Below are 115,343 nucleotides of genomic sequence, written 5' to 3' on the forward strand. Positions count from 1 at the left end.
CAGGCCAGCTCCCCGCAGTACGACGATCCCAGCCTGGCCCCTCCCGGCTACCACATCTACCGCCCGTCCTCAGCGGTCGGCGGCCCGGGCGGCGGGGCGGACGACGAGACCCGCCGGGAGTCCCCCGGCTCAGTCTCGTGAGCGGTCTGCTGGTGGTGACCGCGGTACCAGCCGAGGCGGAAGCCGTCCGCGCCGGTCTGACCGATCCCACCGTGACCGTCACCCCGGTTGGCGTGGGCCCGGCCGTCGCCGGCGCCGCCACCGCCCGGCTGCTGGCGCTGGCCGAGGCCGCCGGCCGCCCGTACCGTGCCGTGGTCAGCGCCGGCGTGGCCGGCGGCTTCATCGGGCGGGTCGAGGTCGGCGACACCGTGCTCGGCACCGCCAGCATCGCCGCCGACCTGGGTGCCGAATCACCGGACGGTTTCATCCCCGTCGACGAGTTGGGCATGCCGCCCGCGATGCTGGGTGTCGGCGGCGTGGTGCCGACCGACCCGGGTCTGCTGGCGGCACTGCGGGCCGTCCTCCCAGCGGCCACGACCGGGCCGGTGCTCACCGTCAGCACGGTCACCGGCACCACCGCCAGCACCGAGGAGCTGCGCCGGAGGCATCCGGAGGCGGTCGCCGAGGCCATGGAGGGGTACGGGGTGGCGGTCGCCGCCGCCCAGGCCGGGGTGCCCTTCGCCGAGCTGCGCACCATCTCGAACCCGATCGGCCCCCGCGACCGGGACGCCTGGCGGCTGCGCGAGGCCCTCACCGCCCTGACCGCTGCGGCCCCAGCGCTGCGCTGAACTACGGTCGCGTAGGACGGACTTCGAGGGTGAGCGCCGACGGCCGGCCTGGCTGCAGCTCGAACCCGCAGGCGAGCAGAAACACGACGTTGCCACCGTCGGCTATCGCGTGGACGGTCCGGATGTCAGCGACTGCCATCTCGCTGGCCAGCAGCTCGATCAGCTGACGCGCGATGCCCAGGGTCCGGAGGCCGGGCGCAACGACGACGCCCTCCAGCACCAGCTCACGTCGGTCGCCCCAATCCTCGCCGCGGAGGAGGTCCAGGCTTCGCTCATGGGCCCTCAACTCACCGACCGGCCCGGCCCCTGGCAACTCGGCGAGAAAGCGCCACGACGTGGCTGGCAGCCCTTCGAACGCGCGCCGAAAGCGAACCCGGGCCCGCGCCTGGTCCCGCAACCGCCGCTTGTCACGTCGCGCTCGATCGAGGTCGTAGGTCAGCTCCGGGACGCGTACCGGCCACAACCGCTGCGGAAGTGTGTAGGAATGCACCCACCAGGCGCCGGGCCAGTCCTTCAGGGTCAGGACTCGACGGACGTCGAGATGCGCTGGGTAGCGGCGACCGGCCTCGTCCCGCAACTCGTCCCACAGCTCGTGGTCGGGCGCCTGCGGTGACTCGTCAACCGCCGCGGAGGAGGGGGCGTCGGGGAGTTTGAGCACGAGCTCACCGCCGGCCGCGCGGACCAGCCGCTCCACCGTGCGGAACGCCGGCCCGGCACCCTGCCCCGCCTCGATGCGAGCCAACGTGCTCTTCGGGATCCCCGACTGCTCGGCCAGCTCGCGCTGGCTCAAGTCGGCACGTCGACGAAGATCCCGCAGGGTCGCCCCCACGTCGATCGCACCCTTGTCGGCAGTCACCCGTCCATGGTTTTCCGCTCAGATCGTGCCGTCAACAGCATCCGCCCACCTGTGGATAACCCTGTGGACAGCGCCTCTGCCGCTGTGCACATCCCTTCGTCAGCGCCTGTAGAGCTGCCCCGTGAGTGGGGCAAGAGGGTGCACCTCGCTGGGACGGCCCAGCCCGGCCCGGCCCGGCCACAGCGCCTTCCGGACGCCGACGCGCCCCACAGACGGGGCAGCTCTACAGGGAGCAGAGGTGACCACCGAGCCCCGACGACGGCGCGCGACAATCGGTCGCCGGGGACAGACGGCGGGCCGGGGACAGACGGCGGCCGGGGACCAGGCGGCAGCCGGGGACCAGGCGGCGAGTGCCCGGCAGATCACAGACGCCGGACCGCGGCAACCGAGTGGCGAGGGGCGGGGCTAACGTGAAGGGCGTGGCGCTCTCTCTGGCGATCTCGCCCTGCCCCAACGACACGTTCGTCTTCCACGCGCTCGTGCACGGGCGGGTGCCCGGCGCGCCGCCGGTCGAGGTGACGTACGCCGACGTGGACGTCACCAACACGGCGGCCGAGCAGGGCGCCTTCGACCTGGTGAAGGTGAGCTTCGCGGCGCTGCCCTGGCTGCTCGACGACTACCACCTGCTGCCCTGCGGTGGCGCGCTCGGTCGTGGCTGCGGCCCGCTGGTGCTCACACGGGGCGACCGCGACGGCGGGCCGGACCGCACCGACCTGACCGGCGCCACGGTGGCGGTGCCGGGTGACCGGACCACCGCGTACCTGCTGTTCCGGCTCTGGTCGGCCGGACGACCGCCGGCCCGGATCGAGGTGGTTCCGTTCCACGAGATCATGCCGGGCGTCGCGGCCGGCCGCTACGACGCTGGGCTGGTCATCCACGAGGCCCGGTTCACCTACCACCGGCACGGCCTCAGCGCGCTGGTCGACCTCGGTGAGTGGTGGGAGGCCGACACCGGCCTGCCCATTCCGCTCGGCGCGATTCTGGCCCGCCGCGGCGCGGTGGACCCGGAGGCCGCGGCCGGCTGGGTCCGCGAGTCCGTCCGGCAGGCCTGGGCGGACCCGGCTGCCAGCCGGGAGTACGTGCTGGCGCACGCCCAGGAGATGGAACTCGACGTGGTGGACCGGCACATCGGCCTCTACGTCAACGAGTTCACCGCGGACCTGGGCGAGGCCGGTTTCGCCGCGGTGGCGGCACTGCTCGACCGGGCCGCCACCGCCGGGCTGGTGCCTCAGACCTCCAGCTCGTTCGCCACCGCGTGGACCAGCTGAGCGATCTTCTGCGCGGTCTTCTTGTCCGGGTACCGGCCCCGACGCAGGTCCGGCTGGACCTTCGCCTCCAGCAGCTTGATCATGTCCTCGACGAGACCGTGCAGTTCCTCGGCCGGTCGACGGCGCAACTCGGCCATCGACGGCGGCGCGTCCAGCAGTTTGACGCCCATGGCCTGCGCGCCCCGGCGGCTGTCCACCACGCTGAAGTCGACCCGCTGGCCACCCTTGAGGTCGGTGACACCCGCCGGCAGCGCCGCCTTGGACAGGAACACGTCGCCGCCCTCGTCACTCGTGACGAAGCCGTATCCCTTGGCCGTGTCGTACCACTTCACTCGACCCGTAGGCACCTGAAAACCCCTGCTTCACTTGAGCCGCTACTGCTCCAAGGCTAGCTGGATCATGTCGTCGAGCGCCGCCGGGAATTGGGTGAGGTCGTTCAACACGACTTCCGCGCCTGCCGCCCGCAGCTCGTCCGGAGAGCACGGGCCGGTCGCCACGGCGATCCCCGGCACCCCGGCCGCCCCCGCCGCCACCATGTCCGCCACATGGTCGCCGACGTAGTGGGTCGCGTCGTGCTCCCGCAGGGCGGTCGCCTTCTGCTCGGCGAACAGGTCACCGGCCAACTCGTCGACGGTGAGACCGAGGTGGTCCAGGTGCAGCCGGGCCAGCCGGCCCATCTTCGCTGTGACGACCAGCACACGGCCGCCCCGGGCCCGGATGGCGTCGATGGCCTCCCGCGCGCCCGGCAGCGGGACCGTCGGGGTGATCGCATACGCCGGGTACAGCTCGCGGTACGCGCGAACGGCCGACTCGACCTCTCCCGGCGGGAACCAGTACGCCAGCTCGGTGCGCAGCGGCGGCCCGAGCCGGGACACCGCCAGGTCGGCATCCACCGGCACGCCCGTCCGCGCGGTCAGCGCCTCGAAGGTCGCGGCGATGCCGGGGCGGGAGTCGACCAGGGTCATGTCGAGATCGAAACCGACGGTCAGTGCGGGCATGCCGAGAAACGTACCCGTCGACACCTGCCCAGCCGAACGTCCGAGGGGCGCGGAAGCCCGGTGCCGGGCTAGCGTGGAAAGACGATGACCACCTCACTCGCCGACCACCTGCGGTCGCTGCCCGACGAGTCACTGGCCGCGCTCCTCCAGCTGCGGCCGGACCTCGTCGTACCCGTGCCGGCCGACGTCTCCGCCCTGGCCATCCGGGCCCAGTCCCGGGTCTCGGTGGCTCGTGCGCTGGACGGGCTGGACCAGTTCACCCTCCAGATCCTCGACGCCGCCCGCCTCACCCGGAACCCGGACGACGGCACCACCACCACCGACACCGTGCTCGCCATGGCGACCGCAGGGCCGCAACCGCCGGCCCCGACCGCTGTCCGGGCCGCCGTGGGCCGGCTACGCGCGCTCTTCCTGCTGTACGGCCCGGAGCACGCACTGCAGGTGCTGCCAGCCGTCGACGAAGTCGCCCCGTACCCCGCCGGGCTCGGTCGACCGGCCGCGGAGCTGGACCCGCGCACGGCCGAGCTCTGTGCGGACCCGGCGAAGCTGCGGCGGACGCTGCTCGCCGCCCCGCCCTCGGCCCGGGCGATCCTGGACCGGTTGGCGGCCGGCCCGCCGGTGGGCAGCGTGCCCCCGGGCGCGTTGCAGGCACCGCCGCTGGGCGCGGAGGACCCGGTGCTCTCCGACCCGACCAACGGTGGCGCTCCGGCCGGCTCCCCGGTGCGGTGGCTCGTCGACAACCGGCTGCTGGTCCCCGTGACGACCGGGTCGTCGACGACCGCCGGCACTGTGGAGCTGCCCCGCGAGGTCGGTCTGCTGCTGCGCCGGGACAGCGGCCCCCTCGGGCCGCTGCGCACCAGCCCACCGCCGGTGGCCGCCGCCCCCCGCGAGCCGAAGGCGGTGGACTCGGCCGGCGCCGGGCAGACGATGGAGGTGGTCCGGCACACCGAAGGGCTGCTGGAGCAACTCGCCGACGAGCCCGCGCCGGTGCTGCGCTCCGGTGGCATCGGCGTACGGGACCTGCGGCGGCTGGCGCGTACCGCCGGGCTGGACGAGCCGACGACCGCGCTGCTGCTGGAGGTGGCGTACGCGGCGGGGCTCGCCGGCGAGCTGGAGATGCCGGGTGCGACCACCAGCCGGTACGGGGCGGATCAGCAGGTGCTGCCGACCGGCGGGTACGAGGTGTGGCGGGCCGCCTCGCTGGCCCAACGGTGGGAGCAGTTGGCCCGAGCCTGGCTGACCATGACCCGGCAGGTGGGGTTGGTCGGCCGCCGGGACGACCGGGACCGCCCGATCACCGCCCTCTCCGCGGAGGCCGAACGGGCGGGTGTGCCGGCCACCCGGCGGGCGGTGCTCGGCGTGCTCGCCGATCTGGAACCGGCGACCGCGCCCACGCCCGAGGAGGTGCAGGACCTGCTGGACTGGCGGGCGCCGCGCCGCAGCCGAGGCCGGGACGCCGCCCACCGGGAGGTGCTGGCCGAGGCCGCGCAGTTGGGCGTCACCGGGCTGGGGGCGCTCACCTCGTACGGTCGGCTGCTGCTGGGTGACCTGACGTCGACCGACGAGCGGGGAGGCGACCCGCTGGGCGTGCACGCGGACGTCGAGAGCGGTGACCCGTCCGCTGCCGCCCGGGCGTTGGACGCACTGCTGCCCGCCCCGGTCGACCACTTCCTGGTGCAGGCCGACCTGACCGTGGTGGTGCCCGGCCCGCCCGAGCCGGCGCTCGGAGTCGAGTTGGAGGCGATGACCGAGCTTGAGTCGGCCGGTGGGGCCAGCGTCCACCGGGTCACCACGGCCAGCGTCCGGCGAGCGCTCGACTCCGGCTACACGGCCGACGACCTGCACGACGTGTTCCGGCGACGATCGCGTACTCCGATTCCGCAGGGCCTCACCTACCTGGTGGACGACGTGGCCCGTAAGCACGGTGGGCTGCGGGTGGGCCTGGCCGGGGCGTACCTGCGCAGCGACGACGAGACGCTGATCAGCGAGGTGCTGGCGGACCGGCGGCTGGAGTCGCTGGCGCTGCGCCGGCTCGCGCCGACGGTGCTGTGCACGCAGTACCAGGTCGGTCGCCTGCTGGGTGCGCTGCGCGACGCCGGGTACGCCCCGGTGCAGGAGGACGGCACGGGCAGCACCGTGCTGACCCGGCCACGAATCCGACGGGCCCCGCCTCGGGTTTCGGTGACCACCCGGACACTCGACCCGTTGGCCGCCCCGAAGCTGCCCATGCCCCGGCTGCTCGGGGTGGTGGAGCACATCCGGCGCGGTGACGCGGCGGCGCGGGCGGCCCGACGGGCACCGGCGGTGGTGCGTGGCGGTGCGGCAGGGCTGGGCGGCGGCCCGGTGCCGGCGCACACGCACAGCGAAGCCCTGGCGGTGCTCCAGCAGGCGGTACGGGACAAGGCGCTGGTCTGGGTCGGTTACGTCGACGCGCACGGGGCGACCGCGTCCCGCCTGGTCAAACCGGTCTCGATCGGTGCTGGCTATCTGCGCGCCGAGGACGAACGGACCGAGATGCTGCACACGTTCGCGCTGCACCGGGTCACCGCGGCGGTGCTGGCGGACTGACCGGGTGGGGCCGGGTCGGCCGACGGCGCCTACGCGGGCGCTGTCGGTCAGCGACGGCTGCGGCGAACCGTGCCGATCACCGAGATGATCAGGAGCAGCGCGAAACCGGCGCCAGCGGACTCCCCGACCGAGTCGACGAAGCCCTGCCGCAGCACCAGCCAGCCGAAGAGGAACCACCCGACGAGGAGCGTCGCCGCGACGGCGTACGCGATCACGGTCGCGCGCGACACCTCGTCGGGCGGTGCCGCCTGCTCATGCTCCACGATCACGTCACGGTCGACCGTCATGCCAAGCCTCCCCGCCCGGTCCGGCCCTGGACTCCCAGCGTGACACTCGTTGGACCGGTCGGACAGGGGGTTATCCCCCGCGTTTCGCCGCGTGTCGCTCAGGTGCCGGGGCGGCGGCCGATCAGCACCACCCGGGTGCCGACCTTGCCCAGCTCCCACATCCGGACCGCGTCGGCGTGCAGGAGGTTGACGCAGCCGTGCGAGCCGATCGGCTTGTCGTGCAGGTAGGTGGTGGTCTCGTGGAAGCCCATGCCCTGGGTGAAGTGTTGCCAGTAGGGCAGCCACACCTCGTACGGGTCGGACCACTCCCTGGGGTTGCGGTAGTTGACGGTGAACGTGCCGGCCGGGGTGCGGTAGCCGGACATACCGGTGCGGGTCACCGTCGGCCCCATGATCACCTTGCCGCCGCGCATCGCCCAGACGGTCTGCCGGGTCAGGTCCACGCAGAACGTGGTGCCCGTACCGGCCTTGCAAGCGGCCGGGTCGGTGGTGGCGAGGCGTTGGGCCACGTCGTACGTGGTCGGTCCGGCGCGACCCTCGACGGGGCGAATGCCGTACCTTTTCTGGAACTTCTTGATCGCCGCGCAGTCGGCGGCGGACTGCCGACCGTCCACGGTCACCGCCCCGAACCCGCCCAACCGGGCCAGGTAGGTCTCCACCTCGCGCTGGTGCTGGCCCTGCGGGCAGCCGGCGACGGTCGGCGTGCCGGTGCTGGGTTTCGGCTTCGGTGTTGCGCTGCGTGTGGGTTTCGGCGTCGAGGACCGGGTTGCCTTCGGCGTGGGGCTGGGCGCGGCCGGCGTGGGCCGGCCGCGCTGGTCCGGGCCGGGCGTGTCGCTCGCCCCCGTTGCCTGGTCCGCCGCCCCGACTGGGGCGGCTCCCCCGCCACCACTCCCACCGGACTGCGGATCGAACGTGCACGCACCAGCACCGACCAGCACGACCATCAGCAGGGCGACCAGCCGGGAGGTGCTCCGAACATGCTTCATGGCAGCTCCCCCTGACAGTCGTCCCTTTGCTAGACGTTCGTCAGTGCCATCCTGGTTGCACCTGGTGAGCATCTTTCTTCCGACAGCCCGCACCGTGCAACACTGGATGGTCGGCCAGCAGCGGGTATGCGACCCGCCCGGGCCGGACGGCCAACCGAGGAGAGGACGCTCGCGTGAGCGGTGGACCACTGATCGTGCAGTCGGACAAGACCCTGCTGCTGGAGATCGACCACCCCGACGCGCAGGCGTGCCGGATGGCGATCGCACCGTTCGCCGAGTTGGAGCGCTCGCCGGAGCACGTGCACACCTACCGGCTGACCCCGCTGGGCCTGTGGAACGCCCGGGCCGCTGGGCACGACGCGGAGGGTGTGGTCGACTCGCTGCTCAAGTACTCCCGCTACCCGGTGCCGCATGCGCTGCTGGTCGACGTGGCCGACACGATGGACCGCTACGGCCGGCTCCAGCTCGCCAACGACCCGGCGTACGGGCTGGTGCTGCGCGCGCTGGACCGCCTGGTGCTGATCGAGGTGGCCAAGAGCAAGAAGCTCGCCGGGATGCTCGGCGACAAGATCGACGACGACACCATCCGGGTGCACCCGTCCGAGCGTGGCCGGCTCAAGCAGGCGCTGCTCAAGCTGGGCTGGCCCGCGGAGGACCTGGCCGGTTACGTCGACGGTGAGGCGCACCCCATCGAGCTGGCCGAGGCCGGCAAGGACGGGCGCAAGCCGTGGACGCTGCGGTCGTACCAGCGGGAGGCCGTCGAGGCGTTCTGGGCCGGCGGGTCGGGTGTGGTGGTGCTGCCCTGCGGCGCCGGCAAGACCCTGGTCGGCGCGGCGGCGATGGCCGAGGCGAAGGCCACCACTCTGATCCTGGTCACCAACACGGTCGCCGGCCGGCAGTGGAAGCGGGAGCTGATCGCCCGCACGTCGCTGACCGAGGAGGAGATCGGCGAATACTCGGGCGAGCGCAAGGAGATCCGTCCGGTCACCATCGCCACGTACCAGGTGCTCACCTCGCGGCGCGGCGGCGCGTTCACCCACCTGGACCTGTTCGGGGCCCGCGACTGGGGCCTGGTCGTCTACGACGAGGTGCACCTGCTGCCCGCGCCGATCTTCCGGTTCACCGCGGACCTCCAGGCCCGCCGTCGGCTGGGCCTCACCGCGACTCTGGTACGCGAGGACGGCCGCGAGGGTGACGTGTTCAGCCTGATCGGCCCGAAGCGGTACGACGCGCCCTGGAAGGACATCGAGTCGCAGGGCTGGATCGCCCCGGCCGAGTGCACCGAGGTCCGGGTGACGCTGACCGACGCGGAGCGCATGTCGTACGCGACGGCGGAGGCCGAGGAGCGCTACCGGATGGCGGCAACCGCCCGCACGAAGCTGCCCGTGGTCAAGGCACTGGTGGACCGACACCCGGACGACCAGGTGCTGGTGATCGGCGCGTACATCGACCAACTGCACCAGCTCGGCGAATATCTCGACGCCCCGATCATCCAGGGTTCGACCACGAACAAGGAGCGGGAGCGACTGTTCGACGCGTTCCGCACCGGTGAGATCCGCACGCTGGTGATCTCCAAGGTCGGCAACTTCTCGATCGACCTGCCCGAGGCGGCGGTGGCGATCCAGGTGTCGGGCACGTTCGGATCGCGCCAGGAGGAAGCACAGCGGCTGGGTCGGGTGCTCCGGCCGAAGGCCGACGGCCGGCAGGCCCACTTCTACACGGTCGTGTCCCGGGACACGATCGACACGGAGTACGCGGCACACCGGCAGCGCTTCCTCGCCGAGCAGGGGTACGCGTACACGATCGTCGACGCCGACGACGTCCTCGGCCCGAAGCTCCCAACCGTCGACTGACCCGCGCGGCCTTGATCGACTCGGTTTACTGAAAGTCGCGGTGTCCTAGGCACGCCGACACCCCGTCTTTCGGGAAGCCGAGTTGATCGACGGCAGGACGAGGGGCCGGCGAGTCGCAGTCAGCGACCCGCCGGCCCCGACGGCCAACCAGAGGGGTTATCCGGCGCGGAACGCCACCCAGGCGTCGCTCATCCGGTCGGCCTGACCCGGCGTGAACATGTTCATGCAGGAGTCCTGCGTGTAGTCCATGAAGTTGTGGATCGGGTCCAACCCGGGCGCGGTGCAGGTGTCCGCGCCCACCGGGCAGTCGAACTGCGGGGCCGCCTCGCGCGGGGTGTCCGCGACGAAGTCGCCGGCCGCGGAGCAGCCGTGCGCGAAGGTGTGCTCCAGCATCAGCCAGTGCCCGACCTCGTGCGTCAGCGTGTCACCCAGGGCGTACTTGCCGGCCGTGCCGCCCGGCATCGACTCGTCGAGCATCACCACGCCGTCGATGTAGTCACGCCCGTTGTTGTAGCCCTTCGGGAAGTACGCCCAGCCGAGGAGCCCACCGCCGATGTTGGCCGCGTACACGTTCAGGGTCTCCGAGTCGCCGGTGTACAGGGCCCTCTTCATGTCCCGCTCGTTCTTGCCGGGCACGACCGTGTACCAGGCGCTGTTCACCGTCCACGTCGTGTCGACGAGCGAGAACCGGAACGGGGTGTTGGAGGCGTCTCCCGCCGTACGGCCCGCGAACGAGTCGTTGAGCACCGTCATCTGCGCGGCGATCAGGGTGTTCCACCTGGTCGTCTCGGCGGCGGTGAGCGGACGGTCGGAGATCATGTGGAAAACCGTCGGCACGGTGACGCTGCCGTTCGGCAGGCGCGGCGCGTCCTTGATCACGCCGTAGGCGTTCGCCTCGTTCTTGGAATGCAGCTCCGGCTCCTGGGCGGTGGCGCCCTGGGCGACCCGGGCTGCGCTGTGCGCCTCGGTGCCCGGGTCGCAAGCCACGACACCTGGGGAGGCGGTCGCGGGGCCGGCCGTGGCCAGCGCCCCGGAGGCGCCGCCGGAGGCAAGGAACGTGGCGGCGGTCGCGGTGAGGACCGCCAGTCGGAAGGTCGATCTCCTGTGCATCGGTGCACCTTTCAGTGAGGGAGCGGTGCGTGGTCGATGACGTCGTTGTTCCGGTATGAGAACATGCCGACGGCATCGACAAAAGACCCTCTGAACAGGGCAGATGCCGATGTAACGGAACAGGACCGGCCGGCGCTGTTTGAGCCGGTCCGGCCCGATCAGAGGAGCCGGGTCACCCGCTCGGCGGCGACGATCGCGTCCCGCCGCGCCGGGTCGAGGTTGGCGCTGATCACCACTGACGCGCCGGCCGAGAGCGGCGCGAGCAACCACTTCAGCGGCTGCTCGGTCTCGGCGGCGTCGACCAGCAGTCGGTCGCCGGCGCGCAGGTCCAGCATCGTGGCGAACTCCTGGGCGAGCGCACCCCACTGGCCGTAGGTGGTGCCGTCCGCTGTGGCCGGATCCGACGGGTGGATGGCGGTGTGGTCGGGCGCGCCGTCGCCGTGCCGAAGCACCTCTGCGGACCAGTCCAACCAGCCCAACGGCACGTCGTCCAGCCGCCCCGGCCCGGTGCCGACGAGATAGCGGTGCGGCGCGTCCGGCACCTCCTCCAGCCAGTCGTCCTGCCGCTCCGGCGTCACGAAGACCGCGTCGAACGGCCGGTCACCGCCGGGCTCAAGGACCGGCAGGCCCGCCGTGGCGCGCGGTCGGAACGACACCGCGAGGCCGGAGGCCCAGGCGCCCAGCAACACCGCGGCGGTACGCCAGTGCGGCGGCAGCAGGACCGCTACGCGGCTGCCGGGGCCGAGCCCGCAGCCGTCGCGCAGGAGGCTCGCGCTGCGCGCCGCCCAGGCACCGACCTGCTGTGCGGTCAGGTCGACGCGCTCGCCGGTCGCCTCGTCGCGGTAGCTGAGCAGCGGGTGTTCGGCGTCGGCGGGTCGGGCCGTCAGGTCGGCCGTGACGGTTGGCTGCATCTCCACGCTCCCCGGATCGACGTCGGCACCACCCTACTCAACGACTTTGGTCGCACCGATCGTCGGCCGATGGCCGTAGCGGCTGGTCGGGTGGCCCGAGCACGGTACGGGTTGACACGCCCAGCGCCGCCGAGGAGCGCCCATGACGGCCGAGCCCCGCCCCACCGACCGCCCCGCCACTGCCCGGCTTCCGCTGCGCCGGCGGCTCCTGCCGGTGCTCGCGTTGCTGCTGCTCGCGCCCTGGGCGGCCGAGTGCTCGTGGGGTGGCTTCGCCATCGACGACTTCCTTCCGGTGCTGATCTTCCTGGGCCCGATGTATGGCGGGGCGGCGATCCTGGTCCGGGAGACCGCTCGGCATCTCGGCGCGGGTTGGCCGACGATCGTGCTGCTCGCCGCCGCGTTCGGCGTACTCCAGGCGGGCCTGGTCGACCAGTCGCTGTTCAACCCCGACTTCCTCGACGACACCCAGTACGCCGACACCCGTGCCGCCGCGGAGGCGACGCTGGTGCCCGGGCTGGAGTTCAGCCCCCGGCAGGCCTTCGACTACGTGGGCAACCACATCGCGCTGACCATCTGCGCCCCGATCGTGCTCGTCGAGTCGTTCCTCGGGGCGGATCGCCGGCTGCGGCCGTGGCTGGGCCGTCCCGGGCTCGTCGTGATCGGCGTGATCTACCTGCTCGGCAGTCTGCTGATCTTCTCGGACAGCAGCGGCCGGAAGGACTTCCTGGCCAGTCCGCTCCAGCTGACCTTCGCCACGGTGCTGGTCCTCGCCCTCGTCGCGACGGCGCTGCTGCCGCGCTGGCGCCGCCCGCGTCCGCGTCGGGTCCGTCGGGTGCCGCACCCACTCTGGGTGGGCCTGCTGGTCGTCCTGGTCCGCTTCGGCACCGACCTGACGCCCGGCTGGGCGGGGGTGGCCATCGCGCTGGCGCTCGCCGCCGCCGTCGGAGCGCTGATCGTGTACTGGTCGTCGCGCAACGGTTGGAGGCAGCGGCACGTGCTCGCCGCCGGCTCGGCGAGCCTGCTCACCGCCGCCGCGTTCGCGTACCTGGTGCCGCCGTACTCTCCGACCTCCCCGGCGGCGGCCCTGGCCGGCGACGTCGCGGTCACCGTCGTCACGCTCGCCCTGATCGGTGGCGCCTGGTGGCGGCTGCGTGCTTCGCCGGCTGTTCGCGTCGCCGCAACCTGATGCGGGACCAGCTCTACGGCGTCACCAAAGCCGCATACCTCCCGGCCCGGCGGCCACCGCACATGGGCGCAGGGCCGGTGACACAAGGTGATGCCAGGCGCAGCCACCATCCCCACCCCAGGCCCTTTGCTCTGCATACCTATACGCAACGCTAACGCTCTGCGAGCACAGGTTCGGCCGCACCATCGGAGACCAGAAAGGAATCCGCAGCTCATCGTGGTGTTGCGTATAGGTAGGCAAAGCAAAGGGAGTTGAGGGGGCTGGGTGAGGCACTGGCGCTTGTCGCGCTCAGTCACGGGCAGCCCGCCGCGCCATCAGCTCAGAGAGGCAGTTCCGGGCCGCCGTCGAGCAGGGGGGCGAGCAGGTCGTCGTACTCCTCGACCCGGGCCAGGACCTCGGCGGCGGTGAACTGGCGAACGGCCGGCTTGCGGCCGCGTGCGCCGGCCTCGACCTCGTCCCAGGTCAGCGGCGTCGACACCGACGGCACCGACTGGGCCCGCAGCGAGTACGGCGCGACGGTCGTCTTCGCCGCGTTGTTCTGACTCCAGTCGATGAAGACCTTGCCCGGGCGGAGGTTCTTCGCCATCTTCGACACGATCAGCTTCGGGTGGGCCTTCTCCAACTCCTGGGCGATCCGTCGGGCGTAGTCGGAGACGAGATCCGACGACTGGGTGCCCGCGATCGGGCAGCAGAGCTGCATGCCCTTCTTGCCGGAGGTCTTCGGGTACGACTCGATCCCGTCCTCGGCGAGCCGGTCGCGCATCAGCACCGCCACCGGACAACACTCGGCGAGCCCGGCCGGCGGCCCAGGGTCCAGATCGACGACCATCATGTCCGGGTGCTCGCCGACCTTCCACTGCGGCGTGTGCAGCTCCAGCGCGGCGAGGTTGGCCAGCCACACCAGGGTGGGCAGGTCGTCGGCGACCACGTAGTCGATGGTCTCCCGGCCCTTCGTCGAGCCGGGCGCCGGGAGGTTCTCCACCCGCACCCAGTCCGGGGTCGCGGCCGGCATGTTCTTCTCGAAGAACGACTTGTCGTCCACGCCGTTCGGAAAGCGGATCCGGGTGACCGGTCGGTCCCGCAGGTGCGGCAGCAGCACCGGTGAGATCCGGGTGTAGTAGTCGATCACCTCGCCCTTGGTGAAGCCGGCCGCCGGGTAGAGCACCTTGTCCAGGTTGGACAACTCCAGCGGGCGGCCCTCGACGTCCACCCGTAGCCGATCAGCCGGCATCGTCGACCTCCTCCGCGGGTTTGTCCGGGCGCAACCGCAGCACCCGGGGGAAGCGCAGTCGACCGTCCGGAGTGCGCTGGCCGTACTTCACCTCCACCACCACCCGGGGTTCTACCCAGATGGCCCCTCGGGCATCCTCGCGCGGCACACCCGGCGCGAACGGTGACGCGCCGGACCGCAGCGGCTCCAACTCGGCGAGGAGCTGCCGTTCGATGGCGGCGCCGATCCCACCGCCGACCCGACCCCGGTAGATCAGCCGACCGTCCGGGCCGGGCACCCCGACCAGCAGTCCGCCGATCCGGCGCGCGCCCGGCCGCCAGCCACCGATGACGAAGTCGCCGGTCACCTCAAGCTTGACCTTCACCCAGTCCGGTGAGCGCACCCCCGGGCGGTAGACGGCACCGATCCGCTTGGCCATCACCCCCTCCAGACCGTGCTCACCGGCCGCCTCGTAGGTGGCCGGCCCGTCGGCGAACGTCGGGGGCACCGCCCACCGGGCGCCTCCGAGCGCGAGGGCCTCCAGGGCCTCCCGGCGGCGCTCGTACGGCCAGCCGGTCAGGTCGTCGCCGTTCCACCGGAGCAGGTCGAAGATCATGTAGGTCACCGGCATGACCGCCGCCAACCGGGCCGCCTTGTTCCGGTCCCGCACGTGCATCCGCTCGGCCAGCGCGGTGAACGACGGTTGCCCGCTCTCGCCGAGCAGCACCACCTCGCCGTCGAGCAGCGCGTCGTCGACCTGCTCGGGCAGGGTGGCCAATTCCGGGTACGCGGCGGTGATCTCCACGCCGGAGCGGGCATACAGGTGCTGACCACCACCGGAGATGTCGGCGAGCGCGCGGACCCCGTCCCACTTGAACTCGTACGCCCAGCCGTCACCGGCCGGGAGCGGCCCGGTCATCGCGAGCATCGGCTTGAGCGGCGCGCCAGGCACGACCCGACTGTAGTAGCAGGCCGAACAGCTCGCGTCCGGTTCTTTCGGATGCGAGCATGGTCGATACCGGGGAAGGGAGCGCAGGATGCGTGCCATCTGGAAGGGAGCCGTGTCGTTCGGGCTCGTCTCGATCGGGGTGAGGCTCTACTCCGCGACCGAGGAGAAGGACATTCGGTTCCACCAGGTGCACCGCGAGGATGGCGGTCGGATCCGCTACAAGCGCACCTGCTCGGTCTGCGGCGAGGAAGTCACCTACGACGACATCGCCAAGGGCTATGACATCGGCGGTGGCGAGATGGTGATCCTCACCGACGAGGACTTCGCCGACCTGCCGCTGACCAGCTCACGGGCCATCGACGTGTTGGAGTTCGTGCCGGCGGAGCAGGTCGACCCGATCCTCTACAACAAGGCGTACTTTCTGGAGCCGGAAGGCGCGGCGACCAAGCCGTACGTGCTGCTGCGCGACGCGCTGATCGACTCGGAACGGGTGGCCATCGTCAAGGTGGCGCTGCGTCAGCGGGAGCAGCTCGCCACGCTGCGGGTCCGTGAGGGTGTGCTGCTGCTCAACACCATGCTCTGGCCGGACGAGATCCGTACCCCCGATTTCGGTTTCCTCGACGAGGACCTCAAGGTGCGCCCGCCGGAGCTGGCGATGGCCAGTTCCCTGATCGACTCGATGACCGGTGAGTTCGAGCCGGACGTCTTCACCGACGACTACCGGGCGGCGTTGCAGGAGGTCATCGACGCCAAGGTGGAGGGTCGGGAGGTCGTGCAGCCGGAGGAGGTCGAGGAGGCGCCGGCCGCCGCTGTGGACCTGATGGCCGCACTGAAGGCGTCCGTGGAACGGGCCAAGGCCGCTCGCGGCGAGCAACCCGCGCGTGGCGGTGGCGGCGGCGGCGAGCCGACGCCCATCTCGTCGGCCCGGTCGGCGCAGAAGGCGGCCGAGAAGAAGGCGGCCAAGGCACCGGCGAAGAAGACCACCGCGAAGAAGACCGGCGAGAAGAAGGCGGCCGAGCCGGCGAAGAAGACCGCCGCCAAGAAGACCGCCGCGAAGAAGGCGGAGCCGGCGAAGAAGACCGCCGCGAAGAAGGCCGCACCCCGCAAGAGCGCCTGACCGTACGGCAGCGACGGCGGTGTCCGCCGGGCCGGGTACGCTCCGCCGGCCGCTGGCCACCGGAGGAGCCCCCATGCCGTACACCCCTGATCTGGACCGGTTGCTGACGCCCGGTGCCCGCTTCACCGACCAGCACGGCGGATACCTGATCGAGGTCCACCCGGTGGGCGACGTCGTGTTGCCGACGGGTCAGGTGGTCGGGTGTGACCCGCTGGTCTGCCCGGAGGCCGAGCCGTTCACGGTGACCGTGCCGCCCGGTCGGCATCCCGCCCGCGCCTGGGTGGCGGTGGTGCTGCGGGAGGACGCCGAGGTGGACCGGCGGGTGGCCGCCCTGGAGCTGGTCGTCTCGGACGAGCCGACCACCCGTTGGGAACTGGCCGTCGCGGGCGACCAGGACGTCGCGACGCTCGGCGCGGACGACTACTTCGGGTACGGGGTCGACGCCGGCGCGGGCACCCTCGCCGACCCGACGGCGCTGGCCGTTCTGGAGGAGTGGGACGAGGACCGGGTCGAGGAGGTCTTCATCCCGACCGAGCTGCCCGCGTCGCCGGTCCCGGGGCTGATCACCGCCGTTCTGGACGAGGCCACCGGCGCCAACGTCGTCACCGTGGCCACCGGTTGGGGAGACGGTTGCTACGGCACCTGGATCGGTCGCGCCGCCGATGGTCGCGTGACATCGTTCGTGACCGACTTCATGGTCGTCCCGGAATAACCGCCCGCGAAGGCCCCGCAACTGCCTCGCTGGGCGATCCGAGGCGTTCGCGGCGGGCACGGTGGGCCGCGATGCGGGTACCGTGTGCGTCGGCTTTCCCCCCGGCACTGGGTGCCGGCCACACCTTCGCAGCAGGGAGTCGACGACGTGAGCGAGCGGACGCAGCAGAACCGGTCGGCGGGCGACCAGAGCCCGGCGACCAAGTCGGGCCGCCGGCTGGCGGCCCAGCTGGCGGCGAAGAAGGCTGCCGACGCGAAGCGCCGCCGCCAGGCGTGGGCGGGCGGGCTCGCCGGCGTCGCGGTGATGGCGCTGCTGATCGGCGGTTTCGTGTGGATCGACCGGAACCGGAGCGACGACAAGCCCGCCAACCAGGCCGGCGCGACCCCGTCCGCCTCGGCCCCGGCCCCCGATGCCGCCGCACCTCCCGCGCCGCAGTTGCCCGAGGGCTCCGACCCGGCGCTGGGCAGCAAGCCGACGGTGGCAAAGGGCACTGGCGACCTCAAGAAGCTCGCCGTCACCCCGCTGATCAAGGGCAAGGGCGCTGCCGTGCAGAAGGGTCAGACGATCACCACCAACTACGTGGGGGTGTTCTTCAAGGACGGCAAGGAGTTCGACTCCTCCTGGAAGGCCGGGCAGCCGGCCACCTTCCCGATCGGTGTCGGCCAGGTCATCCCCGGCTGGGACCAGGGCCTGGTCGGCGTGACCGTGGGCAGCCGGGTGCAGCTCGACATTCCGGGCGAGCTGGCGTACGGCAACGACGAGGCTGCCGCAGGTGGACGCCCGACCGGCCCGCTGCGCTTCGTGGTGGACGTGCTCGCCGCCCAGTGACCTGCCTGAATCGCCCCGGTTGTCCCCCGGTCGCGATGCAGTTGTTCACATGGGGCTTCCGACCCGTTACCCAACGGCAGTAGGTTCGGCGTCACCCCGGGCGGTCCGCCGCCCGGGGTGAGCATCGGGGACCGGGACGCGGAGGTGCACGTGACAGCGCTGGACGATCCTGGACGGACCGCTCGGTTGATGTGGACGCACTTCGAGCCGGTGCACGCGGTCACCTACTTCCACCCTCGGGCTCGTGCCGCGTACGAGGCGGTCGGGCTACGCGGCTACTGGCGGGGTTACTTCGCCGGCCGGGCCGCGCCGCTGGGCGCCACCGAGGCGGCCCCGGTGATCGCCGCGTTCTTCAGCTTCGCACCACCGATGGTTGCTCGGGCGCTGCCGGCGGTGTGGCGGTTGGCCACCCCGCAGGAGGCGCTGCGTGCCCGCCTGACCGGTGCGGTGCAGGCCCTCGCCGAGCTGACGTACGAGCTGCCGGAGACACACCTGGCGGAGGCCGCCGACCTGCTGGAGCGGGCCGCCTCGGCGACGCAGACCGCCGGCCGGGTGCTCGGCGCGGTCAACGCCGCGCTGCCGGTCGGGGAGTACCCGCTGGCCCGGCTCTGGCAGGCCGCCACCACTCTGCGGGAGCACCGCGGCGACGGGCACGTGGCGGCGCTGGTGGCCGCCGGGCTGGACCCGGTGGAGACGCTGGCGTGGCGGATCGCGATGGACGGCTCGTCGCCACTGAATCTCCTGGGCCGGGGCTGGTCCGAGGAGCAGTGGCACGCCGCCCGCGAGCGGTTGGCGCAGCGGGGCTGGCTGACCGGGGACGGAACGGCCACCGACCACGGCCGGGCCGAGTTCCAGGCGGTCGAGGACGCCACCGACCGGGCCGCCGCGCACCCGTGGCAGGCACTGGGCCGAGACGACACGGATCGGCTCCGGGAGCTGCTGGAGCCGACGGCACGGTCCTGCCATGCGTTGATCCCGGCCGGCAGCCCGATCGGCCTGCCCGCACTGCCCGGCTGACCGGGCGCCCGCCCGTCGGGCAGGATGGGGCCGTGGCTGATGCGGTGGTCTTCGACCTGGACGGCGTGATCGTGGATTCCGAGCCGGTGTGGGAGGAGGTCCGCCGCGCGTACGTGGCGGCGCACGGCGGGACGTGGCAACCGGACACGCAACGTCGCCTGATGGGCATGAGCACCGGCGAGTGGGCCCAATACCTCAGCGGCGAGTTGGGCGTCGACCGCACGGCCGAGCAGGTCGCCAGCGAGGTCGTCGAGGAGATGACCCGGCGCTACCGGGACCACGTACCCCTCATCGCCGGCGCCGATCAGGTCGTGCGTCGGCTCGCCGCGCGCTGGCCGCTGGGGCTGGCCAGCTCGTCGCCGACCCGGCTGATCGAGGCGGCGCTGGCCGCCACCGGTCTGACCGACGCGTTCGGCGCGACCCTCTCCACCGAGCAGACCGAGCGGGGCAAGCCCGCACCGGACGTGTATCTGAGCGTCGCGCAGCGCCTCGGCGTCGACCCGGCCCGCTGCGTCGCGGTGGAGGACTCGTCCAACGGGGTGCGCTCAGCGGCCGCGGCGGGTATGCGGGTGGTGGCGGTGCCGCACGGTTCGTACCCGCTGGACCCGGACGCCGCCCGGCTGGCCGTGGTGACACTGGGAGCGATCGGTGAGCTGACCCCGGAGCTGGTGGACGACCTGGGTTGATCGAGGCTGAGCGGGGTACCGCAGCCGGCGGTGCTCGGCGCGGATGCCGCGCATGGTGAGGAGATCACGGATGAAAGCCATCGTGTACGAGCGCACCGGCGACCCTTCGGTGCTGGAGCTGGTCGACCGGCCGGTGCCCGAGCCGACTGCGGGCGAGGTTCTGGTGCGGATGGCGGTCGCGGGGGTGAACCCGACGGACTGGAAGTCCCGCCGCAGCTCCCCGCCGAACGGGTGGCAGATTCCCGGGCAGGACGGCGCGGGAGTGGTGGAGGCGGTCGGCGAGGGGGTCGACCCGGACCTGATCGGTGAGCGCGTCTGGATCTGGGAGGCCGCCTGGCAGCGGCCGTGGGGCACGTCGGCGGAGTACACGCTGGTGCCGGTCCGGCAGGCGGTACGCCTCGGTGACGCCCCGTTCGAGCTGGGAGCTGCCCTGGGCATTCCGTTCCTCACCGCGCACCGCTGTCTGACCGCTGGCGAGTTCATGCCGGACACGCTGCGCGCCGGTGCGCTGGCAGACCACACGGTGCTGGTGCAGGGCGGGGCCGGCGCGGTGGGCAACGCCGCGATCCAGCTTGCCCGTTGGGCCGACGCCACGGTGATCGCCACGGTGAGCAGTGCGGAGAAGGCGCAGCTCGCGGCGGCGGCCGGTGCCTCCTACGTCATCAACTACCGGGAACAGGACGTGGTCGAGGAGGTCCACAAGATCGCCCCCGACGGGGTCCACACGATCGTGGAGGTTTCCCCCGCCCGCAACGCCTCGGTCGACGTGCAGGTGCTGCGGCACGGCGGCGCGGTCTGCATGTACGCCGACAACGGCGGCGACGAGGTGAGCATCCCGATCCGGGCGATGATGGTGCCGAACGCCCGGTGGCAGTTCGTGCTGGTCTACACGGAGCCGAAGGCGGCCAAGGCGCAGGGCGTGAAGGACGTGGCGGCGGCGGCCAGCCAGGGTGGAATCCGGGTCGGTGCGGACGCCGGTCTGCCTCTGCACTCCTACGCCCTGGCCGAGACGGCTGCGGCGCACCAGGCGGTGGAGGACTCGGCGGTGGGCAAGGTGCTCATCACCACCAGCGACGCCTGATCGGGTCGCTGACCACCCGATTTCCCCGTCATCAGGACAGAGGCGAACAAGTTTCGCAACAATGACGGTGCGGGGGTAACCCCGCGTGGAACGGGCGGCCCCGGCGCGGTGCGAACGCCGGGGCCGCCCCCTGGGGAGGGATCTTCCAGGAGTTACCCCTGCCCCAACAGGCGACAGTGCCTGGGAAAACGTTACGGGGCTGTCAGCTCCCGGACAGTCAGCTCACCCTCGGCGTACTGCGAACGGACGACCTTCTTGTCGAACTTGCCCACGCTGGTCTTCGGCACTGCGTCGATGAACGCCCAGCGCTCGGGCAGTTGCCAGCGCGCCACCGAGCCGGCCAGGAAGTCCCGCAGTTCCTCGGCGGTCACCGAGGCGCCCTCCCGGACCACCACGGTGGCCAGCGGTCGTTCGTCCCACCGCTCGTCCGGCACACCCACCACGCATGCCTCCAGCACCGCCGGGTGGCCCATCAGCGCGTTTTCCAGCTCGACCGAGGAAATCCACTCACCGCCGGACTTGATCACATCCTTGGCGCGGTCGGTCAGCGTGATGTAGCCGTCCGGCGAGAGGGTGCCCACGTCGCCGGTGCGTAGCCAGCCGTCGCGGAACTTCTCCTCGTCCGGGGCGTCGTCACCGACGTACCGAGCGGTCACCCACGGCCCACGGACCTCCAGCTCGCCCACGGCCCTGCCGTCGGCGGGCAACGGCTCGGCCGACGGGCCGACGATCCGCGCCTGCACACCCGCCGGCACCCGCCCCTGGGTGTAGCGGTAACGCCACGCCTGCTCCCCGGTCGCACCGGCGGGCGGGCGTGAGACCGACCCCAGCGGGGACATCTCGGTCATCCCCCAGGCGTGGATCACGTCGATTCCGAAGCGCTCGTCGAACGCGTGCATCAGCGCCGGCGGGCAGGCCGATCCACCGACGATCACCTCGGTGAGCGAGGACGTGTCGACGTCGTGGCTGTCCAGGTAGGCGAGCAGATCGGTCCAGATGGTCGGCACCGCCCCGGCCAGGGTGGGCCGCTCGGCCGCGATCATCTCGGCGATCGGCGCGGCCTGGAGGAACCGGTCCGGCATGATCAGCGACGCGCCGGAGAGGAAGGCCGCGTACGGCAGACCCCAGGACATCGCGTGGAACATCGGCACGATGGCCAGCTCCCGGTCGGTCGGCGCGAGACCGAAGCCCTCCGGCATGCAGACCTGCAACGAGTGCAGGTAGATGGACCGGTGCGAGTAGGCCACGCCCTTCGGGTTGCCGGTGGTGCCCGAGGTGTAGCAGAGGGCCGCGGCGTCACGCTCGTCCACCTCGGGCCAGTCGTACGTCTCGGGCCGGTCGGCGAGCAGCGCGTCCCAGTGGTGCACGGTGATCCGGTCGCCGGCCACCGCCACCAGGGGCGCCGGGTCGCCACCGCCGACCACCACCACGTGCCGCACGGTGCTCAGCTCGCCGATCACCCGGGCCAGCAGCGGGATGAGCGTGCTGTCCACCAGCACCACCCGGTCCTCGGCGTGGTTGGCGATGTAGACGACCTGGTCGGGAAAGAGCCGGATGTTGAGCGTGTGCAGCACCGCACCCATGCTCGGCACCGCGAAGTACGCGACCAGATGCTCGTTGTTGTTCCACATGAAGGTGGCGACCCGCTCGTCGCCGGTCACCCCGCACTCGTCGCGCAGCGCGTGTGCCAGCCGGGCGGCGGTGCGACCCACCTCGGCGTACGTCATTCGGCGGGGCTCGGCGCCGGTCCAGGTCACCACCTCGGCCGTGCCGTGTACGCCTGCGCCGTGGTCGAGGATCCGGGAGACCTGAAGGGGGGCGTCCATCATCGTGCTACGCATGGGTAACAAGCTAGTGTCGGCGGTCACACGTTGGGAACCCCCGTATGTTGTCGCAGGTGAGCATCTCCTGGGCCGACTCATACGTAGGGCAGTTACGCGCGATCGCCGGAGACCGGACGCTGATGTTCGTCGGCGCCCGTGCCGTGGTCAGCGACAACGCCGGGCGGATCCTGCTGATCCAGCGCTCGGACAACGGGCAGTGGGCCATGCCGGCCGGTGCGATGGAACTGGGCGAGTCGATCGCCGACTGCGCGGTCCGCGAGGTCCGCGAGGAGACCGGGTTGCGCGCGCTGCGGGTCTGCGCGTTCGCCCTCTACACCGGCCCGGACCGGACGAGCACCAACATGTACGGGCACACGTACCAGGTCTTCACGACGGCGTTCAAGGTGGAGGAGTGGGACGGGCAGCTCGCCCGGGTCACCGACGAGACCACCGACGCCGGCTTCTTCCCCCGGGACCGGTTCCCCGCCCCGCTCTCCGCCTCGGTCACCGAGACGCTGGCAGATCTGGACGTCTTCGAGCAGACCAACCGGCTCATCCTGAAGTAGGGCGGCCCCGGAGCCACCGACTCCGGGGCCGTGGCCTCACTGCGGGTGGCGGAGCCCCGCGAAGAACCCCTCCTGGATCCAGTTCGGGTACGCGATCGGCAGCTTGGTGGCCTCGTCCAGCTCGGTGAGGTCCTGCTCGGTCAGGGTGAGATCCGAGGCGGCGATGTTGTCCACCAACTGCTCCTGCTTACGCGCACCGACGATCACGCTGGTCACGGCCGGTCGGGACAACAGCCAGGCGACCGCCACCCGGGCCGGGCTCACCTCGTGCCGCTCGGCGACACCCTTGAGCACGTCGACCACGGCGAAGGCGTGCTCGGGGTCGAACGGGGTGAAGCTGGCGTAACCGGGCTGGGCGCTGCGCGCGCCGCTGTCGGCGACGGCGCCGTCCCGGCTGATCTTGCCGGAGAGGAAACCACCGGCGAGCGGGCTCCACACTGTCAGCCCGACGCCCGCGTCGAGCGCCATCGGCACCACGTCGCGCTCCACGTCGCGGCCCAGCAGGGAGTAGTACTCCTGCACCGAGACGAACCCGGCCAGCTTCTCGCGGGCGGAGATGCCCAGCGCCTTGGACATCTGCCAGGCGGCGAAGTTGGCGGCGCCGATGTAGCGGACCTTGCCCTGCCGGACCGCGTCGTCCAGCGCCCGCAGCATCTCCTCCATCGGGGTGACCTGGTCGAAGTTGTGGATCTGGTACAGGTCGATGTGATCGGTGCCCAGCCGGCGCAGGCTGTCCTCCAGGTTCTGCATGATGTGCAGCCGGGAGGTGCCGACGTCGTTCGGGCCGGGGCCGGTCCGGGAGTGCACCTTGGTGGCCAGCACCACGTCGCGGCGCCGCTTGCCGAGCGCCTGGCCGAGCAGCTCCTCGCTCTCGCCGTCGCTGTAGCCGTCTGCGGTGTCGATGAAGTTGACCCCGGCGTCCAGCGCGGTGTCCACCATCCGCTGGACGTCGGGCAGCGCCAGCCCGCCGAGGGTGCCCCAGAGGGGGTGTCCGCTGCCACCGAAGGTCATCGCGCCGAGCGAGATCTCCGAGACGTACACCCCGGTGGTGCCCAACAGTCGGTACTTCACGTGTCGCTCCTCGCGGTGCGGGGGTCGGAGGCCACGGTCGGGCGCTCCTTGGTCAGAGTGTCGGACAGTGTGTCCGGCAACGAGCGTACGTCGCCCACCCCGCACCCGCCCACCTAGGATTCCGGCTATGCCTTCGATCACCCGCCGTCGCCCACGCAACCCCGATGGGCGGGCCGCCGTCGAAGCGCGGGTGCTGGCGGCCACCGAGCGACTCCTCCAGGAGGGGATCCGCTTCACCGACCTCGGCGTGCAGCGCATCGCCGCCGAGGCCGGGGTGGCGCGGTCGACCTTCTACACCCACTTCCGAGACAAGAGCGAACTGCTCATGCGTCTCGCCGGCACCATGCGGGAGAGCTCCTTCGGCCGCACCGGCGAGTGGAACCCCGCCGAGCCGGGCGATCCGCTCGCGTCGCTGACCGAGATCTTCGCCGACGTGATCCGGATATACCGGACGTACGCCCCGGTGCTGGCGGCGGTCAGCGAGGTCGCCGCGTACGACGAGGTGGTCCGGGAGTACTGGGCCGCAGGCCTGGAACAGTTCGTGGCGCGCACCGTGCAGGTGCTCCGCGCCGAACAGGAGGCCGGGCGCACCCCCGCGGGCATCGACCCGGTGACCGCGGGCCGGCTGATCGTGATTGGCGGCGACCGCTTCCTCGCCGATCACGTCAGCGCCACCTCGGCCGACCCCGACACCGACGCGTCGGCTGCGAGAGAGTTGGCCGCGACCTGGTGGTACGGCGTCTACCGCCGCCCCGCCTGACCGACCCGGACCGACATGACCTCGCTCAGATCATCGTCTGGGACTTGGCCTCCATGTCGGCGGCGGCCTCTTCCTTGGACTCGCGGGTCAGCGGCTTGCCGCCCGGTGCCGGGGCCTCACCGCCGAGCGGGTCCGCGCCGCCGGTCGCGCCCTGCGGGCCGGCGCCCCGCAGTTGCGTGTTGGGCAGCGTCAGGGTGACCACCACCGCCACGATGGCGATCAGACCGGCGGTCAGGAAGACCATGTCCAGCGCGTCGACGAAGGCGCCCTGGATGGCCGCGCGGACCGGCCCCGGCAGGGCCAGGATGGTCGCCGGGTCGTTGATCGAGATGTTGGTGCCACCACTCGCCGCCACTGCGGCCTGCTCCTGCGGCGGGAGCTGCGCGATGGCACCGGGCAGCCGGTCGGAGAGCCCGCTGGCCAGCCGGGACGACAGCACCGTGCCGAGGATCGCCACCCCGAACGAACCGCCCAGAGACCGGAAGAAGGTCGCCGAGGAGGTGCCGGCCCCCAGGTCGCGTACGGAGACCGCGTTCTGCACCGCCAGGATCAGCGACTGCATACACAGACCCAGCCCGACGCCGATCACCACCATGAACCCAAAGGCCACCCAGAGGGAGGTGGCCACCTCCAGCTGGGTGAACAGGAACATGCCGACCAGCAGGGTCACCGAGCCGGCCACCGGGAACCACTTGTACCGGCCGATCCGGGTCATCGCCCGGCCGGTCAGGATCGAGGTGATGATGATGCCGGCCATCATCGGCAGCATCAGCAGACCGCTGCGGGTCGGCGAGGCGCCCTTGACGATCTGCAGGTACAGCGGGATGAAGATGATCGAACCGAACATCACCAGACCGATGATGAGCAGTGCCGAGTTGGCCAGCGCGAAGGTGGCGCTCCGGAACAGCCGCAGCGGCAGGATCGGCTCGGCGACCCGGGCCTCCTGGAGGACGAAGAGCACCCCCAGCACCGCACCGACGACGAAGAGCCCGATGATCACGCCGGAGCCCCAGGCGTACTCGTTGCCGCCCCAACTCAGCGCGAGCAACAGCGAACTCACCCCGGCGACCAGCAGACCGGCGCCGAGCCAGTCGATCGAGTGGTCCCGGCGTTCGAAGGGGATCAACCGCATCACGTGGTAACAGACCACGATGGCCAGGATCGCCAGCGGCACGTTGATGTAGAAGATCCACCGCCAGTCGGTCTCCGCGAAGTAACCACCGACCAGCGGCCCCGCCACCGACGAGATCCCGAAGACGGCGCCGAACAGACCCTGGTAGCGACCACGCTCCCGGGGTGACACCACGTCCGAGATGATGGTGAACGCGAGGGTCAGCAGACCACCGGCTCCGAGGCCCTGGATGCCCCGCGTGACGATCAGCTGGGTCATGTTCTGGGACAGCCCGGCCAGCAGCGACCCGACCAGGAACGTGCCGATCGAGAAGAGGAAGACCGGTCTGCGCCCGTACAGGTCGGCCATCTTGCCGTACAGCGGTGTGGACGCGGTCGAGGCGAGCAGGTACGCGGTGACCACCCACGAGTAGTGGTTGATCCCGCCCAGCTCGCCGACGATGGTCGGCAGGGCCGTACCCACGATGGTCTGGTCGAGCGCGGCCAACAGCATGCCGGTCATCAGACCGAACATGAGCAGCCGAATCTGCTGACGATTCAGCACCGGCGCGCCGGAGGCTTCGGTGGTCATGTGGCCTTCTATCCCGGACAGCGCGGAACATGCGCCCAACCACAAAAAACCCACCCGACCCGGACCCGATCCGGAGCGTTGATCATGAAGTTAGCGCCACGACACGCCGAGTCGGAGGACGCTAACTTCATGATCAACGGGGACGGGACGGGGTTGGGGGGTGGGGTGGGTGGGGTGGGTTCGTTAGGCGGCGAAGACTTCGGTGATTTTTTGGCAGAAGGCTGGGAGGTCGTCGGGCTTTCGGCTGCTGGTCAGGTTGCCGTCGGTTACGCACTCCTCGTCGACCCAGGTCGCGCCGGCGTTGGTCAGGTCGGTACGCAGGGTGGGCCAGGAGGTGATCCGTCGGCCCCGCACCACGTCCGCCTCGATCAGCGTCCACGGGCCGTGGCAGATCACCCCGACGGGCTTGCCCGCGTCGAAGAACGCCTTCACGAACCGCACCGCGTCCGGGTCGCCACGCAGGAAGTCCGGGTTCGCCACCCCACCGGGCAGCACCAGAGCGTCGTAGCCGGCGGCGTCCGCCTTGTCCGCGGTCACGTCCACGTCGTACGTCTTCGACTGGTCCAGATGGTTGAAGGACTGGATGGAGCCGGGCTTGAGCGAGACCAGCTCGACCGTCGCGCCGGCGTTCTCGACCGCCTCGCGCGGCTGGACGTACTCGACCTCCTCGACGCCGTCGGCGGCCAGGAAGGCGATCCGCTTGCCCTGCAGTTGCGCTGCCATCTCGGTACATCTCCTTTCCGGGGTTACCTCAATTCCCTTCCCGCCTCCGGACGTCCGAAACGGCCCAGCCGGGCGGTAAGGGCACGGTGGTGACATGACCGCAGGTCAGGCGCGGGTCAGGTTTGGCCCGGAGGGCGGTGGGGACCCGGGGAGGCATGGCAGGAGCAGCAGCGGAACAGCGCCGGCTCGCCACCGTCGTGGAGAGCTGGCTCGGGCGCCCAGTCCTGATCGTCGGTGACGCCATGTTGGACGAGTGGCGCTTCGCCGACTCCGACCGGCTCTGCCGAGAGGCACCAGCTCCGGTCCTCACCCTGCGCAGGCGGATCTCCGCCGCAGGTGGCGCCGCGAACACCGCGGTCAACGTCGCCGCCCTGGGTGGCCGGGCGGTGCTGGTGGCACCGGTCGGCGCCGACGTGGCCGGCGACGAACTGCACGACTGCCTGGACCGCGCGGGCGTCTGGGACCGGACGGTCAACCAGCCGGGACGGCCCACCCCAGTGAAGCGGCGGATGCTCGCCGGCAACCAGATCCTGCTGCGCGAGGACTCCGGCGACCCGGACGACGCACTCGACCCGGAGGGCGTGACCCGGCTGCTCACCGCCCTGAGCTGCGCCACCGAGGAGTTGCGCGCCGCCGCCGGTGGGGAGGCGCCGACCCTGGTGGTCTGCGACTACGGCCTGGGTGCGCTGCCCGCGCAGGTCCGCGCGTGGCTGGTCGAGCAACGCGAGCGGTACGCCACTGTCGCGCTGGACGCCCACGACCTCGCCGACTGGCGGGGGCTCGCGCCGACCGTCGTCACCCCCAGCTTCGCCGAGGCGACCCGCCTGCTGGCCCGGGCCGGCGGCACCAGCCGGACGACCACGGGGACCGAACTGCACCTGGAACACCCCGACGGCGACCCGGCCGACGGGCCGTCCGAACTGACCGTCGGTGCCGCACCCGGTGGGGTACGCGCCGACGACAGCACCGCCGACCCGACCCCGGAGCCGTCGCCGTCCGATCGCCCCGGGCCGGTAGGTGAACCCGTCCGGGGTGAGGGTCGGGTGGCCCTCACCGGCGACGGGCTCAGCGTCACCGGCACCGGCGTCACCGTGAACACCCAGGCCGGGGAGGGCGTCGACCGGGCCGTCCTGGCCGAGTCGCGGCTGGCCGAGTTGCGCGCGCACACCGGTGCCGACGTGGTCGCGGTGACCCTGGACACCGAGGGCGCGGTGGTCGGTGGCGCCGACGGGGCGCCGCGACGCAGCCACAGCACGCCGGTCCCGGCGAGCCACGCCGTGGGCGCCGGCGACGCGTACCTGGCGGCGATGACGTTGGCGCTGGCCGCCGACGCGCCGCTGCCCACCGCCGCCCAGCTCGCCCAGTTGGCGGCCACCATCACCGTCTCCGACACCGGCACCTGCGTGTGCCGGCGGGAGGACCTGCTCACCGCGCTCGACCAGCCGACCGAGACCACGGGCCATGCCGCGCTCGTCGACACCGACGAGTTGGACGCGATCGTCGCCGAGTACCGCGAGGCGGGACGGTCGGTGGTGTTCACCAACGGCTGCTTCGACGTGCTGCACCGAGGGCACGTGCGCTACCTGGAGCAGGCACGTGCGCTGGGCGACCTGCTCATCGTGGCGGTCAACTCGGACGGCAGCGTACGCCGGCTGAAGGGCGCCGACCGTCCGGTCAACCCGGTCGAGGACCGGGCTGCCCTGCTCGCCGCGCTCGCCTGCGTGGACCACGTCGTGGTCTTCGAGGAGGACTCGCCCGCCACGCTGATCGAGGCGGTCCGGCCGGACGTGTACGTCAAGGGCGGGGACTACCCACCGGAGCTGGTCCCGGAGGCACCGCTGGTGCGCCGGCTGGGCGGCCAGGTGCGCACCCTGGGGTACGTGCCGGACCGGTCCACCTCCGCAATCATCGAGCGGATCCGGTCACACAGCCAGGACCCGTCGGCGCACCCCGTCGACCGGGAACCCGACCCGTCGCTGAGCACCCGCACCCAGGCGTCGTGAACCGCCCCCTCGTCCTCGGCACGCCGGAGGAGTTCCGCGCCGACCGGCTGCTCGACGTGCTGATTCCGACCCGGAACCGGCCCGCCGAGCTGGCGGTCACCCTGGGCGGGCTCGCCGCCCAGGACGGCGTACCCGGTTTCGGGGTGGTGGTCAGCGACCAGTCCGACGGAGATCCGGCGTACGCGCATCCCGCTGCCGCCACCATGGTCCGGGCGCTGCGTCACCGGGGTCACCCGGTGCTGCTGACCCGTCGGCTGCCCCGACGGGGGTTGGCCGAACACCGGGCGTACCTGCTCGCCGCCTCGGCCGCCCGTTACGTCCTCAGCCTCGACGACGACATCTGGTTGGAACCGGGGGCGGTGCACCGGCTGGTGACGGCGATCGGCGAGCTGGGCTGCGGGTTCGTGGGCAACGGCGTGCACGGGCTCTCGTACACCGACGACGTGCGGCCGGAGTCGCACGGGCACTACGAGGAGTGGATCGGCCCCCCGACGCCGGAGCGGATCCGCCCGGACACCCCGGAGTGGAACCGGGCCCGGATCCACTCGGCAGCCAACCTGCTGCACATCACCCAGCACCTGGCGCTGCCGCCGGGGGCGTGGCGGGCGTACAAGGTCTCCTGGATCGGCGGGTGCGTGCTCTACGACCGGGCCAAGCTCGTCGACGCCGGTGGCTTCGACTTCTGGCGTCGGGTGCAGGAGAAGCACCAGGGTGAGGACGTGGCCGCGCAGCTCTCGGTGCTGGCCCGGTACGGCGGGGCGGGCATCCTGCCCAGCGGCGCGTACCACCTGGAGTCCCCCACCACTGTCACCGACCGGGACGTGGAGGCGTGGGAGGTCGTCCTGGCCGACGAGGACAGCCCGCAGCCGGCCTGAACTACGGGTTGAGCAGCTCCCGGGCGGCTTCCAGCACCTCGATCACCGGGACGTCCGCCACGAAGGAATCCTGGTGCGGGCACTCGCCGTCGCCGGGCCGGTGCGGGTAGATGCCCGGCGTGCAGTCCACGCCGCAGACCGGGCAGTGCACCATCCAGGAGCAGATCGGGCGGTGCCGGCCGCGCAACGGATTCGCCGTGTTGATCAGGTTGCCGACCCAGAAGATGCCCACCGTGGGCGCGCCCACCGCGGCGGCCACGTGCAGCGGGCCGGTGTCGTTGGAGACGACCAACGCGCAGTCGGCGTAGCAACCCAGCAGCCCGCCGAGGCTGAGCGTGCCCACCTGCGGCCGCACCGGCACACCGGCCGCGGCGACGACGCGGTCCACCACCTCCTGCTCGGAGGGTGTGCCGGTGACCAGCACCTCGTACCCGTCGCCGTGCAGCTCACGGGCCACCTCGGCGAAGCGTTCGGCGGGCCAGCGACGGCGGGTGTCGCTGGCCCCCGGGTGCAGCGCCACCCGGGGTCGGCTAACCGGGCCGAGCACCTGGGCCGCCTCGGCCCGGTCGGCGTCGGTCACCGCCAACGTCGGCACGATGGTGGTCGCCGGTGCTCCCACCAGCGCCACCACCTCCAGGTAGCGGATCACCTCGTGCTGGTAGTAGACGTAACGCAGCCACCGGTCCAGCGGCGGCGCGTCGTCGGCGCGCAGGCCGACCGTCACCCGGGCGCCGAGGCGACCAATGATCGGGTTGGAGTTCGCGCCGCCACCGTGGATCTGCACCGCCAGGTCGAAACCCTCACCCGTCGCAGCAGCCAGGAAGTCGTCCATCGACGACTCCGCCTCGCCCGGGTCGGGCGCACGAATGCCGGGTGCCGGCGGCACGACCAGCACGCGGTCCACCGGGCCGGGCCGGTCGCGCCAGAGCTTCGCGTGCCACGGCGCGCCGAGCAGCACGATCTCCGCCGACGGGTACGCGGCACGCAACGCCTCCAGCGCCGGCAACGCGAACACGAAGTCGCCAAGTGCGTTGGCGCGCAGCACGGCGATCCGCCGCACGTCGGGAAGGCGCTCGGCGGTCGGGCCGAGCAGAGCCGGGGTGACCACGCAGGCCGCTACGGCCGGTCGATCTCGGTGTCCGGACGGTGCAACTCCCGGTCCGCCGCGGGATCGGCTGGCATCGGCGTACCAGTGGAAAAGTCGCCGGAGCGCGGCCCGGTGCGACCGACGGTGATGGTGCGCGGCGCGGGCCGGGTCGCCCGGGGCAGGCGGACCCGGAGCAGGCCATGGTCCATGACCGCGTCGATGGCGTCCGGGTCGACCCGCGACGGCAGGTTGATGCGGTATTCGAAGCCCCGGGTCTCGAAACCGCCGGGGATGCCCTGGTCGGCGTTGACCTCCGCCTCGGAGCGGGCGCGCACGCACAATTCGAGGTCGTCCAACTCGACCGCCACCTCCTCCGGTGCCACACCGGGCAGCCGGACGACGACCTCCCAGCCGTCGGCGGTCTCGGCCAACTCGACGTCGGACGCGCCGGCCCGGCCGCCGACCAGGCGACTCAGCTCGGCGCGCAGCGACTGAAGCTCACCCATCGGGTCCCAGCCCTGCTGCCGGCCACCCCGCCAACCCCGGCCGAAGCCCCCGGACTGCTGCTCGCTCATCACACATCTCCGATCCGCTGAGCGGCCGCGGGCGGCCGTAGGGAGCTGGGCGCGTCCAGGCCGGCATCGCGGTCGACGCCCACACCGAGCCGGTCGACCAACTCACCGCCGAGCCAGGCACTGATGCCGAGGATCGCCAACGCGACAATCTCGACGACGAGCAACGCGCCGCCAGCGGCGCGGGAGTCGGCGTTGAGCCGGACCACCCAGATCGCGGCGAAGAGCAGGATCACCGCGAGGTTGGCCCCGGCGTGCAGCAGGCCCACCCGCTTGGCGCGGGTGCCCGTCGGGATGGCCAGCAGGTCGAACGAGCCCGCCACCGCGGCCAGCAGGCCGCCGATCAGGCCGACAGTGATGTTCCAGTACGCGACCTCGCCGAGCAGGTCCGGCCCGCCGACGGTGTCCACCACGTCGAACAGCACCGCCGTGGCCAGCAGTGCCACCGGGAACATGACCAGCATCGGGTGGACTGGGTGACCCAGCACCTTGAGTCGGCTCTCCATCTCCCGGCCTCCACTGGTCGGCGTCCTGCGAACGGTCTCGTTGCGGCGGGCGCGTCGGATGAGGCCCTACCCCCGGCAACCGGGCACAAACCTCGCGCTGGTCACGGCGGCCTAGGCTGACAATGGTGGTGCCCGCCAACGGGTCAACGCCTGAGGGAGGATCAACGTGACGGTGGAGATCACTTCACACCAGGAGTTACGCGAGCTGCTCGGTGTGCCGACCGCGCGGGCCGCCAACAAGGAACGCAACCGCCTGCACGAGCGGGACCGCGAATGGCTCGCCGCCTCGCCGTTCTGCCTGGTGGCCACGGCCGGCGCGGACGGCAGTTGCGACGTCTCCCCCAAGGGCGACCCGGCCGGATTCGCCCTGGTGCTGGACGACACGACAGTCGCATTGCCCGAGCGGCCGGGCAACAAGCGGGCCGACGGCTACCGCAACATCCTCGACAACCCGCACGTCGGGTTGCTCTTCCTCATCCCGGGGCGGACCGACACCCTGCGGATCAACGGGCGCGCACGCCTGGTGAGCGACGCGCCCTGGTTCGACGACATGGTGGTCAAGGGGCACCGGCCGGTGCTCGCCGTGGTGGTGGAGATCGAGCAGATCTTCTACCACTGCGCGAAGGCGTTCCTGCGGTCCGCGCTGTGGAAGCCGGAGACCTGGCAGCCCGACGCGCTGCCGTCCCGAGCACGCCTGATCAAGGAGGTCGAGGCGCCGGTGGAGAGCCTCGAAGACCTGGAACGGCACTACGGCCCGGAGTACGCCACCAAGATCTACGTCTGATCGCTGAGCAGATCAGGCCGACCAACCGGCGGGGTTGCCGAACGACTCCCTGGAGATGCCAGAGCCGGTCTCCGGCCATGAACCGAACCGGTCGTTGTGCAGATGGGCGAAGAAGTAACACAAGCTCTCGCACTCGGCGTCCGGCAGGGCCATGGCGGGATCGGCGCGAACCGCCTCGTAGAACCCCCGGCCGAGCGCGACGATGAAGCCCCGGCAGTAGAGGAAGCCATCGTCTGACCCGTCGGTCACCTCGTGGACGTCCTCCCGATCGATGTCGTGCAGCTTGCGCTCCACCACCCGGTCGAGGTCCGTCAACTCCGGCCCGGTCAGCTCGGCACTCAGGTGACCGAGCCGGTCCAGGAAACGGTCCAGCCAGTCGCCGATCGCGTAGGACGGGCCGTCGTCGCCGTCATCGTCGGCGGGGTCGCGCTCGACGAGGGCCCGCCGCAGCGCCAGGGGCTCGGGGCCCAGCTCGGCCCACGCCGACTCGATGAGGGCCCACAGTCGGGCCTCGTCGGCGGAGGTGGGCATGGTCGGCGGGGCATCGGTGGTCACGGTCACCGCCGGACCGTATCGACCACCACCGACACTTCCGGTCGCCTGGCGACAGGCTCACTCCGGGGCGGTCGACACCATCCACAGGTGACCGTCGGGATCGGCGAACACAGCCGCGTACCCCCAGGGTTGGGCTTGCGGCTCGGTGACCACCTCGCCGCCGGCGGCGCGCGCCCGCTCGACGATCGCGTCCGCGTCGGCGGGCGAGGCGACGCCGAGGCTGAGCACGCACTCGCTCTGCCCCCGCGCGGCGACCTCGTGCCGGCCGATCACCCATCCGAAGCCCCCGGTCGGGACCAGCATCAGCCGCAGACCGTCGTTGACCACGAACTGCAACGGCTCCGGGAGGCCGTCGTCTGCCAGCTCGCCGACGGGGTCGAGGCCGAGACCGTCGCGATAGAAGTGGTACGAGGTGGCGCGATCGGCGATGGGCAGGCTGACGGTCATCGGTACGAAGGTCATGGGCGGACGCCTCCAGATCGTCGGACGGGCACCGTCGCAGCATGACCGCTCCGGACCCGGTTCGCGAAGCCACGATAAGACGTGGCGGCCGATATCGCCGCTCCTTCATGCTGTGCGGAGCCGGCGACCAACGACTGCCGGACAGGAGAGGACGCCGAGCGTGCGCAAGATCCCGACCCTGTTCCTCCGCGACCCGGACGACATGCGCCGGGTGACGTCGGATGTCCACCCGGACTGCCAGTGGGTGCTCGACGGCGAGGGGACCGCCACCCGGAAGTACGACGGCACCTGCGTGATGTACGACGGCGAGCGCTGGTGGGCCCGGCGCGAGGTGAAGCCGGGCAGGGCCACACCAGCGGGGTACCAGCCGGTCATGACCGATGAGGTGACCGGCAAGACCGTCGGCTGGGAGCCGGTCGAGCAGTCGTCCTTCGCCACGTTCCACGCCGAGGCTCTGGACGCGATCGTCGACGCGGATCAGTTCGCCGGCCCACAGCTCGGCGCGACCTACGAGCTGGTCGGGCCAAAGGTGAACGGCAATCCGGAGCAGGTCGCGGGCCACCAGCTCATCCGCCACGGCTTCTGCACGTCTGGCGACGACGACGAGTTGGAGAAGGCACCGCTGGACCACGACGGGCTGCGCGCATGGCTCCTGGCTCACCCGGACTGGGAGGGTGTCGTCTGGCATCACCCGGACGGCCGGATGGCGAAGCTCAAGCGTCGCGACTTTCCCCTCTGATCTAGCGTCTCCGAGGTGGACGTTGACGGTTGGTTGGCAGACACCCGCACCTCCTACGACACCGTCGCGGTCAGCTACGCACACCTGGTGAGCGGCCTGCTGTCGGAGGCACCGCACGAACGGGCGGCGCTGAGGCTGTTCGCCGAGCTCGTGGATGGCGTCGGTGGCGGGCCGGTCGCGGATGTGGGCTGCGGGACGGGACGCATCACCGCCCATCTGCGCACGCTCGGCGTCGACGCCTTCGGGATCGACCTCTCACCCGGGATGATCGCCGTGGCCCGCCGCGATCATCCCGGCCTGAGGTTCGAGGTGGGCTCGATGACGGATCTCGACCTGGCCGACGGGTCGGTCGCCGGCCTGATCGCCTGGTACTCGCTCATCCACATCCCCGACGACCAGCTCGGCGCGGTGTTCGCGCACTTCCGTCGGGTGGTGCGTCCCGGTGGTCCGCTGCTGCTCGGCTTTCACGTGGGCGACGAGACGACCCTCAAGACGGAGGGGTACGGCGGCCACCCGATGAAGGTGCACGTCCATCGTCGCCAGCCGGCCCAGGTGGCGGCCTGGCTGCACGACAGCGGATTCCGGGTCGAGTCGCAGACGACTCTCACCTCGCCGGAGAGCAGGCTCGGCGGCATCATCTTCGGACGACGGGAGCCCTGATCATCGTTGCCAGCCCTCCGGAACCCCTGTTAGCCTGAAACTGCGAACGCTGTTAGCGGTTTGACCTACCTGAATGAGGAACTGATGACGGACGACACGCGGCCCGTCTGGGTGCTCGGCGGCGGCGGAGTGACCGGCATCGCCTGGGAGGTGGGCGTCCTCGCTGGACTCGCGGACGAGGGGGTGACCGTCACCCCGGAGGCAGTGCTCATCGGCACGAGTTCCGGCGCCGTCGTGGGAGCACAGATCGCCAGCGGAACGCCGCTCGGCGAGCTCTACGAACGTCAACGCCAAGGCGTGGCCCACGAGACCTCTCCCGCACTGGGCCTCCTCGACCTCCTGCGCCTCGCCCGAGCGCAACTGTTCGCCCGGACCCCCGAGCAGGCCGCTCGCCGCCTCGGTCGCCTCGCCCTCGCCACGCCCACCCCCGACCCGTCACGACAACGCCGGACAGCCGAAGTCCGCCTGCCGGATCACACCTGGAAGGACGCGGACCTGCGCATCGTCGTCGTCGACGCGGAGTCGGGCAGCAGCCGCACCATCACCCGGCACGACGGTGTCTCCCTCGTGGACGCCGTCGCCGCGAGCTGCGCCATGCCGCTCTCCAGCGCGCCGGTGACGATCGACGGCCACCGGTACATGGACGGGGGCATGCGGTCGACTCTCAACCTCGACCTCGCTCCCGGGGTCGGCCCGGTGGTCGCCCTCGCGCCCAGCACCGCCGCCATCGGCCCGTGGGCGCGCATCGCCAAGCAGCGGGCCGCCCTGGACGAAACCCGCCGGGTGGAACTGCTCCTGCGGGATCCAGCGTCCAGACGAGCGCAGGGAACGAACGTGATGGACAGGTCCGTCGTACCCGCGCTTGTCGCCGCCGCCCGCGAGCAGGGTCGGCGTGAGGCGTCACGTGTGGCTGCCGCACTTGCCACCACCAGCCACTCGTAGGCCGGCCCAGGGTCAAGTGCCGATGCTAGGGCTACGCACTTCCGACTCACGTGTCACGATCTCCGCCATGCGTCTTCCGATCGGCCTCCTCGTCGCGTCCGTCGCGGGCGGTCTGCTCTCGGCTGCGGCGGCGGTGCTCGCCATGCCAGGCGCGTCGATGCAGTTCGGCCTGGTCATGCTGCTCGCACTGCTCGCCTACGTCCTGCTGGATCGCAGTGCGCGCCGCGTACGGTGGGCCGTCGCCGGCGGTATCGGGCTCCTCGCCGTGGTGGAGGTAATGAGACTGCTCTGGTATCAGGAGCAGGTCCTCGAAGTGGGCTGGGTGTCATACGGACCAGCAGCGGAGGCGTCCATATTGGGGCCATGGAGGGACTCGATCGACCGGCAACGGCTCGCCGCGCTGGGTCTGGCGCTCGGCGTTGCCTGTCTCGTGGCGGGCGTGTTGTCACTACCGTCCCGCGGCAGGCGGCGGGGTGCGGCGACGACAGCCCTCGCGCTGCTGCTGCTCGCCTGGTTCGGGCTGGACTCCACCCGGGAATTCGTCCGCTATCCGCTGTCGGACCTGCTCGGGACGGTGTGGCCAACGCTGCTCGCTGCCCTGGTGGCCATGGGGGCACTCGCGCTCTCCGGGTGGCGGGCCGACGGGCGTTGGCTGCTGCCGGTGGGGCTGTTCCTACTGTCACTCGGAGCAGCCAACGCGTACTCGGATCTCGCCGCGATGTGGTCGGGCTGGTGGGAGATGGCCAATCCTGACCAGGACGCCTTCCTGGAATTGGGAATGGCGGTGAGCACGGCGACGGAAGACTCCCTTCAGGTGTCGTCGGCCGTGGAGACGATGATCCCGCTCGCCGGGACGGGGCTGACGGCCGTCGGCGCACTGCACAGCTCTCGCGAGGCCACGGACCGGATGGGCCTGCTGCTGATGGGCGACGAAGGCCGCGATGCCGCTGAGGATGACGGCCCTTCGGCTTAATACACCCAGATCAACACCGTTGATCGCAAAGGCATGGGCGCCCCGGGCGGCGAGAACGGTGAGGGCGGTGGGCTGCCCGTGACCGGTGCCAACACCGCGACCGTGGCCGGCATTGGCGGCGCGCTTCTGCTCCTCGGCGGCGCGGGCTACCTGATCGGACGCCGTCGCCGTTCCAGCTTCGTGGCATAACCACCCGATCGCGCCCGGCTCGATGCTTCATCGGGCCGGGCGCCATCGGCGCTGTTCCGGCGAGGTTCGTCCGACCCGAAGGCGTAGGAGGATCGCGCATCCGCCGACACCCGGCTGGCCTCCCTGCCAGCTCGTGGTGGGCGCTTGTCTGATGGCGGCTTGTTGGCGGCGCGCTGGGGTCTGAGATCTCTGCCAGAATCGGCCGATGCCCAAGATCCCAGGCTATGAAGACGACCCCTTGGTCAATGGGGCGTACCTGGTAGACGAGCCACTGTTCTGGGCGAGCCACCTGTTGCAATGCACCAACGGCGTCGAAGAGCCGTTGTGTGCGGGATTCGGAGTCAGCGAGGCCGACCTGTTGCAGCTTTTTGAACGGGTCAGCGATGAGCGCCAGTGGCCAGTGCTGTCAGTCCCACTCTCGGCAGGGCACCTGCTCCATGTCGTCTACCGCAACCTTCCCGGAGAACACGGGTTCGACTACCTGCTGCACCATCCTGCATGGAAGGCGACGGTGCCCTTGGCAACTGTCGAAGGTTGCTTCAGGGGACCTGGGCTGTGCTGGCCGGAGTTGCTCGCTGTCGCGCATTCGGCGGCCGAAGCCGGATCGGCTCCGCGCCTTGACCCCCACACCTTCCTCCTGTTGCTGCCGATCATGAGCGACGCGGAACTCCCCTCAGACGCGGACGACGTCCTCGCTGCGATGTTGACCGCCTGCGGCGCCACTGGAGAGACCGGGGCGCTGGCCCGCATACTCCTTGATGAGCAGGGCTGCTGGGGTCCGCAGCACTGGACTCTGACCCCGGACGGGCGGATCAGCGAGACCAGGCACGCGTTCCGGCGCCCTGGGGTTATGTCGCCAGGCACGTTGGCTCAGGTCAGCTTGCTACTCGGGTCTGGTGGCAACGCTTGACAACCGCGCTGCCGCAGTTCCTCCGCGATCGTCCGCTCATGCTCGCCGGTTTGGCTGCTCGGCAGGGCCCTGACGCCTCGCTTACAAGTCCTGTACAGGTCGTCCGGTTGCCCACGCGCGTTAATGTGTCCCGTGATCGTATGGCTCAACGGCACCCACGGCGCGGGCAAGACGACGACCAGCGCGCTCGTGCAGCAACTGATTCCCGATTCACGGGTATTCGACGCCGAGAAGGTCGGCGAGACGCTCATGGACATCACGCCGGGGCTGCCCAAGACTGACAACTTCCAGCACTGGCCGCCGTGGCGGCAGCTCGTCGTCGAGACCGCCCGCCACGTGCTCGACTACACCGGCGGCACTCTGGTGATGCCCATGACTGTCCTGGTCGAGCAGTACTGGCGCGAAATCAGTACGGGTCTCGGCGAACATGCGATCCCAATAAGGCACTTCGTCCTCCACGCTGACGAAGACACCCTCCGCAGGCGTATCGAGGGGGAACACACCGTCCCGTCGCCGTTCCGTCTCAAGTACCTCGAGCCCTACGCCGAGGCGGCCCGCACGTGGCTGCATGCCGAGGCCGAGGTCGTCGACACCACGCACCTGACTCCCGCGCAAGCCGCCGTGCAGATCGTCCTCCGAGCTACCGCAGGAAGCTCAGGTGCTTAACCTCAACGTGGAAACTAGGTTGATCTCCACGGACAGCGACCGACATCAACGGGGGACAGCGCAGAGCGTTGATACCGCGTGCAGCGCGGCTACTGCTGATACCTGGTGTTGACCGTTGCGCCGGGCAGAGGAACGGGCACGAAGAACGTTGGGAGGGAACATGGAAATCACTTCTGGCGGCATCCCCGGGCCGCGTCTTGCCGACCGTCTAGCCGTTCGCGGCAACAACGTCTATGGCCGTCTCCCCCATGCCCCGAGGGTGAAAGTCTTGGCCGAGATGTTCGTGCGTGCAGGCTGGCGTGCCCGTGCAAGCTCGTGGACCGAGTATGAGGTCGAGCACGAGTGGGTGTGCATCGAACTGGTCGAGCCGTCACCTGATGAACGCCTTTTCAGCGGCGTCGTTGATCCGTCCCGCGTCGACGAACTCAGTGCCGTCCTCGCGGGTTTGGGCCTGCGCTATTCGATCGAACTGTGGAGCGACGACGGAACAAGCCTCCTGCGAGAACTCGCCGGATGACTCGTTCGGTGTGAACGAATGACCGGCGGGCGGTGAGCTGCCTCTGCCCCCTGCTGACCTGCTGACCTGCTGCGCCAACCCGCCCTCGTCCGAGTCCGTCCGTCGGCGCGCGTACCGATCGTCACTCAGTTAGTGCCGGCCTACGGCAGGTTCGTCTTCACGACCTGCGGCACACGGCGGCCAGCGTCCTTCTCGCCCAGGGCGTACCCGACCGTGTGGTGATGGAGATCCTCGGTCACTCACAGATCAGCGTCACTCTCAACATCTACGCACACGTGGCCCCTGAGGCCACGCGGGAAGCTGCGGGCACGGCTGGAATGGGCGCTGTGGTCCGGTGAGTAGGGTGCTGCTCGCTTGGCTGCTCGGCCCAACGAAGGCAAGCGAAAGGCCCAGATCATGTTCGGCGATCAAGCCGGCGACGTGGGCACATGGGGTGTCCAGCAGCGGAAGTACCTCTCGACATCTCGCACCACTCTCCCGCCGTCCGTCGACCTCTTGCGGCCTGGATGCGGACCGTTTACCTCGGGCTCGTGGCGTGTGTGCGGGGGGCGGGTTGCGGTGTCCAATATTCAGTCCCGGGATCACTCCGGGGACCTACCAGTGCCCGCCCCCGTAGCCGCGCTGTCCCACGTGGGGTTGCTCTGACCGGCCAACTGCGGCGCACCGTAGCAGGCGGTTACGACATGGAAGGTCCTAAGCCGGGGATTAGAAGAAGATCGCGGCCGCCTGATGGAAGGCCATTACCCCTGTTCAGATGGCCTGCCGCCGTCTGGGGATGCCGGACCGGATCGGGTGGCTTGGCTGCACCGCTGGCTATACAGCCATTGGCGTCCGCATCGTGCGCTTCGGCGCTGGTCGCAGCACCTCAGCGATACAGCTTGCCGGGGCATGAGTCCAGCTGTCCGCTGACCCTCGACGCCCGCCCGCCCGCCCGACCAGGGCAGGGCGAGCCGCGCGGCGCCTCGAGCCATCCAAGTCCGCCCAGCTCGCTGAGAGCTTCTTAGCAGAATGATCTCAGTGGCGGGTCTTTCATCCCTTGTGGAGGGGTTCGGGCGGCGATTTTACGCAGTGGGTTGCTCGTTGCGCGGTTCAGGCCGCCGATCTCTTCTTGCCTATCCATCCAGTGACGGTAATATCCCCGTGTTTTGACGTGTAACGGGGAGGAAGACCACATGCGATGGAAGACCCCGGCTGGCGCCCTCATAGCGCTGGCCTTTCTGATTCCGGCCGCGCCGGCGATGGCTCAGACCCCATCGACCGGGCTGAACGCAGCCTGCCAAACGGTCAAGCGCGACGTGTACCAGGACATCCGCAAGCTTACCTCCGACCTGGACACCGCCGATGATGCGCAGTTGCGGCTGGTGGCCTACCGGATCCTCGACGAGGCGCAAGCCAACAAGTTTCCCGTCCTGCCTGGTGCCCTGGAGAAGCCGCTGGCGGGCACCCCGGACGATCTCCGCGCCTACCTCAAGGCGGACGTGCAGAAGGCCTGGTTGACGGATCTGCGGGTCTCGGTGGGCCGAACGATGGTCGACGCTGGTGACAACGTGGACGCTGCCGCGCAGAAGGTGCTCGACGAGGCGGCCGTCGACGCCTACCTGGCTTACCTGAACGACGGCGTGTACGTCGCACGTGCGCTTGACTGCGCGCCTAAGCCCACACCGACGCCGAGCGCCAGTGCCACGCCGAGCGCCTCCCCCAGCGCCACGACGACCGTTGTACCGACCCCCACTTCCTCCGCCAGCCTGGGCGCTCCCGGCGGCGAGAACGGTGAGGGCGGTGGGCTGCCCGTGACCGGTGCCAACACCGCGACCGTGGCCGGCATTGGCGGCGCGCTTCTGCTCCTCGGCGGCGCGGGCTACCTGATCGGACGCCGTCGCCGTTCCAGCTTCGTGGCATAACCACCCGATCGCGCCCGGCTCGATGCTTCATCGGGCCGGGCGCCAACGGCGCTGTTCTGAAGAGGTTTGTCCGGCCCGAAGGCGTGTGCCAGCTTCGGGAGCAAGCCGCAATGCATGTCCGACGAGCCGGCGGCAATCCGTGCCGTTGAAGGCATCCTGACCTGCATTGCGGAAGATCTTCTCGGCTGACCCTGGCTTGCCAGCCGCGTTGGAAAGATGGACATGATCGACACTGCTGACATGAATGCCGGCGAGGTCCAGACGGTTCTGGACACTCTCGCTGCCGCCGGCTGCAACGCATGGATCAGCGGCGGGTGGGGTGTGGACGCGTTGTTCGGAAAGCAGACTCGTCCGCACCGCGACTTGGACCTGGCAATCGCCGCAGAGCACGAAGCAGCGGCCCTGCTGGCTCTCGGCCGGCTGGGCTATGTCATCGAGACTGACTGGCGCCCGGTACGCGTTGAGGTCGTGGCCGAAGGACGAGGCCGAGTAGACCTTCACCCGCTCAAGTTCGACGAGGCCGGCCACGGCCACCAGGCCAGCCTCGATGGCGGCAACTTCCGCTGGCCGAAGGAGTGCTTCACCACCGGAACCATCGCCGGCCGCCCGGTCAACTGCATCTCGGTGGAGCAGCAACTGCTGTTCCACAGCGGGTACGAGCCGCGCGACATCGACCGCGCCGACCTGACCCTTCTGCAGACACTCGCAACGGAGACCCGGCGAGCAGACGAAATCGTCTGATAATGCCCGCCACTCTCACACGACATGGACGCCGTCGCCAACCGCCTGGGCGAGGCGGTCACTGCGGACAAGGACCACCTGCGGACCGGCACCACAGACGGCGGCGTGACAGACCTCGGAAAACGGCGAAGCCCGGCTGCGCGCCCGACCACCCGATCCGTAGCCTCGGCGAGTCTGTCCGGGGCGATGTGCCGGTGTTGGCAGCGCCTGGTGCGCTGTAGCGTGCGCGTCATGACGTTGACGCTCCGGCCCGCCGTGCCGGCCGTCGCCGATCCTCCAGCCGCCAGTGCGGGCACTACCAGAAGGGAGCGCAGACGCCGACCTGCCGTGCCCGATGCTCGTCCCTCGCGGACGCCCCCTGTGAGGCGCCGTTGGCGGCTACTGGTCGCCGCGATGCTGGCTGTCCCACTGTGCGCAGGCTATCTGTCCGCCACCATCGGCCATCGCCTCGATCACGGCAGCTCGTGGTGGCACGGGGCTGACGCCGAGTCCCGCACGGACGGGCCGAGGACGGAGGTGCGATTCGCCTTCAATCCGGGAAGACAGGTCACGTTCGGCGCGACCATCCGCAATCCCGGTCCGTGGCCGGTGACGATCACCAGCATCAATGACGATGCTGCCGATCAGCAGGCTTTCAAGATCGCCCGCTTGGCGGTGAACCACGCCGACGAGGGCACTGCCGTCGTGTTCGACCCGGCTGCGGCGGCACCGTTTCGCTCGACCACGGTAGCCGCGGGCATGGAGCTGCCGGTCTTCGTCACGATCACGATGCCGGACGTGGAGATGGCTTCCGGAGGAGGAATCTTCTTCGATGACCTCGCGGTCGACTACAGGGTGCTCGGCCTGCCTCGTCACCAGCGGGTGCCAATGGGCTTCCGCTTGTTCGTGCACTCTGCGAACGGCTACATCCCAGGCTGACCGTCGAGGGTCGGGAGCGGCCTTGGGATTAGAAGAAGATCGCGGATGACTGGTCAGGCCATCGCGCCCCCGCTCAGCCTGTCCTTGGGTGTCGGGTGTCGTCGTCGGCCACTGCCGCTCTCCTTGGCTGTATGGATGGCTGTACGACCGGCCGGCGCTCACCGTCTGATCCGTAGATTCCCAAGACCATTTCCAGGCCGTCCGGGTCAGTCCGCCTAGTCCTGGTCCTCGGGCGCTCGGCAACTCGATCCGTCCGGTCCCGTCCGGTCCCGTCCGCCCCGGTGGCTCCCATGGGTGGCTCCCAGACTGTCAGCTTGGGAATCGCTCAAGATCGGTTTAGGGCACGGCATTTCCCCTTGCCGACCTGGCCGGCTGTGGGGCCTCGTTTGGCCTCCCGCGACACCACCATGTGGCCCGTGCCCGTCGCCGGGTCGCCTCCGTCGTGGAATTCCCCGTAGTCATGAGAACGGATGCTATTGCACAGGCCCGTCGATTCGGTGAAAGCGGATCTCCTCGTCGGGCAGTCGTAGGACCGTCCAGCCTCCCCGGACGGGGACAAGGTGGAGCGCCTCACTAGCCGAACGACCTTGGCCCCGTCCGGGGAGGCTGGTAGCCCTTGCGGTGCCCGGCGAGGTGATCCGCGGCGGCATCTCTGAGGAGGGCCGGGGTTCGGGGCGGAGCCACGAGATCTTCAAAGTCCTGCGTCCGTCAGCGTGGCCGGCCGGTCCGGCCGATGCCGGCCGGAGGTCGCCAGCAGGCCGGGGCCGGGCCGGCGCGGCCCGCTTGCGGGCCGCCTTGATTCTTAAGAGGTCAATTCGGCAGTGGACTCGGCTCTCCAAGTGTCGTGTCCCGGCTGATGCTTTACATCGGCGTCCCACCTGATGCTTGACAGTGGCCACGTTCGGCTTCTTGATCGCGTGATGTCTGCGGGCATCACGAGATCAGGGGGCCGAGATTGGCGCTGGTGCACATGTCGGTGGTGGAACAGCGGTATCGCGCGGTTCTCGCGGTGAAGGCCGGGGACCGCATGGGCGAGGTCGCCGCACAGCTGGGGGTGACGCGGCAGAGCGTTCACGCGTGGCTGCGTCGGTATGAGGAGGCTGGTCTGGCCGGGTTGCAGGACCGGTCGCATCGGCCGGACTCGTGTCCGCATCAGGCGTCGCCGGAGGTGGAGGCAGCGGTGTGTGAGCTGCGGCGGGAACACCCGCGGTGGGGTGCCCGGCGGATCGCGTTCGAGCTGGGTCGCAACGGCTGCCCGGGTCCGGTGCCGTCGCGGATGACGGTCTATCGGATCCTGGCCCGGCACGGGCTGCACGTGGCGGTCAAACGCCGCCGTGGCCGGGGCGACTATGTGCGGTGGGAACGGGCCCGGCCGATGGAGTTGTGGCAGATGGACATCGTCGGCGGGATCCTGCTCGCTGACGGCACCGAGGCCAAGGTGGTCACCGGGGTGGACGACCATTCCCGGTTCGCGGTGATCGCGAAGGTGGTCCGCCGGGCGACCGGCCATGCGGTGTGTCTTGCCCTGGCCGAGGGGCTGGCCCGGTTCGGGGTGCCCGAGGAGCTGTTGACGGACAACGGCAAGTAGTTCACCGACCGGTTCGGCAAGGGCGGGGAGGTGCTGTTCGACCGGATCTGCCGGGAGAACGGGATCGTGCACCGGCTCACCCAGCCCGCCTCCCCGACCACCACGGGGAAGGTGGAACGCTTCCACCAGACCCTGCGGCGGGAGCTGCTGGACGACGCCGGGGTGTTCGCCGACCTGGCGGCGGCGCAGGCGGCGGTGGATGCGTTCCGGCACGAATACAACACCGGCCGGCCGCACCAGTCCCTGGACATGGCGTTCCCGGCCGACCGGTTCCGGCCGGCGACCGGCCCGGATCAGCGGCTGATGCCGGTGAAGCTGCCCGGCTTCCTCACCGACGCCGTCGGCGATCCCGCCCCGATCGCCTCGCCCGTCGACCTGGGTGCGATGGCGGCTGTCGACGATGCCGAACCGCCGCAGCCAGTTGGCGACTACTGCGGTGGGCCGGTGGAGTTCGACCGGGTCGTGCCGCCCTCGGGCAACCTGCAAGTCGCCGGCAAACAGTTCTGGCTCGGCCCAGCCCGCTCCGGCGTGACCGTGACGTTCTGGGCCGACACCGACGTCATCCACCTGCTCATCGCCGGCGCCCGGATCAAATCCGTGCGCTCACACCTGTCGGTGACCGACCTGGCCATGTTGGCCCGCACCGGTGGCCGTCCGGCCGGGCCGTCGCCGCTGCCCATCGACACGGCGGGCCGTCCGGGCGTGGTGGAGGTCGAACGGACCGTCAGCCGCAGCGTCTCTCTTGGCCAGCACATCATCCTCGCTGCCGAGATCCTCGGCGGCCGTCGCGTCGGCATCCGCGTCGACGCCACCACCCTGACGTTTTTCCATTTGGAAAGTCGCGAACTCCTGCGCACCCGCCCCAACCCGCTCACCCCCGACGAAGTGATCCGGCTGCGCGGTGCCCGCCCGGCAGGTCCCCCGCCCCAACCCGCCACCGGACCCACCCGGGTGCAGCGGCGGGCCTCCAACAGCGGAGTCGTCATGGTCGTCGGCCAGAAGGTCGCCCTCGGCCGGGTCCACGCTGGCAAGACGGTCACCATCGACGTCACGGACACCACCCTCACCGTCGAATGCGACGATGGCCCCCGCACATTCCGGCGGACCAACGACCAGCCGGTCCGCAGCATCAAAGCCCACCGACCACGCAAGACCGACCATCTTCCGGCCCGGGTTTGATCTTTAAAGAGGTGACGGCATGGACCGCTTCGAGGGCCGCTGCTGGCTGGACTGGTGGGCCAACACCTCGACCCTTCTCGGCAGTGTCGAAGTGGCCGTCGTGATCACCGCCAGCGACGCCGGCTGGGACGCCCACGGCCGCCTAGTCAGCGACACCGACGAGGACCGCGACGGCTTCGCGTTCCTCTGCGACCAAGACCCCGTCTTCACGCTGCGCTTCGAAGACGGAAGCACCGTCGCCGTCACCGTCCACCCCACCGACGACCACCGCCGGTTCACCCTCACCGAATACACCGGGCCGACACATCGCCAAGTCGAGCATCACATCGATCTAACCCAACCCCAAACCCGTCTACGATGAGCCCACCGAATCTTCCCTAGGCCACTCCGTCAACCATCAGCTGGGACGGAAACGTCAAGCCTCAGGTGGGACTCGACAAACCGGCTCGCCAAGTTGAGTGCAGTAGGCCAGGGTGGCGTCGTCGTGGGTCTTGCCACGCGGCCACTTCCTACCCTGCAGATCGCTGCCTTCCGTTGCTCGGACTTGCCTGATGACTTCGGCTGGTCCCGACTTAGTGATGAGGGCGAGAACTTCCGGCCAGTCCGCGAGTGCGAAGCGATCCGCGATGCGGCTTGCCCCATCACTGAGCAGGACGGCGCTGGTGAGGCCCTGGATTGGTCGGCTTCCGATGAGGGCTTCGGATGCTGCCTGAGCGTCGCCCGCGGCTACCCAGAAACCGCCGGGCTGGTTGCGGTGGGCGCGCAGAGCTTCGATGTACTCGCGTCGGGCTTGATCGTGCTCCGGGGTTCCGTTAACGGCGGCGTCCATGGCGGCGCGGTAGTGGCTGCCGACGATTGCCTCTCGGTCGTCGGTGATGACCACGGGGGCGTCTCCGGCTTGGTCGAGTACGAGCACGGAGTCAGCAAGGACGAGGTAGTCCGCGCGGTCGTTGTTGACGCGGAAGATGATGACGGTTGCGGAGGGACTGCTCGGGTCGCTGATGTCGCAGGTGCCTCGGTGCGCGTTGGCCACTTGGCCGATGGCCTGGCCGAGAACGGTGGTGAGGTCCTGGCCGTCGTCGGCCGCCAGTTGGGCGAGCAGCGCCGCGCCGAGCCTGCGGGTGTACCAAGCGACACCATGAGTACACGTCGACTTTGCGCCGGACAGGCCAGCGCCGTCGAGCAGAACAACGGCGTTCGGGATGGCGCCGGTGAAGTCCTCGTTGGGCTGGTCGAGTTTCGCAGGGCTGGTTGCCATGGCGACCTGCATCAGGCTTCCTCCAACTGGTAGAGCGGGGTTAGTAGCTCGACCTGGCGCGGCTCATTGGTACCCGGCTCGTACTGCGGGTGGGCCGACACCTGCGCTACGACCCGGCCGACGTGCGGGCGTGGCTCGCCAAGCAGGCGGCGTAGTCGTGAGCATTGAGAAGCGGCCGAATCGGAAGTGGCGGGCACGGGTCCGGGATGCCTCCGGTAAGGAGATCGCTCGGCACTTCGATCGGAAGTCGGATGCGGAGCGGTGGGAGGCGTCGGCCAAGGCTTCCATCACCCGGGGCGACTGGATCGACCCCGCTCGGGCGAGGGTGACCGTGGGCGCCTGGGCAGCGCAGTGGATGGCGGCTCAGGTGCAGCTCAAGCCGACGACGCGTGCCAGGTACGAGGTAGCGCTACGGCGGCAGGTGTTCCCGACGTGGGAGGACTTGCCGCTGTCGGCAGTCTCGTACGCAGAGGTAGCGGCATGGGTGCAGCGGCTCACCGCGTCCGGCCTCGCTCCGGCAACGGTCCGGTACGCGCACCGGGTGCTGTCGCTGGTCCTGGCTCACGCTGTCCGGGACGGCCGCATGACTCGGAATCCGGCAGAAGGCGTGCGGCTGCCTCGGGTGGTGAAGGAGGAACCGGTGTTCCTCGACCACGACCAGGTGGCGATGCTCGGGGACGCGTCCGGGCGGTACGGCCTGCTGGTGCGATTCCTGGCCTAGACCGGCCTGCGCTGGGGTGAGGCGTCGGCGCTGCGGGCGTCGCGGCTGGATCTACTGCGGCGTCGGGTAACTCTGGCGCTGGCGTTCGCGGAGGTCGGCGGCGAGCTGGTGGAAGGCACGCCGAAGAACCATCAGCGGCGGTCGGTGCCGATTCCGCGGTTCCTCGTTGACGAGCTGGCCGGGCACGTCGCGGGGAGGCGGCGCGAGGATCTGGTGTTCACCGCCCCGAACGGTGGGCCGCTGCGTAACACCAACTTCCGGCCTCGGATCTTCGCCGCGGCTGCGGCGTCGGTCGGGTTGGCGGGGCTGACTCCGCACGACCTGCGGCACGCGGCACGCGGCACGCGGCGGCGAGTCTGGCTGTGGCGGCGGGCGCCAACGTCAAGGCGGTGCAGCGGATGCTCGGGCACGCCTCGGCGTCGATGACCCTGGACGTGTACGCGGGCCTGTTCGGTGACGACCTGGACGCGGTCGCCAACCGGCTGGACGAGGCGGTCGCGGCGCGGGATGCGGACTATTTGCGGACTGGCACGGCCGGTGGCGGTGTCGTCGACCTCGGGAAACGGCGAAGCCCAGGCCGATGACCTGGGCTTCTGTACCGAGCCGCCTGACGGAATCGAACCGTCGACCTACGCATTACGAGTGCGTCGCTCTAGCCGACTGAGCTAAGGCGGCAACGATCAGCAAGTGTACGGCACCACCCGCCCTCCGCTCGAACGGGATACCCCTGGCAGTCCCGCCGTCGCCAACCGGACATCGGCCGTCATCTAGCCGTTTACCAGACAGCGGGTGATCGAATGCGGGACTACGCTGCGGCGGGTGAGCGACGAACGCGACGATTCCCCCCACCAGGAGCGTCCTGCCCGCCCCCCGGGTGGCGAACGTGCCGCCCACCGTCCGCGTAGCACCGACCCGCTGGAGCTGGGCTTCACACCGCGCAAACCGGTGCCGTGGCTGGCGCCGTTCCTGCTGATCAGCACCGGCATCCGTACGCTGCTGGCCGTGCTCTTCGGGGCGTACCTGGACAAACGCGAGTTGCAGAACGCGTTCGGCGACGACGTCTTTCGCCAGGTCGGGCCGGACGGTGGGCTGTGGCTGGACTATGTGGCCGACCTGGGCGACGGCTTCAACGCCACGTACTCGGTGGCGTACCTGCTGGCGCAGCCGGAGCTGACGGTGGACGGGCACCGGCTGGCCCGGGCGCAGACCCTGGTGATGGGTGGCGACCAGGTGTACCCGTCGGCGGCCTACGCCTCGTACGAGGACCGGTGCAAGGGCCCGTACCAGGCCGCGCTTCCGGTGGCACCGCCCGAGAAGCCCACGCTCTTCGCGGTGCCGGGCAACCACGACTGGTACGACGGCCTCACCGCTTTCCTGCGCCTGTTCGTCCGCTCCCGGGACCGGAACTTCGCCGGGTGGCGCACCGGGCAGTCACGGTCGTACTTCGCGGTGGAGTTGCCCGCCGGCTGGTGGCTTCTCGGCGTGGACGACCAGTCCGGCTCGTACCTCGACGACCCGCAGTTGGCCTACTTCGACGAGGTCGCCCGGCAGCTCGGCCCGGAGTCGAAGGTGATCATCGCGGCGCCGGCGCCGACCTGGGTCAAGGCGGCCGACAACCCCACGGCGTACGACTCGATCGACTACTTCATCCGGACGATCATCGACCCGACCGGGGCACGGGTGCGGCTGCTGCTCTCCGGCGACCTGCACCACTACGCCCGCTATTCCGGGCCGGACCGGCAACTGATCACGTGCGGAGGCGGCGGGGCGTATCTCTACCCCACGCACAAGCTGCCCGAGCGCATCGAGGTCCCACCGCGGGACACGCTGGCCCGCCGGGCCAGCTCTGCCCAGCCGTACGACCTGGTGGCCCGCTACCCGGACGCGGCCCGCTCCCGGCGCTACGGCTGGGGCATCTTCACCCGGTTGCCGTTCCGCAATCCCGGCTTCACCACTCTGCTCGGGACCCTGCACACCCTGCTCATGCTGGCCATGGCGGGTGCCACCGCGAACTGGGCCGACAGCACCAATCAGCGGCTGTTCAGCGTTCCGCTGGTGTTGATGGTGCTCGTGACGGTGCTGGCGGCGATTCTGTTCGCCAAGCCGCCCAGCGCGAGCGGCAAACGCCACGCACGGCACGGCATCCTCGGTGTCAGTCACGGCGTGGCGCATGTGGCCCTGGCGGCGGCCGGCACCTGGGCGTGGTTGGCGCTGCCGTTCTACGACTGGCCGTGGCCGCTGCCGGCGGTCGCCGCGGCAGTTCTCTACGGCCCGGTGATCGGCCTGGTGGCCAGTCAGCTGGTGGCGGCGTACCTGTTGGTGGCTGGGTCGTTCGGGGTGAACGTCAACGAACTCTTCGCCGGGCAGGGCATCGAGGACTCCAAGGTGTTCCTGCGGATGCGCATCGACCCGGACGGCACGCTGACGATCTATCCGATCGCGGTGGACCGGGTCTCCCGTGACTGGCAGGTGAACCCCGACCAGTCCCCCACCCAGAGCTGGCTGACCCCGAAAACCCGCCTGATCGCCCGCCTACCCGAACCCCCCACGGTCCTGCACTAACCGCACCCCCTCCCCTCTCCTTCCGTTGACCATGAAGTTGTTGCCCCGACACGCCGGTCTGGTTGGCAATAACTTCATGATCAACGGGGACAGGGGTGGGGACAGGGTCAGGGGGTGTAGTGCTGGTCGTGGGCCTGGCGGGGGGCGCAGACGGAGGCGCGGGACCAGGAGCAGCGGGAGCCGTCGGCGTCGAGCCGGACCGTCACCGCGTCGCGGGGAACACTGTGGCCGACCACCCGGCCGTCGCCCTCGGGTGTGGAGACCCGGCTGCCGACCGCCGGGGCGGTCTCCTGGAAGCGCTGGTAGAGCGGATGCTCTCACTTCGCGGGAAGCATTACTAACCCTGCCATCCCGCCGCACTGCACAAACAAATGCGGTTGCGGTGCCCGTTAGGATCTGCCCATGAGTTGCTTTGCTGCTTGGCGCACCCGCCGCTGAGGGTCGGCTCGCCGCCGTTCCCGGCCGCTAGCTGACCCGCCTGATGCCCGATTTGTCGGCTTCAGCACTTCAGCTTGAGAGGCACCTCAGATATGCATATCCGCTCATTTCTTCAGCATGACCTTGCCCAGCTCACCGAATTGACCATCGAGACGTTCGGGCCGTTCTACGAAGACTCTTTCCGACCTCTTGTCGGCGAGTTGGTCTTCGCGAACCAGCACGGTTGCTGGCGCGAGGACTATGTCCAGCAAGTCGCCGAGCTGCACGACCCCGATCAGCACCGATACGTCGCGGTCGCTGAGTTCGACGACACCATCGCCGGCTACGTGGCCTGGTCGGTGGAGCCGTTGCGGAGAAATGCCAGCATCACGATCCTCGCCGTGTCCGCGAGGCACCGCCAGCAGGGGGCGGGTACCAGGCTGTGCGAACACGCGTTCAGCGCGATGCGCGGACTCGGGGCTGAGGTCGTCACGATCGGCACGGGTGGCGACGGATTCCACGCGCCCGCCCGAGCTCTCTACGAAACGCTCGGTTGCACCGCACTGCCAGTAGCCGTCTATTACCGGGAACTCTGATCTGGCGCGGGGCGGGTTGCGGTAACGCACCCCGCCCCGTGTCGCGTGTTCAAATCTTGGCCGGAGACAGCATTACCTGACGAAGGATTGTGTCGACGACGCTCGCGCGAGGCCTGGCTGCGTCGATTATGGTGCCGCTTTTCGGGATCCCTTCCCTGGTTCGATGAAATCACCTGATGAGCTCGCGTTCGGCCGGTCTTCCGCCCCACTCGTCTTCCGGTCGCCCGTCAAGCCGCCGATTCACGATGTCCCAGTCGTCCACGCGCCAGATGTGGTGCTCGTGCCCGCGCCCGTCCAGCGGCTCACCAGTCTCCGGGTCGCCTTGGTAAGCCAGTTCTCGGTCACCATTGACGGGGTCTTAGCCGCGCCGCTGCAGTTCTTTGCAGACCGAGGTCTTGCCGGTGCCGGAGACGCCTTCGATCAGGTAGTTCCTCAGGCCCATCGCCGGATGCCAACCAGCGAGGTGAGACGAATGCTGTCCCTCCTGGCCGCTCGGTCATCGCAAGGATTTGCGACCGTGAGCGAGGAGGCACCCCCGATCATCGCGCCGCACCCTCCGGGCCCAACTGGTCACTGCTTTCGTAGGCGCGGCGGGAACCGCAGACGTCGGCGCGGGAGCACATCGAACGCGAACCGTCAGCGTCCAGGCGGACGGTCACCGCGTCTCTCGGGACGCTGTGGCCGACCACACGGCCCTCTCCTTCCGGGGTGGCGACGCGGGCGCCGATGGCCGGCGCAGACTCGGCAAATCTGGCATACAGCGGATGTTCGTACTTCAGGCAGCACATCAACCGGCCGCACGCGCCGGAGATGCGCAGCGGGTTCAGCGGCAGGTCCTGGTCCTTCGCCATCCGGATGGTCACCGGCTCGAAGTCGGTGAGGAACGTGGCGCAGCACAGGTCCCGACCGCAGGAGCCGATGCCGCCCTGCACCCGCGCCGAGTCGCGGGCGGAGAGCTGACGCAGCTCGACCCGACAGTGCAGGGTGGCGCCGAGGTCACGGACCAGGGAGCGGAAGTCCACCCGGTGCGGCGCGGTGAAGTAGACGGTGCTGCGCTCGCCGCCACCCTCGGCGGAGCCGAGCACGTGGTCGACGGCCACCACCTTCATCGGCAGGCCGTGCGAGCGGATCAGCCGTTTTGCGGCGACCTTGGCCTCGGCCTTGCGGCGACGCAGCGCCTCGTCCCGGCGCAGGTCGTCGTCGACGGCCAGGCCCACCAGGCGGGGGAAGCCGTCGGTCTCCTCGGTGACCCACTGGGCGGCCCACACGCACTCCGCCACCTCGGGCCCGTCGTCGGTGGGCACCAGCACCTTGTCGCCCACCTGTGGGCGCAACTCGCCCGGGTCGAGGTAGTAGAGGCGCCCGTACCGGTTGAAACTGACCGCGCAGAGCATGCCCATACCCCCACCCTACGACGGCCCCGGGCCGAGGGGCACGTCGGCCGTCGCCGGACGACTACGCCCCGCTGCCATTCACGACCGTCGACTTGACCTATTGCCGGGCGGCCCGTCGTGCCGTTGCTCCTCGACCGGACGGTTGATTCCGGGCCCGGGCACGAGACAAGACGCACCCCGGAGGCGTTGAGTGGAGGCATACCTGCGGGGGGTGCAGGGGGAAGACCACGGCGTCGCCGTGGGGCCGGCTCAGGTCAGGCGCCCACGAGCGACGCCGTGGCCTGTCCGGGACCTGGTGACCCCCCCCGCCGGGGGATCTGGCTACCAGCCGACCCGGGTGGGCTGGTCGTAACGGGGTCGCCCGTCCACCGGCGGTCGCCACGCCGCCTCGGCGAGACTCGGCGCCCACTGACGCAGCAGCGTCTCCGCCCCGTCGTACGCGACGCACAGCACCGCCAGCACCCGCGCGCCGATCTCGGCAGCGTCGGCCACACCGGGCCCGATCGGCCCGGGGCGCGTCGACACACCGGCGGCGGTGGCGGCGACCACGGCGACCGCCTCGGCCGAGCGGAGCACGTCGGCCAGCGTCCGGGCCAGCGCGAGACGGCTCCCCTCCACCCAGTCGGCTAGCGCGTCGGCGTAGCCGGCCGTCGATTCGAGTCGCCCGACCAGGCTGTCCGGCCCCTCGTCGAGGTGACGCAGCAGCGCCGCCCGCTGCTGCCCGTACGCGGTGGCGGCCGGACCGGACCAGAGCAGCCCGTCGGTGAGCGCGGCGGAGACGTCGTCGTACCCCCGGACCAGCCGGCGCACCGCGTGCCCGGCGCCAGCGAGCGGCGCGGGATGAAGGTCGAGGAAGCTGCGGACGGCGTCGCCCGGCAGCACCTGCATCCGGCGCAGCAGCGGCCAGACCCGGTGCCCCTCGGGGACACCCGCGGCGATCAGCGCGTCCACCCGGCGCAGCAGGTCGAGGCCGGGCTCGGCGAGCCGGTCCAGCGCGTCCATCAGGGCTCCCCGACGAGCCGGCGGCGGGCCGCCCGGTCGACTTCGGCATAGCGGTCGGCGGCCTCCCGCACCGCCGCGGCGGCGGCGGACAGTCGACCGGCGGCGGCGCGGGCCTCGCGGGCCCGATCGTCGGTGGCGGTGGTCCACTGCCGGTGCAGCGCGCGACCGATCTCGCCGGGGCGACCCGGGGCGTCGGTGCCGAACGCGGCCTGGGCCGGGTCGGTGGCGGTGACGGTGTGCGAAACAGCGGTGAGCGTGGCGCTCGCCTCGTCCAGCCGGGCGGAGAGCGCGCGCAGTGTGTCCATCTCAGGCTCCCGCGAGCGGTCGGTAGGCGGCGAACGTCTCGTTGTGCAGCTTTTCCCGGGCCCACTCGGCGGCATCGGCCGCCGCGGTGACCGCGGCCTGCACGGAGCCGGCCACATCCCGAGGGCTGCGGGTGTGCAGCGGCCCGAGGAAGCGGACGTCGGTGATCCGCCCACCAGCGGTGACCACCACCTCGACCAGACCGTCCGGCGACCGGACGGTCACCTCGACGGTGGACACCGCCTGGTCGAACTCGGCCTGGAGCGACTCGATCCGGCGGTAGCGCCGCACCGCCTCCTCGATCCAGGCTTCGTCGATCTCCCCCCGCGGCATCGGCCGACTCCTCCCGGTGATCCCTCACTCAGCGTGCTGCCACCGTCACCACGGCACACCGGACCGTACCGCACAGCAATTGCGTGTGTCGATGCCTGTGGATGACCAGTCCGGCGAGCGGGACCAGGGCCTCCGAGGGTGCGGGTCAGCCCTTCCAGAGGGCGAGCATCATCGCCTCGACCGCGATCCGCGGTTTGACGTTCGCCTCGATCGCCGCTCGGCAGGCGAGCACGGCCTCCAACCGCCGCAGCGACCCCTCGGCGTCCCACTTCTGAGCGCCAGCGCCGGCCAGCGCGGCGGTGTCGGTGTGCACCGGGGCGACGGGCGCGCGCAGCGCCATGGTGAGCGCGTCCCGATAGAAGCCCGCCAGGTCGACCAGCGCCCGGTCCAGGGCGTCCCGCTGGGCCCGGGTGGCCCGCGACTTCTGCCGCTTCTCCAGCTCCTTGAGCTGGCCGGCGGCACCCCGGATCGCGCCGGACGCGCCCCGCCCGGTGCCGCCCGCGCCGAGCGCGGTCTCCAGCGCCGCCCGCTCGGTCGTGTCGGATTCGGTGACCGAGGCCTCGGCCTCCGCCTCGGCTGCCTCGATCAGCGCGGACGCCGCGTCGAACGCCGCGCCGACACCGGTCAGCCGGCGCGGCACCGCGAGCACCGCCTCGCGCCGCTTGCGGGCCTCCGGGTCGCGGGCCAGGCGGCGGGCCCGGCCCACGTGCCCCTGCGCGGCCGCCGCCGCCCACTGCGCCACGTCGGGCGCGATGCCGTCCCGACGGACCAGCACCTCGGCCACCGCGGTGGCCGGCGGCTGCCGCAGGGGTACGACCCGACAGCGCGACCGGATGGTCACCGAGATGTCGTCCGGGTGGGTGGATGGGGCGCAGAGCAGGAAGACCGTACGCGGCGGAGGCTCCTCGATCGCCTTGAGCAGCGCGTTGCCGGCGGCCTCGGTGAGCCGGTCGGCGTCCTCGATGACCACCACCTGCCAGCGCCCGCCGGACGGGGTGCTGGCCGCGCGGAGCACCAGCGCGCGCATCTCACCGACGCCGATGGAGAGCCCCTCCGGCACCACCAGTCGGACGTCGGCGTGCGTGCCGCCCATCGTGGTGCGGCAGCCGGGGCACTCGCCGCAGCCGGTGCCGTGCACGCACTGGAGTGCGGCGGCGAACGCCCGCGCGGCGACCGAGCGACCGGAGCCGGGCGGGCCGGTGAAGATCCAGGCGTGCGTCATCCCGGTGGACGGGTCCACCTCGGCGGGCGCGCTCGCGGGCTCGGCAGCGCTGGCAGGGCCTGCGGCGACCAGCGCGGGTGCCCGGTCGACCGCACCCGCGCGCAGCACGGCGGCCGCCGCGGCGGCGGCCCGGCGCAGCTCGGTCACCGCCTCGTCCTGACCAACCAGGTCGGCGAAGACGTCCGGCATCAGGTCTTGTGCTCCATCGTCACCAGCTCCGCGTCGGATAACTCAGGCTGCACCGACGTGTCCGGGCCCTGCGCCGGCCGGGGGTGCACGATGCCACCCGGCTTGCCGAGCATCTCCTCGACACGGCGGACCACCTGCCGGTTGATCTCCTCGACCGACCGGGACGCGTCGAGCACCAGGTAGCGCTTCGGGTCGGCGGCGGCGAGGTCCAGGAACGCGTACCGGACTCGCTCGTGGAAGGCGACCGACTCGGCCTCCAGCCGGTCGGTGCCGGTGTTGCGTGAGGCCACCCGGGACAGGCCGGTCTTCGGCTCGACGTCGAGCAGCACCACCAGGTCGGGCTTGAGCCCGCCGGTGGCCCACGAGGACAGCCAGGACACCTCGTCGACCGGGAGTGTCCGCCCCGCGCCCTGGTACGCCAGGGACGAGTCGACGTACCGGTCGCTGATCACCACGCCACCCCGGACCAGGGCGGGCCGGACGACGGTGGCCACGTGGTGTGCCCGGTCGGCGGCGTAGAGCAGCGCCTCGGCGCGCGGTGACGGCGCGTCGTCGCCCGAGGTGTCCAGCACGAGAGACCGGATCCGTCGGCCGACGCCGGTCGCACCCGGCTCGCGGGTGACCACGACCTCGCGTCCGTGGCCGCGCAGCCGCTCGGCGAGCGCGGTGAGCTGGGTGGACTTGCCCGCGCCCTCGCCACCCTCGAAGACCACGAAGAGCCCGGCGGAGACGAACGGCTCGGCCGGCATCAGCGGACGGCCCCGGATGGATCCCCAGAGGTCGGCGAGGACCGGCACGCCCTTCTTGTCGTCCATCTGGCCGAAGGCGCTGATCCCGGCGAAGATGCCGGCGGCACCGGCGGCGAGCAGCAGCAGTCGGGTGGAGGACACGGAGATGCCGAGGTCGGCGATGGTCAGCTTGCGGGAGCCGCCGACGCCGACCAGCACGCTGCTCAGCCCGATGGCCAGGATCAGCACCAGCCGGGTGCCGATCTGCACCACCGCGAAGACCCGGCCGCGCACCTCGTCGGCCACCTCGCCGCCCAGCAGCGTGGTGCCGGCCAGGAAGGCCATGCCGGCGCCGGCGCCGACCAGCACCGCGCCGACGATCGCCATGGACAGGTGGATGGCGAAGGCGAGGGTCATCACCGCGGCGCTGGCCAGCACGATGCTCATGCCGAACCAGCGGCGCCGGGACATCTCCTTGACGACCATCGGGCCGAGCCCGATGCCGAGCGCCAGACCGAAGAAGATAGCGCCGAAGAGCAGCGAGAACGCGGCGTCGCCGGCGCCCAGCGAGTTGGCGAAGAACTTGGCCGTGCCGACCACGATGCCGCCACCGGCGAACGCGCCGAAGATGCCCAGCACCAGGCCACGGACGAGCGGGGTCTCGCCGATGTACTTCCAGCCCTCGGAGAACTGCCGGAACATGCTCTGCTCGGAACGCTCGGCCTCACCGCGCTGCGCCTCGCTGATCTCCTTGATCCCGAATGCCACCACCAGTGCGGTGGCGAGCCGGGAGAAGGAGTTGATCCAGAGCGCGAGCTGGGCCGGCTCGGCCCAGGAGGGCAGGTCGCCGCCGACGGCACCACGGACGCCACGGTCGAGCACGGCCAGGCCGATGGCGGCGGCGATCGGGGTGAGGCCGTACGTGGTGATCAGGGTGAGCTGGTTGGCCGCCTCCAGCCGGGACCGCGGGATCAGGTTGGGGACCGCGGCCTCCTTGGCCGGAATCCAGAGCAGGGTGAGCGACTCGATCAGGAAGGTGGCGATCAGCGCCCAGCCGACCACCAGGCCGCCCGGGGCGCCGGAGAGGGCGTAGAGCGGAATGGAGGCGAAGAGCACGAAGCGCAGCAGGTCACAGATGACCATCGTCCAGCGCCGGTCGAACCGGTCGGCGAAGACGCCGGCCACCGGGCCGAGCACCAGCGCGGGCAGCAGCCGGATCGCGGTGACCCCACCGAACGCGGCGCCCTGGGCGGTGCTGCCCTGCACCTGCGAGGCGGCGAAGAGGGCGGTGGCCAGCAGGCCGAGCCAGTCACCGAAGGAGGCCGCGCCGAGCACGATCCAGAGCCGCCGGAACGGCCGGATGCGCAGCACGGAGCGGATCGCGGCATAACCGGACGGATCAACCTGACCGCCGTTGGGCTGCTTGGCGGCGTTGCCCGACTGGTCGCCCGAGCGCGACACGCCGGGCGACTCGCCGCTGTTCTGGCTTTCGATGGCCGTACCTCCACGTGCCGGCCCATCGCTGGGCACCTCCGGTGGAACACTCTAGACCCGGTGGGGGGCCACCCCACGGGCGACATTCTCCTGCTCGCTGAGCCTAGGCCGCCGGAGGTACCGGCCGCAGCCCGGACGTACGCGAGGGTATTTCGCATTCTCCGTCGGACAGTTAGCGTGCATACGTGGCCATCGAAAGCGACAAACTTCGCGAGCGCCTGGATCGGGCGACCGCACACCTCGACCCGCCGTACGCGGTGGTCGATCTCACTGCCTTCGACGCCAACTCGGCCGCCCTGGCCGACCGCGCCGCCGGCAAACCGGTCCGGCTGGCGAGCAAGTCGGTCCGCTCCCGAGAGTTGATCAACCGGGCGCTCGCCCGACCCGGCTGGCGGGGAGTGATGGCGTTCACCCTGCCCGAGGCGATCTGGCTGGTCCGTGCCGGTGTCAGCGACGACGTGCTGGTCGCGTACCCGAGCGTGGACCGGGCGGCACTCGCCGAGCTGGCCGCCGACCCGGCTCTGGCCGCCGCGATCACCCTGATGATCGACGGCACCGGGCAGCTCGACCTGATCGACGACGTGCGCGCCCCCGGGCAGCGCGCCGAGCTGCGGCTCTGCCTGGATCTGGACGCCTCCTGGCGGCCGATGCGCGGGCGGGTGCACGTCGGCGTCCGCCGCTCACCGGTGCACAGCGCACGGGCGGCCGCCGCGCTCGCCGCCACCGTCGCCGGGCGGCCGGGCTTCCGGCTGGTCGGGCTCATGTCGTACGAGGCGCAGATCGCCGGCCTGGGTGACGCGCCGCCGGGGCAGACGCTGCTGGCGGGCGCGATCAGGCTGGCCCAGCGCGGGTCGTACCGCGAGTTGCTGGCCCGCCGGGGTGCGGCGGTGGCCGCGGTACGCGAGCACGCCGACCTGGAGTTCGTCAACGGCGGCGGCACCGGCAGCGTGGCGGCGACCAGCGCCGATCCCGCGGTCACCGAGGTCACCGCGGGATCGGGCCTGTACGGGCCGACACTGTTCGACGCGTACCGCGCCTGGCGGCCCACCCCGGCGGCGTTCTTCGCCTGCGCGGTGGTCCGCCGGCCGACGCCGGAGTTGGCGACGGTGCTCGGCGGCGGCTGGATCGCCTCCGGCCCGGCCGCCGACAGCCGGTTGCCCCGACCGTGGTTGCCGGCCGGGCTCAAGCTGGTCGGCAGCGAGGGCGCCGGCGAGGTGCAGACCCCGTTGTCCGGCGCGGCCGCGGCCACCCTCCAGGTCGGCGACCGGGTGTGGTTCCGGCACGCCAAGGCTGGTGAGCTGTGTGAACGGGTCAACGAGCTGCACCTGGTCGAGGGGGACGCGGTGGTGGCGACCGTCCCGACCTACCGGGGTGAGGGGCAGGCGTTCCTCTGACCCGCCGCCCGCCCCGGGCCGGCCGACACGAGTCAGGCGGGCTGGGCCACCTCGACCGGTTGCTCGGCGGCGACCCGACCGCTGTCCGGGCCGTCGACCTGGCGATGCAGGTACTCCCGGATCAGTGCCTTCGCCTCGAGCAGCACCCGCTCGTCGCCGTCGGACCTGCGCCGGAACGCGAGCTTGATCAGCGCGTCCGCGGCCTCGACCGCGATCTCCAGGACGAAGCGCAGCTTCGGTACGTCGGTGAGCCCGAAACGTTCGGTGAGCACCCGGGCCAACTGGTCGGCGATCACGCCGTTGTTGTCCCGCTGCTCGTCGAGCAGGTGCAGGTCGACCACGTCGCCGAAGTGCAGGGTACGGAAGCCGGGCACGGTGCGGTGCATCGTGATGTACTCGTCGATCCCCGCGTCGACGCCGTCCCACCAGTGGGTCATCTCGTCCGAGGCGAACCGCTCGTCGAGGCGCTGGAGGTAGGACTCCATGGTGCGCAGGGTCAACGCCTGCACGATCGCCCGTTTGTCCGGAAAGAACTGGTAAACCGACCCGATCGCCACTTCGGCTCGTTCGGCGAGCAGGGTCGTGGTCAGCCCCTCGTACCCCACCTCGTCGACGAGTTCGGCGCAGGCATCCAACATGCGCTGTACCCGCGCGACACTTCGACCCTGCACCGGTACGCGGCGCAGCGGCCCGGTCGTGGCGGCTGGTGTGGACACTCGGCGCCACCCCCCTTCGACGGATGAACATATCTCCACGTCACGAGTCCGTGACTACCGGTACAACGAGCGGATCGCAATTGCGGTATTTACCAGCTAGAACGTTCCTGATATGAAGTCAGTTCATATTCATGAATGAGGAGCGCGCATGGCCGGCACCGCATCGCTCACCGCCAAATGGTCCAACTGGGCCGGCAACCAGCGTGGCAGCGCCACCGCCATCCTGCGCCCCGGCTCGCCGACCGAGGTCGCGGAAGCTGTCCGATCGGTCGCGGCCGACGGCGGTCGGATCCGGGTCACCGGCAGCGGCCACTCCTTCACCGCGGTCGCGCTCGCCGACGACCGCCGGATGGAATTGTCCGAGCTGGACAGCACCGTCAGCGTCGACGTCGCCCACCGACTGGTCACCGTACCGGCCGGAATGACTCTGCACGCGCTCAACGGCCTGCTCGCCCGGCACGGCCTCGCGCTGCCCAACCTCGGGGACATCGACGCCCAGACCGTCGCCGGGGCGATCTCCACGGGCACCCACGGCACCGGCGCTGACTACGGGTGCCTGTCCACCTTCGTCGAGGCGATCACCCTGGTCACCGGCACCGGCGAGGTGCTGCGCTGCTCCGCCGACGAGAACCCCGACGTCCTCGCCGCCGCACGGGTGTCACTCGGCGCGCTCGGCGTCCTGGTCGAGGTCACCCTGCGCTGCGTGGACGCCTTCGTCCTGCACGCCCACGAACGCCCGGCCGAGATGGCCGACGTGCTCGGCGACCTGCCCACCCTGATCGGCGGGCACGACCACGTCGAGTTCTACTGGTTCCCCTACACCTCCCGGGTGCAGGTCAAGACCAACGACCGGGTCCCCGCCAACGACCGGCCACTGCCCCGCTGGCGCGGCTGGTTGGACGACGACTTCCTGTCCAACACCGTCTTCGCGGGCGCCTGCCGACTCGGCCGGGCCATGCCCGCGCTGGCACCGGGAATCAGCGCGGTCTCCGCCCGCGCCCTGACCGAACGCCACTACACCGGCCGCTCCGACCGGGTGTTCTGCACCCCGCGCCGGGTCCGCTTCGTGGAGATGGAGTACGGCCTGCCCCGCGAGGCGCTGCCCGAAGCGCTCGCCGCCCTCCGGCGGATCGTGGACGGGCTGCCGTTCAAGGTGCTCTTCCCGGTGGAGGTGCGATTCACCGCCGCCGACGACATCTGGCTCTCCCACGGCTACGGGCGGGACAACGCCTACATCGCCGTGCACCAGTACGTCGGCATGCCGTACGAGCCGTACTTCCAGGCCTTCGAGAAGGTGGCCGCCGAGCTGGGCGGTCGTCCGCACTGGGGCAAGCTGCACTACCGCGACGCCGCCTCGCTGGCCGACGCGTACCCCCGCTTCGCGGACTTCCAGGCCGTCCGCGACCGGCTGGACCCGCACCGGGTCTTCACCAACCCGCACCTGACTTACGTCCTCGGAGTCTGACGGCCAGCCGGGTGCGTTTGATCGACTCGGCTTCCCGGAAGTCGGGGTATCAGCATGCTTCGGATACCCCGATTTCCCGGGAAGCGAGTGGATCTTCGGTCAGGGGTGAGCGGACTTGGCGCGGGGTCACTCCGTGCTGGTGGCCGCCTTGCGCGGGGCGGCCTTCTTCGCCGGGGCCTTCTTGGCCGCCGCCTTGGTGGTCGTCGCCTTGGCCGTCGTGGTCTTCTTCGCGGCCGTGGACTTGCTGGCAGCGGCCGTCTTCTTCGTCGCCGTGGCCTTCTTGGCGGGGGCCTTCTTCGCCGCCGCCTTCTTCTTCGGCGCCGGGCCCTTCGCCCGCTTCTCGGCCAGCATCTCGGATGCTTCCTCGATGGTCAGCGCCTCGGGAGTCTGCCCGCGCCGCAGCGACGCGTTGAACTCCCCGTCGGTGACGTACGGGCCGAACCGACCGTCCTTGATGACCATCGGCTTCTCGGTCGCCGGGTCCACGCCCATCTCGCGCAGTGGCGGTGCCGCCGCCCGCCGTCCACGTGCCTTCGGGGCGGCCAGCAGAGCCAGCGCCTCGTCCAGCGTGACGGTGAACATCTTGTCCTCGGAGTCCAGCGAACGGAACTCCTCACCCTGCTTGACGTACGGGCCGTAGCGGCCGTTGTTGGCGAAGACCTCGACGCCGTCCGGCGCGACACCGATCAGCCGGGGAAGGCTGAGCAGCTTGAGCGCCTCCTCCAGGGTCAGCGAGTCCGGCGTCTGCGTCCGCAGGAGCGACGACTTCCGCTCACCGCTGGACACGTACGGGCCGAACCGGCCGGACTTGAGCACGATCGGCTCGCCGGTCGCCGGGTCGTCGCCGAGCTTGCGCTCGCCGCTGCCGCCGAGGAACAGCTCGTGCACCTTCTCCGGCGTCAGCTCGTCCGGGGCCAGGCCCTCCGGGATCGGCGCCCGGTCACCCTGGGAGCCGCCCTCCTCGCCCTCGCCAGCCGGTGCCGGCTGCTCGCCGCCGGGCAGTTCCCGTTGCAGGTACGGCCCGTACCGGCCGACGCGCACCACGACCTCGCGGCCGTCGTCGTCGGTGAAGAGCGGGATGGAGTTGACGCTGCGGGCGTCGATGTCGCTGAGGTTCTCGGTGACCAGCTTCTTGAGCCCACCGGAGCGGGCGATGTCCTGGTCGCCGGCACCGTTGGAGCTGCCGAAGTAGAACGCGGTGAGGAAGTCGACAGCGGCGTGGTCACCGCCGGCGATCTCGTCCAGCTCGTTTTCCATGGTGGCGGTGAAGTCGTAGTCGATGAGGCGGGGGTAGTGCCGCTCCATCAGCCCGATCACCGCGAAGGCCAGGAAGGTCGGGATCATCGCCTGGCCGCGCTTGGTGACGTACCCCCGGTCCTGGATCGTCTGCATGATCGACGCGTAGGTCGACGGGCGGCCGATGCCCAGCTCTTCCAGGGCCTTGACCAGCGACGCTTCGGTGTAGCGCGACGGCGGCTGGGTGTGGTGGCCCTGCGCGGCCAGCTCGTCGGCGGTCAGCGGCTGGTCCTTGACCAGGGTCGGCAGCCGGCGCTCGGCGTCCTCGGCCTCGGCGTTCTCGTCGTCGCTGGACTCGACGTACGCGCGCAGGAAGCCCGGGTCCGTGATCGTCTTGCCGGTCGCGCCGAAGTCGGCTTCCTCCTGGGAGGTGGAGACCGCCCGGATCCGCACCGAGACGCTGGAGCCGACCGCGTCGGTCATCTGCGAGGCGATCGTCCGCCGCCAGATCAGCTCGTAGAGCTTGAACTCCTCGGTCGACAGCTCCTTGGCCACCTCACCCGGGGTGCGGAAGTTGTCCCCCGCCGGGCGGATCGCCTCGTGTGCCTCCTGCGCGTTCTTCACCTTGCCGGTGTAGCGACGCGGCTCCGGCGGCACACTGCGCTCGCCGTACAGCTCGACGATCTGCCGGCGGGCCGCCGAGATGGCGGTCTCCGACAGGTTCACCGAGTCGGTACGCATATAGGTGATGTAGCCGTTCTCGTACAGCCGCTGCGCGGTGCGCATCGTCTGCTGCGAGGACAGGCGCAGCTTGCGGGCCGCCTCCTGCTGGAGGGTCGAGGTGATGAACGGCGCGTACGGGCGGCGACGGTAGGGCTTCTCCTCGACCCGGGTGACGGTGAACGGCCGTCCGTCGAGTCGGGCCGCGAGACCCCGGGCACCACTCTCGTCGAGGTGGACCACCCCGGCGCCGGCCCGGACCCGACCGGTGGTCGGCTCGAAGTCCTTACCGGTGGCGATCCGGTCGCCGTTCAACGCGATCAGGGTGGCGTTGAAGGCGCGCGGCCCCTCGCCGGCGTTGGCCACGGCGAGGGTGGCCAGGATGTCCCAGTATTCGGCGGTGCGGAAAGCCATCCGCTGCCGCTCCCGCTCGACCACGATGCGGGTCGCCACGGACTGCACCCGGCCGGCCGAGAGCCTCGGCATGACCTTCTTCCACAGCACCGGGGAGACCTCGTAGCCGTACAGCCGGTCGAGGATCCGCCGGGCCTCCTGGGCGTCGACCAGGTCGCGGTCGATCTCCCGGGGGTTGGCCACGGCCGCCTGGATCGCCGGCTTGGTGATCTCGTGGAAGACCATCCGCTTGACCGGGACCTTGGGCTTGAGCGTCTCGACCAGGTGCCAGGCGATCGCCTCGCCCTCGCGGTCCTCATCCGTCGCCAGGAAGATCTCGTCGACTTCCTTGGCCAGCTTCACAAGCTTGCTGATCTGCTGCCTGCGGTCGGCGGAGACGACGTAGAGCGCCTGGAAGCCGTTGTCCACGTCCACCCCGAGACGGGCCCAGGGCTCCTTCTTGTATTTGGCCGGCACATCGGCGGCGTTGCGCGGCAGGTCGCGGACGTGACCGAAGCTGGCCTCCACGACGTACCCCGGGCCAAGGTAGCCCGAGATCGTCTTGGCCTTCGCCGGTGACTCGACGATGACCAGACGGGTGGTTCCAGCTTCGCTTGGCACGTCTCTCCCCGACCTCACTCCTGCTCGTGGCCTTCCGGCGCCCGGACAGCGACCGCTTTCGACCCCCGCCGTCGCACCGGCGGTCCGGATGTCCAACGTAACGCGCCGCCCGCGTTTCGGGTTTCGCGGGCCGCAATCCGCTTCAACGCGGCGGTGGACGCCGCCTCGCCGCGTTCGGCACTGCCGGACGGCGCCACCGTACACCGTGGGTAGGGCTCGAAGCGGGTCACTGTGACGATGGCGGACTGACGGCGGAGGTCCGACCCGCCCGTTTTCCGCCTGGATCAACCCGCCAGCTGTCCGGGACCGGACACCGGAAGTGCGCGCACCGCCCACGCCCCGCCCCCGTCGATCATGGGCTTGTGGTGGGCGTTTTCACCCCCGACGAGAAGTACGTCCACCACCACAACTCCAAGATCGACGGGGCGGGGCGGGGCGGGGGCGAGGCAAGATCGAGGCAGGGCGGGGTTAGGACGGCCAGGCTTCTGGCGGTGCCGCTTTGGGGGGCTCGCCGACCAGCTCGGCCAGCCGGGCGAGCCGGCGGCGGCCGGTGATCCGGTAGGCGGGGCCACCCTCGTTCGGGCTCAGGAGCGTGCCGGCGAGCCCGGCGGCGGCGAGCGCCACCCCGATTGGCTCCCAGCACTCCTGGTCGTTCGCGCCGAGCCGCAGCAGACAGGCATCCGGAGGCTCCGGCGTCCCGGCGGCGGCGAGCCACAGCCGCAGCCGCCGGCCGGTCAGATGAAAGGTGGCCGGCGGGCGTTTCGCCGAACTGTGCAGCCACGCAGCCGCGAGCGGTTTCAACACCCGGGTGTACGACGTACGGACGGCGTGTCGCTCGCCCTCGGTCGGCTCCCAGCTCGCCGCGAGCCCGCGCACCGCCAGTTCGGCGACGAGCACGTGCACCCGCCACGCGGCGTCCACCTGCACCGAGAGACGGGCGGTGCCCCCCATCCGGACCACCTCGCCCGGTCCGGCGAGCAACCCGGCCAGGTCGGCGACCGTCGGCTCGGCCGCCTCCGCGCCGAAGAAGACAAGTTGTCGCCCCGCGTCGTCACCCTGAGCTGAGCCGTTGCGGGGTGGACCATTCTGGGGCTGGCCGCCGCGCCGCCGCGCGGGTGCGGGCGCGTCCGACTCGGGCGCGGGAAACAGCGCCGGGGGCGGCTCTGCCTTCCCGGTGTCACCGACCCCGCTCAGCGACACTCCGGCACCTCGTCGAAGGCTTGTTTCAACTCCTCGGAGTTGAGCTTGCTGGTGTCCAGCGCGCTGGCGTCGTACTCCTTGTTGAGGGTCTCCACCGCGGCCCGCACGCCGTCGTAAAAGGCGGTCGGCTCGCCGGTGCCCAACCCGTCGATGGTGTCCCGGGCGCGGCCGTAGGCGTCCCGCATCTTCCCCAGTGAGCTGCGGAAACCGGCGGAGATCGCCTCGCCGTTGTCGGTCTCCGGGACGCCCGCCTGCTCCACCTTGCGGCGGGCGGTCTCGCTGGCCTTCTCGGCCCCACCGAAGAGCCGCACCAGGTTCTCCTTGGCCTGCGCTGGCGTGGTCTGCGCGGTCATCTGCTCGTCGGTGCTGCTGGTCAACTTGCTGATCTCGGAACGCCACGGGGTGAGCGCGCCGCAGACCGAGGCCGCCCAGGCCCGCGGGCTGGGACCCCCGCCGCAACCGGCGAGCACGACGACGATCGTGGCCAGGACCACCGTGAGCTTTCCGGCGGCAGACGCCCGGCACGTACGCATGCGTTGCAGCGTACGGCCTTTGGCCAGGTGTGGCACCGGTCCGGACGGCCGGGGTCCCCGGCCGACGCGGACGTCGACCGGGGACCCTGGGCCGTTGACGGGTCAGGCGTTGACCGTCTCCGGGCGGTGGTCGGTGCTGCCGGCGCCGGTGTTGCCGTCGGCGTCGGAGTCGGACATCGCGATGCCCTTGCGCTTGCTGAACACCACCGACGCCACGATGATCAGCGTCGCCACCAGGGCGATGCCGACCCGCAGGCCGACGTTGCGCTCATCGCCGACGCTCCACGCCACCACGGCGGGAGCGATCAGCAGCGAGACCAGGTTCATCACCTTGATCAGCGGGTTGATCGCCGGACCGGCGGTGTCCTTGAACGGGTCACCGACGGTGTCGCCGATGACCGTCGCGGCGTGCGACTCGGAGCCCTTGCCGCCGTACGCGCCGTCCTCGACCAGCTTCTTGGCGTTGTCCCAGGCCCCACCGGAGTTGGACAGGAACACCGCCATCAGGGTGCCGGCACCGATCGCACCGGCCAGGTACGCCGCGAGCGCGCCGGGCCCGAGGCCGAAGCCGACCGCGATCGGCGCCAGGATGGCGAGCAGGCCGGGGGTCAGCAGCTCACGCTGCGCGTCCCGGGTGCAGATGTCGACGACCTTGCCGTACTCCGGACGCTGGGTGCCGTCCATGATGCCGGGCAGTTCACGGAACTGCCGCCGGACCTCCATGACCACGGCGCCGGCCGAGCGGGACACCGCGTTGATGGCCAGCCCGGAGAAGAGGAAGACCACCGCCGCCCCGATGATCAGGCCGACCAGGTTGCGCGGGTTCGCCACGTTCAGCGCGTTGAGGATCTCGTTGCCGACGTCGTTCACGCCAGCCGTCGCGTACGCGCTGGTGAGCGAGTCGGTGTAAGAGCCGAACAGCGCGGTCGCGGCGAGCACCGCCGTGGCGATCGCGATGCCCTTGGTGATCGCCTTGGTGGTGTTGCCGACCGCGTCCAACTCGGTGAGCGTCTTGGCGCCGTGCTCGTCGATGTCACCGGACATCTCGGCGATGCCCTGGGCGTTGTCGGAGATCGGCCCGAAGGTGTCCATCGCGACGATCACACCGACGGTGGTGAGCAGGCCGGTGCCGGCCAGTGCCACCGCGAACAGCGACAGCGTGATGGAACTGCCGCCGAGCAGGAACGCGCCGAAGACACCGGCGCCGATCAGCAGCGCCGAGTAGACGGCCGACTCCAGGCCGATGCTGATGCCGGCCAGGATGACGGTGGCAGCACCGGTCTGCGAACTCTTGCCGATGTCCTGCACCGGTCGCCGGTTGGTCTCGGTGAAGTAGCCGGTCAGCGCCTGGATCGCGGCGGCCAGCACGATACCGATCACCACCGCGCCGATGGCCACGAACCGCGGGTTGCCGGTGGCTTCGGTGAGGCCACCGTCGAACTCGCCGAAGGTCGCCGGGAGGTACGCGAAGGCGGCGATCGCCACCAGCACCGCGGAGAGCACCGCCGAGATGTAGAAGGCTCGGTTGATCGCGGTCAGGGCGTTGCGGTCGGACGCTCGCAGCCGGGTGATGAAGACCCCGAAGATCGCGACCAGCACGCCGATGGTGGAGATGATCAGCGGGAAGACCAGGCCCTCCTCGCCGAACGCGGCGCGGCCGAGGATCAGTGCGGCGACCAGCGTCACCGCGTACGACTCGAACAGGTCGGCGGCCATGCCGGCGCAGTCACCGACGTTGTCGCCCACGTTGTCGGCGATGGTGGCGGCGTTGCGTGGGTCATCCTCGGGGATGCCCTGCTCGACCTTGCCGACCAGGTCGGCACCGACGTCGGCGGCCTTGGTGAAGATGCCGCCGCCGACCCGCATGAACATCGCGAGCAGCGCGGCGCCGAAGCCGAAGCCCTCCAGCACGGTCGGCGCGTCACCCCGGTAGACGAGGACGACCAGCGCGGCACCGAAGAGGCCGAGGCCGACGGTGAGGAAGCCGACGACGCCGCCGGTCCGGAAAGCGATCTTCATGGCCGCCTCGCGGCCACCTACTCGCTCCCTCGCGGCGGCGGCCACGCGCAGGTTGGCGCGGGTGGCCAGCCACATGCCGGCGCCACCGATGAACGCGCTGAACAGGGCGCCCACCACGAAGAAGGCCGAACGGCCGATCTTCACCGCCAGCTCACTGCCATCGGTGTCGTGCACCGGCAGCAGGAAGAGCAGCACGACGGCGACGACGACGAAGATCGCCAGGGTGCGGAATTGCCGGAGCAGGTAGGCCGAGGCGCCCTCCTGGACCGCCCCCGAGATCTCCTGCATTTTCTCGGTGCCCTTACCAGCGGCCAGCACCGTTTTTGTCAGGGCGGCAGCGAAACCGAGCGCCACCAGCGCGACTACCGCGGCGATGACGACGTAGGTGACATTGCTTCCGGTAAGGGAAAGCCCGCCGCCGTCGGCGGCCAAGGTCTCGGACATCTGTGTCCTCCTGTTACCGAACACTCGCGCCGGTGAGTGGAGACGCACTGACCGACGCCTGATTGCGGACTCGCAAGCGCGCGCCAACCCACCAGCGGACCAGCGATGAACACCCATACCCGCTGGCTGCGGGATAGGTCACTTGCTGACAACCCGGGTACTGTAGCCCTCCACAGTGTCGGAGGTCACACGCAGGTGCCACCGTGTCGCGATGATCTTCGTCGCTGTGTTATGAAACGAAATCTGATATAGGGCCCGGTCCATGCAAGAAGGCCGCACCCCCTGCTGGGGATGCGGCCTACGAACGGGAACGGGTCAGTGGCCGACCGGCCACACCATCCGCACCTCGGTGCCGATGCCCTCGTCGACCGGGCGCACCTGCAGGTCCTCCACGAAGCCGGCGAGCAGCGCGAAGCCCACGCCGGTGGTCAGCGCCTCGTCGGTGAGCGACTCGTTGGCCAGCTCGTCCGGCGGCAGCGCGGTCAGACCGATGCCAGCCTCGATCGGCGCCCGGTCCACCACCCGCACCGCGTACGAGCCGCCGTCGGACATCTCCACCAGCACCGGGTCGGCCAGGCCGTACTGCCGGTGCAGGGCCACCGCCCGGGTGCACGCCTCGCCGATGGCCAGGCGCACCTCGTCGAGCAGGTCCTCCCGGACCCCGGCACGGCGGGCGACGGCGACGCCGACCAGGCGAGCGGTGCGCACGTGCACCGGGGCGGGCGAGAACGAGAGCTTGACTGTCGCCATCACGCGCCGGCGCCCGCCGAGTCGGCGCTGATCGCCGCGTCGACCGTCGGGTGCAGCGGGAAGACCTGGTCCAGCGCGGTGATGCGGAAGATCTTGAGCAGTGGCTCCTTGTCGCAGACCAGGGCGAACGAACCGCCGGCCGAGCGCAGCCGCTTGAGCGCGCCGACCAGCACGCCCAACCCGGTGGAGTCGAGGAAGTCCACCCGACCGAGGTCGACCACCACGTGACGGGCGCCACCATCGATCAGTTCGAGGAGTCGTTCGCGGAGCCGGGGCGCGGTGTAGACGTCCACCTCACCACCGACCTCAAGCACCGTGTGCTCACCCACGGTGTGCGTCGCCAGCGACAGCTCCATCGGTCCTCCTCGCCAGAGCCGTAAACTCTCGTGGGCATCTAACCACTACCGCCTGCGCGGCCTGCGGACGCCAGTGGAGGCTTCCCCTTACCCCGGTGTCCGACTTTTCATCTCCGAACACCAGTGCGAGAGTGCAGGGCGTGACCTCCAACGACTTCAGCACGGCGCATCCCGCGTCGCGCCCTGAGCTGGAGTCGTCGTCCGCGGCCACCGTATCCGCTGGTCCCAGCCCGGGGCCAACGCCGGCCGACCTGCTGCGCCGGCTCCGGGCCCGGGGTGCCGCCGACCCGGTCACCCACGTCGAACGGGTGCCGGCCCGCCCCGGGGTGCCCGCGCCGTGGCCGTCGTGGGCCCCGCCGGAGCTGCGCGCCGCGTTCGCCCGGCGCGGCGCGGGCGCGCCCTGGCAGCACCAGGCCCAGGCAGCCACCCTGGCGTACGAGGGTGAACACGTCGTGGTCGCCACCGGCACCGCGTCCGGCAAGTCACTGGCGTACCAGCTCCCGGCGCTGGCCACCCTGCTCGCCGACCCCCGGGCCACAGTGCTCTACCTCGCGCCGACCAAGGCGCTCGCCGCCGACCAGCTGCGGGCCGTCGCCGCGCTGGAACTGGAGGGGGTACGCCCCGCCTGCTACGACGGGGACACTCCGCGCGCCGAGCGGGAGTGGATCCGCCGGCACTCCCGGTTCGTGCTGACCAACCCCGACATGCTGCACCACGGCGTCCTGCCCGGGCACGCCCAGTGGTCCGGTTTCCTGCGCCGGCTCGCGTACGTGGTGATCGACGAGTGCCACACCTACCGTGGGGTGTTCGGCTCGCACGTGGCGCACGTGCTGCGGCGGCTGCGGCGGCAGTGCGCCCGGTTCGGGTCCACCCCGGTCTTCGTCCTCGCCTCGGCGACCTCCGGTGACCCGTCGACCGCGGCCGGGCGGCTGACCGGCCTGCCGGTGACGGCGGTCACCGAGGACGCGTCGCCGCGCGGCGGGGTGACCTTCGCGCTCTGGGAGCCGCCGCTTCTGCCACCCGACTCGGGCCCCTCCACCCCGGTGCCACCGCAGTCGACCGGCGACCACGACGACCTTCAACAGGTCCGCCGCTCGGCGCTGCGCGAAACCGCGGACCTGCTCGCCGACACGGTCGCCGAGGGGGTACGCACACTCGCGTTCGTCCGTTCCCGCAAGGGCGCCGAGGTGGTGGCGGCCAACGCGCGCCGGGCGCTGGACGACGCGGTCCCGGGGCTCGGCGACCGGGTCGCCGCCTACCGGGGCGGTTACCTGCGCGAGGAGCGGCGCGAACTGGAACGGGCGCTGCTGCACGGCGACCTGCTCGGCCTGGCCTCGACCAACGCGCTGGAGCTGGGCGTGGACCTGGTCGGGCTGGACGCGGTGCTGATCTGCGGCTACCCGGGCACCCGGGCGTCGCTGTGGCAGCAGGCGGGCCGCGCCGGGCGTTCCGGCCAGGAGGCCCTCGCCGTGCTGGTGGCCCGGGACGACCCACTGGACACCTACCTGGTGCACCACCCGGAGGCGATCTTCGGCGCGCCGGTGGAGGCGACGGTGCTCGACCCGGCCAACCCGTACGTGCTGGCACCGCAGCTAGCCTGCGCCGCGTTCGAGGCCCCGCTCACCCCGGCTGACCTGGCGCTATTCGGTGACGGGGCGAAGGAGGCCGTCGACCAACTGGTGGCCGCCGGGGCGCTGCGGCAGCGGCCCACCGGCTGGTACTGGCGGCATCGGGAGCGGCCCGAGGTGGACCTGCGCGGGGAGGGCGGCGCCCCGGTCTGCGTGGTGGAGTCGTCGACCGGCCGGCTGCTCGGCACGGTCGACGGTGGTTCCTCGCACTTCCTGCTGCACTCCGGCGCGGTCTATCTGCACCAGGGCGTCTCGTACGTGGTCGACGATCTCGACCTCGTCGACGGTTGTGCGCTGGTGCACGCCGAGGAGCCGGACTGGTCCACCCACGCCCGCGACGTCACCGACCTGTCCGTGGTGTCGGTGCGCTCCTACGTGGACGCCGGGCCGGTCGGCATGTTCCTCGGCGAGGTGGACGTGACCAGTCAGGTCGTGTCGTACCAGCGGCGGCGGATCGCCACCGGCGAGGTGATCGACACCCGGCCACTGGACCTGCCCGCCCGGGAGCTGCGCACGGTGGCGGTGTGGTTCACCCTGTCGCCGCAGTCGTTGACTCTCGCCGGGGTCCAGCCGGCCGACGTGCCCGGTGCGCTGCACGCCGCCGAACACGCCGCGATCGGCCTGCTGCCGCTGATGGCCACCTGCGACAGGTGGGACATCGGCGGGCTCTCCACCGCCGTGCACCAGGACACCGAGGCGCCGACCGTCTTCGTCTACGACGGGCACCCGGGTGGCGCCGGGTTCGCCGAGCGGGCGTACGGGACGGCGTCGGCGTGGCTGCGGGCCACCCGGGACGCGATCGCGGAGTGCGGCTGCGAGAGCGGCTGCCCGTCCTGCGTGCAGTCGCCGAAGTGCGGCAACGGCAACAACCCGCTCTCCAAGCCGGACGCCATCCGGGTGCTCGACGTGGTGTTGGCGAACCTGCCCGAGTGAGCAGGTTGCATGAATCGACTCGGCGCGGGGCACAATGTGTGGGAGCGCTTCCATCGATGCCTTTGTTGCTGATCGCCCCCCGTGCCCGAGGAGAAGCCGTGGCCGACACCATCGCTGAGACCGTCGACCTGCTCTACACCATCGACCAGGACAAACTCACTCTCGACCAGCAGATCGCGCTCGGAACCGCGCTGGCCGCCCTGGCTCAGGCGGAACGCCTGGAGCAGATCAACGAACGGCTGCGCGTGATCCACCAGGTGCTCAACACGTGGGCGCTACGCGCCGCGACCACCGCCGACGGCCGCTGATCCTCCATTCCCGGTCGGCACGGGCACCGGGATGCGGGGCGGTCGCCTGACCGCCCCGCATCCTGTGATCATCGATGGCGGGGAACGCGACGGTTGTCGGGCTGTGCGAGACTCCGGCGCACGAACCCCCTGAGGAGATCAGATGCAGCTTGACAACTTGCAAGGTCAGCACCAGTTCCACATCCGCCAGCGACTGCGCATGATGGTCAACCAGTACGAGGTCCGGGCAGTCTCCCCGGACGGCACCGAAGGCGAACTGCTGGCGTTCGCGCAGCAGAAGCGGCTCGCCTTCAAGGAGCAGGTGACGATCTACACGGACGACTCGAAGCAGCAGCCCCTGCTCGGCTTCAAGGCCCGCCAGCGCATCGACCTCGGCGCCACGTACGACGTCACCGACGCGGCCGGGAACCCGATCGGCCTGTTCCGCAAGGACTTCGCCCAGTCGCTGCTGCGCTCCACCTGGCACGTCGAGCAGAACGGCCTGCCGCAGGTGACGGGCCAGGAGCGCAGCATGCCGGTGGCGCTGCTGCGCCGGTTCGTCGACTCGCTGTCCTGGTTGCCGTACCACTTCGACTTCACCGCGGGCGGCCAGCCGGTCTTCACCGTGGTCAAGAAGTGGGGCCTGCGCGACAAGTACATCGTCGAGGTGCAGCACCCGCAGATCGACCGCCGCCTGGTCATCGCGATGGCCGTCGCCCTCGACGCGCTCCAGGCCCGCTGACCCACCCGGCCCGCCTGGCCACCCATTCCTCGGCCGCTGGCCGGGACGCGGCTCTCAGCCCCGATCCCGGCCAGCAGGTCGTCGGCAGATGTCGTGAACCGTCAGCTCCACATCGCTTGTCGACGCACCGCCCAGATCATCTCGTCAGCCGCGCGCTGGGCCGGCGCGGGCCGTCGAGGTGGCGATCCGGGTCAACCCGGGAAGCGGCGTGAACGCCACCTCGACGGTCACCAGCACGTCCAGTCCGTCGAGGCGACAGCCGACCAGCCGACCAGCGTTGCGGCCGACGATGTCGGCGGCGGATGCGCAGGCCACCGCGTCGCCGTCGAGCGCCTGGGCAGCTCCGGCCAGCGCGCCCAGATCGGCCGCCACCGCCGCCCGTTGACCGGCCATGCCGGCGGCGGCGATGGCAGCGCCGAACATCCCGAACAGCACGAAGACCAGCCCGATCGCCAGCAGCAGGACTGTTGCGCCACCACGCTGCGCATCCGGCAGCCCGTCATCGAGGCGCTCAGCGTCCGGTCCGTGGCCGATGCGGGTTCGACAACCCATCACCAAACTCCCTCGGCGGCGCCTGGTTCGACGGCTGCGACGGCGGTCGCGACCACGGTGACCCGTGGTAGCCGGCCGCCCAGCGTGCGGACGGGCGCGCGTACCGTCGCCTGCACCCGGTTGCCGTCGACAGACACCGTCACCGAAGCCCCCGGCGGTGCCGCACGCCCGGCCGCCGCGCTGCCGTCCCCGCCACGGGCGGCGGCCAGCGCCGCCTCCCGGGCCGCGTGCAGGCAACCAGCCTGCGCGGTGACGGCGTTGACCGCGGTCAGGCCAGCCAACAGGAGCAGGAGCAGCGCCGGCAGGCCGGCCGCCAGTTCGGCGGTGAATGACCCACGGTCACCACCAGCGGCGCGTTCGACGAAGCGGGCTCTCCGCCCGTCCTCACCTGCCCGCCCAGGGGTGCCCGACCTTGGACCGCGACCGGCCTGCCGGCGCCGGGTCACTTCAGCGCCCGGTCGATGACGGCGGTCAACGCCGACTGGACGTTGCCGGAGGTCAGCACCTTCAACAGGATTCCGGCGAAGGCGACCGCCGCAAGCGTGCCGACCGCGTACTCGGCCGTGTTCATCCCGGCGTCGCCGCGCAGGCGGGCGATCAGTTTGCGCATGACTGTTCCCTTTCTCGATGGGGTCAGAGCACGTCGCCGAGAACGGCGACGATCACCGGCACCAGGCCGGCGAGAATGAACGCCGGCAGGAAGCAGAGCCCCAGCGGCAGGACGATGAGCACGCCGGCCCGGCGTGCCGACGCCTCGGCGGCGGTGGCACGGTCGGCGCGCAGGTCGTCGGCGAGCCGGGTCAACGCACCGGCCAGGGCGGCACCACTGTTGGCTGAGCGCAGGGCCGCCGCGGTCAGCCGGTCCGCGCCAGGGATCCCGTCCAACGCCGACCACGCCTCCGGCGGGCCACCGCCGAGCAGCAGCGTGCGGCCGACCCGGGCCAACCGGCCGGCGAGCGGTCCGTCGAGCGCCTCGGCGACGGCCAGCACCGAGCGATCCACCGGGGCCCCCGCCCGCATCACCGCAGCCAGCAGATCAGCGGCGAGCGGCAGGTCGGCGGCCTCCTGGACCCGCCGCTTGCGCACAGCCGGCGGCTCGATCCGGCGTAGGAGAAAGTCCAGCAGGAATGCGGTCGGGACCGCACCGAGCAGCCCGAGCCACCCCCCGACGACCACGGCTACGGCGAGCCCGGACAGCGCCGCGGCGAGCCGGATGGCGTCCGGCCGTCGGCCGCTGGCCGGGCCGCGTCGGGTCGCCGGGACCCGGGAGGTCATCCGGCCCGTCCCGGTGCCGAGCCGAGCCGTTCCGCCCAGAGGAGACCCACGATCTGGAGTGCAACCGCGAGAACGGCACAGGCTCCACCGACCCTGCTGTGCAGGAGCACTGCCACCGGGTCGACGCCTATCCCGTACCCGAGGGCGATCCCGCCGATCGGCAGCGCCGCCAGCAACCAGGCCGTGGCCCGGGCACCGGCCGCCTGTGCGGCTGCGGCGGCCAGACCTCGGTCGGTCGCCCGAGCGTCCGCCTCGATCCGCTCGACGAGTTCGGCGAGCGGTGCGCCGGTCCGGTCCGCCAGTCGCACCGCCGCTGAGGTCAGCTGGCGCAGCCGGTCCGACTGCCCGGGACCGCCGGCGGCCTCAAGCGTGTGCGGGACGGGCAGGCCGGCCCGGAGATCCGCCGCGAGACCACAGAGTTGGTCCAGCCCACGTCGTCGGATGCGCTCGGTGCGCCGGTTCGCCCGCCAGCGCAACACACCCCGTACGGCCAGCGTGCCGTAGCTGGCCAACGCGACCGCGGCCACCGGACCGCCGACCACCGCACCGACACCGCCTCCCAGGAGGCTGACCAGCGGTAACACGCGCGCCCTCGATCGCACGGCAGGCGCCGCCGCGACGGCACTCGGGCCAACGGCCGTCATGTCGGCCAGGTCGGCGGCCGTCACCTCCGCCGGGTCGCCATGGTCACGGCGATCGACGTCGCCGCGCCCCTCGGCGCCGAACACGTCACCTCGACTGTCCGCCTCGCCGTTGGTGCGATCACCGATCGCCGCAGCGCCTGGGGCGTCGACCCACCGGTCCGCTGTCACTCCTACGCCGTCGATCGCGATCGCGGCCACCGACGTGCCGCCCCCACGTCCCGCGTCGGTGGTCGTGACCTCCGGCACTGCGGTGCCGGCCGGGCGCCGAGGATCCCGACGGATCGGCGGGCGCGTCGGCCCCGCCGGACCTTTCGACCCCACCGACCCGCCCGGCGCTCCGGGCCAGCTCGGTCTCCCGGTGATGTCCCGGGCAGGCCAGCCGAGCGCGGTCCGTCTCGCGCTGGAACCCGTGCCGGGTTGCGGCTGGTACGCCATGCCGACCGGACGACCCGAGGTCAGCGACTCGCCGGCCTCGTCGACCGGCCCGTCCAACGTACGACCGAGTTCCCGGATCCACTCCACCAGTGCGTCGTCCGGATCGGGACCGGCGCTCCCCTGTCCGGGCGTCAACACACGACGCCGGCGGGACCGGATGGTCTGCACGGGCCACGCCACCAGGGCAGCGGCGACCAGGAGCAGCGCTGCCACAAGCAGCGCCCCGCCGGTCATGCCGGGCCTGCCGATCCGGGCCACGGCTCGCTCAGAATCGGCGGCACCGCCACCCCGCGCGCCCGCAGCAGCGCTCCGAGTGCACGGGCGGCCAGCCCGAGCCCGCCGCCGCGCACCCAGGCGGGCACCACTGTCACCAACCGATCGGGCCCCTCGGGCAGCAGCAGGCAGACCGACTCCAGGACGCGCCCCTGGTCGCCTCGTCGCACCTGGAACAGCACCTGCAACGCGGCGGCGACCTGGGCGTGCAACGCGGCGCGGGGTAGCCCTCCCAGCATGCCCAGCGCCTCCAGTCGGGCCGGCACGTCGGACGGGGTGTTGGCGTGCAGCGTGCCAGCGCCCCCGTCGTGGCCGGTGTTGAGCGCGGCCAGCAGGTCGACCACCTCACCGCCCCGGCACTCCCCGACCACCAGCCGGTCCGGGCGCATCCGCAGCGCCTGCCGGACCAGGTCTCCGAGGCTGACGACCCCCGATCCCTCCACATTGGCGGTACGCGCCTGAAGCCCCACCACGTGCGGATGCCCCGGACGCAACTCGGCGGCGTCCTCCACCAGCACGATCCGCTCGGTGGCCGGCACCATCCCCAGCAACGTGTTGAGCAGGGTGGTCTTGCCTGACCCGGTTCCGCCGGTCACCAGGTACGCCAGCCTGGCCGCGACGACGGCGGCGAGCAGCGGTGCCACCGGTCGCGGCACGGTGCCCTGGCGCACCAGCTCGTCGAGCGTGAACGGCCGGTGCCGGAAGGTCCGCAGGGACAGGTAGGGACCCTCGGTCGCCACCGGTGGCAGCACGGCGTGCAATCGAGTGCCGTCGGGGAGCCGGGCATCCGCGTACGGGGACCCGTCGTCGAGCCGCCGGCCAGCGCTGGAGATCATTCGCTGCGCCAACCGGCGGACATCCTCCACCGAGCCCACCGGGACCGCGACCTGTTGCAGCCCCGAACCACGGTCGACCCACACTCGGGTCCCGTTGACCAGGACGTCGGTCACTTCGGGGTCGGCGAGCAGCGGGGCCAGCGGCCCCGCGCCGACGAGGTCGTCATGCACCCGGTCGGCGATCCGCAGCACGGCGGTGTCGCCGAGCACCGCGGCGGCCGGTTCGGCCCGTACCGCCGAGACGATCGCCGCCGGTGTGACCGGGGTGGTGGCGGAGGCGATGCGCTGGCGCACCCGGGCGGCGATGCCGCTGTCCTCCGGCCGGCCGGTCATGCCGCACCCGTCGCTGGCGCACCGGTGAGGTCAGCGACGATCCGTTGGCAGAGCACGGCCAATGGGCCCTTGCCTGCGGCGGCTGGTGCTTCGCCCCGTTCCAGCCCGCGGCAGAGCCCCGGTTCGGGGCGCAGCGTGCCAGCCAGTGGGAGCCCAAGAGCCCGTGCCACCTCGGTCGCGCGCAGCCGGCCCGGGGCGGGACCGCGCACCACCACCGAGAGCGCGGCGCAGTGCGGGGCGGCGGCGGCAACGACCCGAGCGGCCGCAGCGGTGGCGCGCAGCTCGGCCGGGACGACAACGAACGCCTGGTCGGCCGCCTGCAACGCCACCACGGCCGCGTCGTCCAACTGTCGGGGCAGGTCGACCACCACGAAGTCCCGCCCACGACGGGCGGCATCAACGGTTGCCGCCATCGCTGCCACCGGCAGCGGCAGCATTTCGCCGCGGTCCCAGGAGAGCACCACCAGGTCACCTCGGCTGGGCAGAGCCTGCACGAGCGCCGGGGCATCCACCCGCCCGTCGGCACCGGTGAGGGACGGCCACCGCAGCCCTTCCAACTGCTCCCAGCCCAGCACGAGGTCGAGGCCACCACCGAGCGGATCAGCGTCGACCAGCAGAGTGCGCAGCCGGGCCCGGGCTGCGGTCACGGCGAGACCACCGGCCAGCACACTCGCGCCGGCACCGCCCCGACCGCCGAAGACCGCGACGATTCGAGCCCCGACGCCGTCCGGACGGCCGGGTCCCTGCTCGGCGAACCGGTCCACCAGCCACGGCTCCGCGTTGGGCAGCATGGCGACGTGTTCGGCCCCGATCAGCTCGGCGATCTGCCAGCCCGGATCGAGCTGACCGGCCCGGCCGACAAGCACCAGGCGGGAGCGCTGCGGCAACCGGGCGCGCAGACACGACTGCGCCTGATCGGCGCCGAGCAACACCAGCGGCGCGGGAAGCCACCGGGTGCGGGCGGCCGCCGGATCGCGGGCGAGGTCCACCTCCGTCCCGCCTGCTGCGGCGAGCCGGAGCACATCATCGAGCAGATCGTCGTCGCCGGTGACGACCAGCGGAAGCCGACGGATCGGCGGAACGGAGGTACGGGGTGGCATCGCGGCCTCCAGCGGTCGGGCTCTGGTATGCCGCCGACCCTGCTCGGAAACCGCTCCGCGAGCCGCCCTGATCGCGTCGCCTGTGGACAACTTCGTGGGCTGTGGACAACGCCCGTCGAGACAGTTGATCTGCTACGGGCGCGGGCAACTTCGCAGCTCCTGCCGCTGCCCGGAAAACAGCGGGGCCGCTCCCAGAAGAAGCGACCCCCCCAAGTGTGCGCGTACTCGGCGGCGTACAGGCTGGTGAACCAGCCCTCGTCCCGCTTCTTCGTGGACCCACTGAGACGCCCAACAGGCTCTCTCATCAGAAACCACCTGACCAGCCACAACGCCGGAAAGGCAATCACGGCAACCGCCACTGGCCAGCAATTTCAGGGAGATCACAGAGAGTTCCAAGCTTTGATGCCAGTAAATTAGATACTTGCGCTCTCAACTTTCCCGGTGGTAACTTTCATCGACCGATTCCTCTGGGAAAGAGAGAAACGTGCGACTGAAATCCCTCGCCATCGCCCTGTCCACCGCAGGCCTGCTGGCCGCCATCCCCGCCGCGCCAGCGTCAGCCGACGGCCCGTGGCCGAACGAGGAGCCGTGGCCGCCCGGCAACTGTCAGCAGGGCACTTTCTGCGCCTGGCCGAACTGGGCTCCCGTGAATTCTGGCCCCACGGAGACCCCGTCCCTGGTGACCACCGGCCCGTGGACCGGCAGCGCCCCGACGAAAACCTTCTACAACTACACGACCGCGAACGTCGAATTGGAATACCACCACACGTGGCAGGACGACTCCACGGTCATCACGCACTGCGCCACCCCGCGCGGCAACATCTTCTACCTTCAGGTAATCGTGACCAAGGTAAATTGGCACGGTTCCTGCTAGCGCTTCGCAATGAGAAAACCGCGCCGCTGTCCACGGATGCGGATGCGGATGCGGTCGCGGATGCGCAGCTTGCCGGCGGCCAGGTCCGGCGCGGCGATCCCGTGCCGCACTCCCGGGTCGCGGGCGTAGGTGGCGCGTAGTCACACCGACCGGCCGCCACGCACGCCTCGGTCGAACTTGCAGCTTCAGCGGCCCTGATCCATTCCGCGCACGGGACCCGGCCCTTGGCGGACCGGCGGTCACAACGGTCCAGGAGCCGGCGCATCCGTGGTGAAGTCGGGTCAGGCGCACCGGTCGATGAGCAGATCCAGTCTCGGGTCTGCTCATCGACCGTCTCGGCACGCAGCTGAGCGACACCTGGACGACCGCCGCGGCGCCCCGTAGGCACCCGCTGGTTCTGCTGCCTCTCTGCTGCTTTCCAACCGCAGAAACGCCGTCCGCAAACGCCCGAACCGGCCGGGGGACGGCCTGCGACCAGCGGTGGAGCGTTTCCAGCAGAAAGGGACGACCCCCGTCGGGGGGAGACGGGGGTCGTCGAAAGGTTCGGCTCCGGGGGGGTCGAGCCGAACCACTCAGCGGTCACGGGGGGTGCAACCGCTGAGGGCTTGTCTGTTTTCGGAGATGTGAAAACTCGTCGTACGGACAAGTCTGCCTGAGCGGGCCCGTCACGTCGAGTGGTGCCGCCTCCACTCAGTGCGAAAATCTCCTCGCAGAGTGTGAGCACGGTCACGCGGAGCGGAGGTGGTGGTGCCTGCCCGCAGGTCTGAGGGGTGGCCTGACCCCGGGCACCCGCCGACGATAGACCATCCGGCTAGACTTTCGCGCCGTGGGCCGAAGTGCCGCTTTCTTCGATCTGGACAAGACCGTCATCGCCAAGTCGAGCGCCCTGGCGTTCGGTCGGCCGTTCTACCGGGACGGGCTGATCACTCGACGTGACGTGGTCAAGTCGGCGTACGCGCAGCTGATGTTCCGGCTGGGCGGCACCGACGAGCAGACCATGGCCCGAACACGGGACTACCTGGCCGCGCTCTGCAAGGGCTGGCAGGTGGAGCAGGTCCGCCAGATCGTCGCGGAGACGCTGCACGAGCTAATCAACCCCTATGTGTACGCCGAAGCCGCCGTCCTGATCGCGGAGCACCAGGCGGCGGGGCGGGACGTGGTCCTGGTGTCGGCGTCGGGCGAGGAGATGGTCCGGCCGATCGGCGAGCTGCTCGGGGTGACCGACGTGATCGCCACCCGGATGACGGTGCGCGACGGTCGGTACAGCGGCGAGGTCGAGTTCTACGCGGCTGGCCCGAGCAAGGTCGAGGCGGTCAACGAGTTGGCCGCCGCCCGCGACTACGACCTGGCCGACTCGTACGCCTACTCCGACTCGTACAGCGATCGCCCGCTGCTGGAGTGCGTCGGCCACCCGAGCGTGGTCAACCCGGACCGGCAGCTGCGCAAGCTGGCCTCGGAGAACGCGTGGCCGGTGCTGGAGTTCCGGCACCCGATCCCGCTGGGCCGTCGCCTGCGGGAGCGACCCGCCGTCCCGGTGGCCGCGGCCGCGCTCGGCGTCGGGGTCGGTGTGGCCATCGGCATCGCCTGGTACGGCCGGCACCGTCGCACCCGCGCCGCCGCCACCACCGCCTGAGTCCGACCAGGCCGGCAGGGCGCACCAGCCAGCACTCGGAGCCCGGGCGCCGGTGAGGGCCGCCCACAACCACATCGCCACCAGCGTCCTCGCTACCGCCTGAGTGCGGGATTGAGCGGTCGCTCAAATAGCCGTACCCTCCGTTTAAGCGACTGCTCAACACGGGGAGTTTCGGATGGAGAATGACGATGAGTCGACACCGCAGCGGACGAGTGCGCACTGGATCCTGGCCGGCCTGATCGCGCTCTTCGGGCTGGTCCTCTTCGTCGGGGTGGTGCGCCAGGGACGCGCCGACAGCGCTGTGCTCTTCGTGGCCTTGCCGGTGCTCCTGGCGGCCGGGCTCGCACTCACCCCCCGCCGGACGGCCCACGGCCAGGTCTTCGCGGCCACCACGGTGACCCTGCTGCTGGCGGCGGTGGCACTGCACGAGGGAGCGGTCTGCGTCTTCCTGGCCGCCCCACTGGTCTACGGGGTGGCACACGGCACCACAGCGCTGATCCGCGCCCTGCGGGAGGCCAACCGGCCGTACGCGATCATCGCCGTTCCGCTGCTGCTCCTGCCCGGCCTGGAGGGCAGCGGCATCGCTCCCCGGGTCGACCCGGAGCAGACGGTCGAGGTGGTCCGGGTCGTCGGGCTCCCCGTCGAGCGGGTCACCGAGCGGCTCTCCACCGGCCCCCGCCCGACCGCCGTCCGGTCCGCGCCGCTGCGACTCCTGGCAGTGCCCACGCCGGGGCAGGTCAGTGGCGACGGGCTTGAGGTCGGCGACCGGTGGATGTTCGGCTACCACGGCAGCGCGCACGGCCCGGGCGGCCACCTGCTCGCCGAGGTGGAGACCGTCGCGCCGGGGCGGGTGGGCTTCCGCTTCGTCGAGGACAGCTCCATTACCGCACGCTGGTTCACCTGGCAGCACGCGGAGCTGACCTGGCGGGCGCTCGACCCGGGGCACACCGAGGTCCAGGTCCGGGTCGACTACACGCGGGGACTGGACCCCTCCTGGTATTTCGGCCCGGTGCAGCAGGTGCTGCTCGGCGCCGGCATGCGGCACCTGCTCGACATGTTGGCGCTGCGGTGACGGTCGCCCGCTGGTTGAGCCTGGCACTGCCGCTTCTCGCCGTGCTCGCCGTCGGGGCCCGGGAACGGGACCGGGCCGTCCGCGCTGCGGCGCTGCTGGCGTTCCTGACCGCCGGGATCGGCATCGCCGCGCTGCACGAGGTCGCCGGCCTGGCCGACTGGTACGCCTTCGCGCCGGTCGACGGGTCGTACCGGGGGATGCCGGTGGACCTGTGGATCGGCTGGGCCGCCCTCTGGGGTCCGCTGCCGGTGCTGCTGCGCCGGGTGCTGCCGCTGCCGGTCGCGCTGGGGCTGCTGCTCTGGGTCGACGCGGTGGCCATGCCGGCACTGCACCCGCTGGTCAGCCTCGGCCCACACTGGCTCGTCGGGGAGGTGGTCGGGCTGCTCACGGTGGCCCTGCCCGCCCAACTGCTCGGTCGGTTCTGCGCCGACGGCCGGCACCTCGGCGCGCGTACGTTCCTGCAGGTGGGCGTCTTCAGCGCCCTGCTGCTCTGGTTCATCCCCACGCTGGCCTTCGAGTTCGGCGACGGGTCTTGGGCGGCACTGACCGAGTTGGACCGCACCGGGATGCTGATCGTCGCGCAGCTCGCCCTGCTGGTGGCCACGCCGGCGCTGGCTGCCGTCGCGGAGTTCGCCGTCCGGGGCGGCGGCACCCCGTACCCGTGGGACCCGCCGCGTCGTCTGGTCACCACCGGCCCGTACGCCTATCTGGCCAACCCGATGCAGGTCTCCGCCGTGGTGTTGCTGCTGTTCACCGCGGCGGCCACCCGCAGCGTCGCCCTGGTCCTCGCTGCGGTGTCGGCGTGTGCGTTCGGAGCAGCCGTGGCCGGACCGCACGAGCAGCACGACCTACGGGTGCGCTACGGCGTCTCCTGGCGGTCCTACCGGCGGCAGGTGCGCGACTGGTGGCCTCGATGGCGGCCGTACTCCTCCGGGCCACCGGCCGTGCTCTGGCTGGACGACGACTGCGGGCCCTGCGCGGCCACCTGGCGGATGTTGGCCCGGCGGCATCCGGTGGGGCTGCGGATCCGACCGGCCCGCCAACACGAGCACGTGCTGTGGCGGGCGGAGTACGTGGGCGGCGACGGTCACACGGAACGGGGGGTGGCCGCCGTCGCCCGCGGGCTCGAACATGTCCACCTCGGCTGGGCGTTGGTCGGCTGGACCCTGCGACTGCCCGGGGCCACCTGGCTCGTCCAACTGGTCACCGATGCGATGATCGCAGCGCCGCACCCGGCCCGTCCGGAAGGAGAGCCATGTCCGACACCAAGCAGCGTCTCCTCGACGGCGCCATCGCCGCCATCCGCGAGCACGGCATCGCCGGCGTCTCGGCCCGCACCATCGGTGCCGCCGCCGGGGTGAACCAGGCACTCGTCTTCTACCACTTCGGCACTGTCGACGACCTGCTCTCGGCCGCCTGCCGGGTCAGCACGGCCGAGCGGGTCGAGCACTGGTCGGCGCGGCTGGCCTCGGCCGGTTCGCTGCGCGAACTGCTCGCCGTGGGGCGGGCGTTGCACGAGGAGGAACGCCAGCTCGGCAACGTCACCTTCCTGGCGCAGATGTTGGCGGGTGCGCAGGCGGACCAACGGATGGCGGCCCCCACCGCGGGGGCGCTGCAACTGTGGGTGGACGAGATCGAGGCGGTGCTGCGGAGGCTGCTCGCCGGGTCCCCGTTCGCCGAGGTCGCCGACGTGCCCGGCCTGGCCCGCGCGGTCTCGGCCGCGTTCATCGGGCTGGAACTCTACGACGGGGTGGACCCGGCGGGCGCCGACCAGGCGATGGCGGCGCTCGACCAGCTCGCGCTCCTCATCGAGATCGTCGACGACCTCGGGCCGATCGCCCGCCGGGCGCTCCAGGCCAAGGTCAACCGGGCGACCCGACGGGACTGATCGCGGCTCAGGCGGCGGCGAGGATCTCGTCGCCGATGACGGTGAGCTGGTCGGCCCCGACCTCGACGGCCGCCATGTAGTGGCGCAACCAGGAGCGCAGCCCGTCCGGGGTGCCGGTGGCGAAGGCGCCGGCCGAGCCGACGTACTCCGGCTCCCGCTCGCGGTGCCCGACGTCGACGGCGAGCAGGCCGCGCGGGTCGAAGCCGCTGGCGAGCAGCACCAGCCGGGCGGCCCCCCGGGCCACCACGCCGGACGGCCCGGCGAACGGACGCAGGTTCAACAACTCCCCGTGTACGACGGCAGCCAGCACCAGCGGCGACACCTTCGTGCCACCGGCGACCAGCCCGGCCAGCCCGTCCAGCCGCGTGGCGACGACGGGATCGGCCACCGGGCGGCCCAGCTCGGATTCCGGCACCAACTCCCGGGCGGCGAGGACGTGCAGCTTCGCGAGAGCCTGCCGGGGGGCCTTCGGCCAGAGTTCACTCAGGCCGGGCAGCGCCCCGGCGACCCGCAGCGCCCCCTGGAGCAGCGGGTCGGTGACCGTGCCGGCGCGGACCGCCTCGCGTTCGTGCACGGCCCCTTCGAGGGCGGCGCTGGCCACTGCGGAGCGCAGGCTGACCTCGGCCGCGACCTGGCCACCGTGCCGGCGCAGCGCGCGGTGCCCGAGCGCCTGGTCGAACCGTTCGCGGGCCTGCTCGACGGCAGTGGCGATGTCGGCGAGCGCGAGCAGCGGGGCGAGCGGATCGGTGGTCACCCCCGTCACGCTAGCGACCCGGCCCGGCCGGTCGGGCCGCACCCGGCCGCAACGCGACCCGGACCACCCACCCCGGGGTGTTGATCAAGGCCGACCTACCGACTTCGCGCCGCCCGAGCCCGCACACCGAGCCCGCAGACCGGGGCGGGCCGTCGGGCGCGTGGTGACGGCCGCTCGGCGCGACGTGGCGGGCAGCGGTCGCCCGTCGAGGGTCCCGCGACTACCCTCGTGCCAACGCAGGTCACCCCGAGGACCAACGCAGGTCACCCCGAGGACCAGGTCACCCCGAGGACGAGGAGTCACGGCATGAGCGAGGCATTGGCAAATCTGCTGAACGAGACGCGCCAGTTCCCCCCGCCGGCCGAACTCGCCGCGCACGCCAACGTCACCGTCGACGCGTACGCCGAGGCCGAGGCCGACCGGCTCGCCTTCTGGGCGAAGCAGGCCGACCGTCTGGCCTGGTCGAAGAAGTGGGACGAGGTGCTCGACTGGTCGAACCCGCCGTTCGCCAAGTGGTTCGTGGGCGGGCAGCTCAACGTGGCGTACAACTGCCTCGACCGGCACGTCGAGGCGGGGCTCGGCGACAAGGTCGCGATCCACTGGGAGGGCGAGCCGGGCGACACCCGCACCCTCACGTACACCGATCTGCACGAGCTGACCTGCCGGGCGGCGAACGCGCTCACCGACCTGGGGGTGACCGCCGGCGACCGGGTGGCGATCTACCTGCCGATGATCCCGGAGGCGGCGGTGGCCATGTTGGCGTGCGCCCGGGTCGGCGCGGCGCACAGCGTGGTCTTCGGCGGCTTCTCGGCCGACTCGCTGAGCAACCGCATCCAGGACGCCAGCGCCAAGGTGGTGATCACCGCGGATGGTGGTTACCGGCGGGGCAAGCCGTCGGCGCTGAAGCCCACAGTGGACGAGGCGGTAGCCAACAGCCCGTCGGTGGAGCACGTGCTGGTGGTCCGCCGCACCGGCGAGGACGTCGCGTGGACGGAGAAGGACCACTGGTGGCACGAGACGGTGGAGACCGCGTCGCCCGAGCACACCGCTCAGCCGTTCGACTCCGAGCACCCGCTGTTCATCCTCTACACCAGCGGCACCACGGCCCGGCCGAAGGGCATCCTGCACACCACCGGCGGCTACCTCACCCAGGCGTCGTACACGACGCACGCGGTCTTCGACCTGAAGCCGGAGACGGACGTCTACTGGTGCACGGCGGACATCGGCTGGGTCACCGGGCACTCCTACATCGTGTACGGGCCGCTCTCCAACGGCGCCACCCAGGTCATGTACGAGGGCACCCCGGACACCCCGCACAAGGGCCGGTTCTGGGAGATCGTCGACAAGTACCGGGTGAGCATCCTGTACACCGCGCCCACCCTGATCCGCACGATGATGAAGTGGGGCGAGGACATCCCCGCCGGCTTCGACCTGTCCTCGCTGCGCCTGCTGGGCAGCGTCGGTGAGCCGATCAACCCCGAGGCCTGGATGTGGTACAGGCAGTTCGTCGGCCGGGGCGAGCTGCCCGTGGTGGACACCTGGTGGCAGACCGAGACCGGCGCCATGATGATCTCCCCGCTGCCGGGTGTGACCGCTGCCAAGCCGGGTTCGGCGATGACCCCGCTGCCGGGCATCGTGGCCGACGTGGTGGACGACCAGGGCCAGTCGGTGCCGAACGGTGGTGGCGGCTACCTCGTGCTGCGCGAGCCGTGGCCGTCGATGCTGCGCACCATCTGGGGTGACGACGACCGGTTCATCGACACGTACTGGTCGCGGTTCCAGGGAATGTACTTCGCCGGTGACGGGGCGAAGAAGGACGACGACGGGCACATCTGGTTGCTCGGCCGGGTGGACGACGTGATGCTGGTGTCCGGGCACAACATCTCGACCACCGAGGTGGAGTCGGCGTTGGTGTCGCACCCGTCGGTGGCCGAGGCGGCGGTGGTCGGCGCGACCGACCCGACGACCGGCCAGGCGATCGTCGCGTTCGCCATCCCGCGCGGCAGCACGGACATCGTCGGCGAGGCAGGTGAGCAACTCATCGCCGACCTGCGCAACCACGTGTCGAAGACGCTCGGCCCGATCGCCAAGCCCCGGCAGATCATGCTGGTGGCGGAGCTGCCGAAGACCCGCTCCGGCAAGATCATGCGCCGGTTGCTGCGGGACGTGGCGGAGAACCGGTCGCTGGGCGACGTCACCACCTTGCAGGACTCGTCGGTGATGGACCTGATCTCCTCGGGGATGAGCGGCACCAAGTCCGACGAGGACTGACGGCAGGCGTACACACCGGAGGGTGGCGGTCCGTGCGGACCGCCACCCTCCGTCATTTTCTTACGGGTACGGCACGCACGGCCTGACCAGTGTCACATCGGTCGGTCGGTGGAGCCGGGGAAGCTGAACGGACACACGAGGCGGACCACCCCTGTCCTTTCGGCTGGTTGTGATTTAGGTTCACGCAGGTTGGCAGAGTTCGACGCTCATCGCATCGATGGTCGGCCACGCCAGCGTCCTCCTCCCCATGCCCGAGAAATGGAGCGGCATGAACCACAAACCGCAGTCCGGGGCGCGCCGACGACTACTCGTCGCGCTACCCGCTATCGCCCTCGCGGCCACGTCACTGACCGTGACCGGCAGTGCGGCGGCCCAGTCGTCCTCCCCCACCCCCCGGGCGGTGATCGGGGCCGACGAGCACTACATCAACTACGCCGAGCCCGAGGTGCAGCCGGACACCACCGGCCGTGAGGTCAAGGGCAAGGGTGGCGTCTACACCCCGGCCGTGGAGTCCGCGCGCGAGTTCGACCAGAAGCACGCCCGGGGCAACCCGGTGACCGCGCGGCAGCTCGCCAAGGACGAAGCCCGGTCGCTCAAGACGGGCAAGAACCCCCGGCAGTTCAAGAAGTCGCCGACCACCCAGACGGCGAAGCTGCTCACGCTGCTGGTGGAGTTCAACGACAAGGCCAACGACGACTTCACCGACGTGATGGTCCCGAAGACGGTGTTCGAGGACCGGACCTGTGTCCTCGGCACCGTGCAGAACGGCCCGAAGCACAACAACATCCCGAACCCGGCGACCCTGCCGCACGAGGACAACAACTCGATGTGGGTGCCGGACTTCTCGCCGTCGCACTACGACAAGATGCTCTACAGCAAGAAGGGCATCACCGAGCGGGTCCGCACCGACCTGCGCGGCCCGGACGGCAGGAAGGGTGTCGACCTGTCCGGCCGCACCATGCACAACATGTACCTGGAGATGTCCAAGAACGCGTACACGGTGGACGGGCAGGCCAGCCCGTGGATCACCGTGCCGCACTCGGAGGGCTGGTACGCCGCCAACCGCTGCGAACAGGACGAGACCGGCGCGTGGGTCCCCGGCCGTGAGCAGTCGATGAACGGTCACCCGGACAACCCGGACGGCGCGGACCGCCTGGCGGTCGACGCGATCGACGCGCTCGTCGCGAAGGACCCGAGCTTCCCGTGGGCCGACTACGACATCGAGGACCAGGCCGACCGCGACGGTGACGGCAACGTCTACGAGCCGGACGGCGTGATCGACCACCTCGTGCTGGTGCACGCCGGTCAGGGCAAGTCGCGCGGCGGCGGCGCCGAGGGCGTGTACGCCGTGTGGGCGCACTCCTCCACGGTCGCCGGTGGTTACACCATCCCGGGCACCAACCTCAAGGCGTCGAACTACATCGTGCAGCCCGAGGACGCTGGCGTCGGCGTCTTCGCCCACGAGTTCGGCCACGACCTGGGTCTGCCGGACCTCTACGACACGTCCGGCAACGCCGACTCCGACGTGGACTTCTGGGACCTGATGGCGTCGGGGTCGCACTCCGGTGAGATCTTCCAGGCGCTGCCCACTCACATGGGCATCTGGGACAAGTGGGTGCTCGGCTGGGCCGACCCGCTGACCATCCGCCCCGGGTCGAACCCGCGTGAGGTGAAGCTCGGCCAGACGTCGCGTACCCCGATCGACTCCGAGGACGGCATCAAGGTCGACCTGCCGGACAAGGTGACGACGCTGGCCACGCCGCACAGCGGCACCAAGATGTGGCACAGCAACAACGACCAGGAGTGGGCCGACGTCAAGCTCAGCCGCTCGGTCGACGTGCCGGCGGCAGCGGACTCGAAGTTCTGGATGTGGAACAACTACATCATCGAGGAGGACTGGGACTACGGCTTCGTCGAGCTCTCGACCGACGGCGGTACGACCTGGACCGAGCAGAAGGTGTACGACGAGGGCGGCACGGTGGTCACTACGCCGGACGGCTACTCGGACCCGAACGGCCGGATGAACGACTTCGGCGGCAAGAAGTACGGCCTGACCGGCAGCACGAACGGCTGGCGCCACGACTACGTCGACCTGTCGGCGTACGCGGGCACGACGGTGCAGCTGCGGTTGCGCCAGGCCACCGACGAGGCGTTCGAGGAGCGCAACTGGTTCGCCGACGACTTCTCGGTCACCGGCGGCGGCGCCACCACGTGGAGTGACGACGTCGAGGGCGGCGCCAACGGCTGGACGGCCACCGGCGGCACCTTCGTGGACACCACCGGCGGGGGCTGGAAGGTCTCCAGCGGCACCGAGGTCCACGCCCAGTTCTACCTGGCGGAGTGGCGCAACTTCGACGGCTTCGACAAGGGCCTGAAGTACGCCTACGACACGATCTACTCGCACGACGCGTGGAAGGTCGACCGGATCTCCTACAACGCGCCGGGCATGCTGGTCTGGTACCGGGACAGTGCTCTCGGCGACGTCAACCACGTCACCGGGCAGATGACCGCGCTGCCCAGCTACGGCGCGAAGGGTGGGTTGCTCATCGTCGACTCGCACTTCGACCCGTACCGGCGTACCGGTGAGGCGGCGGTGAAGGACCCGTCGGTGACGGACAACCTGCCCAGCCGTCCGCAGTCGGCCAACGCGGCCTTCTCGCTGAACAAGACGTACCCCTTCACGGAGTGCCTGGAGGCGGCGGACGAGCCGTACAGCGCGTACTGCACGAAGTTCAAGGCGCAGGCGCCGGTGAAGGGCTTCACGGACGCCAAGACCTGGTACCCGGGCATCGAGATGCGCGACGGGGCTGCGTACGCGCGGGACAACGACGCCTCGGTGGTGGTGCCGTCGCGGAACAACGCGCCGTACACCACCCGGGTCACCCACCCGGACGGCAGCCCGGCACCGGAGTTCTACGGCACGACCCTCGGCGGTGGCGCGATCGTGCTGGGCACCGGTAACCCCGGCGACCAGGGCGTGAACTACGGCGTCTCGCTCACCATCAAGAAGGCGGCACGGGACAACTCGTCCGCCACGATCTTCGTCACCCCGGCGAGGAAGTAACGGTTTCGCGGATCAACAACTGACAGTGGGGCCGGTGGCGGAGACGCCGCCGGCCCCACTGCCGTACATCGATCATGTTGATCGAAATGAGTCGTTATATTTGGGACCGCGCCGTCCTCGCTGGTCAGCGTGGCTGATGAAGCCCGGGTATGTGACGGTGAAAAGCATTCCCAACAAAATCTTGCAACAAATCGACGCGTGCATCTTCCCACCCGTCGCAGCAGTGTCTATGTTCACCATTGGTCCCACTAGTGGGATCGATCTCCCACCGGCCCGTACCCCCGTATGGCCGGTTCCCTCACACCGGAGGTACCACGTGCGCAAAGTCGCAGTGGGTCTGCTCGGGCTCTCACTGACGGCGACAGGCCTGGCTTTCGGCCCGTCCGCCTCGGCGGCGCCTCAGCCCAAACTGCCGGTAGCAGCACCAGCCGCTGCCGAACCGCAGGCGTTGCAGGACGAACTCCCCGACAAGCTCGAGGACAAGCGCCGCGCGTTGCGTCAGCAGGGTCTCAGCGATGTGCTGAGCGGTCGCAGCAAGCCGATTCAGCGCAACGGAAGCACTGTCGTCAAGGTCGGTCAGGTCGGCAAGACGGGCACCAACGCCAACGCCCGCTCCGCAGCCGGCGCCCAGCCGACCCAGGATCAGTACGTCGAGCTCCAGCGGGAGCGGACCGACAAGATCTTCGTGATCCTGGCCGAGTTCGGTGACGAGCGGCACCCGTCCTACCCGGACAAGGACATGAACCCGAACATCGCCGGACCGGCGACGTTCGAGGGTCCGCTGCACAACAAGATCCCGGAGCCGAACCGGGCGGTCGACAACTCCACCATCTGGCAGCCGGACTTCAGCCCGGAGCACTTCCGCCAGGTCTACTTCGGCACCAACCCGGGCGACGAGTCGCTCAAGCAGTACTACGAGGCTCAGTCCTCGGGTCGCTACACCGTCGAGGGTGAGGTGACCGACTGGGTCAAGGTCCGGTACAACGAGGCCCGCTACGGTCGTTCCGACGACCCGATCGCGGACGACGACGTTGAAAACCCGGCCAACGACCCCGCCGTCTGCGGCGACAACGTCTGCTCGAACACCTGGGCCCTGATCCGCGACGCCGCGAACCAGTGGGTCGCCGACCAGAAGGCCAAGGGCCGGACGGACGCGCAGATCGCCGAGGAGATGAAGTCCTTCGACCAGTGGGACCGCTTCGACTTCGACGGTGACGGCGACTTCAACGAGTCGGACGGCTACATCGACCACTTCCAGATCGTCCACTCCGGCGGCGACCAGGCCGACGGTGACCCGCAGCAGGGTGAGGACGCCATCTGGAGCCACCGTTGGTCGGCGTTCAACAGCTCGCCCGTGGGCCCGCCGAACTTCCCGATCGGTGGCACCCAGATCGGCAACACCGGCGTCTGGATCCGCGACTACACGATCCAGCCGGAAAACGGCGGCCGTAGCGTCTTCTACCACGAGTACGGCCACGACCTGGGCCTGCCGGACGACTACGGACCGGCGGACAACAGCAACGAGCACTGGACCCTGATGGCCCAGAGCCGGCTCGGTGCGAAGAACGACCCGGCCATCGGTGACCGTGGCGGCGACCTCGGCGCGTGGAACAAGCTCCAGCTCGGCTGGCTCGACTACGAGGTGGTCGTGGCGGGGCAGAAGCGCACGCTGGACCTCGGGCCGCAGGAGTACAACTCGGACAAGGCACAGGCCGCCGTGGTGGTGCTTCCCCAGCGGGAATACACGTTCAACTACGGCGCGCCGTTCGAGGGCGCCAAGCAGTACTTCTCCGGTAACGAGGACGACCTCGACAGCAAGATGACGAGGACGTTCGACCTCACCGGCAAGTCCGCGGCGGCGATGTCGCTCAAGGGCAAGTACAGCATCGAGGCCGGCTACGACTACCTCTACTTCGAGGCGTCGACCGACGGCGGTCAGACCTGGACCGACCTGGACGGCACTGTCGGCGGCAAGCCGATCGGCGTCGACGGTGCGGGTCGCCCGGCCCTCGCCGGCAGCAGCAACGGTGCCTGGGCTGACATCAACATCCCGCTGACCTCGGTCGCCGGGAAGGTCGCTCAGGTTCGCCTGCACTACGTCACCGACGGTGGTGTCTCCGAGGGCGGCTTCTTCGGTGACGCGATCACCGTGACCGCCGACGGTCAGACCGTGCTCAGCGACGGTGCCGAGACCGACGCGGGTTGGGCGCTGGAGAAGTTCGAGGTGGTCGGGGCGACCTACACCCGGCTGTTCGACAACTACTACATCGCCGGCAACCGGTCGTACGTCTCGTACGACAAGTACCTGAAGACGGGCCCGTACTTCTTCGGCTACGCGAACACCCGCCCGGACTGGGTGGACCACTACGCGTACCAGGAGGGTCTGCTCATCTCGTACTGGAACACGCGGTTCTCCGACAACAACACCGCTCCGGTTTCGCCCACCAACCCGGGTGGTCACCCGGGCGAGGGTCGCAACCTGTACATCGACGCGCACCCGCGCCCGATCTACAACCTGACCGGTGCTCCGTGGCGCGCCCGCGTCCAGGTGTACGACGCACCGTTCAGCCTCAAGAAGGCTGACTCGTTCACGCTGCACCTCAACAGCCAGCCGCAGTACATCCGCGGTCAGGCCGCTGAGCCCGTGTTCAACGACACCAAGAAGTACTTCTACGAGGAGCTGCCGAACCACGGCGTCAAGCTCCCCGCAGCCGGTGTCAAGATCGAGGTCAAGGAGCAGAACGGCACCTCGATGAAGATCCGGATCAGCTGACCACTGATTCAGCAACACCCAGCGGCGCCCGGGCGGATCATCTGCCCGGGCGCCGCCCTTTGTCCCACCGACAGGTGGAACCCGGCGACCTGCTGGAACGTCCCATCACCGTGCACCTCGCCTCACGCGTCACCCTCCTCGCCGCGCTCCTCCTGCTGCCCCTGACCGCGTGCGCCGACCCGAAGGGTGCGGGCCCCCTGGCTGCTCCCTCGGCCTCCGACGTCCCGACACCGGACGCGCCCACCTCGCGCGCATTCAGGCCCGCCCAGCCCGCAGCGACGCCCTCACCGGCCTTCACACCGCCGCTGTCGCGCACACTCCCGCCGTCCATCGGCATTCCGTCAAAGCCGCCAAAGCCGACACCGCCGACCGACCTACGAGACAGCAGCCTGATCGCGGGCCACATCACCCGGGGCGGTGCCGGCCCCTGCTACAGCCTCGTCGCCGAGGACGGCCGCGCGTACGCCCTGCACGGCCCGGGCTACGGCAACCTGACCGAGGGCAGTTTCGTCACCCTGCGGATCGTCGCCAGGTCATCCGAGGTGGACTGCGGTGTGGGTGTCCCCGTGAGCATCGTCATGCGTTGACCCCGTCGGGTAGACCCTGACCGGGGTGACGAATCGAACACCGTCGCCACGCCCACTCACGTCGTCCGGCACTTGACGCAGAGTCGCCATCCAAGCACGATCATCGATGTCGATGGTGGACCGGCACCTGCGCTGACGACGCCGCAGCCGACCACCACCTCGGCATCGTCCACGGGGGTGGTCAGGCTTGTCAGGTGGAATCTGGTCGGACACAGACGGCAGCGGTGCAGACCCGCTCTGGAGGGTGAATTCCACGCCACTCGACGCCGCCATGGTGTCGGCGGTGGAGTTGCGACTGCTGCTCGCCGCCCGACAGCGGGAGTTGGTCCGCGCCCAGCATCGTCTGATCGCCCAGTACGCCCAGTTGGAACAACTGGAGGAGCACCGAAGTTCGGCCGCGCTCGGCCCGGACGATGTCGTACGGGACTGGGCGGCGTTCACCCGGCTCTCCGGTCGATTGGCCACCGACGCGCCGGAGGACTGCCGAATCCTGCTCGGCATGCCGCCGGACCCCGCCGCCGGGGAGCCCGACCTGGCTCCGGAGCCACGGCACCGCACGATCCTCGACCGACGACTCCTCGAACGTCCCGGTGGCCTCAACCGCGCCGACCGAGCCGCCCGACCGGAAGGTCAGGTCCGGATAGTCGGGGAGGTGCCCATCTCGATGGTGGTCTCCGCGAAAATGGCCGTGGTCGCACCAATCGGCACCCACCGGTCGGTCGGCTGGGTGCTGCGCGCGCCGGCGCTGGTCGATCTGGCGGGCCACTACTTCGACAGCCTCTGGCGGCAGTCACAGCCCCTGTCCACCTCGAGGGACGCAGGCAGGGACGCGCCGTCGGAGGTGCAGCTGCAGATTCTTCGGCTCGCCGCGCACGGCGCCAAGGACGAGGCCATCGCCCGCAGCCTGGGGCGCAGCCCACGATGGGTCCGGCGGCACTTCGAGTTGCTGGCCGAGCGACTCGGCGCGTCCAACAGGCTCACCGTCGGCATCGCCGCCGCCCGCCGCGGCTGGGTCTGACCTTGCAACTTGCGGAACGTGACCGCTTCGCCCTTCTCCGTGATCAAACCGTCCCAGATCATCGACGTAAGCCGATAGAGATCCTATGGCTCACGTCCGGGAAGGGACCACGTTGAACACAAGAGTGAAGCTGGGACGGCTGGTCGCGGTATTCGCCGCGGTCGTCGTCGGGGGCGGCGTCATCACACCCACGTCCGCCAGCGCCATTCCTCCCGACTTCGACCATGTCGTCTACTGGAACGACGTCCTACTGGACGCCTTCCGCACCAGCAACGGCCCACCCACCACGTTGTCCCGCGCCGGCGCGATGATGCACCTGGCCATGTACGACACCTCGATCTCCATGGGCGGAACCGGGGCGCCCTACATCGCGAAGGTGTCCCCGATCCCCAACTTCAGTTACGACCGCGACACCAACCTCGACGTCGCCGCGTACGACGTACTCCGGACGCTGTTCCCCGCCCAGGCCAGCTACTTCACCGCCAGGTTCAACGACGCCCGGCAGGCCGACCCGCCGATCGGCGAGCCGGGACCCGAGGGGTGGAGCAGGAGCATCGGCGAGACGGCCGCACGCAACATCATCAACGCCCGTGCGAACGACGGCTCGACCAACAACGCCGGGTACACCGCCAGCAACACCGCCGGACAGTGGCGGCCAACCGGTTCCGGCGCGGCCGTCGGCCCCAACTGGGGTTTGGTGAAACCCTTCGCCCTGACGTCCGGTTCCCAGTTCCGCCCACCGCTGCCCGGGGGCTTCGGCACGGTGTCCGCGATGCTGACCAGCAGCGCCTACGCCGCCCAGGTCAACGAGGTGAAGAGGCTGGGCTCGGCCACCGCGCCACTGACCGACCGGAACGCCGACCAGACGCAGCAGGCCTTCTTCTGGGCCAACGACGTGAGTGGCACCTACAAGCCGCCGGGTCAACTCTTCGAGCACACCCAGATCGTCGCCAGCCAGCGGACCACGGACACCCCGCGACTCTTCGCCCTCGTCGCGATGGCCATGGCCGACGTCGCCATCGCCTCCTGGGACGCCAAATACAACACCAGCATCGACCTGTGGCGACCGGAGACGGCGATCGCCGAGCCGCAGAGCGACGGCAACGCGGCCACCGTTCCCAACGCCGCTTGGCGCCCGCTCTCCGTCGACCGCAACGGCACCCGGTTCTCCCCGCCGTTCCCGGCGTACATCTCGGGCCACGCCAGCTTCGCCGGCGCTTGGGCGGGTGTCATGAAGCGGTACTACGGCACCGATGCGATCGGATTCGTCGCGACCACCGAGGACCCGAACGCGGTGGGCGTCACCCGTTCGTTCACCAGTTTCAGCGCCGCAGCGACCGAGAACGCCCGCAGCCGCATCTACCTGGGCGTGCACTACCAGTGGGACGCAGACGCGGGCCTGAGCACCGGTGACGCGGTGGCCAACCGGGTCTTCAACATCTACCTGCGCTAGATCCGATCGGCGGCGTCCGGGTCGACGGTCCACGGACCGTCGACCCGGACCCTCGTGTCGGTAGGGGACAACCCGGGCCTTTCCCTGTTCAACGCGACCACCGGGGTCGTCAGCGGCAACCGGGTCCTAGGCTGTCTGCCATGACCGACCAGCGCGGCGGAGCCGTCGACGAGTCCTGTGTCCTCACCGAGGGGCCGTGGACGCACCGCTTCGTCGGCGCCAACGGCAGCCGGTTCCATGTGGTCGAGGCCGGCACCGGCCCGATGGTGCTCTTCCTGCACGGCTTTCCGGAGCACTGGTGGGCGTGGCACCAGATGCTCCCGGCGATCGCCGACGCCGGCTTCCGGGCGGTCGCCGTCGACCTGCGCGGTTACGGCGCCAGCGACAAACCACCCCGGGGGTACGACGGCTACACCCTCGCCGCCGACATCGCCGGATTGATCCGGGCGCTCGGTGAACGGTCGACGACGATCGTCGGCAGCGGCCTCGGCGGCATGGTGGCCTGGACGGTGGCCTCGTTCCACCCGTCCCTGGTCCGTCGGCTCGTGGTGCTGGGGGCACCGCACCCGCTGCGGCTGCGCACCGCCACCTTCGCCGACCCGCGCGGGCAGTTCGCCGCCTCCACCCTGGCGCTGAAGTTCCAGCTACCCCGCTACGAGCACGTGCTGACCCGGGACGGCGCGGCGGCCATCGGGGAGATCCTGCACCGTTGGGGTGGGCCGCGCTGGGTGGCCGGGTCGGAGTTCGAGGCGTACGCCGAGCGGTGTCGGGAGGCGATGTGCATCCCGCAGGCCGCGTTCTGTGCCCTGGAGGGGTACCGCTGGGCGTTCCGCTCGCTGCTGCGGCTGCACGGCTACCGGTTCGTCCGCCTCATGCAGAAGCCGCTGTCCACTCCGACCCTGCAATTGCACGGCGCGCTGGACGTCGCCTCCCTGCCGCGCACCGCCCTGGGCTCCGGCCGCTACGTCGTCGCCCCGTACGAGTGGCGGCTGCTAGACGGGGTGGGGCACTTCCCGCACCTGGAGGCACCGGAGCTGGTGCTCGGCGAAATCCTGCGCTGGGCCAAGACCTGACCGGTCAGACCCGCTGCTCCCGCAGGTCGGTGACCTCGGCGGCCGGCGCCCAGCCCTGGTAGACGCCGAAGTCGAAGACCTCCAGCCGCATCGCCTCCGCCACCGGCCAGCGGCCACCGGTGTATTCGACCCGCAGCCAGGCGTCGTGCTCGCCGAGCACGATGAACGGCTGCCCCTGCCACGTGCAGGTGGTGCGCACGTACGCCAGATCCTCGATCTCGCTCGCCGGCAGCACCCGGACGTACCGGCCCGCGCGGACCTCCTCGAAGCCCTCGCCCGGCTCGGGCTGATAGAGGCGGATGTTGTCGCCGTCCGGGCTGGCCTGGTATTCCCGACCCTGCCAACGGGCCACGTAACCGTCGCGCATCACGCCTCCCCGACCCGTCGCCAGACCACCGCGTCGGTGTCGAGCTCCGCGATGACCCGCTCGGTGCCGTCCGCAGCGACCCGCCACAGCTGCGCGCCGTGCGGGAGGCGCGCGCTGTCCACCTTGAACTCGGCCACCACGTCGCTGCTCTCACCCGGGGCGAAGCCGTTGCCCCGGAACGGTGGGCGCTCGATGACCCAGCCCTCCATGGCCCGCATCGCCGCCTCGTTCTGACCGCCGTACGGAATGCGGTAGAGGCTCGGCCGGTGCGCCGGCCAGCGCAGCACGTAGATCTCCTCGGCGTCCCGGGAGAACGGGGATCCGGGGTAGCTGAGGCCGAGCGCGTCGTGCACCTGAGCCGGCGTGGTCAGGTGCGCCAGCTCACCGGCACGGTGCACGAAGCCGGAGACCCGGTCGTAGCCCCGATCCAGGTAGTAGGCGAGCTGGCTGGGCGCGATCGCCTTCTGCATGACCGTCGGTCGGGTCGGGTCGACGGCCGCCGGAGCGTACCGGGGGCGGGCGGCGGGCTCCGCCACGGCCGGCGCTTCCTCCTGGTCCACCTCCAGGTCGTCACCGAGCCCCACCTCGGCAGCCCAGTTGGCCAACGCGATGATCTGCTCCCCGGGCAGCTTGGCGCCGACCGGGGTGCCCGGGTTGACGGCGAACGACCAGTCTTCGTCCGGCCAGCGCCGGATCAGTTGGGCGAACTTCACCCGGACCGTGTCGACGTCACCCTCGAAGTGGTCGGCGAGGCGCTCCGGCGATGTGTAGACCACCACGTACGTCTCGCCGTCGAGTTGTGCCGTACGCCAGACGAAGCCCGCATCGCCGGGGCGGCTTCCCCGCAGCGATTCGGGTGCGGCCGGCAGCAGGACCCGGGCCAGCAGCAGGGTGGACAGGAACGTGTCGGTGCTTCCGGAGCCGGCGGCGCCGAGCAGGTCCTCCTCGACCGTGTTGGCCGGGTCGAACTCGACCACCGCCGGTTCGTCGGCCGGCGGGCGCTGCCCATCGCCGGTGGTGGCGCTCTCGCTGGTCGGATCCGCGCTGGTCACGCCAACCGACGGGCTGTCGGTGTCGGCGCGCTCGGCACCGGCCGGATCGCCGGCGCGGACACCGCTCACGTCGCCGGCCTCCGCCGGCCCTGCGGGGCGCGGGGTGGACGGGCTCGTGGCGGGCTGCACGGGGACGAACGACGCCGGACCGGACGGGCGGGGACCGGCTGACGACGGCTCGAACAGACCCGGCCCGGCGTGCGTCGTGCCGAAGGGTGGCGGGGCGGTCTCGGCGGGGCGGGGCCCTCGGGGAGGGCCGGCCGGGCCGCTGGTCTCGACCGGGTCGGTGAGGTCGCGGGACTCGATGATGGTGCCCTCGATGACGATGGGCGTGAAGCCGCGGCGTGGTGCGGGCGGACCGGAGACCGGTTCCGCGGCCGACACCTCCTCCACCGGGGCGAACCGGTTCGGCAGGTCGCGTGGGATCGCCTGGGTCTCGTCCGCCGGCGGGCTCGGCCGCGCCGATGACCGGGTCGGCGGGGACTCACCGGTCGTCCGGAAGTCGCGGGTGACCTCCTCCGCCGCCGGGTCGGGCCGGCGGGGAGGCAGCGGCTGGGTGACTTCCTCACCGGGTGCCGGTGCGCGTACCCCTCGGGACGTGCCGAGGTCGCCCGCCGGCTGTCGAAGTGGCCGGGTGGCGTCCGGATCCGCCATCGGGAAGGCGCGGGTCGCGGTCTCGTCGGCGGGCCCGTCGGCCGGACGGCGGCGTGGGAACGGCTGGCTGCCGAGCCCGAAGCGCGTCGGTGGTGCCGCCCGGTCCCCGGGGCGGCCCCCACTCGCGTTCGGGTCGGCTGCCCGGTCCCGGACGGGGGTCGGTTCGAAGAAGGAACGTCGAGCGGCCTGCGGACCGCCGTTGCCGTTGCCCCCGGTCAGGCCGTCGTCGCCCGGCCGGTCCGCCGCCGGCCAGCCCGCGCCGAACCTCGACTGGTCGGTGGTGGGACGTTCGACGGGCGTCAACGGTGCGAACCGGGACGGCCGAGCGGAGCGGGGAAGGGCGCCGGTGCCCGGCAGGCCGGGTCGCGGCGGCTCGGTCGGGTGGCGCTGACCGGCGGCCGGCAGGTCCTCCTCGCCGGGTCGGCGGGACGGATCAGCGGTGCCGGGCGTCCCGGACGCCGGGGCAGCGACCCGAGGCGACACACCCTGCGAGGGCCTCCGAGGGGAGACCGGAGCAGACGGGACCGCAGCGGGCGGCACGGCGGCGAGCGGACTCGGGGCGAGCGGACTCGGCGCAGGCGGAACCGGGGCAGGCCGACCTGGGGCAGCCGGGGCCGCCGGGGCCGGCTCGGACCCGGGCGACGACGTACCCGCCCCGGAGGGCCGACCAGCGGCTGGCGCGGTGTCCCGGCCGGGCGGGCCGGTCCGGGTGCGGGCGAGGGTTTCGACCCGCTCCAGGCGGGCGCGGGCACCCATGGCGCGGCCGGGCAGGCGCACGTCGCCCCGGGAGAGTTGAGCCACGAACCAGGCCGGCAGGTAGCCCTCGACCGGCAGACCGGGGTTGACGGCGAGCCACCACTCGTGGTTTGGCCAGCCGACCGCGAGGTCGGTGAAGGGGACACGACGGTTGCTGCCGGGGTGATCGCCGAGGCAGGCCCGCAGTGCGGCCGCGGAGGTGAAGGCCAGGACGTGGGTCCGGCCGCCGGTGGTCCAGGTGCCCCAGTCGGCGGCTGGCTGGCCGGGTTGCGTCGGGGCGGCGACCGGCAACAGCAGATCGGTGCGGGACAGGAGTCGGAAGTAAAGCTCCTGGTCATTGGCGCGCAGCGCGTCGCGCATCGCCACCTCGGCCTCCGTGGCCGGCTCCCATGCGGTCACGGCCACCTCCCCTTCCGAGAACAGGCCACAGGTATCGCGTACAACCTACAAGGTGGTATCAAGATCACAATGGCTGGCCGTCGGCGGCCTGCCGGGGCGCGGATGAGGCGATAACATCCGTACCGGAGCCGACACGATACGGAGGCTGTCGATGTCCCGATCGATCGCGCGCCCGGTCCTCGCAGGTCTGGCCGCCAGCCTGTTGACCGTACCGGCCCTCCCGACCGTCGCCGCCACCGCCAGGCTCCGTGCGGCACCGGCCTGTGCGACCTCGCTCGCCCCGGCCCGGCCGGTCACGGCCGCGCCCTGGCCACAGCAACGGTACGATCCCGCCCGGCTCGCGCCCCTGGCCACCGGCACCGGGGTGACCGTCGCGGTGGTCGACTCCGGGGTGGACCGGGCGCACCCCCAACTGGCCGATCGCGTGCTGGCCGGCACCGACCTGCTCGACCCCGGCGGCGACGGCAGTCGGGACTGCGCCGGGCACGGCACCGGCGTGGCGAGCATCATCGCGGCGACACCCCGCGCAGGGGTCGCCTTCCAGGGTCTCGCACCGGATGCCCGGATCCTGCCGGTGCGGGTGAGTGAGCAGCAGGTGGTGCAGGGGCGGGAATCGGGGCGAACGGTCAGCGCTGGCGAGTTCGCGCAGGCCATCCGCTGGGCCGTCGACCACGACGCCGACGTGGTGAACCTGTCCGTGGTGCTGTATGCGGACGACCCGGAGGTCCGCTCGGCCGTGCGGTACGCGGTCGACCGGGACGTGGTGCTGGTGGCCGCAGCCGGCAACCTGCACGACAGCGGTGACCCCCAACCGTTCCCCGCCGGCTACGACGGGGTGCTCGGCGTGGGTGCGATCGGGGCGGACGGTGGACGGGCGACGTTCTCGCAGACCGGCCCGTACGTCGACCTGGTCGCACCGGGCAGCGAGGTGCTGACCGCCGCCCCCGGCGCGGGCCACCATCAGGTCGAGGGCACCAGCTACGCGGCACCCTTCGTGGCCGCCACCGCCGCGTTGCTGCGCCAGTATCGACCGGAGCTGACCGCGGCCCAGGTGGCGGAGCGGATCATCGCCACCGCCGATCCGGCTCCCGGCGCGGGCCACGGCGGCGGGTACGGCGCCGGCGTGCTGAACCCGTACCGGGCGGTCACCGAGACCAGCGGCAGCCGTGCGGGCGACCCTCGACCGGTCACCGCGCTCGCCGATGACCGGCCCGACCCGGCGGTGCTCGCCCACCGGGCCCGACGGGCGACGGCACGGGACCGGGCCCTGCTGGTCGGTGCGGTGGTCGGCACGACGGCGGCCACCGTGGTGCTGCTCGCCCTGGTGCTGCCCCGTGGTGGCCGCCGACGCTGGCGCCCGGCCGGCCAGGCCTGACCCGGTCAGCCCGCCGTCCTGGCCGCAGCGCGGCGGTGGCCGGGGCACCGACCTGGACATGGTCAGCGCTCCCGGCCCACCGCGCTCACTGGAACAGCCCGGTGTTCTTCTTCTCGGTGTCCAGATAGTCGTTGGCGGAGTCGCCCACCGCCAGCTTGATGTCACGCAGCATCGCCTGGAGGTCCTGAGAGGCGGAGCGCCACCGCGCCTGCCGCTGCTCGTAGGCCTCGCGGGCCTCGCCCGTCCAGCTCGCCACCAGCGGAGCGGCATCCCGCTCAAGCTGACCGAGTTGCGAGTCGAGCCTGTTCAGGGCCTTGTGGATGTCGGCGCCGGCCTGCTGAAGCGCGGCGAAGTTGACGACCAGCACACCATGGTCCATCGGATTTCCTTCCCGGGCGGGATCAGAGCGGCAGCTGGATGCCGCCGCGGTTGGTGCCGGCTACCCGGCTGGCCACCTCGTCGTCGGAGGCGTCGTACTGCCGGCCGGCGGTGCGGATCGCGCCGGCGGTCTCCCGCAGCGCCCGGTGCAATGCCGCCTGGTCCTGTGACCACTGCTGCTTGACCTGCTCGAACGATCGGCCGCCTGCGCCACGCCAGGCCTGCTGCAACACCTCCAGCTCGGCCAGCAGGCCGGTCAGCATGGACTGCAACGACTGGTCCACCTGCTCGAACTTCGCGGCGGTCTGCTGCATCACCGCGGCTTCTGCCTGCGTCTGGGACACCCCGATGTCACCTCGTCTCTCTGATCGCGCGTGGCTCTCGAACGCGCCCGCCCTGGGGGCGCGTCGTTCGCTTGGCCCGGTCGTCGAGCACTGAGACACGGGTCAGCGACGAACTTCGTGGCTGACGGTAGCGATCCCGTAGCAGTTCTGCTACCCCCCGCCTCTCCCCTGTGGACAACCACAGCAACCATCGGTCACTTACGATGTGCTGCAGCCACGTCGCGGCGCGTGACGGGCCGTCCGAGGGCGGCCGATCGCCCGACGCGGTCCCGACTGGTCGAGGAGGCACGGTGCCGGCGATCACCACCGGAGGGCCGCACCCGGCGACACGGGTCGGGCCGGGGCCGGGCGCCGTTCCCCGGGCGATCGGGCCGGGCCAACCCGCCGACCGCAGCCCGGGCCCGGCCGATCAGCGCGCACCGCGTCGCCGCTCGCCGTTCGGCCGTTGGGCGTCGCCCACTCCGGGCACCGGCACAGGGGTGCGGGCCGGTCAACTGGTCGCCGCGCAGGTCGCGGCGGCGCTCGTCCTCACCGCCCTGGGTCGACCCGCACCGGTCACCGCGGCCGCCGCACTGGTCGCCGTGCTGCTGGTGGCCGTCGCCGTGCTCCGGGTCCGGGGCCGGTGGCTCTTCGAGTGGCTGGGCACCGCCGCCGGGCATCTGACCCGTCGTCGGGAGCTGACCGCGCCGGCCGGAGCGGCCGACCTGCTCGACCTCGTCGCTCCGGGCACCGTCGTCCACTCGACCGAGCTGACCGGCGGGCCTGCGGCAGTGCTGGAGGACACCGAGGGCATGGTGGCGCTCCTGGAGCTCGGGGACCCGGGCGATCTGCTCGGCGACGCGTCCCGGGCCATCCCGGCGCCGTCCGCGTTGCTGCCCCAGACCGGGCCGGAAGCGCCCCCGCTCCGGGTGCAACTGCTGTTCAGTGGAGCACCGGCACCGGTGCCGGCCGCGGGTGGCACCGTCGGGACGTCGTACCGGCAGCTCACCGACGGGCGGCTCGCCGGGCGGGAACGGGCGGTGCTGGCGGTGCGGGTGCTGCGCGTCGACGGTTGGTCCGAGGAGGACCTTCGCCGGGTGCTCGCCGGCACCGTACGCCGGATCGTCCGCCGGCTCGGGTCGCTGACCGCGCGGCCGCTCGGCGTGCCGGCGGCGCTGCGTGTCCTGGGCGAGCTGGCCCATCACGACGGCGACCGGGTCCGGGAGTCCTGGCCGGCGCTCCGGTCCGGCACCCTGGTCCAGGCCACCTTCCGGCTGATCCGGTGGCCGGAAGGCACAGGTGCACGGCGGCTGGTGCCCCGGCTGCTCGCGCTCCCGGCAACCGCGACGACGGTGTCGATCTCCGCAGGGCCGGCACCGGTCACCTCCGCCGCCGGGGTGCCGACCGAGCTGACCGTGCGCCTGGCCGCTCAGACGGCGACCGAGCTGACCGCGGCCACCGAGGCCCTGGAGCGCCTGGTGAGCGACCTGGGCGGGGAGCTGCGGCGGCTCGACGGCGCACACCTGGGCGGGCTTGCCGCCACGCTGCCGTTGGCGCTGGCCACCCGGGAAGCTCAGCCCCGCCCCGCACTGGACGACTGGGATCTCACTCTGGGCGATGCCGGAATGATGGTCGGCACGAACCGGCACGGCGGGGCGGTCACCGTCCGACTGTTCCGGCCGGAGAGCACCCGGGTGCTGCTGGTCGGCGGGGTGCGCGCCGCCCAGCTGGTGGCCCTGCGCGCCCTGGCGCTCGGCGCCCTGGTGGTCGTGCAGACCTCCCGACCGCGCGTCTGGGAGCCGTTCGTCCGGGGAGTGGGCGCACCGGGCGGGACGATCCCGTTGATCCCACCCGGTCGACCGGTGGCCGACGGGGTGGGCAGTGCGCTGCGCCCGTTGCTGCTGGTCGTCGACGCCGGGCCGGTGCCGGCCGACGCCGAGCCGGGCCCGCCGTGGCGCGCCACTCTGGTGGTACGCGACGAGCTGACCCCGGCGGACGTGGACGCGTTGAGCCGGGTCGACCTGGCGCTGCTGCAACCGCTGAGCGTCACCGAGGCGGCGCTGGCCGGCACCGCGCTGGGGCTGGGTGGGTCGGCCGAGTGGTTGACCCGGATCCGGGACGACATGGTGGCCGTGGTCAACCGGCGGGCGCTGCGCTGGGCACTGCTCTCCCCCACGCCGATCGAGTCGCAACTGATCGGGCGTCCGGCTCGCGGCTGATCCACCGTGGTGGTCAACTGGCGGGTTACGTGGGTGCGTGGTCCGTGGCACGATCCCCGCCATGGGTTTTCTGAAAGGTCTGCTGATTCGGCTGGCCAGCACAGCGCTGGCTTTCTGGCTGGCCACACTCCTCATTCCGGGCATCTCTCTGGAGTCGAACTCCGCTGGCGAGACGGTGACCACGCTGCTCCTGGTGGCGGTGATCTTCGGCGTGGTCAACGCGGTTCTCCAGCCGCTCATCAAGACGGTCGGCTGCGGCTTCTACCTGCTGACCCTCGGTCTCATCGCGCTGGTGGTGAACGGGCTGCTGTTCCTGCTCACCAGCTGGATCGCCGACCAGGCCGGGCTGCCGTTCACCGTGGACGGTTTCTGGCCGGCCGCCGTGCTCGGTGCCCTCTTCGTGAGCATCGTGACCTGGATCCTGGGCGCCGTCCTCGACCGGGACTGACCGCCGACCGCACCGGCCCGCCCCGGGCTCCGGCCGGGGCCCGGGCAGGCCGGTGACCAGAGTTCGGGAATTGGCCGGCACGGGTCCCCACCTGGGCGGTTAGCGTCGCATCGTGTTCACGCTGACCCGCAACGACGGCTATCTGCTCAGCACCGACCCCGCTCTGCTCGACCTGGGCCTGGTGCACCACTGGTTGTCCACCGACGCGTACTGGGCACTCGGACGTGACCGGGCCACCGTCGACCGAGCGTTCGCCGGCTCCCTGCCGTTCGGCGTCTACCGGCCTGAGGACGGCCGCCAGGTCGCGGTGGCCCGGGTGGTCACCGACCGGGCCACCTTCGCCTGGCTCTGCGACGTGTACGTCGACCGCGCCGCCCGTGGTCGCGGTTTGGGCGGGTGGTTGGCCAGCGCGGCCCGCGACCACCTGGACGAGCTGGGCGTACGCCGGATCCTGCTGGCCACGAACGACGCACACCAGGTGTACGCGCAGGTGGGCTTCACGCCGCTCGACGTGCCGGAGCGGTGGATGAACCTCGACCGGCGGATCCCGGTGACCCCGGTCACCGGAAAGGAACAAAGCGACGGTACGCCCCTTACGGTGGAGGCGTGACGCCTCTCCGCCTGGGATACCTCTACGGCCTCGGCGCGTACCTGCTCTGGGGTTTCTTCCCGCTCTACCTCAAGCTGCTGCGGCCGGCCGGCCCACTGGAGATCCTGGCCCACCGGATCGTCTGGTCGGTGGTGTTCGTGGCCCTGCTGCTGGCCGCTCTGCGCAACGTCGGCTTCCTGCGGGCGCTGCTGCGTCGGCCCTGGGCGATGGCCGGGATGGTCGCCGCCGCCGCGCTGATCGCTGTCAACTGGGGCACCTACATCTACGGCGTCAATTCCGACCGGGTGGTGGAGACGGCGCTCGGCTACTTCATCAACCCGCTGGTCGTGGTGCTGCTCGGGGTGACGGTGCTGCGGGAGCGGCTACGCCCGGCGCAGTGGGTGGCGCTGGGGATCGGCGCGTCGGCGGTCGCGGTGCTCGCCGTGGACTACGGCCGGTTGCCGTGGCTGGCGTTGACCCTGGCGTTCAGCTTCGCCGGCTACGGCCTGGTCAAGAAGCGGCTGGGGCTGCCGCCCGCGGAAGGGCTCTTCGTCGAGTCGGCGGTGCTGGCGCTGCCGGCGCTGGGTTATCTCGGCTGGCTGATGGCGAGAGCCGACTCGACGTTCGGGCACGTCTCGGCCGGACACACCGCGCTGCTGGTGCTGGCCGGTGCGGCCACGGCGATCCCGCTGCTGATGTTCGCCGGGGCGGCCAACCGGCTGCCGCTGAGCAGCCTCGGCATGATCCAGTACCTGGCACCGATCCTCCAGCTCGGCTGCGGCGTGCTGATCTTCCACGAGCCGATGCCACCGGCCCGCCTCGCCGGCTTCGCGCTGGTCTGGCTCGCCCTGATCGTCTTCACCGCCGACGCGGTCCGCAACTCCCGCCGCACCCGGGCCCAGGCCCGGATCCTGGAACCCGTCCCCACCCCCTGACCGCCCATGCCCAGACGGGCGGTCAGGGCACCGCGTAGGTGAGCAGTGGTGTGCCGTCGGCTCGTTGCAGCTCCACGCTGACCAGCTCGGCGTCGGTGAACCTGGTGGCGCCGCTGAACTGGAGGGCGTCGCCGGGGGCCGCAAGCCAGGAGCCGATCTGCTCACTGGCGCCGTTCGGGCCGTGCGCCACCAGCCGGAACGGGTACGCCTTGCCATAGCTCGTCCGCGCGTCGTACCCGCACCGCATGGTCACCGCCGTGCCCCACTTGGTGCCGGACAGCCCGATGTCGGCGTGCACCGGCCCGGCGGTGGCCACCGGTCGCATGGCGACCATCGACACCTGCGTGGCCGGGGCGCTGGTCTGCGCCACGGGAGGCCCGGACGGGCCGGTGGGTCGGGGCAGCACCACGGCAGTGCCCACACCGACCATCAGGGCCAGCCCGGCAGCGGCCAGTGTGGTCAGCGCGTACCGTCGGCGGTCCGCGGAGCGGTCCCTCCTGCGGCGACGCCGGGCCTCCTCGATCAGCGCGGGCACCCGGGGCGGGGCCGGCGGCGGCAGGATCTGCTCCAACCCCGCCGGATCGAGACGCCCCAGCAACCCGGGCAGGACGGCGATCTCGGCAACCGCCTCCCGGCAGGAGGCGCAGCCGGAGAGGTGCCGCTCGTAGGCCGCCCGCTCGGCGGGGGCCAAGGCGCCCAGCACGTACGCGCCATCGTCGTACGCGAACTCACACTGCGTCATCCCGTCACCCCCATCTCGGCCAGCACCAACCGTAGAGACCGCAGCGCGTAGTGGGTGCGGGACTTCACGGTCCCCGGCGGTACGCCCAGCCGGGATGCCGCCTCGGCCACCGACCGCCCCTGGTAGAAGCACTCGACCAGCACCTCGCGGTGGGTCGGGCTGAGCCGGTTCAGCGCCTCGGCGACGGTCCACGCCTCCACCGCCCGCTCGGCCTCGTCGATCACGTCCGGCGGTTCGGGCAGATCGTCGGTGAACACCTCGCCGACCCGGGTGGACCGCCGCCGCCAGGCGTCGATGGCCAGGTTGCGGGCGGTCGTGAACAACCAGGACCGCACCGAACCGCGCTGCGGGTCGAGGGATTCCGGATGTCGCCAGGCCCGCAGCAGCGTCTCCTGCACCAGGTCCTCGGCGCGCTGCCGGTCCCCGTTGACCAGCCGCAGGGCGTGGGCGTACAGCGCCTCCGCGTGCTCGTCGTGCAGCGCGCGCAGCAGTTGGGCGTCGTGGTCGCTGATGGCGGTCTCCTCGCTTCCGGCGCGCGTCCGGCGGTGCGTTCGCTCGGGAATACGTGCCGTCACGCCGATCGGTTCAGCGCGAGGTCAGACCGGTTGCGTGCCGGTTGCCGCCCGCGAAGGTGTTCATGGAGGCTTCTCCCATGAGCGACCGCCCCCGGCTGCTCCCCCTGTTGACCGGCACCCGCCATGGCACCCGCGTCTCGGCGGCGGCCCGGTGGGCAGCTGACGTTGCTCAGGCGGTCCGGCGCTGGACCGCCGCGAGAGGCCCTCTCCCAGCCTGGGAGAGGGCCTCTCATGCGTGGGTGCGTCAGTTGTCGGAGGCGATGCCGTCGGCGACGCTGCGGGCCACGGTGAGCAGTTTGGCGCGCACCACCCGGGCGGAGGTCATCATTTCGCTGGCCGGCAACGCGCAGGCCAGCACGACGCGGCGTTCCATGTCCTTGTCCGGCGCGACGAGCACCGCCGCGCAGGCCACCCCCTGACGGAACTGGCCCATCTCCAACTGCATGCCGCGCCGGTCGCCGGCGGCCAGGTCGGCCTCGAACGTCTCGGTGGTGGTCAGCGTGGCCGTGGTGAACGGGCGCATGCCGTATTCGCGCAGGTAGCGGTTGCGCTGGTCGACAGTGAGGGTGGCGAGCAGCGACTTGCCCAGGGCCGTCGCGTGCGCCCCCTCGTCGAAGCCGGGGACCAGGTCCTCCAGGTAGGGCGACCGGTGCCCCTCGGCGACCGCCGTGAGGGCCACCTGACCGCCGACGAAGCGACCCAGGTAGTGGCTGTAGCCGGTGTCCAGTGCGGCCCGCCGCAGCGTCTCACCGACCGCTGGCGGGCCCCGGAACGCGGTCACCAGCTCCCTGTACCGGTCGGCCACCTCCAACCCCACGATGTACGTGCCGTCCTCGCGACGGATCACGTAGCCCTCGTAGGCCAGGGTGCGGACCAGGTGGTAGGTCGTGGCCACGGTCAGCTCGCACCGTCGAGCGATCTGCTTGACGGTCAGGCCTTTCGGGGCGCGACCGACCGACTCCAGCACCCGCAGCGCTCGGGACACGCTGCGGATCAGGTCCGAAGGTTCTGCCAAGGGGTCGCGCACAACCACCTCCGCCGCCGGGGACTTACACCATATGAAAAACAGGCCCGGTGCGAAATGCCTGTTCGGGTCGAGGATGCCAGATCACCATCCACTCGTTGTGCCCCGACCGTCACCAGGAGTGGCCTGAGCGAGTCTCACGTAGGTTTGCCGGACGATGACCAACAACGCCATCACCTCCGAACCGACCGTCGCCCCCTCCCACCCGATCAGGGCGAGCGCCGGCGCAGTGGCCACCACCGTGGCCTGCGTACTCCCCGTCTTTCTGCTCGGCGGTCTCGCCGTGCAGATGGGCAGGGACCTCGATTTCTCCCCGGCCGGCCTCGGCCTGGCCGTGTCCGTCTACTTCGGGGTAAGCGCGCTGGCCTCGGTGCCCTCCGGCCGCCTCGTCGAGCGGTACGGAGCGGCCCTGGTGGCCCGCTGCGGCATCGTGCTGGCCGCCGGGTCGATGCTGGCCGTGGCGGCCTTCGCCCGCTCGTACCCGGTGCTGGTCGGGTTGCTGGCGCTCAGCGCCGCCGCGAACGCGCTCGGCCAGTTGGCCAGCAACGCCGCGCTGGCCCAGCACGTGCCGGCCCGACGGCAGGGGCTGTCGTTCGGCGTCAAGCAGGCCGCCATCCCGGTCTCCACACTGCTGGCCGGGGCGGCGGTGCCCACCATCGCGCTGACCGTCGGCTGGCGCTGGGCGTTCGTGGCGGCGGCCGTGGTCGCGACGATGACGCTGGCGGTCGTACCCCGGCAGGTGCCCCTGCGGGCACGGCGGGCCGGCGCGACGCGCGCTGGCCGGGCCACTGCGGCGTTGGTGGTGGTCGGTGCGGCGGCGACGTTGGCCGCGGCCGCAGCGAACGCGCTGGGCACCTTCCTGGTGGACTCCGCGGCGGCCCGGGGCATGTCGCCGGGCCTCGCCGGCCTCACCCTGACGCTGGGCAGTGCGATCTGCGTGACCGCGCGGGTGGGTGCCGGCTGGCTGGCCGACCGCCGCGTCACCGGTCACGTCGCCGTCATCGCCGCGATGCTGGTCGTCGGTGCGGCCGGGCTGGGCCTGCTCGCGTTGACCGGCCCAGTGCCGCTGGTGGCCGGCGTGGTGCTCGGCTTCGGCCTGGGTTGGGCCTGGCCCGGCCTGATGACGTTCGCGGTGGTCAGACTCCACCCGCAGTCACCAGCCGCCGCCACCTCGATCACCCAGACCGGGGTGTACGCGGGCGGCTGCCTCGGCCCGTTGACCCTCGGCCCACTGGCCGCCCACCTCGGCTATCCGGCCATGTGGACCGCCTCGGCGGTGTCCATGCTGCTCGCGGCCGTCCTCATGCTCTGCGGTGGCCGCCTGTTGACCCGCGTCGCCAGTGCGGCGAGCCGGGGTGACGATCAGCTGGTGCGGTCGGCGATGTAGTCGCAGAGCGATTCGAGGGCGTGCCGGGACGGGCCCTCGGGCAGCGGGGCGAGGCGCGCACGGGCGTCCTCGGCGTAACTGCGCACGGTCTCCCGGGCGCGCTTGAGCGCGGGGCTCTCGCGCAGCAGACCCAACGCCTCGGCGTGCAGCGCGTCGTCGGTCAGCGGGCCGGTCGCCAGGATCTCCCGCAGTCGCACCGAGGACGCGTCGGAGTCGTCCGCCGCGCGGGCGTAGAGCACCGGCAGGGTCGGGACGCCCTCGCGCAGGTCCGTGCCGGGCGTCTTGCCCGACTGCACCGACTCGGAGGCGATGTCGAGCAGGTCGTCGGAGAGTTGGAAGGCGACGCCGATCGTCTCGCCGTATCCGGCGAGGGCCTCCACGTGCTCGGCCGGTGCGCCACCGAACATGCCGCCGAAGCGTGCCGACGTGGCGATCAGCGAGCCGGTCTTGTCGGCGATCACGTTGAGATAGTGGGTCACCGGGTCGTCGTCGGCGCGCGGCCCGACCGTCTCCGCGATCTGGCCGTGCACCAGCCGGGCGAAGGTGCGCGCCTGCAACCGGACCGCCTCTGGGCCCAGGTCGGCGGCGATGTCCGCCGCACGGGCGAAGAGATAGTCGCCGACCAGGATCGCGACCGAGTTGGTCCAGCGGGAGTTCGCGCTGGGCGCGCCCCGGCGGACGGCGGCCTCGTCCATCACGTCGTCGTGGTAGAGGGTCGCGAGGTGAGTGAGCTCCATCACCACGGCGGCCGGGACCACCTGCGCGCCGGTGGGATCACCGAACTGGGCACCGAGCGCCACCAGCAGCGGCCGGAAACGCTTGCCGCCGGCCTCCAGGAGGTGCCGGGCGGCCTCGGTGACGAACGGGTCGGCGCTGGACACACTGGCCCGCAGCTCGACCTCGACCGTCTCCAGCAGCCCCAGCACGGACGCCTCGACGCGGGGATCGGCGAGATTGAGGCCGAGCGCGCCGAACTGACTCGTGCTCGCCCGACCCCGCCGACCGCCGGAGCCGGAGGCACCTGAACGCTCGCCCGCCGGATTCACCACACCATCAACCATGCCACACCCGTTCGACCTGCTCCGGGTCGGGGATACGCACCGGGGGCCGGCACGTGAACACGCGCCGGCCCCCGGTGGTCGATCCTTCGGTCATCGCACGAATTCGGCAGCTCCGGTGGCCAGATCGAGCAGCGGCGCCGGGGCGATGCCCAGCACCAGAGTGGCCAGCACGCCGATCATCAGGGCGGCGGAGGTGAGCCCGCCGGGCACCATGACGGTCGGGGTGGACTCGCCCGGCTCGGAGAGCCACATCATCACCACGACCCGCAGGTACGGGAACGCCAGCACCATGCTGGTCAGCACACCGGCGATCACCAGCCAGGCCTGACCACCCTCCAGGGCCGGCCCGAAGATGGCGAACTTGCTGGTGAAGCCGCTGGTCAGCGGAATACCGGCGAAGGCCAGCAGGATGAAGGTGAACAGCCCGGCGAAGAACGGCGACCGCCGACCCAGCCCGGCCCAGCGGGACAGGTGGGTGGCCTCCCCGTCGGCGTCCCGCACCAGGGTCACCACCGCGAACGCGGCCAGCACCGAGAAGCCGTACGCGACCAGGTAGAACATCGTGCCGGAGAGCCCGTCGCGGCTCGGTGCCAGCACGCCGACCAGCAGGTAGCCGGCGTTGGCGATCGAGGAGTACGCGAGCAGCCGCTTGATGTCGGTCTGGGTGACCGCGAGCACTGCACCGATCAGCATGGTCAGCACCGCCACCGCGCCGAGGACCGGGGTGAAGTCCCAGGAGGCGTCGGTGAACGCGACGTGGAAGACGCGCAGCAGGGCACCGAACGCGGCGACCTTGGTGCAGGCCGCCATGAAGCCGGTGACCGGGGTCGGCGCGCCCTGGTACACGTCCGGGGTCCAGACGTGGAACGGCGCCGCCGCGGCCTTGAAGAGCAGACCGATCGAGAGCAGTGCCATGCCGGCGAAGAGCAGCACCTTGCTGGCCGGGGACTCGCTCACCGCCGCGTGGATGGTGGCGAAGTCGACGCCGGCCGTCCGGCCCGGGATGCCCGAGGTGAAGCCGTAGATCAGGGCCACGCCGAACAGGAAGAACGCGGAGGCGTACGCGCCGAGCAGGAAGTACTTCATCGCCGCCTCCTGGCTCAGCAGACGCCGGCGACGGGCCAGCGCGCAGAGCAGGTAGAGCGGAAGGGAGAAGACCTCCAGCGCGATGAACATGGTCAGCAGGTCGTTCGCCGCCACGAAGATCAGCATGCCGCCGATCGCGAACGTGGTGAGCGGGTAGACCTCGGTGAGGCCGTTGCGCCCCTCGGCCTGCCGCCGGTCGTCGGCCGACTCGGCGGTCACCGCGGCCTGGGCGACGAACGCCCCGCCCCGCTCGACCGAGCGGTCGCCGATCAGCAGCAGCGCCATCGCGGCCAGCACCAGGATCGCGCCCTGGAGGAACAGCGTCGGCCCGTCGATCGCGAGCGCCTGGCCGGCGGTGATGATCCGCTCATCGGCGCTGAGGACCACCATGGTCAGCGCCGCGAGCACCGCGAGCAGCGCAAGCGTCAGCTGCACCACGTGCCGCCAACGACGAGGCACCAGCGCCTCGACGAGCACGCCGAGCAACGCCGTGCCCAGCATGATCAGGATCGGGGAGATCGCCGCGTAGTCGATCGACGGCAGTTTCAGCTCGGTCACTTTGCCGCCTCCTGGACGGTGCCGCCCACGGACGGCGCCGGGTCGGTTCTGCCGATGTCGTCCATGGTCGCCTGGACGGCCGGGTTGATCACGTCAGTGACCGGCTTGGGGAAGAAGCCGAGCAGCACGATCAGCGCGATCAGTGGGGCGACCACGACCTTCTCGCGCAGGTTGAGGTCCTTGCGCATCCCGTCGACCTCGGTGAGAGCCGGGTTGAGCGTGCCCTGGGTGGTGCGCTGCACCATCCACAGCACGTACGCGGCGGCCAGGATGATGCCGAGCGTGGCGATGATCGCCACCGGCTTGTTCACCGTGAAGGTGCCGATCAGCACCAGGAACTCCGAGATGAACGGTGCCGTGCCAGGCAGTGCGAGCGAGGCGAGACCGGCGAAGAAGAGCACACCGGCGAGCACCGGGACCAGTTTGCCGGCGCCGCCGAAGTCGCTGATCAACGCCGAGCCGCGCCGGCTGATCAGCATGCCCACCACCAGGAAGAGCAGACCGGTGGCCAGCCCGTGGTTGAGCATGTAGAGCACCGCGCCGGTGCCGGCCTGGGTGGTGAAGGCGAAGATGCCCACCCCGATGAAGCCGAAGTGCGCGATCGAGGTGTACGACACCAGCCGCTTGAGGTCGTTCTGACCGACCGCCAGCAGCGCGGCGTAGACGATGCCGATCACGCCCAGCGCCAGCGCCCACGGCGCGAACCACTTCGACGCCTCCGGGAACAGCGGCAGGCAGTAGCGCAGGATGCCGAACGTGCCGACCTTGTCCAGCACACCGACCAGCAGTGCCGCCGCTCCCGCCGGGGCCGCACCACCGGCGTCGGGCAGCCAGGTGTGGAACGGGAAGAACGGCGCCTTGATGGCGAACGCGAGGAAGAAGCCGAGGAACAGCCACCGCTCGGTGCCGGTGCTGATGTCGACCTGGGACAACGCCTGCCAGTCGAAGGTCTTGCCACCGACCACCCACAGGCCGATCACCGCGGCCAGCATGAACAGACCGCCGACCAGCGAGTAGAGGAAGAACTTCACCGCCGCGTACTGCCGCTGGTGGCCGCCGTAGCTGCCGATCAGGAAGTACATCGGGACCAGCATGACCTCGAAGAACACGTAGAACAGGAAGACGTCGGCGGCCGCGAAGACACCGATCATCGTGCACTCGAGGACCAGCAGCAGCGCGAAGTAGACGGGCACCGACCGCTTCGACGACTCCGCGTCGTGCCAGGAGGCCAGGATCACCAGCGGCACCAGCACCGCGATCAGCATCAGCATCACCAGCGCGATGCCGTCGGCGGCGAAGGTGAAGCTGACGCCCCAGTTCGGGATCCACGAGTACGACTCGCGGAACTGGAACCGATCACCGCCTGCGTTGAAGCTGACCCACATCACCACCGAGAGCACCAGCACGAGCAGCGACCAGGCGAACGCCACCTGCTTGGCCAGCTCCGGCCTGTGGCGCGGCAGGAAGGCCACCACCAGGGCGCCCACCAGCGGCGCCACGGTGAGCACCGAGAGGAACGGGAAGTTGGACATTATGCGGCCTTACCTCCGTCGTCACTGCGTGGTCCGCCGGCGGGGGCGGCCGGGAACAGGTCGATCACGCCAACCACCCGGCCTGCACCGCCAGGAACGCCGCCATCACCAGCAGCGCACCGGCCAGGATCGAGGTGGCGTACGAGCGGACGAAGCCGGTCTGCATCCGCCGGAGCCGACCCGAGCCACCGCCGACCGCGGCGGCAAGCCCGTTGACCAGCCCGTCGATGCCCCGGTTGTCGAGGTACACCAGCGCCCGGGTGAGGAAGATGCCCGGCTTCTCGAAGACGGCCTCGTTGACCGCGTCGGTGTAGAGGTTGCGCCGGGCGGCGGTGACCAGCACCCCGGCCGGCTGCGGCGCGGTGGCCGTCCCGGCCCGGAACAGGAACCAGGCGAGCCCGGCACCGAGCACGGTGACCAGCAGCGACAGGGTGGTGATGACGGCGTGCGAGAGCACCGCCTCGTGCTCCCCGTGCTCGCCGCCCAGGCCGGCGGT

The 115,343-nt window shown here is 71.1% G+C and carries 106 protein-coding genes, 1 tRNA gene and 5 pseudogenes (2 of these 112 running past the window's edge); 59 read left to right on the forward strand and 53 right to left on the reverse strand.

The genetic code is table 11. From position 1 onward, the window contains the following. Positions 1-141: the final stretch of an MFS transporter gene (locus tag KBX46_RS11680; RefSeq protein ID WP_210792510.1), read on the forward strand. Its footprint begins 1,461 nt before the window's first position; the window shows 141 of its 1,602 coding nt (coding positions 1,462-1,602); its start codon lies off the left edge, out of view; the stop codon is at positions 139-141. Next, on the forward strand, positions 138-788 hold the full coding sequence (locus KBX46_RS11685) for a futalosine hydrolase (RefSeq protein ID WP_210792511.1): 651 nt from the start codon (positions 138-140) through the stop codon (positions 786-788). The genes KBX46_RS11680 and KBX46_RS11685 overlap by 4 nt, the downstream gene beginning before the upstream one ends. A gap of 1 nt (position 789) precedes the next feature. On the opposite strand, the gene KBX46_RS11690 is transcribed toward KBX46_RS11685, so the two are convergent. Further along, entirely contained in the window at positions 790-1,644 is an 855-nt protein-coding gene (locus KBX46_RS11690; RefSeq protein WP_210792512.1) for a helix-turn-helix transcriptional regulator, read from the reverse strand. A gap of 419 nt (positions 1,645-2,063) precedes the next feature. On the opposite strand from KBX46_RS11690, the gene KBX46_RS11695 reads away from it, so the two are divergent. Continuing rightward, entirely contained in the window at positions 2,064-2,912 is an 849-nt protein-coding gene (locus KBX46_RS11695; RefSeq protein ID WP_088952159.1) for a 1,4-dihydroxy-6-naphthoate synthase, read from the forward strand. Here the strand turns inward: KBX46_RS11695 and KBX46_RS11700 are convergent. Both KBX46_RS11700 and KBX46_RS11705 read right to left on the reverse strand, forming a co-directional pair. After that, complete coding sequence (locus KBX46_RS11700) at positions 2,873-3,259, reverse strand: cold-shock protein (protein ID WP_088951221.1); 387 nt, start codon at positions 3,257-3,259, stop codon at positions 2,873-2,875. The genes KBX46_RS11695 and KBX46_RS11700 overlap by 40 nt on opposite strands. A 27-nt stretch (positions 3,260-3,286) precedes the next feature. Then, on the reverse strand, positions 3,287-3,910 hold the full coding sequence (locus tag KBX46_RS11705) for an HAD family hydrolase (protein ID WP_210792513.1): 624 nt from the start codon (positions 3,908-3,910) through the stop codon (positions 3,287-3,289). An 84-nt stretch (positions 3,911-3,994) separates the two neighbouring features. Here KBX46_RS11705 and KBX46_RS11710 point away from each other — a divergent pair, with 84 nt between their 5' ends. After that, entirely contained in the window at positions 3,995-6,478 is a 2,484-nt protein-coding gene (locus KBX46_RS11710) for a helicase-associated domain-containing protein (RefSeq protein WP_210792514.1), read from the forward strand. 47 nt (positions 6,479-6,525) lie between these two features. Here KBX46_RS11710 and KBX46_RS11715 read toward each other — a convergent pair whose 3' ends face one another. Next, entirely contained in the window at positions 6,526-6,765 is a 240-nt protein-coding gene (locus KBX46_RS11715; RefSeq protein WP_210792515.1) for a hypothetical protein, read from the reverse strand. A 98-nt stretch (positions 6,766-6,863) separates the two neighbouring features. Beyond that, entirely contained in the window at positions 6,864-7,751 is an 888-nt protein-coding gene (locus tag KBX46_RS11720) for a L,D-transpeptidase family protein (protein WP_210792516.1), read from the reverse strand. Positions 7,752-7,924: 173 nt separating this feature from the next. On the opposite strand from KBX46_RS11720, the gene KBX46_RS11725 reads away from it, so the two are divergent. Then, a complete protein-coding gene (locus KBX46_RS11725) occupies positions 7,925-9,604 on the forward strand; it encodes a DNA repair helicase XPB (RefSeq protein ID WP_088951217.1) in 1,680 nt (559 codons plus the stop codon). Between the two features lie 156 nt (positions 9,605-9,760). Here KBX46_RS11725 and KBX46_RS11730 read toward each other — a convergent pair whose 3' ends face one another. After that, positions 9,761-10,714: a zinc metalloprotease gene (locus tag KBX46_RS11730; RefSeq protein ID WP_210792517.1), complete on the reverse strand. Its 954-nt coding sequence runs from the start codon at positions 10,712-10,714 to the stop codon at positions 9,761-9,763. 158 nt (positions 10,715-10,872) lie between these two features. Beyond that, positions 10,873-11,625: a TIGR03089 family protein gene (locus KBX46_RS11735; RefSeq protein WP_210792518.1), complete on the reverse strand. Its 753-nt coding sequence runs from the start codon at positions 11,623-11,625 to the stop codon at positions 10,873-10,875. Between the two features lie 142 nt (positions 11,626-11,767). On the opposite strand from KBX46_RS11735, the gene KBX46_RS11740 reads away from it, so the two are divergent. Further along, a complete protein-coding gene (locus KBX46_RS11740) occupies positions 11,768-12,811 on the forward strand; it encodes a hypothetical protein (protein WP_210792519.1) in 1,044 nt (347 codons plus the stop codon). Between the two features lie 319 nt (positions 12,812-13,130). Here the strand turns inward: KBX46_RS11740 and ligD (KBX46_RS11745) are convergent, their stop codons facing one another. Then, positions 13,131-14,042, reverse strand: coding sequence for a non-homologous end-joining DNA ligase (ligD, locus tag KBX46_RS11745; protein ID WP_210792520.1), 912 nt, complete (start codon positions 14,040-14,042; stop codon positions 13,131-13,133). Further along, positions 14,032-14,973 carry a non-homologous end-joining DNA ligase gene (ligD, locus tag KBX46_RS11750; protein WP_088951212.1) on the reverse strand — a complete coding sequence of 314 codons (942 nt, stop codon included), beginning with the start codon at positions 14,971-14,973 and terminating at the stop codon, positions 14,032-14,034. The genes ligD (KBX46_RS11745) and ligD (KBX46_RS11750) overlap by 11 nt, the downstream gene beginning before the upstream one ends. Before the next feature lie 85 nt (positions 14,974-15,058). On the opposite strand from ligD (KBX46_RS11750), the gene KBX46_RS11755 reads away from it, so the two are divergent. The 6 genes from KBX46_RS11755 to KBX46_RS11780 all read left to right on the forward strand — a co-directional run bounded on the left by KBX46_RS11755 (position 15,059) and on the right by KBX46_RS11780 (position 20,411). Continuing rightward, a complete protein-coding gene (locus KBX46_RS11755) occupies positions 15,059-16,087 on the forward strand; it encodes a Ku protein (RefSeq protein WP_210792521.1) in 1,029 nt (342 codons plus the stop codon). A 73-nt stretch (positions 16,088-16,160) separates the two neighbouring features. Then, complete coding sequence (locus KBX46_RS11760) at positions 16,161-16,799, forward strand: DUF4241 domain-containing protein (protein WP_141907664.1); 639 nt, start codon at positions 16,161-16,163, stop codon at positions 16,797-16,799. Between the two features lie 111 nt (positions 16,800-16,910). Next, positions 16,911-17,627, forward strand: a complete 717-nt coding sequence (locus KBX46_RS11765) for an FKBP-type peptidyl-prolyl cis-trans isomerase (RefSeq protein WP_088951209.1) — start codon at positions 16,911-16,913, stop codon at positions 17,625-17,627. A 189-nt stretch (positions 17,628-17,816) separates the two neighbouring features. Next, complete coding sequence (locus KBX46_RS11770) at positions 17,817-18,644, forward strand: hypothetical protein (RefSeq protein WP_141912320.1); 828 nt, start codon at positions 17,817-17,819, stop codon at positions 18,642-18,644. Positions 18,645-18,676: 32 nt separating this feature from the next. Then, positions 18,677-19,330, forward strand: a complete 654-nt coding sequence (locus KBX46_RS11775) for an HAD family phosphatase (RefSeq protein ID WP_210792522.1) — start codon at positions 18,677-18,679, stop codon at positions 19,328-19,330. 70 nt (positions 19,331-19,400) lie between these two features. Then, positions 19,401-20,411 carry an NADPH:quinone reductase gene (locus KBX46_RS11780; RefSeq protein WP_088951207.1) on the forward strand — a complete coding sequence of 337 codons (1,011 nt, stop codon included), beginning with the start codon at positions 19,401-19,403 and terminating at the stop codon, positions 20,409-20,411. A 191-nt stretch (positions 20,412-20,602) separates the two neighbouring features. On the opposite strand, the gene KBX46_RS11785 is transcribed toward KBX46_RS11780, so the two are convergent. Further along, positions 20,603-22,252, reverse strand: a complete 1,650-nt coding sequence (locus tag KBX46_RS11785; RefSeq protein WP_247667360.1) for a fatty acid--CoA ligase — start codon at positions 22,250-22,252, stop codon at positions 20,603-20,605. Between the two features lie 56 nt (positions 22,253-22,308). On the opposite strand from KBX46_RS11785, the gene KBX46_RS11790 reads away from it, so the two are divergent. Then, entirely contained in the window at positions 22,309-22,800 is a 492-nt protein-coding gene (locus tag KBX46_RS11790) for an NUDIX domain-containing protein (protein ID WP_099850027.1), read from the forward strand. Between the two features lie 36 nt (positions 22,801-22,836). On the opposite strand, the gene KBX46_RS11795 is transcribed toward KBX46_RS11790, so the two are convergent. Then, positions 22,837-23,871, reverse strand: a complete 1,035-nt coding sequence (locus KBX46_RS11795) for an aldo/keto reductase (protein WP_210792523.1) — start codon at positions 23,869-23,871, stop codon at positions 22,837-22,839. Between the two features lie 127 nt (positions 23,872-23,998). On the opposite strand from KBX46_RS11795, the gene KBX46_RS11800 reads away from it, so the two are divergent. After that, positions 23,999-24,631 (forward strand): TetR/AcrR family transcriptional regulator, encoded by a 633-nt coding sequence (locus KBX46_RS11800; RefSeq protein ID WP_210792524.1) that lies wholly within the window; start codon positions 23,999-24,001, stop codon positions 24,629-24,631. A gap of 25 nt (positions 24,632-24,656) precedes the next feature. Here KBX46_RS11800 and KBX46_RS11805 read toward each other — a convergent pair whose 3' ends face one another. Both KBX46_RS11805 and KBX46_RS11810 read right to left on the reverse strand, forming a co-directional pair. Continuing rightward, positions 24,657-26,333 (reverse strand): MDR family MFS transporter, encoded by a 1,677-nt coding sequence (locus tag KBX46_RS11805; RefSeq protein ID WP_088951202.1) that lies wholly within the window; start codon positions 26,331-26,333, stop codon positions 24,657-24,659. A 183-nt stretch (positions 26,334-26,516) separates the two neighbouring features. Beyond that, a complete protein-coding gene (locus tag KBX46_RS11810) occupies positions 26,517-27,056 on the reverse strand; it encodes a type 1 glutamine amidotransferase domain-containing protein (protein WP_088951201.1) in 540 nt (179 codons plus the stop codon). A gap of 155 nt (positions 27,057-27,211) precedes the next feature. On the opposite strand from KBX46_RS11810, the gene rfaE2 reads away from it, so the two are divergent. Continuing rightward, a complete protein-coding gene (rfaE2, locus tag KBX46_RS11815; protein WP_210792525.1) occupies positions 27,212-29,059 on the forward strand; it encodes a D-glycero-beta-D-manno-heptose 1-phosphate adenylyltransferase in 1,848 nt (615 codons plus the stop codon). Beyond that, complete coding sequence (locus KBX46_RS11820; protein ID WP_210792526.1) at positions 29,056-29,934, forward strand: glycosyltransferase family 2 protein; 879 nt, start codon at positions 29,056-29,058, stop codon at positions 29,932-29,934. Before rfaE2 ends, KBX46_RS11820 begins: the two co-directional genes overlap by 4 nt. A gap of 1 nt (position 29,935) precedes the next feature. Here KBX46_RS11820 and KBX46_RS11825 read toward each other — a convergent pair whose 3' ends face one another. From KBX46_RS11825 to KBX46_RS11835, 3 genes are read right to left on the reverse strand one after another with little or no spacing between them, the layout of a single operon-like run. Next, on the reverse strand, positions 29,936-31,042 hold the full coding sequence (locus KBX46_RS11825; protein WP_210792527.1) for a glycosyltransferase family 9 protein: 1,107 nt from the start codon (positions 31,040-31,042) through the stop codon (positions 29,936-29,938). Between the two features lie 8 nt (positions 31,043-31,050). Then, a complete protein-coding gene (locus KBX46_RS11830; RefSeq protein ID WP_210792528.1) occupies positions 31,051-31,596 on the reverse strand; it encodes an Hsp20/alpha crystallin family protein in 546 nt (181 codons plus the stop codon). Continuing rightward, complete coding sequence (locus KBX46_RS11835; protein ID WP_088951196.1) at positions 31,596-32,099, reverse strand: DUF2231 domain-containing protein; 504 nt, start codon at positions 32,097-32,099, stop codon at positions 31,596-31,598. The genes KBX46_RS11830 and KBX46_RS11835 overlap by 1 nt, the downstream gene beginning before the upstream one ends. A 166-nt stretch (positions 32,100-32,265) precedes the next feature. Here KBX46_RS11835 and KBX46_RS11840 point away from each other — a divergent pair, with 166 nt between their 5' ends. Then, a complete protein-coding gene (locus KBX46_RS11840; RefSeq protein ID WP_210792529.1) occupies positions 32,266-32,883 on the forward strand; it encodes a pyridoxamine 5'-phosphate oxidase family protein in 618 nt (205 codons plus the stop codon). A gap of 12 nt (positions 32,884-32,895) precedes the next feature. Here the strand turns inward: KBX46_RS11840 and KBX46_RS11845 are convergent, their stop codons facing one another. Both KBX46_RS11845 and KBX46_RS11850 read right to left on the reverse strand, forming a co-directional pair. Next, on the reverse strand, positions 32,896-33,444 hold the full coding sequence (locus tag KBX46_RS11845; RefSeq protein ID WP_308159469.1) for a DUF4240 domain-containing protein: 549 nt from the start codon (positions 33,442-33,444) through the stop codon (positions 32,896-32,898). 51 nt (positions 33,445-33,495) lie between these two features. Continuing rightward, positions 33,496-33,900, reverse strand: coding sequence for a VOC family protein (locus tag KBX46_RS11850; RefSeq protein WP_210792530.1), 405 nt, complete (start codon positions 33,898-33,900; stop codon positions 33,496-33,498). 160 nt (positions 33,901-34,060) lie between these two features. Here KBX46_RS11850 and KBX46_RS11855 point away from each other — a divergent pair, with 160 nt between their 5' ends. The 14 genes and pseudogenes from KBX46_RS11855 to KBX46_RS11925 all read left to right on the forward strand — a co-directional run bounded on the left by KBX46_RS11855 (position 34,061) and on the right by KBX46_RS11925 (position 46,184). Beyond that, positions 34,061-34,639, forward strand: a complete 579-nt coding sequence (locus KBX46_RS11855; protein ID WP_210792531.1) for a DUF5565 family protein — start codon at positions 34,061-34,063, stop codon at positions 34,637-34,639. Between the two features lie 15 nt (positions 34,640-34,654). Further along, a complete protein-coding gene (locus tag KBX46_RS11860; RefSeq protein WP_210792532.1) occupies positions 34,655-35,299 on the forward strand; it encodes a class I SAM-dependent methyltransferase in 645 nt (214 codons plus the stop codon). A gap of 84 nt (positions 35,300-35,383) precedes the next feature. Next, positions 35,384-36,241: a patatin-like phospholipase family protein gene (locus KBX46_RS11865; protein ID WP_210792533.1), complete on the forward strand. Its 858-nt coding sequence runs from the start codon at positions 35,384-35,386 to the stop codon at positions 36,239-36,241. Positions 36,242-36,308: 67 nt separating this feature from the next. Next, positions 36,309-37,214: an aminopeptidase gene (locus tag KBX46_RS11870; RefSeq protein ID WP_210792534.1), complete on the forward strand. Its 906-nt coding sequence runs from the start codon at positions 36,309-36,311 to the stop codon at positions 37,212-37,214. 45 nt (positions 37,215-37,259) lie between these two features. Then, a pseudogene (locus KBX46_RS11875) lies at positions 37,260-37,403 on the forward strand (LPXTG cell wall anchor domain-containing protein); the annotation flags it as partial. A 205-nt stretch (positions 37,404-37,608) separates the two neighbouring features. Then, on the forward strand, positions 37,609-38,313 hold the full coding sequence (locus tag KBX46_RS11880; RefSeq protein ID WP_210792535.1) for a hypothetical protein: 705 nt from the start codon (positions 37,609-37,611) through the stop codon (positions 38,311-38,313). A 132-nt stretch (positions 38,314-38,445) separates the two neighbouring features. Next, positions 38,446-38,979: an AAA family ATPase gene (locus KBX46_RS11885; protein ID WP_210792536.1), complete on the forward strand. Its 534-nt coding sequence runs from the start codon at positions 38,446-38,448 to the stop codon at positions 38,977-38,979. Positions 38,980-39,139: 160 nt separating this feature from the next. After that, the gene (locus KBX46_RS11890) at positions 39,140-39,496 is read left to right on the forward strand and encodes a hypothetical protein (protein ID WP_210792537.1); all 357 of its coding nucleotides are present in this window, start codon (positions 39,140-39,142) and stop codon (positions 39,494-39,496) included. Between the two features lie 134 nt (positions 39,497-39,630). Further along, a pseudogene (locus KBX46_RS33275) lies at positions 39,631-39,834 on the forward strand (tyrosine-type recombinase/integrase); the annotation flags it as partial. 834 nt (positions 39,835-40,668) lie between these two features. Then, a complete protein-coding gene (locus KBX46_RS11900) occupies positions 40,669-41,397 on the forward strand; it encodes an LPXTG cell wall anchor domain-containing protein (protein WP_210792538.1) in 729 nt (242 codons plus the stop codon). A 216-nt stretch (positions 41,398-41,613) separates the two neighbouring features. Next, a complete protein-coding gene (locus KBX46_RS11905; RefSeq protein ID WP_210792539.1) occupies positions 41,614-42,138 on the forward strand; it encodes a nucleotidyltransferase domain-containing protein in 525 nt (174 codons plus the stop codon). Between the two features lie 393 nt (positions 42,139-42,531). Beyond that, the gene (locus tag KBX46_RS11910) at positions 42,532-43,056 is read left to right on the forward strand and encodes a hypothetical protein (RefSeq protein WP_210792540.1); all 525 of its coding nucleotides are present in this window, start codon (positions 42,532-42,534) and stop codon (positions 43,054-43,056) included. Positions 43,057-44,026: 970 nt separating this feature from the next. Beyond that, a pseudogene (locus tag KBX46_RS11915) lies at positions 44,027-44,938 on the forward strand (IS481 family transposase); the annotation flags it as partial. Between the two features lie 904 nt (positions 44,939-45,842). Then, positions 45,843-46,184, forward strand: coding sequence for a hypothetical protein (locus KBX46_RS11925; protein WP_210792543.1), 342 nt, complete (start codon positions 45,843-45,845; stop codon positions 46,182-46,184). Positions 46,185-46,238: 54 nt separating this feature from the next. Here the strand turns inward: KBX46_RS11925 and KBX46_RS11930 are convergent, their stop codons facing one another. Beyond that, positions 46,239-47,093, reverse strand: coding sequence for a protein phosphatase 2C domain-containing protein (locus tag KBX46_RS11930; protein ID WP_210792544.1), 855 nt, complete (start codon positions 47,091-47,093; stop codon positions 46,239-46,241). A 145-nt stretch (positions 47,094-47,238) separates the two neighbouring features. Here KBX46_RS11930 and KBX46_RS11935 point away from each other — a divergent pair, with 145 nt between their 5' ends. From KBX46_RS11935 to KBX46_RS32865, 3 genes are read left to right on the forward strand one after another with little or no spacing between them, the layout of a single operon-like run. Beyond that, the gene (locus KBX46_RS11935) at positions 47,239-47,802 is read left to right on the forward strand and encodes a hypothetical protein (protein ID WP_210792545.1); all 564 of its coding nucleotides are present in this window, start codon (positions 47,239-47,241) and stop codon (positions 47,800-47,802) included. A 54-nt stretch (positions 47,803-47,856) separates the two neighbouring features. Beyond that, the gene (locus KBX46_RS32470) at positions 47,857-48,228 is read left to right on the forward strand and encodes a hypothetical protein (protein ID WP_256440026.1); all 372 of its coding nucleotides are present in this window, start codon (positions 47,857-47,859) and stop codon (positions 48,226-48,228) included. Beyond that, positions 48,165-48,386 (forward strand): hypothetical protein, encoded by a 222-nt coding sequence (locus KBX46_RS32865; RefSeq protein ID WP_307871392.1) that lies wholly within the window; start codon positions 48,165-48,167, stop codon positions 48,384-48,386. Before KBX46_RS32470 ends, KBX46_RS32865 begins: the two co-directional genes overlap by 64 nt. Before the next feature lie 17 nt (positions 48,387-48,403). Here the strand turns inward: KBX46_RS32865 and KBX46_RS11950 are convergent. Continuing rightward, positions 48,404-48,477, reverse strand: a tRNA-Thr gene (locus KBX46_RS11950). A gap of 144 nt (positions 48,478-48,621) precedes the next feature. On the opposite strand from KBX46_RS11950, the gene KBX46_RS11955 reads away from it, so the two are divergent. Beyond that, positions 48,622-50,364: a metallophosphoesterase gene (locus KBX46_RS11955; RefSeq protein ID WP_210792546.1), complete on the forward strand. Its 1,743-nt coding sequence runs from the start codon at positions 48,622-48,624 to the stop codon at positions 50,362-50,364. Positions 50,365-50,471: 107 nt separating this feature from the next. Here KBX46_RS11955 and KBX46_RS32475 read toward each other — a convergent pair. Beyond that, positions 50,472-50,681, reverse strand: a pseudogene (locus KBX46_RS32475) (regulatory iron-sulfur-containing complex subunit RicT); the annotation flags it as partial. A gap of 213 nt (positions 50,682-50,894) precedes the next feature. On the opposite strand from KBX46_RS32475, the gene KBX46_RS11960 reads away from it, so the two are divergent. Next, on the forward strand, positions 50,895-51,377 hold the full coding sequence (locus KBX46_RS11960; protein ID WP_210792547.1) for a GNAT family N-acetyltransferase: 483 nt from the start codon (positions 50,895-50,897) through the stop codon (positions 51,375-51,377). A gap of 539 nt (positions 51,378-51,916) precedes the next feature. Here KBX46_RS11960 and KBX46_RS11965 read toward each other — a convergent pair. From KBX46_RS11965 to tmk, 6 genes are all read right to left on the reverse strand, one after another. Further along, positions 51,917-52,777, reverse strand: coding sequence for a regulatory iron-sulfur-containing complex subunit RicT (locus KBX46_RS11965; protein WP_099849985.1), 861 nt, complete (start codon positions 52,775-52,777; stop codon positions 51,917-51,919). A 315-nt stretch (positions 52,778-53,092) separates the two neighbouring features. Next, positions 53,093-53,773: a hypothetical protein gene (locus tag KBX46_RS11970; RefSeq protein WP_210792548.1), complete on the reverse strand. Its 681-nt coding sequence runs from the start codon at positions 53,771-53,773 to the stop codon at positions 53,093-53,095. Then, complete coding sequence (locus KBX46_RS11975) at positions 53,773-54,078, reverse strand: type VII secretion target (protein ID WP_088951180.1); 306 nt, start codon at positions 54,076-54,078, stop codon at positions 53,773-53,775. The genes KBX46_RS11970 and KBX46_RS11975 overlap by 1 nt, the downstream gene beginning before the upstream one ends. A 1-nt stretch (position 54,079) precedes the next feature. Beyond that, complete coding sequence (locus tag KBX46_RS11980; protein WP_007454690.1) at positions 54,080-54,409, reverse strand: YbaB/EbfC family nucleoid-associated protein; 330 nt, start codon at positions 54,407-54,409, stop codon at positions 54,080-54,082. Positions 54,410-54,554: 145 nt separating this feature from the next. Then, positions 54,555-55,820 carry a DNA polymerase III subunit delta' gene (locus tag KBX46_RS11985; RefSeq protein WP_210792549.1) on the reverse strand — a complete coding sequence of 422 codons (1,266 nt, stop codon included), beginning with the start codon at positions 55,818-55,820 and terminating at the stop codon, positions 54,555-54,557. After that, positions 55,820-57,919 (reverse strand): dTMP kinase, encoded by a 2,100-nt coding sequence (tmk, locus tag KBX46_RS11990; RefSeq protein WP_088952150.1) that lies wholly within the window; start codon positions 57,917-57,919, stop codon positions 55,820-55,822. Before tmk ends, KBX46_RS11985 begins: the two co-directional genes overlap by 1 nt. Positions 57,920-58,227: 308 nt before the next feature. On the opposite strand from tmk, the gene KBX46_RS11995 reads away from it, so the two are divergent. Continuing rightward, a complete protein-coding gene (locus tag KBX46_RS11995; protein ID WP_099849979.1) occupies positions 58,228-59,436 on the forward strand; it encodes an amino acid deaminase/aldolase in 1,209 nt (402 codons plus the stop codon). A gap of 32 nt (positions 59,437-59,468) precedes the next feature. Here KBX46_RS11995 and KBX46_RS12000 read toward each other — a convergent pair whose 3' ends face one another. Beyond that, complete coding sequence (locus tag KBX46_RS12000; protein ID WP_210792621.1) at positions 59,469-60,074, reverse strand: TetR/AcrR family transcriptional regulator; 606 nt, start codon at positions 60,072-60,074, stop codon at positions 59,469-59,471. Between the two features lie 226 nt (positions 60,075-60,300). Here KBX46_RS12000 and KBX46_RS12005 point away from each other — a divergent pair, with 226 nt between their 5' ends. Next, positions 60,301-61,617 (forward strand): D-arabinono-1,4-lactone oxidase, encoded by a 1,317-nt coding sequence (locus KBX46_RS12005; protein WP_210792550.1) that lies wholly within the window; start codon positions 60,301-60,303, stop codon positions 61,615-61,617. Between the two features lie 126 nt (positions 61,618-61,743). Here the strand turns inward: KBX46_RS12005 and topA are convergent, their stop codons facing one another. The 6 genes from topA to KBX46_RS12035 form a co-directional block, all read right to left on the reverse strand. Continuing rightward, the gene (gene topA, locus KBX46_RS12010) at positions 61,744-64,587 is read right to left on the reverse strand and encodes a type I DNA topoisomerase (protein ID WP_210792551.1); all 2,844 of its coding nucleotides are present in this window, start codon (positions 64,585-64,587) and stop codon (positions 61,744-61,746) included. 468 nt (positions 64,588-65,055) lie between these two features. Beyond that, complete coding sequence (locus tag KBX46_RS12015; RefSeq protein WP_210792552.1) at positions 65,056-65,787, reverse strand: hypothetical protein; 732 nt, start codon at positions 65,785-65,787, stop codon at positions 65,056-65,058. Beyond that, positions 65,778-66,320 carry a hypothetical protein gene (locus KBX46_RS12020; RefSeq protein WP_088951173.1) on the reverse strand — a complete coding sequence of 181 codons (543 nt, stop codon included), beginning with the start codon at positions 66,318-66,320 and terminating at the stop codon, positions 65,778-65,780. The genes KBX46_RS12015 and KBX46_RS12020 overlap by 10 nt, the downstream gene beginning before the upstream one ends. A gap of 102 nt (positions 66,321-66,422) precedes the next feature. Then, positions 66,423-68,783, reverse strand: coding sequence for a sodium-translocating pyrophosphatase (locus KBX46_RS12025; protein WP_088951172.1), 2,361 nt, complete (start codon positions 68,781-68,783; stop codon positions 66,423-66,425). A gap of 315 nt (positions 68,784-69,098) precedes the next feature. Next, a complete protein-coding gene (locus KBX46_RS12030; protein WP_172862142.1) occupies positions 69,099-69,533 on the reverse strand; it encodes an ATP-binding protein in 435 nt (144 codons plus the stop codon). Further along, a complete protein-coding gene (locus KBX46_RS12035) occupies positions 69,533-69,889 on the reverse strand; it encodes an STAS domain-containing protein (protein WP_088951170.1) in 357 nt (118 codons plus the stop codon). The genes KBX46_RS12030 and KBX46_RS12035 overlap by 1 nt, the downstream gene beginning before the upstream one ends. A gap of 188 nt (positions 69,890-70,077) precedes the next feature. Between KBX46_RS12035 and KBX46_RS12040 the strand changes: the two genes are divergently transcribed. The 3 genes from KBX46_RS12040 (at position 70,078) to KBX46_RS12050 (ending at position 73,479) form a co-directional block, all read left to right on the forward strand. Next, the gene (locus KBX46_RS12040; RefSeq protein WP_247667424.1) at positions 70,078-72,450 is read left to right on the forward strand and encodes a DEAD/DEAH box helicase; all 2,373 of its coding nucleotides are present in this window, start codon (positions 70,078-70,080) and stop codon (positions 72,448-72,450) included. A 98-nt stretch (positions 72,451-72,548) separates the two neighbouring features. After that, entirely contained in the window at positions 72,549-72,758 is a 210-nt protein-coding gene (locus KBX46_RS12045) for a hypothetical protein (RefSeq protein WP_088951168.1), read from the forward strand. Between the two features lie 142 nt (positions 72,759-72,900). Then, positions 72,901-73,479: a hypothetical protein gene (locus KBX46_RS12050; RefSeq protein ID WP_088951167.1), complete on the forward strand. Its 579-nt coding sequence runs from the start codon at positions 72,901-72,903 to the stop codon at positions 73,477-73,479. Positions 73,480-73,623: 144 nt separating this feature from the next. Here the strand turns inward: KBX46_RS12050 and KBX46_RS12055 are convergent, their stop codons facing one another. From KBX46_RS12055 to ssd, 7 genes and pseudogenes are all read right to left on the reverse strand, one after another. Further along, entirely contained in the window at positions 73,624-74,031 is a 408-nt protein-coding gene (locus tag KBX46_RS12055; RefSeq protein WP_210792554.1) for an Rv3654c family TadE-like protein, read from the reverse strand. Continuing rightward, positions 74,031-74,348, reverse strand: coding sequence for a TadE family type IV pilus minor pilin (locus tag KBX46_RS12060; RefSeq protein ID WP_210792622.1), 318 nt, complete (start codon positions 74,346-74,348; stop codon positions 74,031-74,033). The genes KBX46_RS12055 and KBX46_RS12060 overlap by 1 nt, the downstream gene beginning before the upstream one ends. Before the next feature lie 125 nt (positions 74,349-74,473). After that, a complete protein-coding gene (locus KBX46_RS12065; protein WP_081883916.1) occupies positions 74,474-74,641 on the reverse strand; it encodes a DUF4244 domain-containing protein in 168 nt (55 codons plus the stop codon). 23 nt (positions 74,642-74,664) lie between these two features. Continuing rightward, positions 74,665-75,306 carry a type II secretion system F family protein gene (locus KBX46_RS12070; protein ID WP_210792555.1) on the reverse strand — a complete coding sequence of 214 codons (642 nt, stop codon included), beginning with the start codon at positions 75,304-75,306 and terminating at the stop codon, positions 74,665-74,667. Beyond that, positions 75,303-76,001 (reverse strand): annotated as a pseudogene (locus KBX46_RS33280) (type II secretion system F family protein); the annotation flags it as partial. The gene KBX46_RS12070 and the pseudogene KBX46_RS33280, both read right to left, overlap by 4 nt. Positions 76,002-76,615: 614 nt before the next feature. Continuing rightward, positions 76,616-77,827 (reverse strand): TadA family conjugal transfer-associated ATPase, encoded by a 1,212-nt coding sequence (locus KBX46_RS12080; RefSeq protein ID WP_210792556.1) that lies wholly within the window; start codon positions 77,825-77,827, stop codon positions 76,616-76,618. Beyond that, a complete protein-coding gene (gene ssd, locus KBX46_RS12085) occupies positions 77,824-78,927 on the reverse strand; it encodes a septum site-determining protein Ssd (protein ID WP_088951163.1) in 1,104 nt (367 codons plus the stop codon). Before ssd ends, KBX46_RS12080 begins: the two co-directional genes overlap by 4 nt. A gap of 484 nt (positions 78,928-79,411) precedes the next feature. On the opposite strand from ssd, the gene KBX46_RS12090 reads away from it, so the two are divergent. The 5 genes from KBX46_RS12090 to KBX46_RS12110 all read left to right on the forward strand — a co-directional run bounded on the left by KBX46_RS12090 (position 79,412) and on the right by KBX46_RS12110 (position 84,394). After that, positions 79,412-79,801: a hypothetical protein gene (locus KBX46_RS12090; protein ID WP_099849950.1), complete on the forward strand. Its 390-nt coding sequence runs from the start codon at positions 79,412-79,414 to the stop codon at positions 79,799-79,801. 826 nt (positions 79,802-80,627) lie between these two features. Then, positions 80,628-81,434: an HAD family phosphatase gene (locus KBX46_RS12095; RefSeq protein ID WP_088951161.1), complete on the forward strand. Its 807-nt coding sequence runs from the start codon at positions 80,628-80,630 to the stop codon at positions 81,432-81,434. A gap of 175 nt (positions 81,435-81,609) precedes the next feature. Then, entirely contained in the window at positions 81,610-82,506 is an 897-nt protein-coding gene (locus KBX46_RS12100; RefSeq protein WP_210792557.1) for a hypothetical protein, read from the forward strand. After that, positions 82,503-83,867: an isoprenylcysteine carboxylmethyltransferase family protein gene (locus KBX46_RS12105; RefSeq protein WP_210792558.1), complete on the forward strand. Its 1,365-nt coding sequence runs from the start codon at positions 82,503-82,505 to the stop codon at positions 83,865-83,867. The genes KBX46_RS12100 and KBX46_RS12105 overlap by 4 nt, the downstream gene beginning before the upstream one ends. Then, on the forward strand, positions 83,762-84,394 hold the full coding sequence (locus KBX46_RS12110; RefSeq protein ID WP_210792559.1) for a TetR/AcrR family transcriptional regulator: 633 nt from the start codon (positions 83,762-83,764) through the stop codon (positions 84,392-84,394). The genes KBX46_RS12105 and KBX46_RS12110 overlap by 106 nt, the downstream gene beginning before the upstream one ends. Before the next feature lie 7 nt (positions 84,395-84,401). Here KBX46_RS12110 and KBX46_RS12115 read toward each other — a convergent pair whose 3' ends face one another. Continuing rightward, a complete protein-coding gene (locus tag KBX46_RS12115) occupies positions 84,402-85,148 on the reverse strand; it encodes an oxidoreductase (RefSeq protein WP_210792560.1) in 747 nt (248 codons plus the stop codon). A gap of 306 nt (positions 85,149-85,454) precedes the next feature. On the opposite strand from KBX46_RS12115, the gene acs reads away from it, so the two are divergent. The 7 genes from acs to KBX46_RS12150 all read left to right on the forward strand — a co-directional run bounded on the left by acs (position 85,455) and on the right by KBX46_RS12150 (position 97,387). After that, positions 85,455-87,419 (forward strand): acetate--CoA ligase, encoded by a 1,965-nt coding sequence (gene acs, locus KBX46_RS12120; protein ID WP_210792561.1) that lies wholly within the window; start codon positions 85,455-85,457, stop codon positions 87,417-87,419. A gap of 268 nt (positions 87,420-87,687) precedes the next feature. Beyond that, a complete protein-coding gene (locus KBX46_RS12125) occupies positions 87,688-90,483 on the forward strand; it encodes an immune inhibitor A domain-containing protein (protein ID WP_247667363.1) in 2,796 nt (931 codons plus the stop codon). Positions 90,484-90,814: 331 nt separating this feature from the next. Beyond that, positions 90,815-93,256: an immune inhibitor A domain-containing protein gene (locus KBX46_RS12130; protein WP_210792624.1), complete on the forward strand. Its 2,442-nt coding sequence runs from the start codon at positions 90,815-90,817 to the stop codon at positions 93,254-93,256. Positions 93,257-93,330: 74 nt separating this feature from the next. Continuing rightward, positions 93,331-93,843, forward strand: coding sequence for a hypothetical protein (locus KBX46_RS12135; RefSeq protein WP_247667364.1), 513 nt, complete (start codon positions 93,331-93,333; stop codon positions 93,841-93,843). Positions 93,844-94,087: 244 nt separating this feature from the next. After that, positions 94,088-94,861 carry a helix-turn-helix domain-containing protein gene (locus tag KBX46_RS12140; RefSeq protein WP_210792563.1) on the forward strand — a complete coding sequence of 258 codons (774 nt, stop codon included), beginning with the start codon at positions 94,088-94,090 and terminating at the stop codon, positions 94,859-94,861. 112 nt (positions 94,862-94,973) lie between these two features. Then, positions 94,974-96,314, forward strand: a complete 1,341-nt coding sequence (locus tag KBX46_RS12145; protein ID WP_210792564.1) for a vanadium-dependent haloperoxidase — start codon at positions 94,974-94,976, stop codon at positions 96,312-96,314. Between the two features lie 140 nt (positions 96,315-96,454). Beyond that, entirely contained in the window at positions 96,455-97,387 is a 933-nt protein-coding gene (locus tag KBX46_RS12150) for an alpha/beta fold hydrolase (RefSeq protein WP_088951151.1), read from the forward strand. Between the two features lie 4 nt (positions 97,388-97,391). Here KBX46_RS12150 and KBX46_RS12155 read toward each other — a convergent pair whose 3' ends face one another. Both KBX46_RS12155 and KBX46_RS12160 read right to left on the reverse strand, forming a co-directional pair. Further along, positions 97,392-97,757 carry a hypothetical protein gene (locus tag KBX46_RS12155; protein WP_088951150.1) on the reverse strand — a complete coding sequence of 122 codons (366 nt, stop codon included), beginning with the start codon at positions 97,755-97,757 and terminating at the stop codon, positions 97,392-97,394. Continuing rightward, positions 97,754-100,615, reverse strand: coding sequence for an SseB family protein (locus KBX46_RS12160; protein WP_210792565.1), 2,862 nt, complete (start codon positions 100,613-100,615; stop codon positions 97,754-97,756). Before KBX46_RS12160 ends, KBX46_RS12155 begins: the two co-directional genes overlap by 4 nt. Positions 100,616-100,766: 151 nt before the next feature. Here KBX46_RS12160 and mycP point away from each other — a divergent pair, with 151 nt between their 5' ends. Beyond that, positions 100,767-101,990, forward strand: coding sequence for a type VII secretion-associated serine protease mycosin (gene mycP, locus KBX46_RS12165; RefSeq protein ID WP_210792566.1), 1,224 nt, complete (start codon positions 100,767-100,769; stop codon positions 101,988-101,990). An 85-nt stretch (positions 101,991-102,075) separates the two neighbouring features. Here mycP and KBX46_RS12170 read toward each other — a convergent pair whose 3' ends face one another. Together KBX46_RS12170 and KBX46_RS12175 are read right to left on the reverse strand one after the other, a co-directional pair. After that, complete coding sequence (locus tag KBX46_RS12170; protein WP_088951148.1) at positions 102,076-102,369, reverse strand: WXG100 family type VII secretion target; 294 nt, start codon at positions 102,367-102,369, stop codon at positions 102,076-102,078. Positions 102,370-102,391: 22 nt separating this feature from the next. After that, positions 102,392-102,712, reverse strand: coding sequence for a WXG100 family type VII secretion target (locus KBX46_RS12175; RefSeq protein WP_088951147.1), 321 nt, complete (start codon positions 102,710-102,712; stop codon positions 102,392-102,394). Between the two features lie 365 nt (positions 102,713-103,077). Between KBX46_RS12175 and eccE the strand changes: the two genes are divergently transcribed. From eccE to rarD, 4 genes are all read left to right on the forward strand, one after another. Then, the gene (gene eccE, locus KBX46_RS12180) at positions 103,078-104,910 is read left to right on the forward strand and encodes a type VII secretion protein EccE (RefSeq protein WP_374224963.1); all 1,833 of its coding nucleotides are present in this window, start codon (positions 103,078-103,080) and stop codon (positions 104,908-104,910) included. A 61-nt stretch (positions 104,911-104,971) separates the two neighbouring features. Next, entirely contained in the window at positions 104,972-105,358 is a 387-nt protein-coding gene (locus KBX46_RS12185) for a phage holin family protein (RefSeq protein WP_088951145.1), read from the forward strand. 112 nt (positions 105,359-105,470) lie between these two features. Further along, positions 105,471-105,968: a GNAT family N-acetyltransferase gene (locus tag KBX46_RS12190; RefSeq protein ID WP_088951144.1), complete on the forward strand. Its 498-nt coding sequence runs from the start codon at positions 105,471-105,473 to the stop codon at positions 105,966-105,968. Further along, positions 105,965-106,882: an EamA family transporter RarD gene (gene rarD, locus KBX46_RS12195; RefSeq protein ID WP_088951143.1), complete on the forward strand. Its 918-nt coding sequence runs from the start codon at positions 105,965-105,967 to the stop codon at positions 106,880-106,882. The genes KBX46_RS12190 and rarD overlap by 4 nt, the downstream gene beginning before the upstream one ends. Before the next feature lie 22 nt (positions 106,883-106,904). Here rarD and KBX46_RS12200 read toward each other — a convergent pair whose 3' ends face one another. From KBX46_RS12200 to KBX46_RS12210, 3 genes are all read right to left on the reverse strand, one after another. Then, positions 106,905-107,624, reverse strand: a complete 720-nt coding sequence (locus tag KBX46_RS12200; RefSeq protein ID WP_088951142.1) for an anti-sigma factor — start codon at positions 107,622-107,624, stop codon at positions 106,905-106,907. After that, positions 107,621-108,136, reverse strand: a complete 516-nt coding sequence (locus KBX46_RS12205) for a sigma-70 family RNA polymerase sigma factor (RefSeq protein WP_088952145.1) — start codon at positions 108,134-108,136, stop codon at positions 107,621-107,623. Before KBX46_RS12205 ends, KBX46_RS12200 begins: the two co-directional genes overlap by 4 nt. Positions 108,137-108,443: 307 nt before the next feature. After that, the gene (locus KBX46_RS12210) at positions 108,444-109,226 is read right to left on the reverse strand and encodes an IclR family transcriptional regulator (RefSeq protein ID WP_088951141.1); all 783 of its coding nucleotides are present in this window, start codon (positions 109,224-109,226) and stop codon (positions 108,444-108,446) included. Positions 109,227-109,380: 154 nt separating this feature from the next. On the opposite strand from KBX46_RS12210, the gene KBX46_RS12215 reads away from it, so the two are divergent. Then, on the forward strand, positions 109,381-110,610 hold the full coding sequence (locus KBX46_RS12215) for an MFS transporter (RefSeq protein WP_210792568.1): 1,230 nt from the start codon (positions 109,381-109,383) through the stop codon (positions 110,608-110,610). On the opposite strand, the gene KBX46_RS12220 is transcribed toward KBX46_RS12215, so the two are convergent. The 4 genes from KBX46_RS12220 to nuoL form a co-directional block, all read right to left on the reverse strand. Then, positions 110,586-111,671, reverse strand: a complete 1,086-nt coding sequence (locus KBX46_RS12220) for a polyprenyl synthetase family protein (RefSeq protein ID WP_141907608.1) — start codon at positions 111,669-111,671, stop codon at positions 110,586-110,588. The genes KBX46_RS12215 and KBX46_RS12220 overlap by 25 nt on opposite strands. A 90-nt stretch (positions 111,672-111,761) precedes the next feature. Next, positions 111,762-113,315 carry an NADH-quinone oxidoreductase subunit NuoN gene (gene nuoN / locus KBX46_RS12225; RefSeq protein ID WP_088951138.1) on the reverse strand — a complete coding sequence of 518 codons (1,554 nt, stop codon included), beginning with the start codon at positions 113,313-113,315 and terminating at the stop codon, positions 111,762-111,764. Then, positions 113,312-114,847: an NADH-quinone oxidoreductase subunit M gene (locus KBX46_RS12230; protein WP_088951137.1), complete on the reverse strand. Its 1,536-nt coding sequence runs from the start codon at positions 114,845-114,847 to the stop codon at positions 113,312-113,314. Before KBX46_RS12230 ends, nuoN begins: the two co-directional genes overlap by 4 nt. 64 nt (positions 114,848-114,911) lie before the next feature. Continuing rightward, positions 114,912-115,343, reverse strand: partial view of an NADH-quinone oxidoreductase subunit L gene (gene nuoL, locus KBX46_RS12235; protein WP_088951136.1) — the 3' portion only. 1,494 nt of this gene lie beyond the right edge of the window; only the last 432 of its 1,926 coding nucleotides appear in the window; its start codon lies off the right edge, out of view; the stop codon is at positions 114,912-114,914.

It is taken from the genome of Micromonospora sp. C81 (assembly GCF_018070425.1).
Lineage (GTDB): Bacteria > Actinomycetota > Actinomycetes > Mycobacteriales > Micromonosporaceae > Micromonospora > Micromonospora zamorensis.

Coding starts and splice junctions, on each gene's coding strand:
- KBX46_RS12125 (WP_247667363.1), top strand. CDS start 87,688: ATGAACCACAAACCGCAGTCCGGGGCGCGCCGACGACTACTCGTCGCG.
- KBX46_RS12050 (WP_088951167.1), top strand. CDS start 72,901: ATGCAGCTTGACAACTTGCAAGGTCAGCACCAGTTCCACATCCGCCAG.
- KBX46_RS11770 (WP_141912320.1), top strand. CDS start 17,817: ATGTGGACGCACTTCGAGCCGGTGCACGCGGTCACCTACTTCCACCCT.
- KBX46_RS11975 (WP_088951180.1), bottom strand. CDS start 54,078: ATGGACACACTGCGCGCGCTCTCCGCCCGGCTGGACGAGGCGAGCGCC.
- KBX46_RS12025 (WP_088951172.1), bottom strand. CDS start 68,783: ATGTCCGAGACCTTGGCCGCCGACGGCGGCGGGCTTTCCCTTACCGGA.
- KBX46_RS11730 (WP_210792517.1), bottom strand. CDS start 10,714: ATGCACAGGAGATCGACCTTCCGACTGGCGGTCCTCACCGCGACCGCC.
- rfaE2 (WP_210792525.1), top strand. CDS start 27,212: ATGGCAGGAGCAGCAGCGGAACAGCGCCGGCTCGCCACCGTCGTGGAG.
- KBX46_RS12100 (WP_210792557.1), top strand. CDS start 81,610: ATGGAGAATGACGATGAGTCGACACCGCAGCGGACGAGTGCGCACTGG.
- KBX46_RS12070 (WP_210792555.1), bottom strand. CDS start 75,306: ATGACCTCCCGGGTCCCGGCGACCCGACGCGGCCCGGCCAGCGGCCGA.
- KBX46_RS12200 (WP_088951142.1), bottom strand. CDS start 107,624: ATGACGCAGTGTGAGTTCGCGTACGACGATGGCGCGTACGTGCTGGGC.
- KBX46_RS11835 (WP_088951196.1), bottom strand. CDS start 32,099: ATGGAGAGCCGACTCAAGGTGCTGGGTCACCCAGTCCACCCGATGCTG.
- acs (WP_210792561.1), top strand. CDS start 85,455: ATGAGCGAGGCATTGGCAAATCTGCTGAACGAGACGCGCCAGTTCCCC.
- KBX46_RS12035 (WP_088951170.1), bottom strand. CDS start 69,889: ATGGAGCTGTCGCTGGCGACGCACACCGTGGGTGAGCACACGGTGCTT.
- ssd (WP_088951163.1), bottom strand. CDS start 78,927: ATGCCACCCCGTACCTCCGTTCCGCCGATCCGTCGGCTTCCGCTGGTC.
- KBX46_RS11910 (WP_210792540.1), top strand. CDS start 42,532: ATGCTGGCTGTCCCACTGTGCGCAGGCTATCTGTCCGCCACCATCGGC.
- KBX46_RS11780 (WP_088951207.1), top strand. CDS start 19,401: ATGAAAGCCATCGTGTACGAGCGCACCGGCGACCCTTCGGTGCTGGAG.
- KBX46_RS11710 (WP_210792514.1), top strand. CDS start 3,995: ATGACCACCTCACTCGCCGACCACCTGCGGTCGCTGCCCGACGAGTCA.
- KBX46_RS12005 (WP_210792550.1), top strand. CDS start 60,301: ATGGCCGGCACCGCATCGCTCACCGCCAAATGGTCCAACTGGGCCGGC.
- KBX46_RS11880 (WP_210792535.1), top strand. CDS start 37,609: ATGCCCAAGATCCCAGGCTATGAAGACGACCCCTTGGTCAATGGGGCG.
- KBX46_RS11980 (WP_007454690.1), bottom strand. CDS start 54,409: ATGCCGCGGGGGGAGATCGACGAAGCCTGGATCGAGGAGGCGGTGCGG.
- KBX46_RS11755 (WP_210792521.1), top strand. CDS start 15,059: ATGCGTGCCATCTGGAAGGGAGCCGTGTCGTTCGGGCTCGTCTCGATC.
- KBX46_RS12215 (WP_210792568.1), top strand. CDS start 109,381: ATGACCAACAACGCCATCACCTCCGAACCGACCGTCGCCCCCTCCCAC.
- KBX46_RS12000 (WP_210792621.1), bottom strand. CDS start 60,074: ATGTTGGATGCCTGCGCCGAACTCGTCGACGAGGTGGGGTACGAGGGG.
- KBX46_RS12055 (WP_210792554.1), bottom strand. CDS start 74,031: ATGGGTTGTCGAACCCGCATCGGCCACGGACCGGACGCTGAGCGCCTC.
- KBX46_RS11705 (WP_210792513.1), bottom strand. CDS start 3,910: ATGCCCGCACTGACCGTCGGTTTCGATCTCGACATGACCCTGGTCGAC.
- KBX46_RS11850 (WP_210792530.1), bottom strand. CDS start 33,900: ATGACCTTCGTACCGATGACCGTCAGCCTGCCCATCGCCGATCGCGCC.
- KBX46_RS11870 (WP_210792534.1), top strand. CDS start 36,309: ATGCGTCTTCCGATCGGCCTCCTCGTCGCGTCCGTCGCGGGCGGTCTG.
- KBX46_RS12185 (WP_088951145.1), top strand. CDS start 104,972: ATGGGTTTTCTGAAAGGTCTGCTGATTCGGCTGGCCAGCACAGCGCTG.
- KBX46_RS11985 (WP_210792549.1), bottom strand. CDS start 55,820: ATGCCGGACGTCTTCGCCGACCTGGTTGGTCAGGACGAGGCGGTGACC.
- KBX46_RS11965 (WP_099849985.1), bottom strand. CDS start 52,777: ATGGGCATGCTCTGCGCGGTCAGTTTCAACCGGTACGGGCGCCTCTAC.
- KBX46_RS11925 (WP_210792543.1), top strand. CDS start 45,843: ATGGACCGCTTCGAGGGCCGCTGCTGGCTGGACTGGTGGGCCAACACC.
- KBX46_RS11805 (WP_088951202.1), bottom strand. CDS start 26,333: ATGACCACCGAAGCCTCCGGCGCGCCGGTGCTGAATCGTCAGCAGATT.
- KBX46_RS11785 (WP_247667360.1), bottom strand. CDS start 22,252: ATGCGTAGCACGATGATGGACGCCCCCCTTCAGGTCTCCCGGATCCTC.
- KBX46_RS11810 (WP_088951201.1), bottom strand. CDS start 27,056: ATGGCAGCGCAACTGCAGGGCAAGCGGATCGCCTTCCTGGCCGCCGAC.
- KBX46_RS11800 (WP_210792524.1), top strand. CDS start 23,999: ATGCCTTCGATCACCCGCCGTCGCCCACGCAACCCCGATGGGCGGGCC.
- KBX46_RS11830 (WP_210792528.1), bottom strand. CDS start 31,596: ATGAGCGAGCAGCAGTCCGGGGGCTTCGGCCGGGGTTGGCGGGGTGGC.
- KBX46_RS12020 (WP_088951173.1), bottom strand. CDS start 66,320: ATGCGTACGTGCCGGGCGTCTGCCGCCGGAAAGCTCACGGTGGTCCTG.
- KBX46_RS11970 (WP_210792548.1), bottom strand. CDS start 53,773: ATGGACGCGCTGGACCGGCTCGCCGAGCCCGGCCTCGACCTGCTGCGC.
- mycP (WP_210792566.1), top strand. CDS start 100,767: ATGTCCCGATCGATCGCGCGCCCGGTCCTCGCAGGTCTGGCCGCCAGC.
- KBX46_RS12065 (WP_081883916.1), bottom strand. CDS start 74,641: ATGCGCAAACTGATCGCCCGCCTGCGCGGCGACGCCGGGATGAACACG.
- KBX46_RS11900 (WP_210792538.1), top strand. CDS start 40,669: ATGCGATGGAAGACCCCGGCTGGCGCCCTCATAGCGCTGGCCTTTCTG.
- KBX46_RS11865 (WP_210792533.1), top strand. CDS start 35,384: ATGACGGACGACACGCGGCCCGTCTGGGTGCTCGGCGGCGGCGGAGTG.
- KBX46_RS12170 (WP_088951148.1), bottom strand. CDS start 102,369: ATGGACCATGGTGTGCTGGTCGTCAACTTCGCCGCGCTTCAGCAGGCC.
- KBX46_RS12220 (WP_141907608.1), bottom strand. CDS start 111,671: ATGGTTGATGGTGTGGTGAATCCGGCGGGCGAGCGTTCAGGTGCCTCC.
- KBX46_RS12230 (WP_088951137.1), bottom strand. CDS start 114,847: ATGTCCAACTTCCCGTTCCTCTCGGTGCTCACCGTGGCGCCGCTGGTG.
- KBX46_RS11715 (WP_210792515.1), bottom strand. CDS start 6,765: ATGACGGTCGACCGTGACGTGATCGTGGAGCATGAGCAGGCGGCACCG.
- KBX46_RS11905 (WP_210792539.1), top strand. CDS start 41,614: ATGGACATGATCGACACTGCTGACATGAATGCCGGCGAGGTCCAGACG.
- KBX46_RS11740 (WP_210792519.1), top strand. CDS start 11,768: ATGACGGCCGAGCCCCGCCCCACCGACCGCCCCGCCACTGCCCGGCTT.
- KBX46_RS11760 (WP_141907664.1), top strand. CDS start 16,161: ATGCCGTACACCCCTGATCTGGACCGGTTGCTGACGCCCGGTGCCCGC.
- KBX46_RS12110 (WP_210792559.1), top strand. CDS start 83,762: ATGTCCGACACCAAGCAGCGTCTCCTCGACGGCGCCATCGCCGCCATC.
- KBX46_RS11890 (WP_210792537.1), top strand. CDS start 39,140: ATGGAAATCACTTCTGGCGGCATCCCCGGGCCGCGTCTTGCCGACCGT.
- KBX46_RS11960 (WP_210792547.1), top strand. CDS start 50,895: ATGCATATCCGCTCATTTCTTCAGCATGACCTTGCCCAGCTCACCGAA.
- KBX46_RS11930 (WP_210792544.1), bottom strand. CDS start 47,093: ATGCAGGTCGCCATGGCAACCAGCCCTGCGAAACTCGACCAGCCCAAC.
- KBX46_RS11720 (WP_210792516.1), bottom strand. CDS start 7,751: ATGAAGCATGTTCGGAGCACCTCCCGGCTGGTCGCCCTGCTGATGGTC.
- KBX46_RS12150 (WP_088951151.1), top strand. CDS start 96,455: ATGACCGACCAGCGCGGCGGAGCCGTCGACGAGTCCTGTGTCCTCACC.
- KBX46_RS11735 (WP_210792518.1), bottom strand. CDS start 11,625: ATGCAGCCAACCGTCACGGCCGACCTGACGGCCCGACCCGCCGACGCC.
- KBX46_RS12080 (WP_210792556.1), bottom strand. CDS start 77,827: ATGACCGGCCGGCCGGAGGACAGCGGCATCGCCGCCCGGGTGCGCCAG.
- ligD (WP_210792520.1), bottom strand. CDS start 14,042: ATGCCGGCTGATCGGCTACGGGTGGACGTCGAGGGCCGCCCGCTGGAG.
- KBX46_RS12030 (WP_172862142.1), bottom strand. CDS start 69,533: ATGGCGACAGTCAAGCTCTCGTTCTCGCCCGCCCCGGTGCACGTGCGC.